Annotated in this window: 95 protein-coding genes and 2 pseudogenes (1 of these 97 only partly in view); 52 read left to right on the top strand and 45 right to left on the bottom strand. The window is 71.1% G+C overall.

The window, feature by feature from the left end:
• Positions 1–188: 188 nt before the first annotated feature.
• From BCD49_RS09950 to BCD49_RS09910, 9 genes are all read left to right on the top strand, one after another.
• Positions 189–1,346 carry an acyl-CoA dehydrogenase family protein gene (locus BCD49_RS09950; RefSeq protein WP_007509934.1) on the top strand — a complete coding sequence of 386 codons (1,158 nt, stop codon included), beginning with the start codon at positions 189–191 and terminating at the stop codon, positions 1,344–1,346.
• A 37-nt stretch (positions 1,347–1,383) separates the two neighbouring features.
• Positions 1,384–1,743, top strand: coding sequence for an EthD domain-containing protein (locus tag BCD49_RS09945; protein WP_007509936.1), 360 nt, complete (start codon positions 1,384–1,386; stop codon positions 1,741–1,743).
• Positions 1,743–2,711, top strand: coding sequence for a quinone oxidoreductase family protein (locus BCD49_RS09940; RefSeq protein ID WP_007509937.1), 969 nt, complete (start codon positions 1,743–1,745; stop codon positions 2,709–2,711). The genes BCD49_RS09945 and BCD49_RS09940 overlap by 1 nt, the downstream gene beginning before the upstream one ends.
• Before the next feature lie 121 nt (positions 2,712–2,832).
• The gene (locus BCD49_RS09935; protein WP_071041414.1) at positions 2,833–4,083 is read left to right on the top strand and encodes an amidohydrolase family protein; all 1,251 of its coding nucleotides are present in this window, start codon (positions 2,833–2,835) and stop codon (positions 4,081–4,083) included.
• Positions 4,084–4,104: 21 nt separating this feature from the next.
• Complete coding sequence (locus tag BCD49_RS09930; RefSeq protein WP_007509941.1) at positions 4,105–4,662, top strand: MarR family winged helix-turn-helix transcriptional regulator; 558 nt, start codon at positions 4,105–4,107, stop codon at positions 4,660–4,662.
• Entirely contained in the window at positions 4,619–5,557 is a 939-nt protein-coding gene (locus BCD49_RS09925; RefSeq protein ID WP_007509947.1) for a 3-carboxyethylcatechol 2,3-dioxygenase, read from the top strand. The genes BCD49_RS09930 and BCD49_RS09925 overlap by 44 nt, the downstream gene beginning before the upstream one ends.
• Before the next feature lie 164 nt (positions 5,558–5,721).
• Positions 5,722–7,407 (top strand): FAD-dependent oxidoreductase, encoded by a 1,686-nt coding sequence (locus BCD49_RS09920; RefSeq protein WP_007509949.1) that lies wholly within the window; start codon positions 5,722–5,724, stop codon positions 7,405–7,407.
• A gap of 28 nt (positions 7,408–7,435) precedes the next feature.
• Positions 7,436–9,256 carry a flavin-containing monooxygenase gene (locus BCD49_RS09915; protein WP_071041413.1) on the top strand — a complete coding sequence of 607 codons (1,821 nt, stop codon included), beginning with the start codon at positions 7,436–7,438 and terminating at the stop codon, positions 9,254–9,256.
• 186 nt (positions 9,257–9,442) lie between these two features.
• A complete protein-coding gene (locus tag BCD49_RS09910) occupies positions 9,443–10,471 on the top strand; it encodes an alpha/beta hydrolase (RefSeq protein WP_007509953.1) in 1,029 nt (342 codons plus the stop codon).
• A 275-nt stretch (positions 10,472–10,746) separates the two neighbouring features.
• Here BCD49_RS09910 and BCD49_RS09905 read toward each other — a convergent pair whose 3' ends face one another.
• Positions 10,747–11,145, bottom strand: a complete 399-nt coding sequence (locus BCD49_RS09905; protein ID WP_158072939.1) for a hypothetical protein — start codon at positions 11,143–11,145, stop codon at positions 10,747–10,749.
• A 336-nt stretch (positions 11,146–11,481) separates the two neighbouring features.
• Here BCD49_RS09905 and BCD49_RS09900 point away from each other — a divergent pair, with 336 nt between their 5' ends.
• Positions 11,482–11,700, top strand: coding sequence for an SAM-dependent methyltransferase (locus tag BCD49_RS09900; protein WP_007509959.1), 219 nt, complete (start codon positions 11,482–11,484; stop codon positions 11,698–11,700).
• 131 nt (positions 11,701–11,831) lie between these two features.
• Here the strand turns inward: BCD49_RS09900 and BCD49_RS09895 are convergent.
• From BCD49_RS09895 to BCD49_RS09885, 3 genes and pseudogenes are all read right to left on the bottom strand, one after another.
• A pseudogene (locus BCD49_RS09895) lies at positions 11,832–12,725 on the bottom strand (IS982 family transposase).
• A 206-nt stretch (positions 12,726–12,931) separates the two neighbouring features.
• On the bottom strand, positions 12,932–16,258 hold the full coding sequence (locus tag BCD49_RS09890) for an AAA family ATPase (RefSeq protein ID WP_007509963.1): 3,327 nt from the start codon (positions 16,256–16,258) through the stop codon (positions 12,932–12,934).
• 400 nt (positions 16,259–16,658) lie between these two features.
• Positions 16,659–17,099 (bottom strand): hypothetical protein, encoded by a 441-nt coding sequence (locus BCD49_RS09885; RefSeq protein WP_007509964.1) that lies wholly within the window; start codon positions 17,097–17,099, stop codon positions 16,659–16,661.
• Positions 17,100–17,343: 244 nt separating this feature from the next.
• Between BCD49_RS09885 and BCD49_RS43480 the strand changes: the two genes are divergently transcribed.
• The 3 genes from BCD49_RS43480 to BCD49_RS43475 all read left to right on the top strand — a co-directional run bounded on the left by BCD49_RS43480 (position 17,344) and on the right by BCD49_RS43475 (position 19,552).
• A complete protein-coding gene (locus tag BCD49_RS43480; RefSeq protein ID WP_157845278.1) occupies positions 17,344–17,502 on the top strand; it encodes a hypothetical protein in 159 nt (52 codons plus the stop codon).
• A 54-nt stretch (positions 17,503–17,556) separates the two neighbouring features.
• Entirely contained in the window at positions 17,557–17,772 is a 216-nt protein-coding gene (locus BCD49_RS09880; protein ID WP_007509966.1) for a hypothetical protein, read from the top strand.
• A 1,615-nt stretch (positions 17,773–19,387) separates the two neighbouring features.
• The gene (locus tag BCD49_RS43475) at positions 19,388–19,552 is read left to right on the top strand and encodes a hypothetical protein (protein WP_007509968.1); all 165 of its coding nucleotides are present in this window, start codon (positions 19,388–19,390) and stop codon (positions 19,550–19,552) included.
• A gap of 118 nt (positions 19,553–19,670) precedes the next feature.
• On the opposite strand, the gene BCD49_RS09875 is transcribed toward BCD49_RS43475, so the two are convergent.
• From BCD49_RS09875 to BCD49_RS09850, 6 genes are all read right to left on the bottom strand, one after another.
• Positions 19,671–20,381: an IclR family transcriptional regulator gene (locus BCD49_RS09875; protein ID WP_241832300.1), complete on the bottom strand. Its 711-nt coding sequence runs from the start codon at positions 20,379–20,381 to the stop codon at positions 19,671–19,673.
• 64 nt (positions 20,382–20,445) lie between these two features.
• Positions 20,446–21,498 (bottom strand): 4-hydroxy-2-oxovalerate aldolase, encoded by a 1,053-nt coding sequence (dmpG, locus tag BCD49_RS09870; RefSeq protein ID WP_007509972.1) that lies wholly within the window; start codon positions 21,496–21,498, stop codon positions 20,446–20,448.
• The gene (locus tag BCD49_RS09865; protein ID WP_007509974.1) at positions 21,498–22,436 is read right to left on the bottom strand and encodes an acetaldehyde dehydrogenase (acetylating); all 939 of its coding nucleotides are present in this window, start codon (positions 22,434–22,436) and stop codon (positions 21,498–21,500) included. The genes dmpG and BCD49_RS09865 overlap by 1 nt, the downstream gene beginning before the upstream one ends.
• A complete protein-coding gene (locus tag BCD49_RS09860) occupies positions 22,433–23,233 on the bottom strand; it encodes a 2-keto-4-pentenoate hydratase (RefSeq protein WP_071041410.1) in 801 nt (266 codons plus the stop codon). Before BCD49_RS09860 ends, BCD49_RS09865 begins: the two co-directional genes overlap by 4 nt.
• Complete coding sequence (locus BCD49_RS09855; RefSeq protein ID WP_071041409.1) at positions 23,230–24,099, bottom strand: alpha/beta fold hydrolase; 870 nt, start codon at positions 24,097–24,099, stop codon at positions 23,230–23,232. The genes BCD49_RS09860 and BCD49_RS09855 overlap by 4 nt, the downstream gene beginning before the upstream one ends.
• Positions 24,096–25,895 carry a bifunctional 3-(3-hydroxy-phenyl)propionate/3-hydroxycinnamic acid hydroxylase gene (locus BCD49_RS09850; RefSeq protein ID WP_007509980.1) on the bottom strand — a complete coding sequence of 600 codons (1,800 nt, stop codon included), beginning with the start codon at positions 25,893–25,895 and terminating at the stop codon, positions 24,096–24,098. Before BCD49_RS09850 ends, BCD49_RS09855 begins: the two co-directional genes overlap by 4 nt.
• Positions 25,896–26,262: 367 nt before the next feature.
• On the opposite strand from BCD49_RS09850, the gene BCD49_RS09845 reads away from it, so the two are divergent.
• The 6 genes from BCD49_RS09845 (at position 26,263) to BCD49_RS09820 (ending at position 33,404) form a co-directional block, all read left to right on the top strand.
• Positions 26,263–27,939, top strand: a complete 1,677-nt coding sequence (locus BCD49_RS09845; RefSeq protein WP_007509981.1) for a class I adenylate-forming enzyme family protein — start codon at positions 26,263–26,265, stop codon at positions 27,937–27,939.
• Positions 27,940–28,064: 125 nt separating this feature from the next.
• Positions 28,065–29,180, top strand: a complete 1,116-nt coding sequence (locus tag BCD49_RS09840) for an acyl-CoA dehydrogenase family protein (protein ID WP_007509982.1) — start codon at positions 28,065–28,067, stop codon at positions 29,178–29,180.
• Positions 29,164–30,339, top strand: coding sequence for an acyl-CoA dehydrogenase family protein (locus BCD49_RS09835; protein ID WP_007509983.1), 1,176 nt, complete (start codon positions 29,164–29,166; stop codon positions 30,337–30,339). Before BCD49_RS09840 ends, BCD49_RS09835 begins: the two co-directional genes overlap by 17 nt.
• A gap of 76 nt (positions 30,340–30,415) precedes the next feature.
• Positions 30,416–31,609 (top strand): acyl-CoA dehydrogenase family protein, encoded by a 1,194-nt coding sequence (locus BCD49_RS09830; RefSeq protein WP_007509984.1) that lies wholly within the window; start codon positions 30,416–30,418, stop codon positions 31,607–31,609.
• Positions 31,606–32,640 (top strand): phosphotransferase family protein, encoded by a 1,035-nt coding sequence (locus tag BCD49_RS09825; protein ID WP_007509985.1) that lies wholly within the window; start codon positions 31,606–31,608, stop codon positions 32,638–32,640. The genes BCD49_RS09830 and BCD49_RS09825 overlap by 4 nt, the downstream gene beginning before the upstream one ends.
• Positions 32,637–33,404 carry an SDR family NAD(P)-dependent oxidoreductase gene (locus tag BCD49_RS09820; RefSeq protein ID WP_007509987.1) on the top strand — a complete coding sequence of 256 codons (768 nt, stop codon included), beginning with the start codon at positions 32,637–32,639 and terminating at the stop codon, positions 33,402–33,404. The genes BCD49_RS09825 and BCD49_RS09820 overlap by 4 nt, the downstream gene beginning before the upstream one ends.
• 27 nt (positions 33,405–33,431) lie before the next feature.
• Here the strand turns inward: BCD49_RS09820 and BCD49_RS09815 are convergent, their stop codons facing one another.
• Both BCD49_RS09815 and BCD49_RS09810 read right to left on the bottom strand, forming a co-directional pair.
• Positions 33,432–33,866 carry a nuclear transport factor 2 family protein gene (locus tag BCD49_RS09815; protein WP_007509989.1) on the bottom strand — a complete coding sequence of 145 codons (435 nt, stop codon included), beginning with the start codon at positions 33,864–33,866 and terminating at the stop codon, positions 33,432–33,434.
• A gap of 75 nt (positions 33,867–33,941) precedes the next feature.
• Positions 33,942–34,688, bottom strand: coding sequence for an SDR family NAD(P)-dependent oxidoreductase (locus BCD49_RS09810; protein ID WP_007509991.1), 747 nt, complete (start codon positions 34,686–34,688; stop codon positions 33,942–33,944).
• A gap of 149 nt (positions 34,689–34,837) precedes the next feature.
• Between BCD49_RS09810 and BCD49_RS09805 the strand changes: the two genes are divergently transcribed.
• Together BCD49_RS09805 and BCD49_RS09800 are read left to right on the top strand one after the other, a co-directional pair.
• Positions 34,838–35,983, top strand: coding sequence for an acyl-CoA dehydrogenase family protein (locus tag BCD49_RS09805; protein WP_007509993.1), 1,146 nt, complete (start codon positions 34,838–34,840; stop codon positions 35,981–35,983).
• Positions 35,980–37,281 carry an acyl-CoA dehydrogenase family protein gene (locus BCD49_RS09800; protein ID WP_007509994.1) on the top strand — a complete coding sequence of 434 codons (1,302 nt, stop codon included), beginning with the start codon at positions 35,980–35,982 and terminating at the stop codon, positions 37,279–37,281. Before BCD49_RS09805 ends, BCD49_RS09800 begins: the two co-directional genes overlap by 4 nt.
• A gap of 88 nt (positions 37,282–37,369) precedes the next feature.
• On the opposite strand, the gene BCD49_RS09795 is transcribed toward BCD49_RS09800, so the two are convergent.
• Positions 37,370–38,929 carry an MFS transporter gene (locus tag BCD49_RS09795; protein ID WP_007509995.1) on the bottom strand — a complete coding sequence of 520 codons (1,560 nt, stop codon included), beginning with the start codon at positions 38,927–38,929 and terminating at the stop codon, positions 37,370–37,372.
• A 136-nt stretch (positions 38,930–39,065) separates the two neighbouring features.
• Here BCD49_RS09795 and BCD49_RS09790 point away from each other — a divergent pair, with 136 nt between their 5' ends.
• The 13 genes from BCD49_RS09790 to BCD49_RS09730 all read left to right on the top strand — a co-directional run bounded on the left by BCD49_RS09790 (position 39,066) and on the right by BCD49_RS09730 (position 55,256).
• A complete protein-coding gene (locus BCD49_RS09790) occupies positions 39,066–39,836 on the top strand; it encodes a TetR/AcrR family transcriptional regulator (RefSeq protein ID WP_007509996.1) in 771 nt (256 codons plus the stop codon).
• Positions 39,833–40,786 carry a zinc-dependent alcohol dehydrogenase gene (locus BCD49_RS09785; RefSeq protein WP_007509997.1) on the top strand — a complete coding sequence of 318 codons (954 nt, stop codon included), beginning with the start codon at positions 39,833–39,835 and terminating at the stop codon, positions 40,784–40,786. Before BCD49_RS09790 ends, BCD49_RS09785 begins: the two co-directional genes overlap by 4 nt.
• Positions 40,783–41,259 (top strand): VOC family protein, encoded by a 477-nt coding sequence (locus BCD49_RS09780; RefSeq protein ID WP_007509999.1) that lies wholly within the window; start codon positions 40,783–40,785, stop codon positions 41,257–41,259. The genes BCD49_RS09785 and BCD49_RS09780 overlap by 4 nt, the downstream gene beginning before the upstream one ends.
• Positions 41,256–42,608: an alpha/beta hydrolase domain-containing protein gene (locus BCD49_RS09775; protein ID WP_007510001.1), complete on the top strand. Its 1,353-nt coding sequence runs from the start codon at positions 41,256–41,258 to the stop codon at positions 42,606–42,608. The genes BCD49_RS09780 and BCD49_RS09775 overlap by 4 nt, the downstream gene beginning before the upstream one ends.
• A 44-nt stretch (positions 42,609–42,652) precedes the next feature.
• Positions 42,653–43,672, top strand: coding sequence for a DUF2889 domain-containing protein (locus BCD49_RS09770; protein ID WP_007510002.1), 1,020 nt, complete (start codon positions 42,653–42,655; stop codon positions 43,670–43,672).
• A 119-nt stretch (positions 43,673–43,791) separates the two neighbouring features.
• Positions 43,792–45,093: an acyl-CoA dehydrogenase family protein gene (locus tag BCD49_RS09765; RefSeq protein WP_007510004.1), complete on the top strand. Its 1,302-nt coding sequence runs from the start codon at positions 43,792–43,794 to the stop codon at positions 45,091–45,093.
• A gap of 53 nt (positions 45,094–45,146) precedes the next feature.
• Entirely contained in the window at positions 45,147–46,142 is a 996-nt protein-coding gene (locus BCD49_RS09760) for a phosphotransferase family protein (RefSeq protein WP_051467297.1), read from the top strand.
• A gap of 1 nt (position 46,143) precedes the next feature.
• Positions 46,144–47,121: an NADPH:quinone oxidoreductase family protein gene (locus BCD49_RS09755; protein WP_007510008.1), complete on the top strand. Its 978-nt coding sequence runs from the start codon at positions 46,144–46,146 to the stop codon at positions 47,119–47,121.
• Positions 47,122–47,539: 418 nt separating this feature from the next.
• Positions 47,540–48,832 carry an ABC transporter substrate-binding protein gene (locus BCD49_RS09750; protein WP_007510011.1) on the top strand — a complete coding sequence of 431 codons (1,293 nt, stop codon included), beginning with the start codon at positions 47,540–47,542 and terminating at the stop codon, positions 48,830–48,832.
• 296 nt (positions 48,833–49,128) lie between these two features.
• Positions 49,129–50,421, top strand: a complete 1,293-nt coding sequence (locus BCD49_RS09745; protein ID WP_007510013.1) for an ABC transporter substrate-binding protein — start codon at positions 49,129–49,131, stop codon at positions 50,419–50,421.
• Positions 50,422–50,711: 290 nt separating this feature from the next.
• The gene (locus tag BCD49_RS09740) at positions 50,712–52,001 is read left to right on the top strand and encodes an ABC transporter substrate-binding protein (RefSeq protein WP_007510015.1); all 1,290 of its coding nucleotides are present in this window, start codon (positions 50,712–50,714) and stop codon (positions 51,999–52,001) included.
• Between the two features lie 343 nt (positions 52,002–52,344).
• Positions 52,345–53,640, top strand: coding sequence for an ABC transporter substrate-binding protein (locus BCD49_RS09735; protein WP_007510017.1), 1,296 nt, complete (start codon positions 52,345–52,347; stop codon positions 53,638–53,640).
• A 353-nt stretch (positions 53,641–53,993) separates the two neighbouring features.
• Positions 53,994–55,256, top strand: a complete 1,263-nt coding sequence (locus BCD49_RS09730; protein WP_007510019.1) for an ABC transporter substrate-binding protein — start codon at positions 53,994–53,996, stop codon at positions 55,254–55,256.
• 32 nt (positions 55,257–55,288) lie between these two features.
• On the opposite strand, the gene BCD49_RS09725 is transcribed toward BCD49_RS09730, so the two are convergent.
• Positions 55,289–55,954: a TetR/AcrR family transcriptional regulator gene (locus BCD49_RS09725; RefSeq protein WP_007510021.1), complete on the bottom strand. Its 666-nt coding sequence runs from the start codon at positions 55,952–55,954 to the stop codon at positions 55,289–55,291.
• A 202-nt stretch (positions 55,955–56,156) separates the two neighbouring features.
• On the opposite strand from BCD49_RS09725, the gene BCD49_RS09720 reads away from it, so the two are divergent.
• The 4 genes and pseudogenes from BCD49_RS09720 to BCD49_RS46365 form a co-directional block, all read left to right on the top strand.
• Positions 56,157–57,215, top strand: coding sequence for an acyl-CoA dehydrogenase family protein (locus tag BCD49_RS09720; RefSeq protein ID WP_007510023.1), 1,059 nt, complete (start codon positions 56,157–56,159; stop codon positions 57,213–57,215).
• Entirely contained in the window at positions 57,199–58,374 is a 1,176-nt protein-coding gene (locus BCD49_RS09715) for an acyl-CoA dehydrogenase family protein (RefSeq protein ID WP_007510025.1), read from the top strand. The genes BCD49_RS09720 and BCD49_RS09715 overlap by 17 nt, the downstream gene beginning before the upstream one ends.
• A gap of 112 nt (positions 58,375–58,486) precedes the next feature.
• Complete coding sequence (locus BCD49_RS09710; RefSeq protein WP_007510027.1) at positions 58,487–59,284, top strand: enoyl-CoA hydratase; 798 nt, start codon at positions 58,487–58,489, stop codon at positions 59,282–59,284.
• Positions 59,285–59,473: 189 nt separating this feature from the next.
• Positions 59,474–59,737: pseudogene (locus BCD49_RS46365) on the top strand (DUF2784 domain-containing protein); the annotation flags it as partial.
• Positions 59,738–60,016: 279 nt separating this feature from the next.
• Here BCD49_RS46365 and BCD49_RS09700 read toward each other — a convergent pair.
• The 7 genes from BCD49_RS09700 to BCD49_RS09670 all read right to left on the bottom strand — a co-directional run bounded on the left by BCD49_RS09700 (position 60,017) and on the right by BCD49_RS09670 (position 67,833).
• Positions 60,017–61,576, bottom strand: coding sequence for an alpha/beta fold hydrolase (locus tag BCD49_RS09700; protein WP_007510032.1), 1,560 nt, complete (start codon positions 61,574–61,576; stop codon positions 60,017–60,019).
• Positions 61,577–61,874: 298 nt separating this feature from the next.
• The gene (locus BCD49_RS09695) at positions 61,875–62,543 is read right to left on the bottom strand and encodes a response regulator (RefSeq protein ID WP_007510033.1); all 669 of its coding nucleotides are present in this window, start codon (positions 62,541–62,543) and stop codon (positions 61,875–61,877) included.
• The gene (locus tag BCD49_RS09690) at positions 62,540–63,808 is read right to left on the bottom strand and encodes a sensor histidine kinase (RefSeq protein WP_051466416.1); all 1,269 of its coding nucleotides are present in this window, start codon (positions 63,806–63,808) and stop codon (positions 62,540–62,542) included. Before BCD49_RS09690 ends, BCD49_RS09695 begins: the two co-directional genes overlap by 4 nt.
• Before the next feature lie 240 nt (positions 63,809–64,048).
• Positions 64,049–64,867, bottom strand: a complete 819-nt coding sequence (locus BCD49_RS09685) for an acyl-CoA dehydrogenase family protein (protein ID WP_007510037.1) — start codon at positions 64,865–64,867, stop codon at positions 64,049–64,051.
• 2 nt (positions 64,868–64,869) lie between these two features.
• On the bottom strand, positions 64,870–66,045 hold the full coding sequence (locus tag BCD49_RS09680) for an acyl-CoA dehydrogenase family protein (protein WP_071041408.1): 1,176 nt from the start codon (positions 66,043–66,045) through the stop codon (positions 64,870–64,872).
• Positions 66,042–66,470 carry a nuclear transport factor 2 family protein gene (locus tag BCD49_RS09675; RefSeq protein ID WP_027141098.1) on the bottom strand — a complete coding sequence of 143 codons (429 nt, stop codon included), beginning with the start codon at positions 66,468–66,470 and terminating at the stop codon, positions 66,042–66,044. The genes BCD49_RS09680 and BCD49_RS09675 overlap by 4 nt, the downstream gene beginning before the upstream one ends.
• 151 nt (positions 66,471–66,621) lie before the next feature.
• On the bottom strand, positions 66,622–67,833 hold the full coding sequence (locus BCD49_RS09670; protein ID WP_007510041.1) for a metal-dependent hydrolase family protein: 1,212 nt from the start codon (positions 67,831–67,833) through the stop codon (positions 66,622–66,624).
• A 566-nt stretch (positions 67,834–68,399) separates the two neighbouring features.
• Between BCD49_RS09670 and BCD49_RS09665 the strand changes: the two genes are divergently transcribed.
• The 5 genes from BCD49_RS09665 (at position 68,400) to BCD49_RS09645 (ending at position 74,280) form a co-directional block, all read left to right on the top strand.
• The gene (locus tag BCD49_RS09665; protein WP_027141099.1) at positions 68,400–69,797 is read left to right on the top strand and encodes an aldehyde dehydrogenase family protein; all 1,398 of its coding nucleotides are present in this window, start codon (positions 68,400–68,402) and stop codon (positions 69,795–69,797) included.
• An 18-nt stretch (positions 69,798–69,815) separates the two neighbouring features.
• Positions 69,816–70,253 carry a carboxymuconolactone decarboxylase family protein gene (locus BCD49_RS09660; protein ID WP_071041407.1) on the top strand — a complete coding sequence of 146 codons (438 nt, stop codon included), beginning with the start codon at positions 69,816–69,818 and terminating at the stop codon, positions 70,251–70,253.
• A gap of 2 nt (positions 70,254–70,255) precedes the next feature.
• A complete protein-coding gene (locus BCD49_RS09655; protein ID WP_007508053.1) occupies positions 70,256–71,119 on the top strand; it encodes an NAD(P)-dependent oxidoreductase in 864 nt (287 codons plus the stop codon).
• A 219-nt stretch (positions 71,120–71,338) separates the two neighbouring features.
• The gene (locus tag BCD49_RS09650; protein ID WP_007508054.1) at positions 71,339–72,847 is read left to right on the top strand and encodes a tetratricopeptide repeat protein; all 1,509 of its coding nucleotides are present in this window, start codon (positions 71,339–71,341) and stop codon (positions 72,845–72,847) included.
• Positions 72,848–72,900: 53 nt separating this feature from the next.
• Positions 72,901–74,280: a tetratricopeptide repeat protein gene (locus BCD49_RS09645; RefSeq protein ID WP_157845279.1), complete on the top strand. Its 1,380-nt coding sequence runs from the start codon at positions 72,901–72,903 to the stop codon at positions 74,278–74,280.
• A 79-nt stretch (positions 74,281–74,359) separates the two neighbouring features.
• On the opposite strand, the gene BCD49_RS09640 is transcribed toward BCD49_RS09645, so the two are convergent.
• From BCD49_RS09640 to BCD49_RS09620, 5 genes are all read right to left on the bottom strand, one after another.
• Positions 74,360–75,499: an acyl-CoA dehydrogenase family protein gene (locus tag BCD49_RS09640; RefSeq protein ID WP_007508056.1), complete on the bottom strand. Its 1,140-nt coding sequence runs from the start codon at positions 75,497–75,499 to the stop codon at positions 74,360–74,362.
• A 21-nt stretch (positions 75,500–75,520) separates the two neighbouring features.
• On the bottom strand, positions 75,521–76,297 hold the full coding sequence (locus BCD49_RS09635) for an enoyl-CoA hydratase/isomerase family protein (protein WP_007508057.1): 777 nt from the start codon (positions 76,295–76,297) through the stop codon (positions 75,521–75,523).
• A gap of 92 nt (positions 76,298–76,389) precedes the next feature.
• Complete coding sequence (locus BCD49_RS09630; RefSeq protein ID WP_007508058.1) at positions 76,390–77,490, bottom strand: acyl-CoA dehydrogenase family protein; 1,101 nt, start codon at positions 77,488–77,490, stop codon at positions 76,390–76,392.
• Entirely contained in the window at positions 77,477–78,418 is a 942-nt protein-coding gene (locus BCD49_RS09625; protein WP_007508059.1) for an acyl-CoA dehydrogenase family protein, read from the bottom strand. Before BCD49_RS09625 ends, BCD49_RS09630 begins: the two co-directional genes overlap by 14 nt.
• Positions 78,419–78,842: 424 nt before the next feature.
• On the bottom strand, positions 78,843–80,438 hold the full coding sequence (locus BCD49_RS09620; protein WP_071041406.1) for a class I adenylate-forming enzyme family protein: 1,596 nt from the start codon (positions 80,436–80,438) through the stop codon (positions 78,843–78,845).
• A gap of 75 nt (positions 80,439–80,513) precedes the next feature.
• On the opposite strand from BCD49_RS09620, the gene BCD49_RS09615 reads away from it, so the two are divergent.
• Positions 80,514–81,557 carry a ferredoxin--NADP reductase gene (locus tag BCD49_RS09615; RefSeq protein WP_007508063.1) on the top strand — a complete coding sequence of 348 codons (1,044 nt, stop codon included), beginning with the start codon at positions 80,514–80,516 and terminating at the stop codon, positions 81,555–81,557.
• Positions 81,558–81,631: 74 nt separating this feature from the next.
• Here the strand turns inward: BCD49_RS09615 and BCD49_RS09610 are convergent, their stop codons facing one another.
• The 5 genes from BCD49_RS09610 to BCD49_RS09590 form a co-directional block, all read right to left on the bottom strand.
• Complete coding sequence (locus tag BCD49_RS09610; protein WP_071041442.1) at positions 81,632–82,696, bottom strand: CaiB/BaiF CoA transferase family protein; 1,065 nt, start codon at positions 82,694–82,696, stop codon at positions 81,632–81,634.
• 131 nt (positions 82,697–82,827) lie between these two features.
• On the bottom strand, positions 82,828–83,790 hold the full coding sequence (locus BCD49_RS09605; RefSeq protein WP_007508066.1) for an LLM class F420-dependent oxidoreductase: 963 nt from the start codon (positions 83,788–83,790) through the stop codon (positions 82,828–82,830).
• A gap of 29 nt (positions 83,791–83,819) precedes the next feature.
• A complete protein-coding gene (locus BCD49_RS09600) occupies positions 83,820–85,253 on the bottom strand; it encodes a FadD3 family acyl-CoA ligase (protein ID WP_027141101.1) in 1,434 nt (477 codons plus the stop codon).
• A 134-nt stretch (positions 85,254–85,387) separates the two neighbouring features.
• Positions 85,388–86,563 (bottom strand): amidohydrolase family protein, encoded by a 1,176-nt coding sequence (locus tag BCD49_RS09595; RefSeq protein WP_007508069.1) that lies wholly within the window; start codon positions 86,561–86,563, stop codon positions 85,388–85,390.
• 29 nt (positions 86,564–86,592) lie between these two features.
• Positions 86,593–88,164 carry an AMP-binding protein gene (locus BCD49_RS09590; protein WP_007508071.1) on the bottom strand — a complete coding sequence of 524 codons (1,572 nt, stop codon included), beginning with the start codon at positions 88,162–88,164 and terminating at the stop codon, positions 86,593–86,595.
• Positions 88,165–88,243: 79 nt separating this feature from the next.
• Between BCD49_RS09590 and BCD49_RS09585 the strand changes: the two genes are divergently transcribed.
• Positions 88,244–88,975, top strand: coding sequence for an enoyl-CoA hydratase/isomerase family protein (locus BCD49_RS09585; protein ID WP_071041405.1), 732 nt, complete (start codon positions 88,244–88,246; stop codon positions 88,973–88,975).
• Between the two features lie 102 nt (positions 88,976–89,077).
• On the opposite strand, the gene BCD49_RS09580 is transcribed toward BCD49_RS09585, so the two are convergent.
• The 3 genes from BCD49_RS09580 to BCD49_RS09570 all read right to left on the bottom strand — a co-directional run bounded on the left by BCD49_RS09580 (position 89,078) and on the right by BCD49_RS09570 (position 93,267).
• Complete coding sequence (locus BCD49_RS09580; protein WP_007508075.1) at positions 89,078–90,292, bottom strand: CaiB/BaiF CoA transferase family protein; 1,215 nt, start codon at positions 90,290–90,292, stop codon at positions 89,078–89,080.
• A 31-nt stretch (positions 90,293–90,323) separates the two neighbouring features.
• Positions 90,324–91,763 carry an aldehyde dehydrogenase family protein gene (locus tag BCD49_RS09575; protein ID WP_007508076.1) on the bottom strand — a complete coding sequence of 480 codons (1,440 nt, stop codon included), beginning with the start codon at positions 91,761–91,763 and terminating at the stop codon, positions 90,324–90,326.
• Between the two features lie 298 nt (positions 91,764–92,061).
• Positions 92,062–93,267, bottom strand: coding sequence for an amidohydrolase family protein (locus BCD49_RS09570; RefSeq protein WP_007508079.1), 1,206 nt, complete (start codon positions 93,265–93,267; stop codon positions 92,062–92,064).
• Between the two features lie 731 nt (positions 93,268–93,998).
• Here BCD49_RS09570 and BCD49_RS43470 point away from each other — a divergent pair.
• From BCD49_RS43470 to BCD49_RS09545, 4 genes are all read left to right on the top strand, one after another.
• Positions 93,999–94,373 (top strand): hypothetical protein, encoded by a 375-nt coding sequence (locus BCD49_RS43470; RefSeq protein WP_007508083.1) that lies wholly within the window; start codon positions 93,999–94,001, stop codon positions 94,371–94,373.
• A 240-nt stretch (positions 94,374–94,613) separates the two neighbouring features.
• A complete protein-coding gene (locus tag BCD49_RS09555; RefSeq protein ID WP_071041404.1) occupies positions 94,614–97,517 on the top strand; it encodes a branched-chain amino acid ABC transporter permease/ATP-binding protein in 2,904 nt (967 codons plus the stop codon).
• Positions 97,514–98,278, top strand: coding sequence for an ABC transporter ATP-binding protein (locus tag BCD49_RS09550; RefSeq protein WP_007508087.1), 765 nt, complete (start codon positions 97,514–97,516; stop codon positions 98,276–98,278). The genes BCD49_RS09555 and BCD49_RS09550 overlap by 4 nt, the downstream gene beginning before the upstream one ends.
• A gap of 127 nt (positions 98,279–98,405) precedes the next feature.
• Positions 98,406–99,329, top strand: a complete 924-nt coding sequence (locus tag BCD49_RS09545) for a TIGR03619 family F420-dependent LLM class oxidoreductase (RefSeq protein WP_007508090.1) — start codon at positions 98,406–98,408, stop codon at positions 99,327–99,329.
• Positions 99,330–99,365: 36 nt separating this feature from the next.
• On the opposite strand, the gene BCD49_RS09540 is transcribed toward BCD49_RS09545, so the two are convergent.
• Both BCD49_RS09540 and BCD49_RS46360 read right to left on the bottom strand, forming a co-directional pair.
• Positions 99,366–100,073 carry an SDR family oxidoreductase gene (locus tag BCD49_RS09540; RefSeq protein ID WP_027141102.1) on the bottom strand — a complete coding sequence of 236 codons (708 nt, stop codon included), beginning with the start codon at positions 100,071–100,073 and terminating at the stop codon, positions 99,366–99,368.
• An 84-nt stretch (positions 100,074–100,157) separates the two neighbouring features.
• A complete protein-coding gene (locus tag BCD49_RS46360; protein ID WP_007508094.1) occupies positions 100,158–102,650 on the bottom strand; it encodes an acyl-CoA dehydrogenase in 2,493 nt (830 codons plus the stop codon).
• 276 nt (positions 102,651–102,926) lie between these two features.
• On the opposite strand from BCD49_RS46360, the gene BCD49_RS09530 reads away from it, so the two are divergent.
• Entirely contained in the window at positions 102,927–103,583 is a 657-nt protein-coding gene (locus tag BCD49_RS09530) for a GntR family transcriptional regulator (RefSeq protein WP_007508096.1), read from the top strand.
• A 58-nt stretch (positions 103,584–103,641) separates the two neighbouring features.
• Here the strand turns inward: BCD49_RS09530 and BCD49_RS09525 are convergent, their stop codons facing one another.
• From BCD49_RS09525 to BCD49_RS09500, 6 genes are all read right to left on the bottom strand, one after another.
• Positions 103,642–104,424 (bottom strand): SDR family NAD(P)-dependent oxidoreductase, encoded by a 783-nt coding sequence (locus BCD49_RS09525; protein ID WP_007508098.1) that lies wholly within the window; start codon positions 104,422–104,424, stop codon positions 103,642–103,644.
• 58 nt (positions 104,425–104,482) lie between these two features.
• Positions 104,483–105,241, bottom strand: coding sequence for a sugar phosphate isomerase/epimerase family protein (locus BCD49_RS09520; RefSeq protein WP_007508099.1), 759 nt, complete (start codon positions 105,239–105,241; stop codon positions 104,483–104,485).
• A gap of 20 nt (positions 105,242–105,261) precedes the next feature.
• Entirely contained in the window at positions 105,262–106,002 is a 741-nt protein-coding gene (locus BCD49_RS09515) for an SDR family oxidoreductase (RefSeq protein ID WP_007508101.1), read from the bottom strand.
• A gap of 137 nt (positions 106,003–106,139) precedes the next feature.
• The gene (locus tag BCD49_RS09510; RefSeq protein ID WP_071041403.1) at positions 106,140–107,339 is read right to left on the bottom strand and encodes a cytochrome P450; all 1,200 of its coding nucleotides are present in this window, start codon (positions 107,337–107,339) and stop codon (positions 106,140–106,142) included.
• Positions 107,340–107,649: 310 nt separating this feature from the next.
• Positions 107,650–108,723, bottom strand: a complete 1,074-nt coding sequence (locus BCD49_RS09505; RefSeq protein ID WP_007508106.1) for an NAD(P)H-dependent amine dehydrogenase family protein — start codon at positions 108,721–108,723, stop codon at positions 107,650–107,652.
• Entirely contained in the window at positions 108,720–110,348 is a 1,629-nt protein-coding gene (locus BCD49_RS09500; RefSeq protein ID WP_071041402.1) for a thiolase C-terminal domain-containing protein, read from the bottom strand. Before BCD49_RS09500 ends, BCD49_RS09505 begins: the two co-directional genes overlap by 4 nt.
• 387 nt (positions 110,349–110,735) lie before the next feature.
• Between BCD49_RS09500 and BCD49_RS09495 the strand changes: the two genes are divergently transcribed.
• Positions 110,736–111,404 (top strand): TetR/AcrR family transcriptional regulator, encoded by a 669-nt coding sequence (locus tag BCD49_RS09495; RefSeq protein ID WP_007508109.1) that lies wholly within the window; start codon positions 110,736–110,738, stop codon positions 111,402–111,404.
• 380 nt (positions 111,405–111,784) lie between these two features.
• Positions 111,785–112,564, top strand: coding sequence for an SDR family oxidoreductase (locus BCD49_RS09490; protein WP_007508111.1), 780 nt, complete (start codon positions 111,785–111,787; stop codon positions 112,562–112,564).
• A 90-nt stretch (positions 112,565–112,654) separates the two neighbouring features.
• Here the strand turns inward: BCD49_RS09490 and BCD49_RS09485 are convergent, their stop codons facing one another.
• From BCD49_RS09485 to BCD49_RS09475, 3 genes are all read right to left on the bottom strand, one after another.
• Entirely contained in the window at positions 112,655–113,833 is a 1,179-nt protein-coding gene (locus BCD49_RS09485; RefSeq protein ID WP_007508113.1) for a thiolase family protein, read from the bottom strand.
• 116 nt (positions 113,834–113,949) lie between these two features.
• Positions 113,950–114,813 carry an acyl-CoA thioesterase gene (locus BCD49_RS09480; protein ID WP_071041401.1) on the bottom strand — a complete coding sequence of 288 codons (864 nt, stop codon included), beginning with the start codon at positions 114,811–114,813 and terminating at the stop codon, positions 113,950–113,952.
• 7 nt (positions 114,814–114,820) lie between these two features.
• On the bottom strand, positions 114,821–115,343 hold the 3' portion of the coding sequence (locus tag BCD49_RS09475; RefSeq protein ID WP_007508117.1) for an SDR family NAD(P)-dependent oxidoreductase. It continues 254 nt past the right edge of the window; 523 of the gene's 777 nt are visible here — the last part of the coding sequence; its start codon lies beyond the right edge, outside the window; its stop codon occupies positions 114,821–114,823.

The raw sequence follows: 115,343 nt of genomic DNA, 5'->3' as shown, positions 1-115,343 counted from the left end.
GCCTTCCTTCCAGCCTGTGCCCCGCTGGCCCGCACCCGGCCTCGGTGGCCTGGCCGTACCCGGCCAACGGTGACCTGGCCCGCACCTGGCCCGCGGCAGCGCGGCAGGCCGCTTGACATCGGGCGACAACGCGACATTCTTGTACCGCTCGTTCCAAAAATGCAACCCTTCGTCGACGGGAAGCGGCCATGGACTTCGATCTCCCCGAGGAGACGCTCGCCCTCCAGCGCGTGTGCCGCGAGTTCGCGGCCAAGGAGATCGAGCCGCACGCCGCCGACTGGAGCGAGCGTGAGTACTTCCCCGCCGAGATCTTCCCCAGGTTCGCCGAGCTGGGGATCATGGGCATGCTCATCGACGAGGAGTACGGCGGCGCGGACGCCGGCTATGTCACCTACGTCGCCGTGATGGAGGCCATCGGCGGCGCCGACCAGTCGATCGCCGCCGCGTGGAACGCCCACTCGACGATCGCGTCGCTGCCGCTCGCCGCCTTCGGCACCCACGAGCAGAAGAAGCGCTGGCTCGTCCCGCTGGCCACCGGCACGCACCTCGGCGCGTTCGGACTCACCGAGCCGACCGCCGGCTCCGACGCCGCGTCCATCCGCACGAGCGCGGTGCGGGACGGGAACGGGTGGCGGATCAACGGCACCAAGATGTTCATCACCAACGCCGGCACACCGATCAGCCTCGGCGTCACCATCCTCGCGACGACCGGCACCTCGCCCGACGGCAAGAAGCGCTTCGGCACGTTCTTCATCCCGGACGGCACGCCGGGGTACTCCAAGGGAAACGCGCTGCGCAAGCTGGGCTGGCACGCGATGGACACCCGCGAGCTCATCTTCACCGACTGCTGGATCCCCGACGACCACCTGATCGGCGAGGAGGGGAACGGCCTGCGTCAGTTCCTGGAGGTCCTCGACGCCGGGCGCATCAGCGTGGCGGCGCTCGGGCTCTCCCTCGCGCAGGCCGCCCTCGACCTGGCGCTGCGGCACGCGAACGAGCGTGAGCAGTTCGGCAGCAAGCTCTCCCGGTTCCAGGCCATCGGCCACAAGCTCGCCGACATGGCCACCGAGGTCGAGGCCGCCCGCGCGCTGGTGTACCGCGCCGCGTGGCTCGGCGACCGGGGCCGGCCGTTCGCCAAGGAGGCGGCGATGGCCAAGCTCTACACCTCCGAGGTCGCCAACCGCGCGGCCAGCGCGAGCGTGCAGATCCACGGCGGCTACGGCTACGTGCGCGAGTCCGCGATCTCCCGGTTCTACGCGGACGCGAAGGTCCTGGAGATCGGCGAGGGCACCAGCGAGATCCAGCGCAACGTCATCGCACGGCACCTCACGAAACGCACGCCGTGACGGCCGAGACGGACGCCGCGACGGCCCGGCCCGCACGATGATCAAGATCGTCGCGCTCATCAAGCGCCGGCCGGACCTGACACTCGGCGAGTTCCGGGAGTACTACGAGCACCGGCACGCGCCGCTCTTCCACCGCGTGATCCCGGCCGAGGTGGCGGACGCGATCATCCACTACGTGCAGAACCAYACGGTCGTGCTCGGCCGCGGCACCACCGAGACGGCGTACGACTGCGTGACCGAGATCGGGTTCCGCGACCGCGCCGGGCTCACGACCTGGAACCGCTGGTACCTCGGCGACGAGGGCCGGGTGCTGCGCGACGACGAGGAGAACTTCATGGACAAGAGCAGGCGGTACGTGCTCGTCACCGAGGAGTCCAACCTCGGGGTCGGCCGCTGATGCTGGCCGCGACGATCACCGCGGCCGACCAGGCCGACCCGCTGTCGGGACTGCGCGTCGGCGACCACCCGGAGCCGGCCGTTCCCGAGGGCTGGAGCCTCGTCGAGGTCAGGGCCGCGTCGCTGAACTACCACGACATCCTGTCGCTGCGCGGGCACGGGCCCAGGAACGCGCCGTTCCCGCGCGTGCTCGGCTCGGACGTGGCCGGCGTCGACGAGGCCGGCAACGAGGTCCTGGTGCACGCGCTGGTGGGCGACCCCGCCTGGACGGGCGACGAGGTGCTCGACCCGAGGATCTCGATGCTGTCGGACTTCCACGACGGCGGGCTGGCCGAGTTCGTCGCCGTGCCGTCCCGCAACCTGGTGGCCAAGCCGGCCGAGCTGTCGTTCGAGGAGGCGGCCTGCCTGCCCACGGCCTGGCTGACGGCCTACCGGATGCTGTTCGTCCTGGCCGGCGCCACCGAGGGCACGACGGTGCTCATGCAGGGCGCCGGCGGCGGCGTGGCGACCGCAGTGATCATGTTGGGCCGCGCGGCCGGCGTGCGCGTCTGGGTCACCGGGCGGTCCGAGGCGAAGCGCTCCCGCGCCGTCGCGCTCGGCGCGGCCGCGGCGTTCGAGCCGGGCGCGCGGCTCCCGGAACGGGTCGACGTGGTCATCGAGACCGTGGGGGCGGCCACCTGGGCGCACTCGATGAAGGCCGTTCGTCCCGGCGGCACGATCGTCGTCGCCGGCATGACGTCCGGGACGAACCCGCCCCTGGACATCGAGCGGCTGTACCTGGCCAACCTGCGGATCGTCGGCACCACCATGGGATCCCGCCACGATCTCGAAGGGCTCGTGAAGATGATCGTGGACCACGGCCTGCGGCCCCCGATCCACGAGGTCATCCCGCTCGCCGACACCCGGGCCGGCTTCCAGGCCATGGTGGACGGCGACGTCTTCGGCAAGGTGGTCGCCCGACCCAAGTAGGTCACCGGAGTAGGCCGCCGACAGATACTTTGAAATCAAACGGTATTGACTCAATACATCCGGGCGAGATAGACACTGATGGACCGGTCGGTACAAGCCGATCATGAACGGATGGTGTGGCATGTCCAAGGATTTCGTTGTCTCCGCCGATGGGCACATCCTCGAGCCGATCGACCTCTTCAAGACCCGCATGCCGGTCCACCYGCGTGACCGCGCGGTCTGGGAGGAGGACATCGAGCTCGAGGAGCCGCTGGTCGAGGGTGGGGCGAAGGTCTTCCGTCGCCTGCACACGCCCGGCTTCGAGGGCTGGACGGTCTCCCGCTACCGGCAGACCTCGGGGCGCACGCCCGACGGCGACCCGGAGACGATCATCGAGGACCTGACGGCCGACGGCGTCGACGCCTGCGTGATGYACCCGAACCTGTCGATCTTCGGGCTGTACTCCGACGACCACGAGCTGTCGATCGAGCACGCCCGGGTCTACAACGGCTACCTCATCGAGCGCTTCCTGCCATACCGGGACCGCATCGCCCCGACCTGCCCGATCCCGCTCACCGACATCGACGACGCCGTCGCCGAGATCGAGCGGGTGACCAGCGCCGGCTTCAAGGCCCTGTTGCTGCCCGGCATCCCGCCGACGACGTACTGGGACCCGGCGCTCGACCGGGTCTGGGACGCGGCCCGCGCCGCCGGCGCGCAGATCTTCTTCCACACCCAGACCGGTGGCGTGAAGATGAAGAACCCGTCGTCCTCGACGATGCGGGTCGTCAAGGAGAACGCCCGGCAGGTGAACCAGCCGGTGACCGCGAAGTCCGCCGCCGAGCGGCTCTACACCCAGTCGGTCCTGTCGACGCTCACGCCGCAGAAGGTGATCTGCGACCTGATCGGCGCCGGCGTGGCCGAGCGGTACCCCGAGCTGCACTTCAACCTGATCGAGTTCAACGCGCACTGGCTGTCCTCGCTCGTCGGCGCCATGGACAAGGCGTGGACCACCGGCATCGGCCAGGACACCGACTGGTGGATCGGCTCCTGGAACGACGAGGCCCCGCCGACCCTCGAGGGCCAGGACACGATGGCGCGGATCTTCCTGCTCAACGAGAAGTGGCCCTACCCGCTCATGCCGAGCGAGTACGTGCAGCGCCAGTTCCACGTCTCGTTCTCCGACGACCTGGCCGCGGTCGCCGCCCGGCACATCACCGGCGTGAGCTCGATCATCTGGGGCAACGACTACCCGCACGCCGAGGGCACGTTCCGGGGCAGCCAGGAGCTGCTCGCCCAGCAGTTCGCCGGCGTCCCGGACGCGGAGCGCAAGGCGATCGTCGGCGGCACGCTCGCCGACGTGATGGGCTTCAAGCAGCCCGCGACAGTCTGAGCCGAGACGAGCCGAACTGACGTGCCCAAGCAATGGAACCGCGATCCGATCCAGGCCGCGTACGACCTGTGGGTCGACAAGGGCTGGGACGACACCGCCGACGGCATGATCGCGGTTACCTCACTGCTGCGGGTACACCAGCTCCTCATGGCGCGCGCCGACGAGATCCTCGCTCCCGTCGAGCTGTCGTTCGCGCGCTATGAGGTGCTCGTCGTCCTGTACTTCAACGAGGACGCGGTGCCGCTGTCGTACCTCGCGAAGGCACTGCAGCTGCACCAGGCGAGCATCACGAACCTCGTCAACAAGCTGGAGAAGCAGGGCTACCTGGAGCGGCGGCCGCATCCGTCGGACCGTCGGGTCACTCTCGCCCAGGCCACCCGCACCGGCCGGGCCCGCACCCGCACCGCCATCCGGCGGCTGAACTCCGAGCTGTTCTCCCAGCTCGGGCTTACCACCGAGGAGACGCGAGCGCTGGTCTCGGTCTTCGCGAAGATGCGCCACGCCTGGGGAGACGCCCAGGAGGACGGAGGAACCGATGCCGCTGGCGCTCTGCTGCATGTCGCACAGTCCCCTGCTTGACATCACCACGCAGCGCCCGGAGCTGGAGGCGGACGTGGCGGGGGCACTCGGCGCGGCCCGCGACTTCGCCGCCGCCGTCGACCCCGACGTCGTCGTCATCTTCGTGCCGGACCACTTCAACGGGTTCTTCTACCGGCAGCTGCCGCCGTTCTGCCTGGGCGTCGCCGCCAGGGCGATCGGCGACTACTCCAGCCTCGCCGGGGACCTGGCGGTGCCGACCGGGCTCGCGCGCGAGCTCGCCGGCGCCGTCCTCGACGCGGGCGTAGACCTGTCGATCTCGCACCGGATGGAGGTCGACCACTCCACCGCGCAGCCGCTGCGTGAGCTCTTCGGCGCCCTGGACGCGCGACCGGTCATCCCGGTCTTCATCAACGCGGCCGCGCCGCCGCTCGGGCCGTTGTCGCGGTCGCGGGCGCTGGGCACGGCGATCGGGCGGTTCTTCGCGGCCCGCGACGAGCGGGTGCTGTTCGTCGGCTCGGGCGGTATCTCGCATGACCCGCCGGTGCCCGCGCTCGACACCGCTCCCGCACCCGTGGCCGAGCGGCTCGTCTCCGGTCGCCCGCTCACCGCCGAGGAGGCGGAGCGCAAGCACATCGGCGCCGCCGCCGAGGGCGAGCGGCTGGCCGCCGGGACGAGCGACCGGCTGCCGCTGACCCCGGACTGGGACGAGGCGTTCCTCGACCTGCTCGGGGCGGGCAAGCTCACCGAGCTCGACGGCTGGAGCAACAACGAGGTCGGTGCCCACGGCGGGGGCGCGCACGAGATCCGCACCTGGATCGCCGCCTACGCGGCGCTGGCCGTCGCCGGACCGTACGAGGTCGGCTACCGCTACTACCGCGCGATCCCCGAGTACATCGCCGGCTTCGCCGTGACCACCGCGCTGCCCACCGGCTGAGCTGACGGCCAGGCTGACGAGCCCTTGCCTCGGTCCGACCACCAAAGGTAATCTCCGTCTGCTGCACTATTAGAACGGGACCGTGCATTATCTGCACAAGCAGATGCCGCGCAGGATCTCCCACGAGATCTCGTGTGCAGGGTCCGCGGCAGTAGGGGCGTGCGATGCACAACAGATACGACGTCGTGGTTCTCGGCTCGGGCGCGGCGGGGCTGACCGCCGCGCTCGCCGCGGCGGTCGAGGGTGCTGCGCGCGTCGCCGTCTTCGAGAAGGCCGAGCTGGTCGGCGGCACGACCGCCCTGTCCGGCGGGACCGTCTGGATCCCCGGCAACCAGCCCGCCCGCGAGCTGGGCGTCGAGGACTCGCTGGCGCGGGGCCGCGAATACCTGGCCAGCCTGTCCAACGGGATGATCCTGCCGGAGCTCGCCGAGGCGCTGGTCGACGGCGGTCCCGAGTACGTCGACTTCATCCACCAGCACACCGAGTTACGGTTCCAGCTCGTCGAGGGCTATCCCGACTACCACCCCGAGCGGCCGGGCGGCCTGCCCGGCGGCGGGCGGTCGATCGAGGTCGGCCTCGTCAGCCTGGCCGACCTCGGCGAGTGGGCGGACCGCATCGCCGGCACCCCGAGCCGGCTGCTCATCCGGGAGACGCCGCTCGGCGGCGGCACCGGAGTGCTCCCGGCCGGCGAGCTCGCGAGGCGCGACCAGGCGGGCGCCGAAGGGCTCGGCCGCGGCCTCGTCGCGGGCCTGCTGGGGGCCTGCCTGCGCCACGGGGTCGAGGTCTTCACCGGCTCCCGCGGGCTGCGGCTGCTGACCACCGACGGCGCCGTCACCGGCGTCGAGATCCAGACTCCCGCGGGTGTCCAAGCGGTCTCGGCCGGCGCGGTCGTGCTCGCCACCGGCGGCTTCGAGTACGACCCGGCGCTGGTCCGCGACTTCCTGCGGGGGCCGCTCACCCGGCCGCTCGGGGCGCCGACGAACACCGGTGACGGGCTGCGGATGGCGATGCGCGTCGGCGCCCAGCTCGGCAACATGCGCGAGGCCTGGTGGGCGCCGGCGGTGAGCTTCCCCGGCCTGCGCCGCGACGGCGGCGCGAACGGGCTGCTCGCCTCGCGCGAGCGGGCGCTGCCCGGGTCGGTCATGGTGAACGGGTACGGCCGCCGGTTCGCGAACGAGGCCGCCAACTACAACGCCTTCGGCGGCGCCTTCCACGAGCTGGACGCGTCCCGTTTCGAGTACCCGAACCTGCCCAGCTACCTGATCTTCGATCAGTCGACGGTCGACCGCTTCGGCGTCCTGGGCGGCGCACCCGGCGCCGCGGTGCCGGCGTGGGTGACCCGCGCGGACACCCTCGGCGAACTGGCGGGAAGCCTCGGCCTGCCGGCCGAGCAGGTCGAGACGACCGTCGCGGCGTTCAACGAGCAGGCCCGCGCCGGTGTCGACCCCGACTTCGGCCGCGGCGAGAGCGCGTTCGACCGGTTTCCCGGCGGCCGCACGACGCTGGACCCCGACTCGACCCACTCGACGCTGGGACCGGTCGAGACCGCGCCCTTCTACGGCGTCCGGGTCGAGTCGTCCCTGCTCGGCACGAAGGGCGGCCCACGCACGGACGGCGCGGGCCGCGTCCTGGACGTCGATGGCGACGTGATCGGCGGGCTCTACGCCGCCGGCAACGTCATGGCGAACCCCACCGGCATGGTCTACGGCGGCGCCGGCGCGACGCTGGCGGTCGCCGGGGTGTGGGGCCGAAATGCCGGCCGCGCCGCCGTGCGCGACCGCGCCGTAGTTCCCATGCGCAACCGCGCCGTTGTTCCCAGCGGCGCGACCGACTCTGTCGGCACTGGCTGAGATCGGCACTGGCTGAGTAGGAGAGACGATGACGCAGACGGTTGACCGCGCCTTCGGGGAGGTCACGGCGCAGGAAGCCGCGCAGATCTTCGCCGGCTGGGTGTCCGACCTGGCGACGGCGGTGCGGGACGGTTCCGAGCCCGCGCTGTCGGACCTGTTCGCCGAGGACGCGACCTGGCGCGACTTCATGGCCTTCCCCTGGGACTTCCATCACACCGTCGGGCGGGACGAGACGGTGCCGCGGTTCCTGGAGCTCGCCAAGGAATGGCGCGCCGCCGACTTCGCGCCCAGCGGGGAGCAGGCGCCCGTCGTCTCCGACGCCKGCATCAACGCCTTCTTCGACTTCACCACCTCCGACCGCGTCGACCGCGCATACGTCCTGCTCGTCGCGAACGGGGAGAAGTTCCGCGCGATGACCCTGCAGACGCAGGTCATCGGCCTGGCCGACCACCCGGAGCGGATCCGGCACCACCGCAAGGAGGGGAAGGTCTACGGCATCGTCGAGGGCCGCACCCGGTGGACGAAGGACCGCGCCCGGGAGGCCGCCTTCGAGGGCGAGGACCCGGCGGTGCTGGTGCTCGGCGCGGGCCACAACGGCCTGGCGATCGCGGCACGCCTCGGTGCCCTCGACGTCCCGACGCTCGTCATCGACAAGGACGCCCGCGTCGGTGACCAGTGGCGGCGGCGCTACGCGTCGCTCGCGCTGCACAGCACCGTCTACGGCGACCACCTGCCGTACATGTCGCTGCCGCCGAACTGGCCCGCGCACACCCCGAAGGACAAGTTCGCGGACTTCATCGAGTCCTACGCGACGCTGATGGACATCAACGTCTGGACGTCCACCACCTTCCTGCGGGGCCGGTACGACGAACAGACGCAGCGCTGGTCCATCCACGTCCGGCGCGGCGACGGGTCGATCCAGGAGCTGCGGCCGCGGCACTTCGTCGTCGCGGGCGGCATGTTCGGCGCTCCGAGGGTTCCCCAGATCAAGGGACTGGAGACCTACCAGGGCATCTGGACGCACTCGGACGAGTTCCAGAACGGCGCCGACTTCCCCGGCAAGAAGGTCCTCGTCGTCGGCGCCGCCGTGTCCGGCCACGAGCTCGCCCACGACCTCTACGAGCACGGCGCCGACGTCACCATGGTCCAGCGCGGCGCGACCTACGTCGTCACCTACGAGTCGTACCACCGCTACTGGTCGACGCTGTTCACCGAGGACATGCCGTACACCCCGGACTTCGCCGACCAGATGACCTACTCGCTGCCCAACGTGCGGGTGGACGAGCTGAACAAACGGCTGGTGAAGGAGGCCGCCGCCGCCGACCGCCCGCTGCTCGACCGGCTCGAGGCCCAGGGCTTCAAGCTCGAGTGGGGACCCGACGGCACCGGCATCATCGGCGCGCACATGTCCGGCCGGGACGCCTACCAGATCGACATCGGCGCCTCCGAACTGATCGCCGACGGCCGGGTGAAGCTCAAACAGGGCGTCGAACTGGCCGAGATCAACGGCAAGACGGTCACCTTCACCGACGGCTCGACCATGGACGACGTCGAGCTCATCGTCTTCGCGACCGGCTACCACCAGTTCTGGGGCCACCTGCAGCCCGTCCTCGGCGCGGCCGCCGAGAAGATCGACAAGGCCTACGGCCGCGCCGCCGACGGCGAGTACGCCAACACCTGGCGCCGCTCCGCCCAGCCCGGCCTCTGGTTCGGCACCGGCTTCATCCGGATGGCCCGCTTCTACACCCGCTTCATGGCCCTGCTCATCAAGGCCATCGAGGAGGGCATCGAACCAGTCGACCCGGAGACGGAGAGCCGACCGGCTCCGGACGGGTCAACCGCGACCTGACGGCGAAACCATTCCGGCAGCCAAGGCCATCCTGACGGGTAGGCCCGTCCTGACGGCCGAAACGTCGGCCTCGCACCGCGGCAGCCGTAGTGATCATCAGGACCGTGTCGCCGTGGTCGTGTTCCAGCCCCGAACCCGACCACGGCGACACGTAAGTCACGATCACCMACCGACGGGAGGACACCCGTGTCTGAGGACTCCGTGCCCGCAGATGCCGCCCCGGTGGGGCCGCCGGAGCCTGCCATCGACGTGAACGCGCGCGTGGAGCCCGGGACCGTGGTGGTCCTCGACCGGCTGGCCCGCTGGGACCTGACCTCGGTCGACACGATCCGCACCTCCTACGGGGCGGTCGCCGCTCCCCCGGCGCCGCCGAAACCACAGGTCACCCGGCTCGACGAGAAGATCCCCGGCGTCGACGGCCGTCCCGACGTGACGGTGCGCTGGTACCGCCCGGCCGGCTCCGACCCCGGTCCCGGGAGCGCCCCGCTTCCCTGCCTGCTCTGGCTGCATGGCGGCGCCTACATCATGGGCAACCTGGACGAGAACGACGACCGCCTCGACCGGATGGTGATCGAGCTCGGCTGCGCGGTCGTCTCGGTCGACTGGCGGCTGGCCCCGGAGCACCCGTACCCGGAGGGTCTGGACGACGCCGAGACGGTCTGGCGCCGGCTCGTCGAGGACCCGGCGGCGTACGGCGTCGACCCGGAACGCCTGGTGATCGGCGGCGCGAGCGCCGGCGCCGGCGTGGCCGCCGGGCTCTGCCTGCGGCTGCGCGAGACCGGCCAGGCACAGCCTGCGCTGCAGCTGCTCATCTACCCGATGCTCGACGACCGCGAGCTCACCCCGTCGATCCGCGCGATCGAGGATCCGGGCCACTGGGGCCTCTGGCACCTGCGCGCCAATCGGCTGTCCTGGGAGGCGTACCTGGGCGGCCTCGCGGGCGACGACGTCCCGCCGACCGCGGCGCCGTCCCGCGCGACCGACCTCTCGGGCCTCGCTCCCGCCTTCCTGAGCATCGGCGACGTCGACGCCTTCCTCGACGAGAACCTCGACTACGCGGCCCGGCTGTCCCGTGCCGGCGTCCCGACCGAGCTGCACGTCTACCCCGGCGTCATCCACGGCGGCTTCGGCGCCATCCCCCGCACCCCCCGCACCGCCCAGCTCCTGCGCGACGTCTACGCCGCCCTGGCAGCCGCCTTCACCGCTGCGGAGTAGTGCCGACCCACGGAGAAGGTCAGGTCGCCGATGACAGCCAGGTACAGGCGTGTCCCGTGATCGGCGTTTCCGGCAGTTTTGACAGATCAGTAGGTCTCGGCGGACGGCCAGCGGTCACGGAAGGTGATCGCCACGGCGTCGATCACGGGCTTCCAGCGGACGGCCCACCGGGCGCGGCCGGTCCCGGTCGGGCTTATCACCAGCATGCGCGGCAATCGGGCCGCCTCTGATCCGATTCTGGGCATCGAAGGTCTCGGCGTCCAGATTGGAGAAAATTATCCTTTGCCGGATCGTCGGCGGGCCATCCGGATGCGCTCGAGTTCCTTGGCGTTCCGCATCTCGACCACCTGACCAACCAAAAAGACAACTACCCCGACCATCACTATTGGCAGACCAACAACGAAAGCGTCGGAGCTGGCGCTTTCCTTGCGATGCGCCATCTCATCGTAATCGGCCCTGCTGGTCGATCCGTTGTAGGTAACGATACACGTWTCACCGCGATTCATGAGTTTGCCGTCGCAGGTGACCGGGGAGTTCTGATCAGCCTGACTCTTGAGGCCGATCGCGATGAAAAAGAGCCCAAGAAGTACGATACCCACGGCGAGCATCTTGATGGGAGAACGTTCCTTGGTTCTAATTTCCGCCCCCTCGATGCTGACCGACCGGTAGCCCATGATCATACCGGGCCGGCAGAGTGGGCGGGTGGGGAACGGGCTCGACGAATGCCCGAGCCTCGGGCGTCCTGACCCGGCCCGACGCCCAGGGCGGCGAGTCGACCGAGGCTCAGGTAAGCGTCTACGGGCCCTTGGCCGCAAATCCTGACCCCGCGGCCGGCGGACCGCTGACGCATGTCTGGACGGCGGCTCCAGCTCGAAGGACGCTGGCAATGACACGTGGTGCCGTGCCCGTTCCGGCAGGTGATTCATGCGAACAGCGATGGTTGGCGTCGCCCTGGCCGAGGCCGCGGGGCACTCTTCGCACGGAGGCGCGGCCCGGTTCGTGGATTCCTCGTGCTGTTGGCGGCGGCCTCGGTGGCTTTCTTGGGCGGCCTGGGCCGGGACGTGACCTCCACGTGGGGGTGGTGGTGGGCCACCGCATGGCTGCTGTCCGGAGGCGCCATCGCGCTGCTGTCGGTCGACGTCGCCTTCTGGTATCTGGTCGTCTCCGTCGAGATCGCGCCGGATGCCCGGGTGCTGTACGCGGACAACGACCCAATCGTGTTGGCGTAGGTTGCGCGTCTCACCAGGAGCTTTTCTCAGTCAGGCCAGGTTCTGGTCCAACCCCGCGTCGCACATGGCGCACCGCTTGGCCGCAGTACACCGGAGGTCACGCCGCCTAGATGAGTAAGTCCGAAGTCTGGTCAGTGGTCGTAGGCGATCAGGGAGCGGGTGATGGGTGCGGCGGTCTTGTTGTTGTGCCAGATCGCCGCGGCCATCGCCAACAGTCGCTGGGCGACCCGGACCCCGACGCCCTCGGGCGTGCGTCCGCCAGTTGTTCCAGGTCGAGCTGCCCTTTGAGGGTGTCGTTGATCGACTCCATAAGCTGGCGGACTTTCTTGAGCATCGGTTCGCCGGGACGGATGTCCTCGTCCTTGCGGTGGGGGCGAAGCAGAGGTCGATGTCTCGCTCGCGAGGGCCTTCTCGAGATCCTTCGAGGCGAGTCCCTTATCGGCGATCAGCAGGATCCGGCCCCGCCCGGTGATCAGGGCGGCGTCGCGGTCGAGCATCGCGGCGAGGACCTCACGTTCCCCGATCTTCGGGGTGGCCAGTGCCCACAGGATCGGCATGCCGGTCGGGGTGCAGACCAGGTAGAGCTTGAGTCCCCAGTAGAACCGCGAGTGCGACGCGCAGTAGCCGTAGCCGGCCAAGCCAGCCAGTTGCGACCGCTGCACGGTCGGGCGGGACATCCCGCAGGGAACCGGAGTCGCGTCCGTGATCCAGTGGTTGTCGAACCAGAAGTCGCTGTCCGCGGCAACCGTCCGGATCACATCCTTGACCAGGGGCAACGCCGCCCTCAGTCGCCGGTTGTAGCCGGACTGGACCGGCAGGTAGGGAAGCCTCCCCGCCAGATGCTTACGGGCGTGGCGCAACCAGCGCGCCTCCGAGCGGTGACCGAGCAACGCCTGAGCGACCGCGAGACAGACGAGTTCGGAGTCGCTCAGCCTCGGTGGCCGCCCGGCCCGCCGCCTCGCTCCAATCCGGTCATCGATCTTCACGTACAGTGCGGTCAAGAGGGTCTCCATGCCTTGCGTCACAACTCGACCTTGGAGGCCCTCTCTCCATGCCCGGCCACAGCCCGCCCAGAGTTAGGACTTACTCGTCTAGGCGTGGCCCGCCGGGCGTCAAGCGCGAAAGCACGCGAGGTCCTGGGCTGGCCGCCCCAGCCGATCGAGGAGACGATCCTGGACACCGCGGCCAGCCTGGCCGACCTGGGCCTGCTCCGAGACGCGTAGCCGGCCCTTCATCCGGTTGCCACGCCGGTCTGCGTCTCGAGATCGGCCAGGAACCTCTCGGCGCGGCGGGCGAAGAGGTGGGCCCCCCGTTCGCCGGATCGCACCCGGGCTTCGGCGGCGGCGGCTCGTACGACGTCGACGGGTTCGCCGCGGGCGTGCAGCAGGCGCGCGCGCAGCAACAGGAGAAGTCCTTCGGCATAGCGCTGGCCGTGGGCCCTGATGGCCTGGTCGGCCCGGTCGAGGGCGGTCGCGGCCTTGTCGGGCATCTCGGCTGCCAGCCACATCTCGGCGATCAGTCCGTACCAGTAGGCGAGGCCCCATCGTGGCGGGTCGTCCAGGGTCGCGGCCAGGAGATGTTCGGCCTTGGCCGCGTTGCCGGCCGGGTCGTCGCCGGTGAGGGCACGGGCCCAGTACCAGTCCAGCCGTATGTAGGCTTCCTGCGCGACGCCGGGAAGGTCGGCGTCGGCCGCGACCCACCGCTCGGTCGCGTGCATCGCCCAGGCCGCGTCACCGGCCATCGAGGCGGCCATGGTTTGGTAGCGGGTCCAGCCCGACATCTCAAAGGTGTCTCCCTCGGCCTGGTACACCGTGCCGAGCAGGGACCGCGCCGTCTCGACATCGCCCTGCAGCGCGGTGATCACGGCCAGATAACCGAACCACTCGTCCGGGATCCGCCAACGCCCGAGGTCGTGGCGGCGTCGAATCGGGGCACCCCCGACCTGGCCGGCGAGGTGATACAGGCTTTCCTGAGCCGGCCCTGGGTGCGGGTCGGCCGAGTTCGCGAGCAGCGAGGCAACGCCGTCCACAGTCGTATGACCTAGCCAGCTGAAACACTGATACGCCGAGCCGATGTCGCCGATGTCCCAATTGTGCAGGCCCCAGGCCTGCCGGCCGTACGCCTGGATGATCGGGTCCGCGGACGCCTGGCCTTGCTCATGCAGCCGGCGAGCCCACATCCCACGGTCTTTCTCGGTGTTGACGTAGGCCCCGGTCATTCGAAAAAAGAGAAACTCGGCGGCGGCCGTCTCGCGGCCGAGTTTGCCGGCAAGATATGCGCCCCGTTCCAACAGATCGTACGTCGAGCCACCCATTCCCGGGGGCTCGACGGCGAGGAGGTTGTGCAGCGACAGGACGGACAGTTCCAGCTCCAGCAGCCCTGCCGTCCGGGCGATCTGGACGGCCGATTCCAGGTTCCGATAGGCGGCTGCGAACGCGAGCTTGGTCGCCGCGCGGCGACCGGCGCGCGCCAGTGCCTTCGCGGTGCGCCCCGGGTCGGCCAGGGGACCGGCGCCCCGCAGGTGGTAGGCGAGGCGTTCGGCGACGGACTCGTCGTCCGCATGGATGTCTTCGAGGGCGTCGGCGACGCGCAGATGCAGCTGGACGGCCTGCTGCCGCGCAGTGGTCTCGGTGACCGACTCGCGGACCAGGTCGTGCGCGAAGCGCCACGAGAAAGGGTCTTCCGGCTTGGTCTCCAGGAGACCGAGTGCTTGCAGYGGTTCGAGGCGTTCGAGGCAGTCCGCGATGTCGACGCCGATCGCGCGGGCGAGCAGGTCGAGGCCCACGTCGCGGCCGATGACCGCGGCGATGCGCAGCAGGCCGTGAGCGCTGTCGTCGAGACCGGTCATCCGATCACGGACGACGTCTCGCACGGTGCCCGGCACTCCGGTCCGTGGCGATGCGCCGCCGTCGCCGAGCGAGCCGCCGTCGCCGAGCAGCCGGGACAGCTCCTGGACGAAGAACGGATTGCCAGCGGTGCGGACATGGATGTCGCGGGCGACCTCGGCACCGGGATCGTGGCCGGTTTCGCGGCGGATGAGCTCGGTCACGTCGGTCAAGCCGAGCGGGCCGAGCCGGATCCTGCGGTGGCCGGGCTGCCGGCTGGCCTCAGCCAGCACCCGCGACAGGCTGGAGCCGGGTGTGGGTGCGCGATCGCGCAGCGCACCGATGATCACCGTGCCGGCCGGCAGGCGGCCCGCCAGGTGGCCGAACAGCTGGAGCGAGGCGGCATCGGCCCACTGCAGGTCATCGACGATCAGCAGCATGGGCCGTGGCGCCGAGGCCTGCCCGACGACGGTGACGACCTGCTCGAACAGACGGAACTGCGCACCGCTGTCGAGAATCGCCGGCGCGGCCGCATAATCGTCGTCTCGCGATTCGAGGAGGTCGCCGACCTCACTGGCGAGCCACTTCTCCCGCAACGGCGCGGGCAGGCTGTCGAGAATCGGGCGGAGCGTCTGTTCCCAGGGCCACATCGACGGTGTTCCGTCGCCTTCCAGACACGAACCCCACACGACCAGCGCGCCCCGCCGGCTCGCTTCGGTGGCGATCTCTCGCACCAGGCGGGTCTTGCCCACGCCCGGCTCRCCTTCGACGATGCGGAGCGCTGGGCTGCCGGTGAATGCCATCTCGACGGATTGGCGCAGTAGGGCGAGTTCCTCGGCTCGGCCGACCAGCCCAGCTGCCGTTCGCACCGACGCRCCGTCACCCCCACCGTCCGTACGCGCCACGAGCGGCGACGCCGAGGGCTGYGACAGCACTCGCAGGTGTGCGGCTTGCAGTTCCGGGCCAGGATCGATACCGAGCTCGTCGGCAAGGCGGGCGCGGACCTCGCGGAACAACGACGTTGCCTCCGCCTGACGTCCCGCCGCCCCGAGGGTGGAGATGAGGCTGGTCTGGACGGGTTCGTGGAACGGCGCCATCGATGCGGCCAGCTGCAACGCCGTCAGCACCCGTGCCGGTCGGCGCAGCGACACGGCCAGTTCGGCCGCTTCAGTGCACGCGGCGTAGAACTCGTCGTCGATGGCGGCGAAGATCGGCAGCGCGGTTGACCTGTGCGTGAAACCGTCGCCCGCACGGCCCCGCCAGAGGCCGAGCGATTCAACATAGCGATCGAGCGCCAATTCAAGGCGTTGCTGTGCGAGGGCCTCCTTGGCCGTCTCGACGAGTTCCCGGAAGGTGACGAGATCAAGGGTGCCGGGGGCTGCGGTGAACAGGTAGGCGTTTCCGCGGCGGTGCAGGTAGGAACCGTTTGTACGGGCGGGGACCGCGGGTTCGAGCAGTCGCCGCAACGCGCCGACGTATTTATGGATGACGTTGAGCGCACTGCCGGGGACCTCGTCGTCCCAGATCAGGTCCATCAGCTCGCTCGTGCTGACCGGCCTGCCCACCCGGGCCAGCAGCAAGGCCAGCAGATAAGCCTGTTGCCGGGGACCGGCATTCACTTCGACACCGTCGCACCACACCCGCAACGGACCAAGGACCTGAAGGCGTACGAGAGTCCCACCGGCCAGCCGATCTTCGTTGCCCGGCCGGACAGGATGAACGGGCAGGGCCACGCCGACTCCCGGGTGAAACGACAGATTGTGAAACGACAGATTGCCAGCTAACAAGCCGCCAATATCATCATCTTAGCAGTACGAAATCTGCCAGGTCCACAGTCGATGTCGCTTGCGTCGTTTGATCGGCGGCGCGATGATCCCGGCGCCCTAGCCAGCCGCGCTCGTCGAGGCCGAGATCCCTGCACGGAGGACCGTCCAACCTGACCTTCCTCGACGAGGACCTTTGTCTACCCGGTAGCGTTCGCGCCGAACCCGCCTGTCTCATCTAATCTTGGCAGGTAGGGACGGCCCCGTCGTCCGCCGATCCGCCCGGGCGCGCCGCTGAGAGGTGACGGCGGCTCGGACTCGGTGGCGGTCGTTCGGAGTCGGCAGCAGGCCCACGGTGGTCAGAACGCTGTCACAGGGCCATCCGGCAGTACAGATGGTCACCCGCTGAGTGCGCCCGGCTGGCCAGGGCGGCCAGCTGGAGTAGCACCGCCAGTGCGCCTTCAGGGGTGAGACCCGGGTGCCCGTAGTCGTCCGACCAGGCGAACGCGAGCTCGGGCAGATCTTCGGGAACCACCGCGGCCAAGGCGTCACGCAGGCTGTCCGTCACGGTCACGACCCACTGTCCCTCGTCATCCGGCGACGAAATCAACTGGCAGAAACGGGGTCGGTGTCTTACCTCTTCATGGGTGCAGCCGGTCAGGACGGCTTCCAAGCTGCCCACCGCGAGATGCGGGTCGAGGTTCTTGAGATCGAGCGCGTCAAACAACACCGGGTCCGGTCCGCCCAGCTGATCCAGCACCCGAAGAGCTGTCGCGTCATCGGGAGCCGAGAAGTAGTCGTCCAGAGGCACCGACCAATCCTGGCACCAGACCGATCCCCGGAGTGGATCTCTGCCAGCCCGAGACCGCGTCTCCTTCAACGGTCGGCTGTGGAGCCGTTCTCGCGTGTGCAACCCAGGGGTGGTACCGATCGTGCTGGCGAAGGCCCGGCGCGCCAGCCCGCCAACGCCGTTCCTGCCGCCAATCGGAGGACGCCGCACGAGTTGAATGCTCGTGGGTGCCACCGAACCGAACTGCCTGGCTAGAGTCCGATCCGTGCGCACTGTGTTCGCCTTCCCGGCGGGTAAGCGAGCAGAGACCATCGCCTTACTCGATCGACTCCTGAACCAGCAACGCCATCCGTGGACGCTGGACGGCAACCTCTACATCAACATCGATGACGAGCAGACTGGACACCTCTTCATCGACTGGTAGCCCGACGACGTCGCCGTCGTCGAAGGGGCTGTCGGATACCACCCCACCTGGGCCGTGACGATCGACATCTCCAGCCGAATCGACGGCACCGCCGAGGTCCACAAGATGATCTCACTACTACTACTTGACCACGGCGGCGTGGCGGTGGACGACTACTCCGCCCACCCCTGGACCCAGCAGGAGATCCAGTCTGGCGCCGTGATCGACGGCCTGCGTTTCTTCGACTTCCGAACCTGCCACGAGCTCAACCGCGAACCCGGCCGCTCCTGAGGAAAACCCGCAGGTCGTAGTCGCCGCCAACGCGCAGGTGGAGGCCTTGCCCAAAATCGAGGGTGGCGTTTGGTGTGGTTGCGCAGACCAAGTGTTGATCTCTACCACACCAGGCCGCTTCTTCCCGATTGAAGAGCGCTGCGTTGACCATGACAAGCCTGCCGGCAGCGGTGGCCACCCTGAACAGTCGATGATCTGGTGGGATTTTCGGAGCCGGGACTCCGAAAATCCCACCAGATCATGAACGGCCCAACGATCTGGTGAGATCTTGAGTGGGGCTGGCGCGCTGCTACCGGTTCATGTTCCGGCCTGACCAGCAATCGCGCGCGTGTCGCGATCTTCGCGACGAGGGAGTCGCCGGTACGGCGCTGCCCGTGCGGGAGCTTGGCCAGTTCTGACGAGCCGAACCGGGTGACCAGACCATCTTTKGGAGGTGCAGGTCCGCCGTCACGACGGKCCAGCTGCTGGACGTGTCACGCGGGGCAAKGGCCGCGCTTCCGCCGACCGCGCGAATCCGGCACCCAGTCGATCTGGTCGTCGCTGAAGCCAAGACTCGCTGTCGCGTCGCCTCGTCAGCGCTGTCCCGTGTCTTTCCGTTGGTGTTCAGTGGTCTGACGACCGCTCGCGGCACTTCACGCTCCGACGGCGGATCGTTCGGCGGCCAGGTGTCTCGCGGGCAAATACCGGGGTCAGGTGGTACGCCGGAAAGCCAAGCGCTGACGGTCTTCCCGACGCCGGCTAGGGCGAGGTCGGGCTGCTCGGCCTGCCGCGCCAAGTGCCACAGCCGAGTGCTATAAGTGTCATCTCTGCGGCGTACCGTAAATATCGGGCGCCCATTTTTAGGTGGGGCGGTCAACGGCCAATGGTCGAGTTCGAGAGGGCGTCAGAACCAGACGAGGGCGACGCGACGCGCCTTGCCTCGCCGCCTGGTCGGCCCGGGCCCCGGCAGGATCCTCCCGCTGAGCCCACCGGCCCTCGGCGGCACGATCTCGGCTCGGGCGTCCGCCTCGGCGACGGCTCGCGACCGTCCAGGCGCAGGCGACTCGCCCTGTCGACCGCCGGGACCGTGACGTCGCTGGTCCTGCTGGCCGGCGTCGGCATGACGCTGACCTCCTGTAGCCAGGACGCCGAACTGACCTCGTCAGAGGTCCCGGCGACCACGCCCGCCGAGTCCCTTGCTTCCACCACGGCCACGGACCCCGGTACTGCCCCGGCCCCAAGCACGGCCCCCTCATCGAGCGCGGCCTCGGCCCCAAGCGCTGTCCCGACGACAAGGGCTGTCCCGACCCGACGCGTTACCCCCACCCCCCGCGCGACCCGGCCAGCCGTCGCCGCCGCGGCCACCCCGAGCAGGGCCAGGCCGACCACGGCCGCCGCGGCCGCTCCCAACCAGCCACAACCGCGGCCGACCACCGCCGCCGCGGCAGCCGCGGCCGCCCCAGCCGCGCCCAACCAGCCACAGCCACAGCCGACCACGGCCGCTCCAGCGGCCGCCGCCAACCAGCCACAACCGCAGCCGACCACCGCCGCCGCGGCAGCCGCCCCCAGCCAGCCACCGCCACCGCCGACCACCGCCGCCCCTGCCGGCGGATCGCAGCCGTCACTCGGAGGCTTCGTGTCAAGTTGCATCAACGTCGGCGGCAACAGCCCGGACTGGTGCAACTGCGTCCTGGCGGGTCTTCAGCAGCGGTACTCCGCGGCGGCGTGGGCGGCGTTGTCGACCAGGGAGGCGCAGGACGCCACCGTGGCCGCCGCGGGGAGCTGCTCGCAGTACTACTAGTAGCCGGCGGTCGTCCCACCTGGGACGACCGCCGACCGCCGACCGCCGAGGCGGGGGCGGTTCCGCGATCTCGACAGGGGCGTTCCTTGGGCGGGCGGTGGTCGCGGGCCGCCCCGGCTCACGCCTGGCGGCGTAGCGAGTGGGCGACCTTGTCGGCGGCGCGGCGCATCTCCGGGCCGGCGGCCTCCGCGACGTCCTCGCGGTAGGTGATGAGGTTCAGGCAGGCGCGGGTCGTGGTCCCGGTCATCGGGATCCAGGCCGCGACGGCGTACTGGCCGGCCTCGACCTCCGCGTGACTGCGGGCGAAGCCGCGATCGCGCGCCACCGCGACCTCCTCGGGCTCGCCCACGGCGGGCGGGTCGGACGCCAGGATGGCGTAGCCGGCCGCGCCCAGGGTGAGCGKTGTGCGCATGCCCGGCCGGAAGGCCAGGTGGTGCGACGCCGTCGTCGGCTCCGTCATCGCGATCGCGACCGCGTCCTCGCCCTGCGCGACGAAGAGCATGACCGTCGACTGCAGCCGGTCGGCGAGCGACCGCATGACCGGGCCGGTCGCGTCGCGCAGGGTGGGCAGGAACGCCTCGGCCAGGGTCGCGAGGCGGGCGCCCGGGATGTAGGTGCCCTCGCTGCTGCGGGCGGCGAGGTCGAAGTCGACCAGGGTCTGCAGCACCCGGTAGGCGATCGACCGGTGCACGCCGAGCATGTCGCCGACYTGCTGCACGGTCATCCCCTGCTTTGAGTCGGCGATCGCGAGCAGCACCCGCAGCCCCCTGGCCAGGGTCTGGTTCCCGTCGCGCACCTTGCTCGGCGTGCTCGCCGTCAACTCCGGCACGCTGTTCAGCATAGTTTCGGCCGCGGCGCCGCCCTGCCGGCGCGCGCTGTGACGATGCCGATGCTCAGGATGCCCGGGCCTGCAGGGTGAGCGCGATGTCGGTGAGCATGTCCTCCTGGCCGCCGACGAGCTTGCGCCGGCCGGCCTCCAGGAGGATCTCGCGGGCGTCCACCCCGTACGTCGCCGCGGCGATCTCGGCGTGGCGCAGGAAGCTGCCGTACACCCCGGCGTAGCCGATGGTCAGCGTCTCACGGTCGACGCGCACCGGCCGGTCCTGCAGCGGGCGGACGATGTCCTCCGCGGCGTCCTGCAGCGCGAACAGGTCGCAGCCGGTCTCCCAGCCCAGGATGTTCGCCACCGCGATCAACGCCTCGATCGGGGCGTTGCCGGCCCCGGCGCCGAGGCCGGTCAGCGAGGCGTCGACCCGGAAGGCGCCCTCCTCCACGGCGGCCACCGAGTTCGCGACCGCGAGCGAGAGGTTCTCGTGCGCGTGGATGCCGATCTGCGTGTCGGGCCGCAGCGCCTCGCGGTAGGCACGGACCCGCTCACGGATGTCGTTGACCGTGAGCCGCCCGCTGGAGTCGGTGATGTAGACGCAGTGCGCGCCGTAGGACTCCATCAGCAGCGCCTGCTCGGCCAGCTCCTTCGAGCCGATCATGTGCGCCATCATGAGGAAGCCCGAGACGTCCATGCCGAGGTTGCGGGCCTCGGCGATGTGCTGCGCGGCCACGTCGGCCTCGGTGCAGTGCGTGGCGATCCGGACCGAGCGGACGCCCATGTCGTGGGCGCGGCGCAGGTCGTGGATCGTGCCGACGCCGGGGAGCAGCAGCGTGGTGAGGACGGCGTCCTTCACGTGCGCGGCGGCCGCCTCGATCCACTCCCAGTCGGTGTTGCTGCCCGGGCCGTAGTTCAGGCTCGCGCCGCCGAGGCCGTCGCCGTGCGCGATCTCGATCGCGCCGACGCCAGCGGCCTCGAGGTTGTCGACGATGCGGCCGACCAGCTCCGGCGTGATCCGGTGCCGGAGCGCGTGCATGCCGTCCCGCAGCGTCACGTCCTGGATGTAGGGCTTCGCGGTGGGGGCCGGCGTCGTGGTGCCGGTAGTCGCGGAGTCAGTCATCACGCCGCCGCCTTCGCGCGCTGGGCAATCCGTTCCGCCACGCGCATCGCGGCGGAGGTCATGATGTCGAGGTTGCCCGCGTAGGCGGGCAGGTAGTGGGCCGCGCCCTCGACCTCCAGGAACACGGAGACCTTGGTGTCGACCGGCCCGGCGCCCGCGGGCAGCAGGGTCGCCACCTCGGCCGGGTCGACGGGCGTGAACTGGACCTTCTGCACGAGCCGGTAGCCCGGGACGTAGGTCGCCACCGAGGCGACCATCTCCTCGATCGAGGCCCGCACCCGCTCGTGGTCGGCGCCGCCGATGAGGCACAGGACGGTGTCGCGCATGATGAGCGGCGGCTCGGCCGGGTTGAGGATGATGATCGCCTTGCCGCGCCGGGCCTTGCCGACCTGCTCGATGCCGTGCGCGGTGGTCTCGGTGAACTCGTCGATGTTGGCCCGGGTCCCCGGCCCGGCCGACTTCGACGAGACCGAGGCGACGATCTCGGCGTAGGGCACCTCGGTCACCCGGGACACCGCCGCCACGATCGGGATCGTGGCCTGGCCACCGCAGGTGACCATGTTGATGTTCGGGGCGTCGAGGTGGTCCTCGAAGTTCACCGCGGGGATCACGAAGGGGCCGATCGCGGCCGGGGTGAGGTCGACGAGGCGCAGGTTGTAGGGCTCCAGCAGCTTGGCGTTCGCGATGTGCGCGCCGGCGCTGGTGGCGTCGAGGACGATCTCCACCTCGCCGAACTCGGGCATCTTGATCAGCCCGGCCACGCCCTCGGCCGTCGTGGCGACGCCGAGGCGGCCCGCGCGGGCGAGGCCGTCCGAGTTCGGGTCGATGCCGACCATCGCGACCACGCGCAGGTTCGTCGACCCACGCAGAATCTTGATCATCAGGTCGGTGCCGATGTTGCCGGAGCCGACGATCGCGACCCCCGTCTTCTCCGTCATCCCTCGTCCTTTCTTGAGAACCGGGCCGTCACCGCGCCGAGCGGCGCGATGTCGGCGACGAAGACGTCGCCGGGCGAGACGGAGACCATTGGGCCGAGCGCACCCGAGAGGACGAGGTCGCCCGCGCGCAGCGGCGTCCCGACCTCGATCAGGGTCGCGGCGAGCCAGGCCAGCGCGTTCAGCGGGTCACCCAGGYAGTCGCGGCCGGTGCCGGTCGAGACGACCTCGTCGCCGCGGCGCATCGTCATCGTCACGTCGATGGGCGCCACCTCGTCGAGCGGCGTTCCCGCCGCGCCGACCACGAAGACGCCGGAGGACGCGTTGTCGGCGACCGTGTCGGTGATGCCGATCTTCCAGTCCGCGATCCGGCTGTCCACGATCTCCAGCGCGGGAAACGCCAGCTCCACCGCGGCGCGGACCGCCGCCGGGTCGGAGGCGTCGTCGATGTCGCGCCCGAGCAGGAAGGCGACCTCCGCCTCGGCCTTCGGCTGCAACAGCCGGCCGACGGGGATCAGCTCGCCGTCGRCGTAGCTCATGTCGTCGAACAGGACGCCGAAGTCGGGCCGGTCGACGCCGATCTGGGTCTGCACCGCGACCGACGTGAGGCCGATCTTGCGCCCGATGATCCGCGCCCCCGCCGCGAGCCGGCGCTCGGTGAGCCGCCGCTGCACCTGGTAGCCGGCGTCGATGTCGCCGGCGGGGACCAGGTCGGTGATCGGGGCGCAGGGGATGCCGGACGCGGTCGCGAGCTCCAGCCGGTCGGCGGCGGCCTCGACGGACGTCGTGGTGGCGGTCATCGGTCCCGCCCCAGGAAGCTGTCCCGCCCGAGGAACTCCAGCGCGATCGTGTCGAACTCCTCCTGCTGCTCCCACTGGGGCCAGTGGCCGGCGTTCTTGATGAGGCGGAACTCCCCGGCTGGGATGCGCTCGGCCATGTCGAGGCCGGCCTTCGCCGGGCCGGAGGGGTCGTCGCTGGTCCAGACCACCAGCGTCGGCGCGGTGATCGCGGCCAGCTCCTCGTCGGCGACGAGGTTGCGGCGGCGGACCTCCGGGTCCTGCAGGCAAAGGATGTGTCGCATCGACTCGGCGAAGCCGGGCCGGCTGTAGACGCCACGGCGGATCGCGACGAGCTCGTCGGTGACCGAGGCGGYCGGGTCGGCCATCAGCCACGACAGCCGGGCGCGGATGCGCTCCTCGCTCGGGTCGTCGGCCGCGGCCTGGGACAGCGACCGGATGCGCTCCATCACCTCGGGCGTAGCCATCGTCCCGCCGGGGGTATTGAGGACGAGCCGACCGACGCGCTCGGGATAGCGGGCGGCGAACTTGACCGCGACCCAGCCCCCGAGCGACTCACCCGACAGGTGAACGCGCTCCAGGCCGAGGACATCCAGCAGCCCGACCAGGTGATCGATGTAGTCGTCGATCTCCAGGTCCTTGGTCGTGGTCGTCGTCCACCCGTGCCCCGGGTAGTCGTAGGCGATGACCCGGTACTTGGCGCTGAGGGCGCGCAGGTTACGGGTGAAGGCCTCCAGATGCCCGCCGGTGCCATGCATGAAGACGAACGGCTCCCCGGCACCGCACTCCAGCACCCGGGTCGACCAGTGCCCTACGTCAACATGGCGGACCGTGTAGTCCAGGCCGGCCAGGTCCGTCCACAGCGTCATGCGTTCTCCTTCAGCGCGGGCTCCGTCGCCGCCGAGGCGGGCGCCGCCTCGGGCGGCGCGGCCACCGCGTCGCTCAGCGCGGCCACAGCGGGCACCGCCTCGGGCACCTCCGGCACCGCCGCGGCCACCGCCTCGGGGATGCCGATGGTGGCCCCGAACGCCCTGACCATGTCAGAGGCGGCGTGCGCGGCGCTCGCGCCCGCCACGATGCGGTCTGGACGCAACAACAGCACGGATTCCGGGTGCGCGTCGAACCAGCGCTTGAGCGCGCCGTCCAGGTCGCCGACGACCAGCACCGAGTCGTCGGGCTCGCCGCCGTCCGGCGTCGGGACGTTCCAGCGCAGCTGCACGGCCGGGCGGGCCTCCACCAGGCGGACACCGGCGCCGGCCAGCCTGCGCTGCGCGTCGTCGTCCAGGATCTGACGCGGGTCGTTGTTCCACGCGACGAGGGCGAACCAGGGGCCGAGGGCGTCGTCGAGCTTGGCCGACGGGGTGGCGCGCGTGCTCACGGTCGGCTGGATGAACAGCCGCCCCACCGGGCTGGGCTCGCTCACCGAGCCGACCCGGGTCAGCGCGCCCTCGCGCATCGTCGGCATCGGCTTGAACTTCATCGTCACGATGTAGGTCTTCGCCTTGGGGATGGCGGAGAGTCCCCGGAAGAACAGGTCGCGCGCGAACGCGGCGAACCGGTTGGTCACGGAGACCGCCTGGCCCACCCGGCGGGACAGGTCGATCATCGCGCGGGCGTGGTCGCGCCGCTCGGACTCGTAGGTGTCGAGCAGGTGGTCTCCCGCCAGCCCCTGGCGCACCATCGCGATCTTCCAGGACAGATTGAGCGCGTCGCGGATGCCGCTGTTGTAGCCCTGCCCCTGCCAGACCGGCATGATGTGCGCCGCGTCGCCGACGAGGAAGATCCGCCCGACGCGGAAGTGCTCCGCGAGCCGGGCGTGGTGGTTGTAGACCCGGCGGCGGATGACGTCGACCTTCGCGGTCGGCGGGATGATCGGCGCGAGCAGCCGGGTGAGGAACTCGTCGGCCATCGCGTCCGCCTCGGTCTCGCCGGGCTTGAGCATGAACTCGAACCGGCGGATGCCGTGCGGGATGCTGATCGAGACGTAGGGCCGCTTCGGGTCGCAGCAGACGTACGCGCCGGGGCGGCCGAGCGGGTCGTTGCGGATGTCGATGACGAACCACTGCGCGTCGGCGGTGCTGCCGTCGAAGCGCAGACCGAGCAGCGTCTCGCGGGTCACGCTGGCGCCGCCGTCCGCGCCGACGGCGTAGGCGGCCCGCACCGTCCGCTCGCCGTCCGGCGTCTCGACGGTGATGGTCACGCCGTCGGCGTCCTGCGCGTAGCCCGTGACCCGGGACGAGAAGCGCACGTCGACGTTGTCGAAGCGCCCAAGGCCCTCGAACAGCACCCGGTCGGCCAGCGGCTGGACGAAGCCGTTGCGCCGCGGCCAGCCGAACTCCGCGGTCGGCGGCGCGAGCCGGGCCAGGTCGCGCTGCTTCGCGTCGACGAAGGCGAGCACCTGGTGCGGGATCGTGTGCGGCAGGACGTCGTCGGCCAGGCCCACCGCCTGGAAGGTCCGCAGCGTCTCGTCGTCCATCCCGACGCCGCGGGGGAAGTCGATGAGCGCCGGGCCCGCCTCGAGGACCACGACGCGCAGCCCATAGAGGCCGAGAAGGTTGGCGGTCATCAGCCCGGAGGGGCCCGCGCCGACGACGGCGACGTCGACGTCCGCCGAGCCCGCGGGCAGCGGCGAGCCAGGCTGTGCCGTGCCGACCTGAGTGGACACCTCGACTCCTCGGGTAGGCGGGTGCCGGGTGCGGCGGGTGTCGCGCAGCGCGCTCACCCGCCGCCGTGATCGGCACCGTGCTGATCATCGCCGATCGGCAACTGTGTCAGTAGATGACGCCGTTGTGTCGGTAGACGACGCTGTGCAGTAGGTGCCCTAGCGCGGCAGACGACGTCGTGCAGTCGACGACGCCGCACAGCGGGCAACCGCGTGCAGTATATGCAACCAGATATTCAATAACTGCGAAAAATCTAGTAACGTGCGCCCGACGCGTCAACCCTGCCCGGGCGTCCCAGCCGGTGCGTCMCCCGATGACCCCGCGGGCCGGACGCACGGACGAGGCTCCCCCTCACCGAGGACGTGATCGATGTCGACCGGTCCCCTGCCTGTCTGGCTGGCCCTGTACCCGGCGCGGGTCGACCCCTCGCCGGAGATCACCCACGGGTCGGTCGTCGAGGCGTGGCGGGCCCGGGTCGCCGCGAACCCCGAGCGGGCCGCGGTGCGCTACTTCGACGGCTCGCTGTCCGCGGCCGAGCTGGACGCGCACGCCGACGCGCTGGCCGCCGAACTCCAGGCCCGGGGCATCAGGCGGGGCGACCGGGTCGGCATCTACCTGCAGAACGTGCCCTACTACCCGATCAGCCTGCTCGCGATCTGGAAGGCCGGCGCCACCGCCGTCCCACTCAACCCGATGTACCGCGGGCCGGAGCTGCGCCGCCTGATCGACGACTCGGGCACCACCGGGGTCATCGCGGCCCGGGGCACGGACGCCGAGGTCCGCGAGACGCTCGCCGGCGGCACGGTCGGCTGGGTGCTCTCCGCCTCGTCGCGCGACTTCCAGACCCGCGACGATCCACGCGCCTTCCCGGACCCGGTGGAGCCGGCGCCTTCGCCGGAGGGCGACCTCGGCGCCATCCTCGCCGCGCGGCGCGGGCAGCGCCCCGAACCGGTCGCGGTGGAGCTCGACGACACCGCGTTCATCACCTACACGTCGGGGACCACCGGCCCGCCGAAGGGCGCGCTGAACACCCACCGCAACTACCTGCACGCGGTGCTGAACTACGGCGACTGGCTCGGCCTGGAACCCGGCGACGTCTCGTTCGCCATCGCGCCGCTGTTCCACATCACCGGCCTCTCGCTCAACGCCGGCATCGCGCTGCTGAACGACGCCACCCTCAGCATGAGCGGGCGCTTCGACCCCGCGGTCGTCCTCGACGCCTTCCGCGAGCACGGGGTCACCACGACGATCGGCTCGATCACCGCCTTCAACGCCTTCTTCCAGGTGCCGGCGGCCGGCCCCGAGCACTTCCGGACGATCAGGCTGCTCTACTCCGGCGGAGCGCCGATCCCGCCGTCGACGATCGAGGCGTTCCGCGCCCGCTTCGGCCCCTACCTGCACAACATCTGGGGCATGACGGAGACGACGGGCGGCGGCATCGCCGTGCCGCCCGGCGCCACCGCCCCCGTGCACCAGCCGAGCGGCACGCTCTCGATCGGCGTCCCGGCGCCGAACGTGACGGTCGAGATCATCGATGCCGAGGACAGGTCCCAGCCGCCCGGCGCCGAGGGCGAGCTCGTCTTCACCGCGCCGCAGGTGGTTCCCGGGTACTGGCGCAACCCCGAGGCGACCGCGCACGCGTTGCCTGGTGGCCGGCTGCACACCGGCGACGTGGCCGTGATGGACGCCGAGGGCTGGATCTACCTCGTCGACCGGATCAAGGACCAGATCAACACCTCCGGCTTCAAGGTCTGGCCGCGCGAGGTGGAGGACGTCCTCTACGAGCACCCGGCGGTCTTCGAGGCCGCGGTGGTCGGCCTCCCGGACGAGTACCGCGGCGAGCAGGTGGCCGCCTACGTCTCGCTGCGCCCCGGCGCGACGGCCAGCGAGGACGAGCTCATCGCCTTCACGAAGGAGCGCCTGGCGGCGTACAAGCGGCCGCGGCGCGTCGTCATCATCCCGGCGCTGCCGAAGACCGCGACCGGAAAGATCCAGCGGGCGGTGCTGCGCGAGCAGCCGGGCCCGCGGCTGACGGAGCGGCGCTGACCTGCGCCTTTCCCGCATGTGTTGAAAGTCCTGTTCTTGCGCGCGTCGAGAGCGCGGTGCGGTAGGAGGGTAACTCGTGGTGGCGTATGTCCTGATCTGCTCGGCGTTCCACTCCGGAGGTCGGGATGCTGTCTGAGTTCAACGAGGATCAACGGCTATGGCAGAGCACCGTCCGTGACGTGCTCACCAAGGAGTGCACACCCGCGCTGGTCCGCGCCGTCGCCGACACGGGGGCCGACACCGATGGCCTGTGGCGGACCTACGCCAGCCTCGGCTGGACCCAGCTCGTCGATCCCAGCGAGACCGTCGAGCTCGGGATCGTCCTGGAGGAGCTGGGCCGGGCCGTCGACCCGACGCCGTTCCTGGCGACGATGAGCCAGTTCGTGCCGCTGGCACCCGACGTCGCCGAGCCGACGCAGACCGGCACCGCGGTCCACGAGGGGATCACGGCCCGCCGCGACGGCGACGGCTGGGTGCTCGACGGCACCGCGCACCGCGTGCTCGACGGCGACCGGGCCGACTGGCTCGCCGTCGTCACCACCGAGGGAGTCTTCGCCGTCCCCGCCGCGTCGGTGACGACCCGGCGGGCCGCGATCTTCGACCCGTTGCTGCACGTCGCCGAGGTCACGCTGACCGGCATCCGGGTCACCGCCGACGCGCGGACCGGCGCCGACCCGGCGAAGGCCCGCGAGCACGCCCTCACCGGCCTGGCGATGACCATGGTCGGCGCCAGCCAGCGCGTGCTCGACCTGGTGCTGGACCATGCCAGGACCCGCCAGCAGTTCGGCGTGCCGATCGGCTCGTTCCAGGCGGTCAAGCACAAGGCGGCCGACATGCACGTGGCGATCGAGCGCGCCCGGGCCCTGGCCTACTTCGCGGCACTGACCATCGCGGAAGACGACCCGCGGCGCCGGCTCGCGGCCTCGATGGCGAAGGCGGCGGCCGGCGAATGCCAGTCGCTTGTGTTCCGCCACGGCCTGCAGCTGTTCGGCGGCATGGGCTACACCTGGGAGAACGACCTCCAGTTCGCCCTCAAGCGGGCCAAGGCCGGCGAGGCCCTCCTCGGCGGGGCGGACGAGCACCGATCTCTGATCGCCGAGGAGCACCGATCCCTGGTCGCCGAGGGAAGCCTGTCAGTGACTCCGGGGACGGGGGCCGCCGGAGGTGCGAAAGAAGATCATTCGCATACCTCCGTCAGCGCTCCTGAGAAGGGTGGCGAGCACCGTGCGGCTCACGTTTGACGACGACGTCGAGGAGTTCCGCGCCGAGTTCGTGGCGTTCCTCGATGCGAACGCGCCCAGCGCCGACGAGGCCGACCGCGCGTCGCGCTCCAGCGCCGACGTGCCGGAGTGGGCCCGGCGCTGGCAGCGCCTCCAGTTCGACGCCGGCTGGCTGCTGCCCGGCAACCCGCCCGAGTTCGGCGGCCGGAGCGCGACCATCCTCCAGCAGTACGTCCACCGCGAGGAGCTGTCGAAGCGGCGGATCACCCACAGCTTCAACCCGCAGGGCGTCGGCATCATCGCGGCCTCCGTACTGACCTTCGGCACGCCGGAGCAGAAGCGCCGCTGGGCGGTGCCGCTCCTGCGCGCCGAGATCACCGGTGCCCTCGGGATGAGCGAGCCGGGCGCCGGCTCCGACCTCGCCGGGCTGCGAACCCGGGCGATCCTGGACGGCGACCACTTCGTCGTCAACGGGCAGAAGGTGTGGACGTCGGGCGCGCACGACGCGGATGTCCTGCTGGCCTTCGTGCGCACCGACCCGGACGCGCCCAAGCACAAGGGCATCAGCGTCCTGCTGATCCCGACCGACACCCCCGGGGTGACCCGACGGCCGTTTGGGTCGATCACCAGCCCGGACGACCTTGACTTCAACGAGGTCTTCTTCGACAACGCCCGCGTGCCGGCGGAGAACCTGATCGGCGAGCTGGGCGGCGGCTGGAAGGTCGCCAACGGCTCGCTCGGGCATGAGCGCACCCTGCTGTGGATGCTGTTCGCCGAGCGACTGGCGGACCTGGTCGAGGACTTCCACCCGGTCACGACGCTCGACAAGGACCGCTACGCCACCCTGGTGATGGACGCCCACGCGCTGCGTTGGATGGGGTCGGCGGCGCTCTCCAGGGAGGACCGCGGCGAGCAGGACGTCGCCGCCCTGTCGGTGCTGAAGCTGTTCGGGTCCGAGGCGGCGCAGGCAGGCACGGAGGCGGCGTTCGAGGCGGCGGGCATCGCGGCGCTCGACCACCCGACACGCACCGGCCCGGAGTCGCACCTGACCGCGATGGACTATCTCGGCAGCTGGTTCGAGCGGTACGCCCGCACGTTCGGGGGCACGATCGCCGGCGGCACGTCGGAGATCCAGCGGAACGTCATCGCCGAGCGGGTGCTCGGCCTGCCCCGCGGCTGAGGGCCAAAGGAGGTGTGAAAATGCCCCTCCTTCGCACCTCCGGCGGCCCCTACCCTCGGAAGCACTGAGGAGCCTCATGACCATCGACCTCTCCCCCGAACCGGCCGTCGCCGACCTCGCCGAGCGGACCGCGCGGTTCGTCCGCGAGGTGGTGCTCCCGGTCGAGGCGCGCCACCCGGCCGGCACGCCGTCGGAGGCGGTGCGCCGCGAGCTGCAGGACGCGGCCCGCGGCGCGGGCCTGTTCGCCCCGCACGTCGCCGCCGAGTACGGCGGTCACGGGCTCGACATGCGCGGCCGGGCCGCCGTGTTCGAGGAGGCCGGGTACGCCCTGCTCGGCCCGCTCGCCCTCAACATCGCCGCTCCCGACGAGGGCAACATGCACATGCTGGAGCTGATCGCGACGCCGGAGCAGAAGGAGCGCTACCTTCGCCCGCTGGCGACCGGCGAGATCAGGTCCTGCTTCGCGATGACCGAGCCCGCGCCGGGAGCCGGCTCGGACCCCCGCGCGCTGGCCACCCGTGCCGAGCGGATCAGCGGCGGGTGGCGCATCAACGGTCGCAAGTGGTTCATCACCGGTGCCGACGGCACGGGGTTCGCGATCTGCATGGCCCGCACGTCGGGCGAGCCTGGGGCCGAGGGCGGCGCGACGATGTTCCTGGTCGACGCGGACAACCCCGGCATGAAGATCGTGCGGCACATCGAGACCCTCGACCAGACCTTCTACGGCGGCCACGCCGAGGTGCTCTTCGACAACTGCGACGTGCCCGACGACGCCGTGCTCGGCGAGGTCGACGAGGGATTCCGCTACGCGCAGGTCCGCCTCGGCCCGGCCAGGATGACGCACTGCATGCGCTGGCTCGGCATCGCCAACCATGCCCGCGACATCGCGGTCCGCCGGGCCGGCGAGCGCGAGCTGTTCGGCTCCCGGCTGGGCGAGCTGGGCATGGTGCAGCAGATGATCGCCGACAGCGAGATCGACATCGCCGCCGCGCGGGGCCTCATCCTGCAGGCGAGCTGGGAGCTGGACCAGGGCCGCTCGGGCGCCCAGTCGACGGCGATAGCCAAGACGTTCTGCGCCGAGGCGATCTGGCGGGTGGTGGACCGCTCGCTGCAGATCTGCGGTTCGCTCGGGGTCTCGGGCGACATCCCGCTCGGCCGGTTCCTGCGTGAGGTTCGCCCGTTCCGGATCTACGACGGGCCGTCCGAGACGCACCGGTGGGCCATCGCCCGCCGGGTCCTGCGCCGGCACACCCCGGCGGCGGCCCGATGAGCCCCACCGCCGTCGAAGGGCTCGACCTTCCCGCGCTTGAGCGGTTCCTCGCCCTTCAGGTGCCTGAGTTCCAGGGCAACCTGGACGCCAGGCTCCTGGCCGGAGGCCGGTCGAACCTGACCTACCTGCTCACCGACGGGACGTCGCGCTGGGTGCTGCGCCGGCCGCCGCTGGGCGGGCTCACCCCGTCGGCGCACGACGTGCTGCGCGAGTACCGGGTGATGGCGGCGCTGTCCGGGACCGACGTCCCCGTGGCCAACGCCGTCGCCCATGACGAGGGCGAGACGCTGGGCGTGCCCTTCGCCCTCGTCGAGTACGTCACCGGACCGGTCATCCGCACCGAGGACGAGCTGCACGCCCTGCCCCAGGCGGACATCGACCGCTGCGCGTACGCGCTGATCGACGTGCTGGCCCGGCTGCACGCCCTCGACCCCGAGGCGATCGGCCTGGGGGCGTTCGGCCGCCCGCAGGGCTATCTGGGCCGCCAGATCCGGCGGTGGAACGACCAGTGGCGACGGGTCGGCACCCGGGAACTGCCCGACATCGACGCCCTGCACGCGGGGCTCGCCGCGACCCAGCCGGTGGAGTCCGGCGCGTCGGTCCTGCACGGCGACTTCCGCGTCGACAACGTGATCCTGTCCCCCGACGACCCGGCCGTCATCCGAGCGGTCGTCGACTGGGAGATGGCCGCGCTCGGCGACCCGCTCGCCGACCTGGGCGTGCACATCGCCTACTCGGACCCGGCGTTCGCCCCGGTGCTCGCCGGCTCCGCGGCGTCGACCAGCCCGCGGCTGCCCGGCGCGGACGCCCTGCTCGACCGCTACGCCACGCTCACCGGCCGGGACCTGAGCAACTTCGCGTTCTACCTCGCGCTGGGCTACTTCAAGGTGGCGGTCATCGCGGAGGGCATCTACGCCCGCTACCTGCAAGGTGTGACCCGCGGCGACGGGTTCGAGCTGGTCGGCGAGGCGACGGCGCCGCTGGCCGCGGCCGGCCTTCGCGCGCTCGGAAGGGAACCAGCCAAGTCATGATCAACGTTCTGGACCTGTTCCGGCTGGACGGCCGGGTCGCCGTCGTCACCGGCGCGAGCTCCGGTCTCGGCGCCGGTTTCGCCCGCGCGCTCGGCCAGGCCGGCGCCGACGTCGTCCTCGCGGCCCGCCGGGCCGACCGGCTCGACAAGATCGCCGAGGAGGTGCGGGCGACGGGGCGGCGAGCGCTCACGGTCGCCACCGACGTCAGCGACCCCGACCAGTGCACCGCCCTCGCCGAGGCGGCGGTCGCCGAGTTCGGCCGGGTCGACATCCTGGTCAACAACGCCGGCATCGGCACCGCGGTGCCCGCCCTGCGCGAAAAGCCCGACGAGTTCCGCCAGGTCATCGACGTGAACCTCAACGGCGCCTACTGGGCCGCGCAGGCGTGCGCCCGGGTGATGCGACCAGGCTCCAGCATCATCAACATCTCCAGCGTCCTCGGACTCGTCAAGTCCTACGCCCCGCAGGCCGCCTACGCCGCCAGCAAGGCCGGGCTGATCGGCCTGACCCGCGACCTGGCGCAGCAGTGGTCCGGCCGCAAGGGAATCCGGGTCAACGCCATCGCGCCTGGCTACTTCGCCAGCGAGATGACCGCGGACATCCCGCAGGACCAGCTGATGACGTTCATCACCAACACCAGCCCGCTGGGCCGGCTCGGCGAGCAGCACGAGCTCGACGCCGCCGTCGTGTTCCTCGCCGGCGACGGCGCCTCGTTCATCACCGGAACGACCCTGGCGGTAGACGGCGGCATGAGCGGCCACTGACCGAGCCCACGACCGCCGTGGCCCTGGTCAGCGCACGTCGGCCGGCTTGTTGACGAACCAGACGAGCTTCTCGGTGAGCTTCTCGCTCTTCCAGCCGTCCGGCGTGCGCACGAAGTCATGGAAGTAGTAGCCGCCGCAGAAGCTCGGCTCGGCCAGGCCKGGCAGCTGCATCGGGTTGTAGAACTGGGCGATCACCTTGGCGCGGTCGCCGTCGAGGTCGATCTCCACGTTGGTGACGTAGTGGATCTTCCAGGGTGTCTGGCCGAGGCCCCGCTCGAGCCAGGCCGCCATCTCGTCGCGCTTGCCGACGGGCAGCGTGCTCGACGTCGACGTGTAGTCGATGACCGCCTCGGGGGTGAACACCGACTTCCACAGGTCGAAGTCGTTCGTGTCCACGCCACGGGCATACCGCGCCAGCTGCTCCTGGATCTCGAGCTTGTCGGCGAGCGCCTGCAGGTCCATCGATGCTCCTCGTAATGTTCGCCAGAGGCGCGAGGAAGAGCGTTTTCGCMCCTCCTCCGCCCCTCCGGCCGACGGTCAGCTGACGGTCAGKCCGTTGTCGACGGCGTAGACGGCGCCGGTGATCGACTTCGCCTCGCCCGACGCGAGGAAGGCGAACAGCGCCGCGATCTCCTCGGGCATGGCGACGCCGCGGTAGCCGGCCATCCGGCGGGCGAGGTCCGGGTCCCGGTCCTCGGGGAACGTCACGGTTCTGGCGATGTTGGTCAGGGTGCCGGCCGGCGCGATCGCGTTCACCCGCAGCGGCGTCTTGATGAACTCGACCGCGAGCGACTTCGTCAGCTGGATGAGGCCGCCCTTGCTCGCGGCGTAGGCCGCCGAGTAGGGAACGCCCTGGACCCCGGCGTTGGACGCGATGTTGATGATCGTGCCGCCGGCCGCCAGCAGGTGCGGGATCGCGGCCTGCGACAGGAAGAACGGGCCGTCGAGGTTCACCGCCAGCGTCCGCCGGTACAGCTCGACCGACGTCTCGGTGGTGTGCGCCGGGCGGTAGATCCCGGCGACGTTGCCCAGTACGTCGAGGCGCCCGAACTCCGACACCGCCGCCGCCACCGCCTCGGCGCACGCGGCCGGGTCCGCGACGTCGACGACCCGGACCGACACCGTCCCGCTCGCCAACCCCTTGGTCTCGGCCAGTGAGCCCTCGTCGATGTCGACCGCGAGCACCGACGCGCCCTCGCTCGCCAGCCGGATGGTGATGGCGCGGCCCATGCCGGACCCAGCGCCGGTGATGAGCGTCACCTTGCCGTCGAACCGTCCCGTCATGGCCGTGTTCTACCTCACGAAGTCCGACGGGCGCACCCGTTGGCGAAGTTTGACGTCGAAGTCGACACTTTGCGAACCTGTCGCTGGCGCCACGCAACGATGCTGCTCAGGACCGTCGTGGCCCGACGAGCGGATCGAGGTACTGGACCATGCTGCTGGAGCTGACCCCTGACCAGGAGGTCTTCCGGGAGGCGACCGCGCGCTTCCTGACCGACCGGGTGCCCCCGGACGTGATCCGCCGGCTGCGTGACGATCCGGCCGGCTTCTCGGCGGACTACTGGAGCGCCGGGGCGGAGCTCGGCTGGACCTCCCTGCTCGTCAGCGAGGAGCAGGGCGGCGGCTCGATCAGCGGCGGACCGCTCGTCGACCTGTCCATCCTCGCCCACGAGTTCGGCGCCCGTGCCGCCCCCGGGCCGCTCGCCGCGGCCAACGTCGTCGCGCTCGCGCTGTCGACCTGGGGCGGCGACGCGCACGCGGAGACGCTGGACGCTGTCCTGTCCGGCGCGTCGCTGGCCACCTGCGCGCTCGGCGAGCCCGGGGTGCCCGGCGAGCCGGCTGGCGTGACGGTCCAGGTCCGCGCCGACGGCGGCGACGTCGTCCTCGACGGCACCGCCCGCCCGGTCGAGTCGGCCGCGCGGGCCGCCCACATCCTCGTCACCGCGCGGGTCGCCGGCACCGCCGGCTTCGCCCAGGTGCTGGTACCGGCCGACGCCACCGGGATGACCGTCACCCCGATGCGCTCCGCCGATCTCACCCGCCGGTTCGGGGTCGTCCAGTTCGAGGGGGTCCGGCTGCCCGCCGCGGCTGTCGTCGGTGAGTTCGGCGAGGTCGGCGAGCAGGTCGAGCGCCAGTTCCAGGCCGTCCTGGCGCTGAGCTGCGCGGAGAGCGTCGGCGCGATGCAGACCGCGTTCGACCTGGCCGTGCGGTGGGCGTTCGAGCGGTACTCGTTCGGCCGGCCGCTCGCGTCCTACCAGGAACTCAAGCACCGGTTCGCCGACATGAAGACGTGGCTGGAGGCGTCGCACGCGATCACCGACCGGGCGACGGCCGCGATCGACGCCGGCGCGCCCGAGGCGGCCGAGCTGGTCAGCGCCGCGAAGGCCTACATCGGCGACTACGGCGCCGAGCTGGTCCAGGACTGCGTCCAGATCCATGGCGGTATCGGCCTGACCTTCGAGCACGACCTGCACTTCTATCTGCGCCGGGTCACGCTGAACCGCGCGCTGCACGGCAACCCGGCGAGCCACCGGGCCCGCGTCACCGGCATCTTCGAGAACCTCAAGGAGCTCGCGTGAGCACGTCCGCCGCCGCAGGCGCGGCCAAAGGCACAGCCGCAGCCGCAGGCGAGAGCGTCGAAGACTTCCGGGCCAGGGCGCGCGTCTGGATCCGTGCCAACCTGCGGCCGCTGGAGGTGCACGAGGAGGTCGGCATTCTGCGGGTGACGCGGACCGACGAGGAGGAGCTGGCCGCCGCCGCCCGGGAGCGGGAGGTGCAGCGGATGCTCTTCGACAACGGCCTCGCTGGCATCTGCTTCCCGGCCGAGTACGGCGGGCTGGGCCTCACCGTCGCCCATCAGCGGGCGTTCGACGAGGAGATCGACGGCTATGAGTACCCGCAGCGCATCCAGGTGCCGACGCTGACGCCGTGCGCGGCGGTGCTGCTGGAGTTCGGCACCGAGGAGCAGAAGCTCGCCCACATCCCCGCCATGCTGAAGGGCGAGGAGATCTGGATGCAGTTCCTGTCCGAGCCGTCCAGCGGCTCGGACGTGGCGGCGGCGCTCACCTCCGCGGTCCGCGACGGCGACGACTGGCTGCTCAACGGCTCGAAGATCTGGACGACCGGCGCCTGGTGGTCCGACTGGGCCCTGTGCCTGGCCCGGACGAACTGGGACGTCCCCAAGCACCGCGGCCTCACGGTCTTCATCCTGCCGCTCACCGCCCAGGGCGTCGACGTGCAGCGGATCGAGATGCTCAACGGGCTGAAGGAGTTCTGCCAGGAGTTCATGACCGACGTCCGGGTGCCCGACTCCGACCGCATCGGAGCCGTCGACGACGGCTGGACGATCGGCACCCGCTGGATGTTCCACGAGCGGATGGCCAGCAACTCGCCGTACGTCACCAGCCCCGGCACGAGCGCGCACCACCGGATCGGGCCCGACTGGCTGCTCGACATCGCCCGCGACGCCGGCCGGCTCGAGGACCCGGTGGTGCGGGACCTGATCGGCGAGAGCCGGGTGCTGGACCTGGTCGGGAGCGCGCTGCAGCCGCGGCTCGCCGTCGGCATGACGACCGGCAAGCTGTCGGACCAGTCGGCGGCGATCGCGCGGCTGTTCGCCGGCGTCACCGCGACCCAGCACATGACCAACGCGTTCGACATCGTCGGCGACCGGGGCGCGGCCTGGGTGGAGAGTGACGGCGCCGTGTTCGACGTTGGCCAGGACTTCCTGATGCGCCAGACCGCGACGATCGGCGGCGGCACCACCGAGATGGCCCGCAACGTCATCAGCGAGCGGGTTCTCGGCATGCCCCGCGAGGCCGCGCTCGACCGGGGCCTGGCGTTCCGCGACGTCCCCCGCGGCGCCCGCAACAGCTGAGGCGGGGAAAGGCGAGGCGGGGGCGCGAAACACGCCCCCGCCCGTCAGCGGATCCTGGCCATCTCCCAGCCGGTCGGCTGCTTCCCGGTTAGTCGATCGCGGTGACCGCCGCGACCTGCTCCGCGGCCGTCCGCTCGGACGCGACCCGCGGCGCGGGCATGGCCGAGACGCCCGGGGCCGGGACAACCTGAGCCGGGACAGCCGGGACAGCCGGGGCCGGGGCGTCCGCGATCCTGCGCGGGAGGGCGAGGGCGATGACGCAGCTCGCCAGCGCCGCCCCGCCACCGATCAGCAGGCCGACCCGCAGGCCGCTCTCCGACGGGAGAACCGCCGAGCCGACCGTGGTCGTCATGCTCGACATCACCGTGCCAAGCACCGCGCTCGCGCCGGAGGTGCCGATCGAGCGCATCAGCGTGTTCAGGCCGTTCGCGGCCGCGCCCTCCTCGGCCGGCACCGACCGCATGATCAGGGTGGGCATCGCCGCGTACGAGAGGCCGACGCCGGCGCTGATCACGGCGCAGAACGCGAGCACCCCGGCGGGGCTGCCCATCAGCGGGAGCGCGAGCACGTAGCCGGCGGCCACGACGACGGCGCCGGCGGCCAGGGCGACCCGCGGGCCGCGCCCGGAGATCAGCCGACCGGCGAACGGCGAGACGACCATCATCGCGAGGCCCGCCGGCGCCATCCACAGTCCGGTGGCGAGCAGCGACTGGCCGAGGCCGTAGCCCGTGGCCTTCGGCAGCTGCATCAGCTGCGGAGCGATCAGCGACTGCGCGTACATCCCGAAGCCCAGCGCCACGGAAGCGATGTTGGTGAGCAGCACGGGGCGCCGGCTCATGGTGCGCAGGTCGATCAGCGGGCTGTCGACGCGCAGCTCGAACGCGCCCCAGGCGAGCAGGACGACGACGCCACCGGCGAGCAGGCCCAGCGTGGTGAGGCTCGCCCAGCCCCAGTCGCCGCCCTTCGACACGGCGAGCAGCACGCCGACCAGACCGACCGACAGCAGGACCGTGCCCGGCACGTCGAAGCCACCGACGCCGCGCACCGGCGACTCGGGGACCAGGACGGCGACGAGGGCGCCCAGCAGCAGGCCGATCACGGCGGAGCCCCAGAACAGCACGTGCCAGTCGGCGTTCTGGGCGACCACCGCGCCGATCGGCAGGCCGAGCGCGCCGCCGACGCCGAGCGAGGAGCTCATGATCGCCATCGCGGAGACCATCCGCTTGGGCGGCAGCAGGTCGCGCAGGATGCTCACGCCGAGCGGGATGGTGGCGAAGCCGATGCCCTGCAGCCCGCGGCCCACGACCATCGGCACGATCGACGAGCTCAGCGCGCAGATCAGCGCGCCCACGGTCTGGGTGCCCAGGGCGATCAGCAACAGCCGCCGCTTGCCGAACAGGTCGCCGAGGCGGCCGAACAGCGGGTTGGCGATCGCCCCGACGAGCAGGGTGGCGGTGATCGCCCAGAAGGCGTTGGAGGACGAGGTGTGCAGCAGCGTCGGCAGCTTCGGGATCAGCGGCACCATCAGCGTCTGCATCAGCGACATCGCGGTGCCCGCGGCCGCGAGGACCGCGACGAGGGTGTTCGCCCGCGCCGTGCGACCCGCCACGCTGGCCGGGGCGGTGCCGGTGGTCTTGCTGGCGCTCATGGGCCCTCCCGTTGGTGCGGCACCATAGATATGCACGATGCACATAATATGTATCACGCACATTCGAGAAGCGAAAGCGCCACCGGCCGCGACATGGGGTGACTTCGCCCACCCGACATGCCAGAATCCTGTTCTGATGACGCAGAACGCAGATCGGCTCCTGGCGGTGACGCCGGGTTCCCCGCCTTCCGAGGCGCCGGGCGGCACGCCCGCGGCGACACCGGGCGACCCGTCCGTGGCGGCACCGGGTATCCAGTCCCAGCCGGCCGGCGACGTCGCCGCCCGCACGGCGGCGCGCACGCTCGCCGCGCGCACCGCCGGCTACACGAACGAGGTGCGCCGGCTGCTCGACGCCGGTTTAGAGGTGATCCGGCGCAACGGCATCTCATCACGCCCCCGGGTCGCCGACATCGTCGCCGAGGCGGGACTGTCCAACGACGCGTTCTACCGCCACTTCCCGTCCAAGGACGCGCTGGTCACCGCGCTGATCGAGGACGGGAGCGAGCGGCTGGCCAGCTACACCGCCCACCAGATGAGCAAGGAGCCGACGCCCGCGGGCCAGGTGCGCCGCTGGGTGGAGGCCGTGCTCGGGCAGGCCAGGGGCGAGGTGGCCGCGTCGACGCTGGCCGTGATGTGGAACGGGAGCAGCACCAGGAACGCCACTCCCGGCCTCCACCCGGCCGCCGGGTCGATGTCGGTGCTGCTGCGCGCGCCGTTCGCCGCGCTGGGCAGCGGGCACCCCGAGCCGGACGCGACGCTGGCCGCGTTCGCCGTCTTCGGCGCGTTGTCGGACTTCCTGTGGCGACGGAACGAACCCACCGACGCCGAGATCGACCAGGTCACCGCCTTCTGCCTGCGGGCGGCCCAACCACCGATTCCCCAGCCCAGTCAGGGAGCGCACTCATGAAGGCTGTCCGTTCGGCGGGCGGCGCCGTGTCGGTCATCGACGTCGACCTACCGCCAGGCGAGGGCGACGAGCTGTTGACGATGAAGTCCGCGAGCATCTGCAGCTCGGACCTCATGTACCTCAGATACGGCCTGAGCCAGGTCGTCGGCCACGAGCTCGCCGGAGTCCGCGCCGACGGCACGCCGGTCATCGTCGAGGCGGTGTTCGGCTGCGGCACGTGCGACCAGTGCCAGATCGGCCGGTACAACCTCTGCCCAGTCCATTTCACCCGAGCGCTGGGCGCCAACGCCGACGGCGGCATGGCCGAGCAGTTCCGCGCCCCGAGCCCCCGGCTCGTGCCGGTCCCCGACGGGCTCGCCGTCACGGACGCCTCCCTCGCCGAGCCGGCCGCCGTCTCCTGGCACGCGCTGCGCCTCGCCGGCACCGGCAAGGACACCAGCGTGGCGGTCGTCGGCGCGGGCGCTCTCGGCCTGCTGGCCGTCGCCGGTGCCCGCAGGCTCGGCGCCCCCGAGGTCACGCTCGACGCGCGCCACCGCCACCAGGCCGAGGCGGGTGAGCGCCTGGGTGCGCGGATCGGCGCGGACGGCCGCTACGACGTCGTCCTCGACGCCGCCGGCACCACGGAGAGCCTCGCCCGCGCGATCGAGCTCGTCGGCCCGCGCGGAACCGTGGTCTCGGTCGCCGTCCACATGGGCCCGGTCGAGATCGCCTGGAGCACCCTGTTCCACCTGGAGGCCCGCGTCATCCCGTCCGTGGGCTACTGCACGCACGACGACGGCGCTGGCGGTAGCGTGACCGAGCTGGCGGAGGTCGCGGCAATGCTGGCGGAGAATCCCGAAATCCCCAAGACGCTGATCACGCACCGGTTTCCGCTCGAGGACGCCGCCGAGGCGTTCCGGGTGGCGGGCGACAAGACGACAGGCGCTATCCGAGTGGTGGTGGAGCTGTGACGACGCTACGGCCAGAGGACCAGTTCCACGCCGGGGTCATCGTCGAGGACTTCGAGGGCACCCTCGACCGGCTGACGAAGCTGTTCGGCTTCGAGTGGTGCGACGAGCTGGTGAGCGACGTGGCGGTACGGATCATCACCCCGGACGGCCCCGTGGACACCACCGTCACGACGCGTTTCTCCTACTCGGTGAACGAGCCCCGCCTCGAGGTCATCCGGCCCATTCCCGGGACCGTCTGGGTGCCCGCCGACTCGGGCGTGCACCACCTCGGCTACTGGTCGGACGACGTGCCGGGCGACTCCGCGGCGCTCGCCGCGCTGGGAATGCCGCTGGAGGTCGCCGGCATCGGCCCGGACGGGCAGCCCTACTGGGCTTACCACCGGGGCACCGACGGTCCGCGGATCGAGCTGGTGAGCCGGAGCATCAAGCCGGGGCTGGAGCAGTACTGGGCGCACAGCCGGCGCCCGGCGTGAGCCTGGCGGCGCCGACCGAGCTGGTCGGGCTGACCGGCGGCAAGGGGGTCATGCTCGCCTCGCCGGTACCGGCCGACGTCGCGGCCGTCGGCTACGTCGAGCACGAGCTCGCCGCGGCAGGGACGGCGACCGCCTACCGGGCCGTCGGCGAACTCTCGGCGGACGGCCGCTGGACGTTCGGGCCCGCCGGCTCGGCGCCCTACCGCACCCGGGTCGTCGTGCGCCGCCCGGTCGCGGCCGAGCGCTTCAGCGGCACCGCGGTCGTCGAGTGGCTCAACGTCAGCTCCGGCCACGACGCCGACGTCATCTGGGCGACCAACCACGAGGAGATCACCCGCCGCGGCCACGCCTGGGTCGGCGTGTCGGCCCAGCTCATCGGAGTCGCGGGCGGCCCCGTGCTCGCCTCGCCCGTCGAGGGCGCCGACGCGCCCGGACTCGTGGGCACCGACCCGGAGCGCTACGGCTCGCTCGTCCACCCCGGCGACGGGTTCGCGTTCGACCTGTTCACCCAGACGGCCCGCTCGGTCCGCGACGGGACGCTGCTGGGGGGTCTCACCCCGCGGCTCGTGCTCGCCGCCGGCCAGTCCCAGTCCGCCTACGCGATGGTCACCTACGTCAACGGGGTCGAGCCGCTCGTCCGCGGGCTGTTCGACGGCTACCTGCTGCACAGCCGCGGGCTGGGCGCGCTGAACCTCGCCGCTCCTGGTCAGCCGGCGGGCCTGCACGCGCTGACCGCGACCAGCCCGGTGCTCGTCCGGGAGGACACCACCACCCCGGTACTCATCGTCCAGGCCGAGGGCGACCTGAACCAGGTGCTGCACTCGCTCGGCTCCCGCCAGGACGACCTCGAGCACGTCCGCACGTGGGAGGTCGCCGGCGCCGCCCACGCCGACCAGCACACCGTCGGCCCGTTCGCCGACCTGCTCGGCTGCGGCGTCGACGTCAACGACGCCCCGATGCACGTCGTCGTCAAGGCCGCGCTGCGCGCGCTGGAGACCTGGGCGCGCGGCGGCACTCCGCCGCCCGCCTCGCCGCGGATAACGACCGCGGGCGGCGAGATCGTCCGCGACGGCGACGGCATCGCGCTCGGCGGGATCCGCACGCCACCGGTCGACGTGCCGGTCGACGTGCTGTCCGGCATCCCCGGCCCGAACCCGTCGGTGATCTGCCAGCTGTTCGGCTCGACGATCGCGCTGCCGGCCGCGCGGGTCGCCGAGCTCTACCCGTCGCGCGCGCACTACCTGGCGCGTTACACCGCCGCCGTCGACCGGCTCGTCGCCGACGGCTTCGCCCTCGCCGAGGACCGCGAGGCCCTCCTCGCCTACGCCCAGCCCGACCGGATCTCGTAGCCGCGGGCTTTCCGGGGCCCCGTCGAGCGAGGAGTGATCCGCGCATGAGCACGTCAGCCCAGCCGAACGGCCGCGCGATGACCGGCCCGGCGTCGCCCACCGGCCCGGCGCTCTCGACGCCGCCGCCACGGCCAGGGCTCGTGCGCCGGACGACGACGCACGACTCGCTGCGGCCCGCCGGCCTGTCCGGTCCCGTGATGCTGGACGCGCGTGGCCGGGACGTGCGTGTCGAGGCCGACGGCGCCCTGACCGTCCTGGACGCGGCGCGCCTCGACGCCGAGATCGCCTTCCCCCGCCGGGAGGTCACCCGGATCGGCTTCGACCCGGACGAGCCACGGCTCGCGGCGCTCGTCGGCGTCCGGGCGGCTTCGGGCTTCCGGCAGGCGGTCTACGCCGCCCTGCCCGACGAGCGCGCCAGCCACTCGGTCCGCTTCCAGCTGCTCGACGACCTGCCTACGGCGGTGCTGGTCAGCGGCTACGCCACCCAGTGGGTGGCGCCTGGGCCCTTCCCGCAGTGGCGGCAGGGAATGGCCTCGCAGTACCCGGACCTGTGCGCCGGCTGGGTCACCGACGGCACGATCATCCGCGGGATCGAGGCCACCGGGCGGGTGCCGGCCCCGTTCGGGCCGCCGGTGCCGCCGATCGAGGGCGACGACCCGGACGGCTGGCACGAGGTGGCGCCGCTGCCGGCGCACGGGATGCGCCGGCGCCGTCGGCTCGACGTCTGGCGGGCGGGCGCCGAGGCGCGGGCCGAGTGCTTCTTCCGCGACAGCCACGTCGATCCGGACGGCGTCGAGACCGCGGTGCACGAGTACACCGTGCACGCCACGCTCGACCCGGCGACGACGACGTTCACGGCGTGCACGGCGGAGTTCGGCGCGCTGCCGTGGCCGGAGTGCCCGCTCGCGCTGGCCAGCGCTGGCCGCCTGGTGGGACAGCGCCCGGACGGGTTGCGCCGCGAGGTGCGGGACACCTTCACCGGGGTCACGACGTGCACGCACCTCAACGACACTCTGCGCTCGCTCGAGGACGTCGGCGCGCTGCTCGCCCGCCTACCGGTCTGAGGCGGCCCGCCTCGGCCATGGCCGAGGATCTTCGTTCCGGCAGGCGTTCCGAAGATCCAAACTTGTGTTCGGCATTGTCAGAATCGTATTCTGGCGAAGACGACCAGGAAGGACACACCGTGGCGTGGGACTTCGAGACCGATCCCGAGTACCAGAAGAAGCTGGACTGGGCGAACGAGTTCGTCCGCAGCGAGGTCGAGCCGCTTGACCTCGCGTTCCCGGACCTGCAGTTCGTACCGCTCACCGACAAGCGCCGGGAGCTCATCGACCCGCTCAAGCAGCAGGTCCGCGACCAGGGCCTGTGGGCGACCCACCTGAGCCCCGAGCTCGGCGGCCAGGGCTTCGGCCAGCAGAAGCTGGGGCTGCTCAACGAGATCCTCGGCCGCTCCTCCTGGGCGCCGATCGTCTTCGGCTGCCAGGCGCCGGACACCGGCAACGCCGAGATCATCGCCCACTACGGCACGCCGGAGCAGAAGGAGAAGTACCTCCGGCCGCTGCTCGACGGCGAGATGTTCTCCAGCTACTCGATGACCGAGCCGCAGGCCGGCGCGGACCCGACGCAGTTCACCTGCCGCGCCCACAAGGAGGGCGGCGAGTGGATCATCAACGGGTGGAAGTACTTCTCGTCGAACGCCAAGACCGCGAGCTTCTTCATCGTCATGGTGGTCACGAACCCCGACGTGAGCGCGTACCGAGGCATGTCGATGTTCCTGGTGCCGGCCGACACGCCGGGCATCAACATCGTCCGTAACGTCGGCCTTTTCGGCGAGCCACTGGGCGAGGGCTTCCACGCGCTCATCCACTACGAGGACGTGCGGGTGCCCGAGTCCGCGCTGCTCGGCGGCGAGGGCCAGGCGTTCGCCATCGCCCAGACCCGGCTCGGCGGCGGGCGCATCCACCACGCGATGCGCACCATCGGCCAGGCGCAGCGGCTGCTGGACATGACCTGCGAGCGCGCGCTGTCGCGCACCACCGCGGGCAGCAAGCTCGCGGAGAAGCAGTTCGTCCAGGGCTTCATCGCCGACTCGTACGCGCAGCTGCTGCAGTTCCGGCTGCTCGTCATGTACGTCGCCTGGGAGATCGACAAGTACCAGGACTACAAGCGCGTCCGCAAGGACATCGCCACGGCGAAGATCGTCATGCCGACCATCCTGCACGACATCGCCTGGCGGGCGATGCAGATCCACGGCGCGCTCGGCACCACGAACGAGATGCCGTTCTTCCGGTACATCCACGGCGCCGCCGTGATGGGCCTGGCCGACGGGCCGACCGAGGTCCACAAGATGACCGTCGCCAAGCAGGTCCTGCGCGACTACAAGCCGGCCGAGGGCATGTGGCCGACCGAGTGGATCCCGGGCAAGCTCGACGCCTCCCGGGCCAAGTACGCCAAGTTCCTTGAGCACGAGGTGGGAAACCTGTGAGCGCCGAGACCGAGACCGAAACCACGCTCGACTTCGAGCGGCTCGCCGCCTGGATGGACGCCCAGGGGCTGCCCGGCGCGGGCGCCCCGCTGGAGCACAAGTTCCTCTCCGGCGGCACGCAGAACGAGATCTACCTGCTGACCCGCGGCGACTTCCAGTGCGTCATCCGGATCCCACCGGCCACGGCGCCGGCCGACCGGGACAACGGCATCGTGCGGGAATGGCGGATCATCGAGGCGCTCGACGGCACCGACGTCCCGCACACCGCCGCCGTGGCGGTCTGCACCGACTCGTCGGTGCTCGGCCGGACCTTCTACCTCATGGGCTTCGTCGACGGCTGGTCGCCGATGAGCATGAAGGACCGCAAGTGGCCCGAGCCGTTCAACAGCGACCTGGAGCTGCGCAAGGGCCTGGGCTATCAGCTGGCCGAGGGCATCGCGCTGCTGTCGAAGGTCGACTGGCAGGCCAAGGGGCTGCAGACCCTGGGCCGTCCGGACGGCTTCCACGAGCGCCAGGTCGACCGCTGGCTGCGTTTCTTCAACAGGATCAAGGCCCGTGAGCTCGACGGCATGGACACGGTCACCGAGTGGCTGCGGGGCCACCGGCCGCTCGACTACATCCCCGGCCTGATGCACGGCGACTACCAGTTCGCCAACGTCATGTTCAAGAACGAGGTCCCGGCGAAGCTGGCCGCGCTGGTCGACTGGGAGATGGGTACCGTCGGTGACCCGAAGCTGGACCTGGCCTGGATGATCATGAGTTGGCCGGACGACACGTCTGAACCCACGTCGGGTTACGTCGACCTGCAGGGCATGCCCACCCGCGACCAGATCGTCGAGCACTACGCCAAGGTCTCCGGTCGCCAGGTCGACGACCTTGACTACTACCTCGTCCTGGCCCGGTGGAAGATGGCGATCGTCCTGGAGCAGGGCTTCCAGCGCGCGGGCAGCGACCCGAAGCTGCTCGCGTTCGGGCCGGTCATCGAGAAGTCCATGACGGAGGCGGCCGAGTTCGCCTCGACCACCGACTACAGCTACACGGGGCGCTGACATGCTGGCGGCGGTGTGTGCGGAGAACGGCGCGCCGGAGGTCATCCAGGTCAAGGAGATCGACACGCCGCCGGTAGGCCCGGGCCAGGTCCGGGTCGGCGTCCGGGCGGCGGCGGTCAACTTCCCCGACGTGCTCGTCATCGCGGGCACCTACCAGGTGAAGGCGCCCGTGCCCTTCGTGCCGGGAAGCGAGTTCGCCGGCATCGTCGAGGAGGTCGGCGACGGTGTCACCGGCCTCGCCCCCGGCGACCGGGTGGCGGGGACGGTGTTCGTCGGCGCCTTCGCGCAGCAGGTCGTGTGCGCCGCCGACTCGGTGCGGCCCGTCCCGGACGGGGTGGACGACCGGTCGGCCGCGGCCTTCTCCGTCGGGCACCGCACGTCGTATCACGTGCTGCGCTCGATGGCCCGGGTGCAGCCGGGTGACCGGGTCGTGGTGCTCGGCGCGGGTGGCGGCGTCGGTCTCGCCGCCGTCCAGCTCGCCGTCGCCCTCGGGGCCGAGGTGACCGCGGTGGCGAACTCGTCGGACAAGCTGCAGGCGGCCGCGGCGAACGGCGCGACGACGCTGATCGACAACGAGGCCGAGGACCTGCGGAAGGCGTTGAAGGTCGCGCACCCGGCGGGCGTCGACGTCGTCGTCGACATGGTCGGCGGAGATCTCTCGGAGGCGGCGCTGCGGGCGCTGCGCTTCGACGGCCGCTTCGTGACCATCGGCTACGCCTCGGGGACCATCCCGCGGATCCCGCTCAACCTGGTGCTGCTCAAGGGCGCGCACATCATGGGCTTCCAGATGCGCGACTTCGCCACCCACCGGCCGGACGAGCTGGCCCGTGACGAGCGGGAGCTCATGGAGCTGCTCTCCTCGGGGAAGGTGCGTCCGCACATCGGCGCGGTGTTCGCACTCGCCGACACGGCCGACGCGCTGCGGTTCGTCACCGACGGCAAGGCGATCGGCAAGGTCGTCCTCGACGTCGCGCCCTGAGCGGGACCGGTAGCCCTGTGTCCCCGGTGCGTCCGGCGTGGTGACACCCGGAACCGAGCTTGTCGCCGGGCAACCGGCGCGGCCTTTCTCGGTGTCGCGGTCTGAACCGTTTCCGTGGCATCGGGTTCGGTGGCATCGTGCGCCGCGACATTAAGCACATATCATTTGCGCGCGACTACCCGTGACGGGATGAGGGCGCCCGGCATTCGCCGGGCGCCCCTTTCCGTTGCCTGACAGCGCGGTCGATAGCATCGACTCCGATATCGACGTCAATAGGAGATCCGGGGCCGCGTCATTCCGTGCCGCGCGCTCCGCCGTGACGCGGGGAACACCGCTCTCGGCGCCGGGCCTCCAGGGTGACGGGCGCGAGGCTCACAAGGCCGAGCGGCCGCCATATCTCCAGAGGAGTTTCCCCGCAATGTCGCTACCTCTTCGTCGACGAGCGTTGAGGGCCGCAGCGCTTGCGGCCAGCGCCAGCAGCCTGGCGGCCGGCCTGGTGGCCTGCGGCGGCTCGAGCGACAACGCAGCCGCCGGCACCTGCACCACCACGGCGCCGGGTATCACGCCCACCGAGGTCAAGGCCGGCATGATCTGGAGCGACACCGGCCCGTCCGCCAGCAGCATGCGGGCCTTCCGGGCCGGCGTGGACGCCCGGTTGGAAAGCGCCAACGACGAGGAGGGCGGCGTCTTCGGCCGCAAGCTCAAATACGCTTGGCGGGACGACCGGGCGGACCAGGCGCTCAACCTGAGCGGCACCCAGGATCTCATCAACAATGAGCATGTCTTCGGGCTCATCGCGATGCCCAGCGCGAGCGGCTCCGCCTCGGTGGACTGGCTCAGCCGGCAGAAGATCCCGGTCATGGGCCTGGCCAGCGACCCGAGCTGGCTGGGCAAGACCAACATGTTCTCCTGGTTCTACCTGGGCACCGGCTCCGCCACCACCTGGGGCAAGTACATCCATGACCAGGGCGGGACCCGCGCGGCCGTGTTCGCCGTCGCCTCGAGCGCGTCCAACAACGACTTCAACCAGCAGTACATCGCAAGCCTGAAGGCCAGCGGCGTCCAGGTCGTCAGGACGTTCCAGACCGCCAGCGCGGTCATCAGCTACCCGAACGTCGCGCAGCAGATCAAGGCGGAGGACATCGACGCCATCGGCGGCGTCCTGCTCCCGGAGATGGCGGCGAACCTGCTGCCGGAGCTCCGCAAGGTCGGCCTGGCCCTCGGCGGGAATCTCAAGGTCGCGCTGATGCCGCTCGGCTACGACGGCAGCAGCCTGGCGACGTATGGCACGTCGCTCGCCGGCGCGTCGATCTTCACAGCCGTCAAACCCTTCGAGGTCAACACTCCCGGGCAGCAGAAGTTCAGGCAGGCGATGAACACCTACTCTCCGGAGATCCAGCCGTCGACGCAGGACAGCGCGGTCGACGGCTGGCTCTCGGCCGACCTGTTTATCCGCGGCCTCAAGGAGGCCGGGCAGTGCCCGACCAGGGAGTCGTTCATCACCGGACTGCGCGCCGTGAAGGACTACGACGGCGCCGGAATGACACCACAGGACGCCAACGACCTGTCAACGAACTACCGGGATATCTCGGTCTGCTACTACGCCATCAAGGTCAGCCAGGACGGAAGCCGGTTCGAGGCCGACAGCCAGCCCGAATGCGGCGCCCCGATCAGCCAGGAGCAGATGAACGCCCTGAACCAGCAGCCCTGACGGAGTTACCAGACCGGTGCCGATCGGTCACTCCGCGCGCCGCCCACGGGCGGATCCAGGGAAATTCCGCGTAACGAATCCGAAACGCAGGCATTTGTTTGCACTTCGGCCTCATGTGGATTAAGAGTTCACTACTATCAGCCTCGCCGGGAAGGGCCAGTCACGCCCGAACCGTCGCGCCGGATCCCCCTCCACTGGCGCAAGACAGCGGCTGCTATGGCGCGCGACCCTACCCACGCGGCAGATGCCCRCCCACCCAGACCAGTATCGCCACGACACGTCAAAGGAGACGCGACATGAGGTCGCCAGTCAGATATCGATTAGTGAGAGCGACGGCGCTCGCGATGAGCGCCGGCGGTCTGGCCGCATCCCTGGTCGCCTGCGGCGACCAGTCGGCCGCGGAGGGGGCGGGTGGGGCGTGCTCGACCACGACGCCCGGCATAACCCCCACCGAGATCAAGGCCGGGATGGTCTGGAGCGACACTGGGCCGGCGGCGGGGACCATGCGTTCCTTCCGCGCCGGCGTGGACGCCCGCCTCCACGTCGCCAACGAGGAGGACGGCGGCGTCTTCGGCCGCAAGATCACGTACGCCTGGCGTGACGACCAGGCGGACCAGCAGCTCAACCTCAGCATGGTTCAGGAGCTCCTCGACCAGGAGAAGATCTTCGGGCTCATCTACTCCCCCGGCGCCGGCACCCAGTCGGCAAAGCTCCTGCAGGAACGCAACATCCCCGTCACGGGCCTGGGCAGCGACCCAGTCTGGCTGGGGATGAACAACATGTTCTCGTGGGTGTATCTCGGAGACGGCTCCAGCACGACCTGGGGCAAGTACGTCCACGACCAGGGCGGCACCCGCGCGGGCGTCTTCGCGATCGACACGAACGCCACGAACGGGGACTTCACCCAACAGATCGTGGCGAGCCTGAAGGCGAGCGACGTCAAGGTCGTCAAGATGTTCTACACCGGCGAGATCACCAGCTGGCAGACCGTCGCCCAGCAGATCAAGGCGAACAACATCGACGCCCTCGCCGGCGTCCTGCTGCCGGACGCGGCCTCGAAGCTGCTGCCCGAGCTCGCCAAGATCGGCGTCGCCTTCGGCGGCAGCCTCAAGGTCGCTCAGATGCCCCTGGGCTATGACAACAGCAACCTCGACCAGTTCGGCCGGTCGCTCGCCGGCGCTTCCATCTTCACCGCCATCCAGCCCTTCGAGCTGAACACCCCCGGCCAGCAGAAGTTCGAGCAGGCGATGAGCGACTACGCCCCCGAGATCCAGCCACCGACCCAGGACATGGCCGTCGACGGCTGGATCTCCGCCGATCTTTTCATCCGCGGCCTCGAAGTGGCCGGAAAATGYCCCACCCGGGAGTCCTTCATCGCCGGCCTGCGCGCCGTCAAGGACTACGACGGCGCCGGCATGACCCCCAACGCTCACAACGACCTCTCCACCAACTTCCGGCAGACCTCGACCTGCTACTACGCCATCAAGATCAGCAAGGACGGCTCGAAGTTCGAGCCGACCAGCGACGCGGCGATGTGCGGAAACGTCATCAGCCCGGAGCAGATGGCCGCCCTGAACCAGCAGCCCTGACGACCGCGAAGGCGAGCCGGCCAGCCCCTTGGTGGGGGCTGGCCGGAAAAATTCCGTGTACATCTTTTGAGGGCCGGCACCTTCCGGCATCCCGACGGCCCAGTGAGTACCCGTTCACCGGTACTGGCGTATACAAGAGGAGTAAGCCGCCTCGGAACTGACGTAACGTCGCGCCTGGATCATCGCTCTAGGCGCAAAACGAAGATTACGTCAGCGCGCGGCTCTCCCTGTACGGCGGACACCCGCCCGTCCGAGCGGGTACCGCCGCGATACGCCGAAGGAGCCGCGGCATGTTATCGCCGGCGAATAGCCGATTAATAAGAGCAGCCACCCTCGCCGTCAGCGCCGGTGGCCTGGCCGCGTCGCTGGTGGCCTGCGGCCGCGGGGACGCGAGCGCGGCGGGCGGGGCGTGCTCGACCGCGGTGCCCGGCATAACCCCCACCGGGGTCAAGGCGGGAATGGTGTTCAGCGACACCGGGCCGGGAGCCGCGACCCTGCACGCGTTCAGGGCCGGGGTGGACGCCCGTTTCCACTTCGCCAACGAGGAGGACGGCGGCGTCTACGGCCGCAAGATCACCTATGCCTGGCGTGACGACGGAGCAGACCCGGCACTCAACGTGCCCAGGGTGCAGGAGCTCCTCGACCAGGAGAAGATCTTCGGGCTCATCTACGCCCCCGGCGGGGGCAGGGACTCCGCCAAGCTCCTGCAGCAGCGCAACGTGCCGGTCACGGGCCTCGCCAGCGACCCGGTCTGGCTTGGGTTGAACAACATGTTCTCGTGGTTCTACCTCGGGGACGGCTCCAGCACGACGATGGGCAAGTACATCCACGACCAGGGCGGCTCCCGCGCGGCCGTCTTCGCCATCGGCAGCACCTCCTCCAGCGGGGACTACACCCAGCAGGTCGTGGCAAGCCTGAAGGCGAACAACGTCCAGGTCGTCAAGACCTTCGCCACCAGCCAGATCACCAGCTTTCAGACCGTCGCCGCGCAGATCAAGGCCGCCGGCATCGACACCCTCGCCGGCGTCCTGCTACCGGACGCGGCCGCCAAGCTGCTCCCCGAGCTCGCCAAGATCGGCGTCACCATCGGCGGCAGTCTCAAGGTCGCCGTGATGCCCCTCGGGTACGACAACAACGTCCTCACCCAGTACGGCCCCGCGCTCGCCGGCGCCTCCATCATCACCTCCGTCCAGCCCTTCGAGCTGAACACCCCCGGCCAGCAGAAGTTCGAGCAGGCGATGAGCAACTACGCCCCCGAGATCCAGCCACCGACCCAGGACCAGGCGGTGAACGGCTGGATCTCCGCCGACCTGTTCATCCGTGGCCTGCAGGCGGCGGGACAATGCCCGAGCAGGGAGTCGTTCATCGCGGGCCTGCGCGCCGTCAAGGACTACGACGGCGCGGGCATGACCCCCGACGCCAGCAACGACCTGTCCACCAACTTCCGCCAGACCTCCACCTGCTACTACGCAATCAAGATCAGTAAGGACGGCTCGAAGTTCGAGCCCGTCAGCTCTGCCGCCCTGTGCGGCGACGTCATCAGCCCGGAGCAGCTGGCTGCCCTGAACCAGCAATCCTGACGGCTCGGAGCAGCGCCCGGCCGGCCCCTTGACGGGACGGTCCGGCAAAGACACACGCGGACACTCGGGACGCCGGCGACCACCGGCGTCCCGAGTGTCCGCGGCCCAGCGGCGCGGCGCCCGATGGCGACTCCCCGCGGCCCGGGTACGCCGGGCACCCGCGGGGTGAGGCTCACTACTATCGCTCGACAAGAAGAACCAGCTGTGCGCGAGCCGACGCATCTGTCGCGCTGGCCCCACCTCCGGTGCAGTATCGAGGCCGCGTCGGCGGGCGACTCTCCCGTACAGCGGGCGCTCGCCATTCGGGCGGGCAGCGCCGCGATGATGCCGAAGGAGCCGCGGCATGCTGCCACCCGTCAGGAAACGATTAACCAGAAGCGCCGCGCTCGCGGCCAGTGTGGGCAGCCTGGCCGCCTCCCTCTCGCTGGCCGCCTGCGGCCAGGGAGGCGCGAACGGGGCGGGCGGGGCCTGCTCACCCACGGTGCCCGGCATCACGCCCACCGGGGTCAAGGCCGGGATGGTCTGGACCGACACCGGGCCGGGGGCGGCCACCATGCGATCCTTCCGGGCCGGCGTGGACGCCCGCCTCCACGTCGCCAACGAGGAGGACGGCGGCGTCTACGGCCGCAAGATCACCTATGCCTGGCGTGACGACATGGGCGACCCGGCGCTCAACGTGCCGAGGGTCCAGGAGCTCCTCGACCAGGAGAAGATCTTCGGCCTCATCTACGCTCCCGGCGGCGGCCGTGACTCGGCCAAACTCCTGGAGCAGCGCAACGTCCCCGTCACCGGCATAGCCAGCGACCCGGTCTGGCTGGGGCTGAACAACATGTTCTCGTGGTTCTACCTGGGCGACGGCTCCAGCACCACCTGGGGAAAATACGTCCATGACCAGGGCGGAACCCGCGCGGCCCTCTTCGCCACGGCCCAGACCGCCGGGAACGGAGACTTCGCCTCGCAGATCACGGCGAGCCTGAAGGCCAGTGGCGTCAAGGTCGTCAAGACCTTCTACATCGGCCAGATCACCAGCTACCAGACCCTCGCCGAGCAGATCAAGGCGAACAACATCGACGCCCTCACCGGCGTCCTGCTCCCGGACGCGGCCGCCAAGCTGCTCCCCGAGCTGGCCAAGCTCGGCATCACCCTCGGCGGGGGCCTCAAGGTCGCGGTGATGCCCCTGGGCTACGACGACAACAACCTCACCCAGTTCGGCCGCTCGATCGCCGGCGTGACCGTTCTGACGGCCACCCAGCCCTTCGAGCTGAACACCGCGGGCCAGCAGACGTTCAAGAAGGCGATGAGCGAGTACGCCCCCGAGATCCAGCCGCCGACCCAGGACCTGGCCGTGGACGGATGGATCTCGGCCGACCTGTTCATTCGGGGCCTCGAAGCGGCCGGAAAATGCCCGACTCGGGAGTCCTTCATCGCCGGCCTGCGTGCCGTGAAGGACTACGACGGTGCCGGCCTGACTCCCGACGCCAGCATCGACCTGTCCACCAACCTCCGCGAGACCTCGACCTGCTATTACGCCATCAAGATCAGCAAGGATGGCTCCAGGTTCGAGCCCACCAGCGAGACAGCCATCTGCGGAGATGTCATCAGCCCAGAGCAGATGACCGCCCTGAACCAGCAGCCCTGACGGACCAATGGTCCTGAAGGAGCCAACAGCCAGCCGGTTCCGGAACAGCCCGGCCGGCTCCTTGGTGGTGGCGGTCCGACGAAACTACGCACATCTGGCCCGGGGCACCGGCAAACGCCGGCGCTCCGGGCGCCCCGCGGGGTGAGTGCTCATTACTATCCACGTCCATGACAGGACCCAGCGACGCCCGGGCCGACAGGTCGGCGCAGAGGACTCACCTTTTCCGGCGCAGGACCGTGACCACGTCAACGCGCGCATCCTCCGCGCACTGTGAGCGCTTACCCGCCCAGGCGGCCACGGCCGCTATATGCCCGCGAAACCGCGGCCCGCTGTTACCGCCCAGCAATCGATTAATGCGGGCCGCGGCGGCCGCGTTCAGCGCGGGTGGGCTGGCCGCCTCCCTGGTCGCCTGCGGTGGCGGCGGCTCGAACGCGGCGGGCGGGGCCTGCTCGGCCACGGTGCCCGGCATCACGCCCACCGAGGTCAAGGCCGGCATGGTCTGGAGCGACACCGGACCGGGAGCCGCCACCCTGCGCGCCTTCCGGGCCGGCGTGGATGCCCGTCTCCACGTCCTCAACGAGGAGGAAGGCGGCGTCTACGGCCGCAAGGTCACCTACGCCTGGCGCGACGACCGGGCCGACCCCACCCTCAACGTTTCCATGGTCCAGGAGCTCCTTGACCAGGAGAAGATCTTCGGACTCATCTACGCTCCCGGCGGCGGCAGGGACTCGGCCAAACTCCTGCAGGAACGCAACATCCCCGTCACGGGCATCGCCAGCGACCCGGTCTGGCTCGGGATGAACAACATGTTTTCGTGGTTCTACCTCGGAGACGGCTCCAGCACCACCTGGGGCAAGTATGTCCGCGAACAGGGCGGCACCCGCGCGGGCGTCTTCGCGATTGGCGCGAGCGCGACGAGTGGGGGCTTCACGCAGCAGGTCGTGGCGAGCCTGAAGGCGAACGACGTCAAGGTCGTCAAGACGTTCAACGTCAGCGAGATCACGAGCTACCAGACCGTCGCCCAGCAGATCAAGGCGAACAACATCGACACCCTCACCGGTGTTCTGCTGCCAGACGCGGCCGCCAAGCTGCTCCCCGAGCTGGCGAAGCTCGGCGTCACCCTCGGCGGCAGCCTCAAGGTCGTTCTGTTGCCGACCGGCTACGACGGCAGCAGCCTGGCGACATACGGCAGGTCGCTCGCCGGCGCGTCCATCTTCACCTCCGTCCAGCCCTTCGAGCTCGACACTCCGGGGCAGCGGAAGTTCGAGCAGGCCATGAGCGACTACACCCCGGAGATTCAGCCCCCGACCCAGGGCCTGGCGGTGAGCGGCTGGATCGCGGCCGACCTGTTCACCCGCGGCCTCGAAGCGGCTGGAAAATGCCCGACGAGGGAGTCGTTCATCTCCGGCCTGCGCGCCGTCAAGGACTACGACGGCGCAGGCCTGACCCCCGACGCCAGCATCGACCTGTCCACCAACTTCCGCCAGACCTCGACCTGCTACTACGCCATCAAGATCAGCCCGGACGGCTCGAAGTTCCAACTGACCGGCTCCACGGCCACCTGCGGGGACAGCATCACCCCGCAGCAGATGACCGCCCTCAACCAGCAGCCCTGACCCGGTAGCCGCCAACCCCCGGGGTTCGCCCGTCACCTCTCGGCGTGGCGGGCGAACCCTCCCGAGCAGAAGTCCCACACCTCGTCCGTCGTGAGCGGGTGCGCGCCCTCGCTCTCCCCCGCGACCGCGGTCGACTGGGCGAGGAACATCACCGACTGCATGACCATCGCGGCCGCCCGGCGCGGGCGCAGGCTCGTCCGCAGCTGGCCGACCGCGTCGACGCGGGTCATCAGCTCCGCGAACACGCTGAGCATCGGCTCGTGCGCGGACCTGACCTCGGCGGGGTAGGTCATCAGCAGCTGCGTGGCGAAGTCCGTGAACAGCGGGTGGCGGGTGGACGGATCCGGCAGCGAGCTCTCGAACAGCATCCGGATGGCGACCTCGAGCCCGGTCAGCGGGTCGACCTCGGCACCCGCCGCGATGCGGATCTCGTCCGCGGAGCGGCGCAGGGCGTTCTCGAACAGCGCCAGCAGCAGCTCGTGCTTGCCGCCGAAGTGCTGGTAGAAGCTGCGCAGCGACTGGTGCGACCGGTCGACGACTTCCTGTACGGTGAAGTCGGTCGACCCCTTCTCCAGAATGATCGCCTGGGCGGCCTCGAGGAACTGCTGGACCTTGCGCTCCGCGCGCAGGCGCGCGGCCTTGGTGGAGCGCTCGACGGCACGCTGCTTCCAAGCCGGTTCCTCGCTCAGCGTGCTCACAGCAAGCTCCTGGTCGTGCGCCATGAGTAGAACGTACTCCCCAGCGTGCGTACAGCCATGTGCACTCCTCGCCCCCCTGGCCCGCGGCGCCCGCGAGACCGATGCTTCCGTCTTCGGAGAATGTTATTCTCCATCGGGTCCGGGCGGAATACCGTCAGGAGGCCCTCCGTGGCGCAGATTCCACCAACCGTCGGGAGCCGGCATGCTCTTTGAGCTGGACTCCGACCAGCAGCTGTGGCGCACGACCGTCCGCGATGTCCTCGCGAAGGAGTGCCCGCCCGCGCTGGTCCGTTCCGTCGCCGACCAGGGCGCGGACCCGGGACCGCTCTGGCGGACCTTCACCGGCCTCGGCTGGACCGAGCTGACCGAGGCGACCGAGGCAGTCGAGCTCGCGATCCTGCTCGAGGAGCTCGGCCGGGCCACCGACCCGACGCCCTACCTCGCGACCATGACCTGGTTCACCCCCCTCGCGCCGGGCGTCATCTCCGGCGAGCAGTCCGGTACCGCCGTCCTCGACGGCGTCAGCGCCCACCGTGACCCGCACGGCGGCGAGGGCTGGATCCTCGACGGCACCGGCCATCACGTCCTCGACGGCGACCGGGCCGACTGGTTCGCCGTGGTCACCGACGCCGGCGTGTTCACCGTTCCCGCCACCGAGGCGACCGTCCACCGCGAGAGCGTCTTCGACCCGCTGCTGCACGTCGCCGACGTCAGCTTCTGGCAGGTCAGGGTTGGTGAGGAGAGCAGGACCGGCGCCGACGTCGACCTCGCCCGCGACATCGCGCTCACCGGCCTCGCGCTGACCATGGCCGGTGCCTGCAAGCGGATCCTGGAGCTCACGCTCGCCCACGTCCGCACCCGCGAGCAGTTCGGCGTCCCGATCGGCTCGTTCCAGGCCGTCAAGCACAAGGCCGTCGACATGCACGTGGCGATCGAGCGCGCGACGGCTCTCGCCTACTTCGCCGCGCTGACGATCGCCGAGCAGGACCCGCGGCGCGCCACCGCCGCCGCGATGGCGAAGGCGGCCGCCGGCGAGTGCACGACGGTCGTGTTCGAGACCGGCTTCCAGCTGTTCGGCGGCATGGGCTTCACCTGGGAGAACGACCTGCAGTTCGCGCTGAAGCGGGCGCTGTCCGGCGAGCTGCTGCTCGGCGGCGCCGACGTACACCGGGCCAGGATCGCAGCCGCGCTGCTCGACGCCCCCGCGGTGACCCCGGCGGCCAGCCCAACCTCGGAGGAGCACCATGCGGCTGCGGTTTGACGACGACGTCGAGGCCTTCCGCGCCGAGTTCGCGGCCTTCCTCGACGCGAACCTGCCAGGCGTCGAGGAGACCACCGAGCGGCCGACCTCCACCGCGCACATGCCGGCGTGGACGAGGCGCTGGCAGCGGCTGCTGTTCGACAACGGCTGGCTGCTGCCGGGCAACCCGCCCGAGTACGGCGGCCGGGGCGCCACGCTGCTGCAGCAGTTCGTCCACCTGGAGGAGCTGGGCAGGCGGCACGTCTACCACAGCTTCAACCCCCAGGGCCTCGGCATCATCGCCGCCTCGCTGCTCACGTTCGGCACCGAGGAGCAGAAGAAGCGCTGGGCGGTGCCGATCCTGCGCGCCGAGATCACGGCGGCGCTCGGCATGAGCGAGCCGGGCGCGGGCTCCGACCTCGCGGGGCTGCGCACCCGGGCGGCGCTCGACGGCGACCACTTCGTGGTCAACGGGCAGAAGATCTGGACCTCGGGCGCACACGACGCGGACATCCTGCTGACGTTCGTGCGTACCGACCCGGACGCGCCCAAGCACAAGGGCATCAGCGTCCTGGTGATCCCGACCGACCTCCCGGGCATCACCCGCCGGCCGTTCGGCTCGATCGTCGGCGCGGACGACCTCGACTTCAACGAGGTCTTCTTCGACGACGTCCGGGTACCGGCGGAGAACCTGATCGGCGAGCTGAACAAGGGCTGGCACGTCGCGAACGGCTCGCTCGGCCACGAGCGCACCATGCTGTGGCTCAGCTTCGCCGACCACCTCGACGAGCTGGTCGACGACTTCCGACCGACGTCGGCGCTGGACCGCGACCGGTACGCCACCCTCGCGATGGACGCCCAGGCGCTGCGGCTGCTCGGCTCCGCGGCCCTGGCCCGAGCGTCGCGCGGGGAGGAGGACGTGGCCTCGATCTCGGTGCTCAAGCTGTTCGGCTCCGAGGCGGTCCGCACGTCCACCCGGCACGCGCTCCTCGCGCAGGGACCGGCCGGGCTGACCCGCGACAAGCCGAGCCGGCCCTTCGAGCACCTGAACCTCGACTGGTTCTTCGCCAGCTGGTTCGACCGGTACGCGCGCAGCTTCTCCGGCACCATCGCTGGCGGGACGTCCGAGATCCAGCGCACGATTGTCGCCGAGCGGGTCCTCGGCCTGCCCCGGGGCTGAACCGTCAGGGGCTGAACCATCGGCCCGAGAACATCGGCCGCCGGGCGCGCGAAGAAAGATCATTTTCGCACGCCCTTCGGCCCACCAGCCGAACGGTCATGGGAGTACTGACTTGTACATTCTCTACGACGTCGCCGACAACATCGCGACGATCACGTTGAACCGGCCGGAAGCCGCCAACGCCCAGAACGGCGCGCTGCTGGAGGAGCTCAACGACGCCTGGGTCAAGGCGGCCGAGGACCCGGATGTGAAGGTCATCATCCTGCGCGGCGAGGGCAAGCACTTCTCCGCCGGCCACGACCTGAAGCCGGACCCCTCCACCCCGGCGCCGGCCAAGATCACACTTGAGGACATCTACCGGATCGAGGCCCGGCGCTACCTGGAGTTCTCGCTGCGCTGGCGCAACGTCCCGAAGCCGTCGATCGCCGCTGTCCAGGGCCGCTGCATCGCCGGCGCGCTGCTGCTGTGCTGGCCGTGCGACCTGATCATCGCGGCGGACGACGCGAAGTTCTCCGACCCCGTCGTCGCGATGGGCATCGGCGGCGTCGAGTACCACGGCCACACCTGGGAGCTCGGGGCGCGCAAGGCCAAGGAGATCCTGTTCACCGGCCGGGCGATCACCGCCGAGGAGGCGGAGAAGGTCGGCATGGTGAACAAGGTCGTCCCCCGGGCCGACCTGGACACCGAGACCCGGGCGCTGGCCGCCCAGATCGCGGCGATGCCGTCGTTCGGTCTTCGCCAGGCCAAGCGCGCCGTCAACCAGACCCTGGACGTCCAGGGCTTCTACGCGGCGATCCAGTCGGTCTTCGACATCCACGAGACCGGCCACGGCAACGCGCTCTCGGTGTCCGGCTTCCCGGTCCTGGTCAACCTCGACCAGATGAAGACCACCATCAAGTCCGCCAGCTAGGCGGTCCTCAGCGGCCGGCTCCGTCACCACAGGGGCGGCCGGGCGCGGGCTACCCCGCGCCCGGCCGCCCCTGGCATGTCCGGCCGCGAGCGTCCGCGGGACGTCGTGGGAGTCCCGTCGGGCGTAGTGGGGCCATGGGAAGGTGCGACGGCCACGGAGGCGGTAGCGTAGAGGTCCGGAAGGCACGCCATGTTGTACGGACTCCTGGCCGACCTCGTGGTGATGATCCACCTCGTTGCCATCGGCTTCATTGCCGCCGGCGGTCTACTCGTCTGGCGATGGCCGCGCGTGCTGTGGTTGCATGTGCCCGCCGTCGGCTGGGGTGTGGCGATCATCTCCATCGGCTTCGCCTGCCCGCTGACCCTGCTGGAGAAATACCTCCGCCGGCTGGGCGGCGAGCACGTGTACCCAGGCCCGTTCATAGATCACTATCTGGCAGGTGTCGTCTATCCCGAGCGGTTCACCTGGCTTGTGCGTGCGCTGGTGGCCGTAGCTGTGCTCGCTGGATATCTGGCCAGCCTGGTCAGGCTGCGTCGCCGACGCCAACAGGCCCAGAAGCGACAGCGGGCGACCCGGGATTCCGCTCGCCGCTCCGGTCGGCCTGCTCGCGGTCGCCGTCCCCTTGGTCCTGCGGGCGACATACGCCGACACACCCGGTGCGCGGGCCTGGTGCACGGTCTTTCTCCTGCTGGCCAGGCGTCTCGCGGGCGGGAGCGTCGGGCCGAAGACCGGTCAGGAGCCGTCGGCGCAGCTGGTGCCGGGCGGGGGCGCGGCGGCGGTGACCAGGTACCGCTGCTCCAGGTCCGCGACGCACCGGGAATTGAAGAAGGCGATGTGGGCGTCGCCGTCATACCTGGCGACGGCCGCGTGCTCGATCTCGTCGGCGACCCGCAGCGCCAGGGTGTAGGGCGCGAGCGGGTTGTGCCGGGTGACGACGAGCAGGATCGGCGGCGTGCCCTGCACGCGCGGTGGCCGCGCGTCGACCCGGGGCGGGTAGGGCCAGCCCAGGCAGCCGGTCAGGTAGTCCCAGGAGTCCGCCGCTCCCCGAGTGTGTGGGGCGAGCGCGCGGATCTCGGTCCGCAGCCGCTGAAGCTCGGCGAAGGCCGCGCCGTCGCCGGCGGGCAGCTCGTTGCGGAAGTCGAGGCAGCCGACGGCCCGGTACGGGTGGTAGTAGGCGGGTCCGAAGTTGTACGGGTAGGCCTGGCCGAACAGGCTGTTGCCCAGCTGGGCCTGCCGAAGCCCGTAGGCGAGGTCGGCCCAGCCGCCGTGGCCAGCCGGAAGGTTGCCGTTCGCCAGCGCGTACATCGTCATGAAGGAGATCTCCTCTCCGGTCACGGGATGGTCGACCCCCGGCGTGGGGATCGGTTCGCGGGTGGCTCGGGCGATCAGCTCGTCGTACACCGCGGCCACGTCCTGGCCATGCAGCGCGCAGTCGGGAGCCCGGTCGCACCACGCGGTGAACCGTCGGAAGCTCTCCTCGACGGCGAGGACCTGTTCACGCACATACCTGGCGGTCGGCACCGAGTGGTCGAGCGGGCTGTCGATGACCATGGCTCGGACCCGGTCCGGGTAGAGGTGGGCGTAGGTCTGCGCGACGAGGCTGGCGTAGGTCCAGGCGAACCAGCTCAGTACCGGCTCGCCGAGGGCGCGCCGGACCGCCTCCGCGTCCCGGGCCTGGCTTACCGCGTCGACCTGTCCGACCAGGGAGGCGCGGCTGGCGCCACCGTCCCCGCCGCCCCGGCAGCTCGCGGCGAGTGCACCGTTGCGGCCGCGTAGCGCGGCGAACGCGGCCTGGTCACTCGGGAAGCGCGTCACGGTGGGGCTGTTGAAGGGCAGCGCGCAGTCGAGGGGAGCGCTGTGCACGGTCGCGTCATGCTCGCCAAGGGTCAGGTCGAGACCGCCGCCACGCGGATCGATGCCGACGAGGTCGAACCGGCGGGCCAGCTCCTCGGCCGGCCCGAGGCCGCCGCTGGACGGGCTGGCGACCTGGTTGACGACCGAGACGCCGGCACCGGGCATGAACAGCAGCGTGCCGATCCGGTGAGCCTGGTCGGTGGCGGGGTGCCGGGCGATCGCGAGCGTCGTCGTGGGTCCGTCGGGGTCGGACCAGTCGAGAGGGACACCGAGCGTCGCGCACCGCGAGGTCGGATCCGTGCGGGGACCGCACGACGTCCACGCCAACGGCGACGCCGCCGCGGCGGCCGGTACGGTGGCCGCCGGCCCGGCCGGGCAGGCACCTGCCAGGATCGGCATGGTCAGCCCCAGCCCCAGCGCCACGCCGAAGGGCGCCATGCGCGTCCGGAACGGGTCCCACCGGCCACCAGCCCCGCCAGACACCCTCCTTCGCGCCGTCGTCGCGGCTGGGCCCTTCGTGGTTCCGCGCCTGGTCCTGGTCCTGGTCCTGGTTTCAGTCTCGGGCACCTGCATGTCGTCCACCTCTCGCGTCCTTCGTGGCATCGCCCTTTCTGGCCATGCGTCGCGAAAGGTAGAAAGCAGCGACGCGACGCGCGTCCCGCCAGCGCGGACGCCGTGATACCGGATTCGCGGTAGGTGCCGCAGCCGCGACGACGGTCGCACGGCGATGCGGAGATCAGGCCTCGGTGGCGGAGACCAGACCGGTCTGGTAGGCGAGTACCACCAGCTGCGCGCGATCCCGCACGTGCAGTTTGACCATCGCCCGGTTGACATGTGTCTTAGCGGTGGCCGGGCTCAGGTGAAGCCGCCCGCCGATCTCCCGGTCGCTCAACCCTTCCGCGACGAGGGCCACCACCTCGGTCTCCCGCGCGGTGAGCACGGCCAGTCGGGCGACATCGGCGCGGTGATGGGCGGGTTGGGCGACGAACGCGGCCACCAGTCGCCGGGTGACCCCTGGCGAGAGCAGGGCGTCGCCCCGGGCCACCACCCGCACGGCGGCGCGCAGGTCGGCCGGCTCGATGTCCTTCACCAGGAAGCCGCTGGCCCCCGCCCGCAGCGCGCCGAACACGTACTCGTCGAGCTCATAAGTGGTGAGCATGATGACGCGGGTCGCCGCCAGCCTGTCGTCCGCGACGATCCGCCGGGTGGCCGCCACCCCGTCCAGCACCGGCATGCGGACGTCCATCAGGACGACGTCCGGCCGGGTCGACACGGCCAGCCCCACGGCCTGCTCGCCGTCGCCGGCCTCACCGACGACCTCGAGGTCGTCGGCCTGTTCCAGCAGGACCCGGAAACCCGCCCGTACGAGGGCCTGGTCGTCGGCAAGCAGCACCCGCACGGTCACGGCCGCTCCAGGGCGGGTAGCCAGGCCCGGACCACGCAGCCAGCCGGATGCCCGGGTCCGACGTCGAGCCGACCGCCGACGGACGCGGCCCGTTCGGCCATCCCGACCAGCCCGTATCCGCCCGCGCTCGGGCCGGTGGACCGCGGGCTCTGCCCATGCCGGGCGCGCCCGGCGGACAACCCTCGGCCATCGTCCGCCACCTCGACCGCCATCCCCTCGCGCTGGTAGTCGATCCTGATCGTCGCGACGCCGGCGCCCGCATGCCGGACCACGTTCGTCAGCGACTCCTGGATGATCCGGTACGCGGCGAGCTCCACCGCCGCCGGCACCGCCCGGGCCTCGCCGACCACGGTCAGATCGACGCGCAGACCGGCGCCGCGCGCGGTGTCGAGAAGCTGCGCGAGCTGATCCAGCCGAGGTGCGGGCGCGGGCGGCGCGTCGAGGGTCTCCCCGCCCGTTGGCGCCGGCCTTCCCGCCGACCAGGCTCCCGATCCGGAGCCCTCCCCCGCGAACGGGGAGCGGGGCGCCGTGCCTGCTCGCGGGTGGCCGGCCGGTTGCCGCAGGACGCCGATCACCACGCGCAGCTCGGCCAGCGCCTGTCGGCAGGTGGCGCGGACCGTCTCGATGGCGGTCCGGGCGACGGCGGGCCGACGGTCCAGCACGTCCGCGGCGACTCCCGCATGCACCGTGATCACACTCACCGTGCTCGCGAGGATGTCGTGCAGGTCCCGGGCTATCCGCAGGCGCTCCTCGTCGACCCGTCGGCAGGCCTCCCACTCCCGCTCCTGCGCTGCCTGTCGGCGCAGGTCGTCGCGCGCCCGGACGGCGTACCCGAGCAGGAACGCGGCGGCCAGCGTGAGACTGCCGTCGGCGCCGGCGTCCAGCAGATAGGCGCCCGGGTGCTCACCGGGATAGGCCCGTCCCGCGAGGTCGGTCGTGAGCAACCAGGCGGCCAGGAGCATGCCGCGACGCATGTTGCCGGACGAGGCCGCGACCGTGAACAGCGCCACCCACAGCGCCGGCGCCGGCGCCCCGCCCGGGAGATCCGCGATGTGGTAGCCGAGCCAGAGAAGCGAGTCCACCAGCAGCACGGTCAGCGGCCAGCGACGCCGTGCCAGCAGCATCGCCGCCATGGTGAGACCGAGCGCGTACGCCGGAGAACCAGGGTTCGTCGTCGCGAGCCCGCCGGGGCCGACCGAGATCCGGTAGGCGATCCACGCGGCGGCGACCGCGGCGACGATGACGTCGGTCAACCAGTCGGGCACGCGGCGTCGCGGCCGGGCCAGCCACCGCCGGCCACCAAGACTCATGGTCACCAACGGTAGAAGAGGTCAGTCCCGGGCACATCGGCCTGCCGCGGGCCCTTCCTGGCACGTCACCTACCGCGGCGGCGGTACTGGCCAACCGGGTACCGCGGCCGCGGTACCCGGTTGGCCGGCCCGCCGGGGTGCGCGCGGGAACGGGCGTCGGCGGCCACCGGCAGCCGGGCTTTGGCCGTTACCCCGCTACAGCTGAGCCAGCCGGGGCGCGACACCCTGGGCACGGATGAGGGCGCCGGCCTGGCGGGTGAGCTCTCGGGAGTTGCCGAGCAGGCCGTCGAGGACCAGGGCGCGGCGGATGTGGTGGTGCAGGGCGTGCTCGGCGGTGAAGCCGATGCCGCCGAGGACCTGTTGGCAGTGACGGGCGGCGTCGAGCGCCGCCTGGCCGGCGGACGCCTTGGCCAGCAGGGAGCCAAGCTCGTCCTCGGCGACCGTGAGCGTGGCCTCGGCGCCCTCCAGGGCGACGTAGGTTTCCGCGAGGCGGTGGCGCACGGCCTGGAACGCCGCGATCGGCTTGCCGAACTGGGCCCGGTCGAGCGCGTGCGTGCGGGCGAGGTCGAGCATCGCCCGGCCGGTGCCGACCAGCCACCAGCCGAGCGCCCGGCGGCCCGCGGCGAGCGCCGCCGGATCGGCGGCCGCCTTCCCGCCGTCGGCCGCGTCCGGATCGACGGCCCGCAGCGGCAGGGCGGCGTCGAGCAGTTCGCCGTCGTCACCCGCGTCCCCGCGCTCCCACACGACGTGGCGGCCGCCGGCATAGGGCAGCGCCACGGCGGCGCCGACGGGCTGGCCCGCGGCGACGAGCAGCACGTCGCCCAGCAGTGAGGCGTGCGCGCCCGTCTCTCCCAGCAGCGAGAAGACCAGCGGGACGGCGACGTCGGGCTCCTCGGCGAGCAGGTCCTCCCAGCCGAGCTCGGCCAGGGCCGCGTCGAGCGCGGCCCCCGCCGGGGTCTCGGTCATGGTCCCGCGCAGCGCCGCGGCGAGCAGCTCCCGTTCCTCCGCGTCCACGGTTACTMCTTGCCCAGGTTGAGGAGCCGGCGGGCGACGATGTTGCGCTGGATCTCGGCGGTGCCGCCGTAGATGGTCGCGGCCCGCGAGTACAGGTACTCGGTGCGCCAGTCACTGTCGGCCAGCTCGATCACCCCGGGCAGCACGTCGCGCGCCGTGTTGGACAGCAGCTGCTCGGCGGTCGCCAGCAGGATCTTGTCCACGGACGTCTCCGGGCCCAGGTTCGCGCCGGCCGCGAGCCGGCGCTGGGTGTTGCGCGAACGGCAGCGGACGGTGTGCAGCGCCAGGTAGGCGGCACCCAGGGCCGCGTCCGTGGTCGCGGTCGGCTCGCTTCCGTCCGTGTCCGCGTCGACGACGAGTCGGTCGAGCCGGGTGAACAGGTAGGTGATCCGGTGCCAGAAGCAGGTGGACCGCTCGTACGGGAGCAGGTCCATCGCGAGGCTCCAGCCGTCGCCTTCCTTGCCGAGCATCCGCTCGTTCGGAATGACGACGTCGTCGAAGAACACCTCGGCGAACTCGTCGACGCCGTGCATGGTGCGCAGCGGGCGGACGGTGATGCCGGGGGTGTCCATGTCGACGAAGAACGCGGTGATGCCGGCGTGGCCGGGCGCGGTGCGGGTGAGCAGCACGCACCGCTGGGCGTACTGGGCGAGGCTCGTCCAGACCTTCTGGCCGTTGATGACCCAGGCGCCGTCCTCGCGCTGGACCGCGCGGGTCGTCAGCGACGCGAGGTCGCTGCCGGAACCGGGCTCGGAGAAGCCCTGGCACCACTGCTCGCGGCCGGACAGCAGCAACGGCAGCATCTGGGCCGCCAACTCCGGCTTCGCGTACGAGATCATCGTCGGGGCGAGGACCTCGACGAGCGAGTAGTTGGTCGCGTCGGTGAGGTCGCGGTTCGCGACCTCCTCTCCTAGCACCGCCCGCAGCACGTCCGGCCCGCCGAGGCCCCCGGCCTCGACCGGCCAGCCGTAGCGCATCCAGCCGGCGTCGAACAGGGCGCGGCGGACCTTGCCGAGCTGGGCGACCTCGGCGTCGAGCGAGTGGTCGGCGGGTTTGGCGAGCTCGGTCGCGCGCTCGTCGAGCCAGGCGCGCACCGCGGCGCGGAACTCCTCGACGGTGACCGTCTCCCCGTCCACCGGCGGGACGAACCCGGCGGGCACCAGCGAGGTCGGGCTCACAGGTTGATCCGCTCGATGACGTGCGGGATGCCGTGGTCGTGCGCGCCGCTGCGGCGGATGAACGTCATGGCCCTGGTGCGCAGCCGCCAGCCGTCGGCGGTGCGCAGGTAGGTGTCCCGGTAGTAGCCGATGCGCATGTCGTGCTTGGAGTGCTCGATGAAGCACAGCGGCTGGGTGCCGGTGGCGTTGATCCCGTCGTCGGCGAAGTCGATGGCGGGCGTTCCGGTCAGGAACAGGCCCTTGGGAGCGGCCGCGACCAGCGCCGGGAAGTCCTTCAGCGCGAAGGTGTCCCCGAAGGCGGTGTAGGTGCCGTCGGGGGTGAAGACCTTGGTCAGGCCGTCGATGTCGCCCTGAGTGATGGTCACCGCGTAGCGGGCGAGGGTCTGCTGGATCTCGACCAGATCCTCGATGCGGTTCGGCTTCACCGTCGCGGTCTCCGGCGCCCGGTTCTCGAACACCGGGCTCTCGGCGACAGGGTTCTCGGCGCCGGAGTTCACGGGCACGGAGTTCTCGGGCACGGGGTTCTCCGCGGCTGGGGTCTCGGACACTGGGGTCTCCGGCGCGCTGGTCTCGGGCTCAGTAGACAAACTGCTTACCACCCTTCATGACGAAGGGGACGCGAGTGAAGACCCGGATGTCCTCGAGCGGGTTGTCGCGGACGGCGATCACGTCGGCGAGCAGGCCCTCGGCCAGCCGGCCCCGGTCGGTGACGTCGATGAGGTCGGCGCCGACGATGGTGGCGGCCTGGATCGCCTGCAGCGGGGTCATGCCACGGTCGACCATGGTGACCAGCTCGTTGCCGTTCTTGCCGTGCGGGATCGCGGGCGCGTCCGAGCCGATGGCGATCTTCACGCCGGCCTCGATCGCGTTGCGGATCGACGCCTTGGCCCTCGGCCAGTCCCGGGCGGCCTTCGCCTGGATCCTCGGGTCGGAGGACTTGAGCACCTCCATGCCGTCGATCAGCGCCTGGGTCGCGACCAGGTAGGTGCCCCGCTTGACCATCAGGTTGATCGTGTCGTCATCGATCATGAAGGCGTGCTCGATGCAGTCGACGCCGCACTCGACCATCTGGGTCACGGCCTCCGAGCCGTGGGTGTGCGCCGCGACCCGCAGGCCGCGCCGGTGCGCCTCGTCGGTGATCGCGAGCACCTCCGCGTCGGAGTAGTGCTTCGCGCCCGCCGGGCCGGTGAGCGTCATGGTGCCGCCGGAACCGCACATCTTGATGACCTGGGCGCCGTGCTTGATCTGGTGGCGGACGGCCTTGATGACCTCGTCGACGCCGTTGGCGAGGCCCTCCTCGACGGTGAGCTGCAGGACGTGCGGGGCGAACTGGCCGAACATCGTCGGGTCGAGGTGGCCGCCGGTCGGGGTGATGGCGTGGCCGGCGGGCACGATCCGCGGGCCGTCGACCCAGCCGGAGTCGATCGCCTTCATCAGCGCCACGTCGAGCAGGTAGCCGCCCGTCTTGCAGAACAGGCCGAGGTTGCGCACGGTGGTGAACCCGGCCCGCAGGGTACGGCGGGCGTTCTGGGTGGCGCGCATCATCCGCAGCGGCGGGTCGTCGCGCATCTGCCCGGTGAACTGGTTCTCGCCGGGGCCGCCCATCAGGAGGTTGAGCTCCATGTCCATCAGGCCGGGCACCAGGATCAGGTCGCCGAGGTCGATGACCTCGCCCTCGGGCTGGCCGCCCAGGCCGACGATGTACTCACCGTCGACCTTCAGGATTCCCGGCCGGATGATCTCGCCGTGGTCGACGTCCAGCAGGCCCGCGGCCTTGAGGGTCAGCATGGAAGTGCTCACCTCTTCCCTTCGAGCCCGGCCAGGATACGACCAGCCAGGTTAGGAGAATCACGTTCTCAGAGTTGAGTGCCAGATTTTCACGTGGTGCGCCGCCGCGTMAAACGTCCCAGCCCGGAGCCCTGACCGCCGTGCAGAAGCCGCGAGCCCTCAACCAGCGCGAATCGGGCCGGGCGCGGGGGCACCCCGACCCCGAAGATCGACTGCACAGTTGATTCTCGCAGGGCGAGAAGCTAGTTTCCCTACAGGAGAACAGAGCCGATCAGCAGTACCTACGGCGGCGCCCGAAACGGTCCACACGCTGGCGCGGGGCGCCTCGGACGCCCGGGCGCCCTCACGGGCAGCCGCGCCGAGGAAGTTCTCACCGTGCCACGGAAGTTCTCACCGTGCCGAGGAGGTTCTCACCGAGGCGAGGAAGTCCTCACCGAGGCGAGGGCACCCGCGACCGTGGAAGGGAAGGTAGCCCGGTGAGCGTCACCGACACCACGAACGCGGCCGCCGGCCCGACGGGGGCCGTCAGCGCGGCCGTCACGGCGCCGCGGCGGCACGAGCACTGGATCAACGGCGTGGCCGCGGCCCCCGCGGGCGGGGCCTACTTCCCCACCCGCAACCCCGCGACCCGCGAGCCGGCCGGCGAGATCGCCGCCGGCACGGCGGCCGACGTCGAGCGCGCCGTCGCCGGGGCGGCGGCCGCCTGGCCCGCGTGGGCGGCGCGGCCCGCCGGCGAGCGCGCCGACGTCCTGCACGCGGTCGCCGACGCGATGGCGGCCGGGGCCGGCGAGCTCACCGAGCTGGAGCGGGCCGACACCGGCAAGACGGACGGTCAGCTCAAGCTCGAGATCGACATGTCGGTCGCGTACTTCCGGTACTACGCCGGGGTGCTGCGCGCGCTGCACGGCCGCACGATCGACCTCGGCGCCGGGGCGCACGCCTACACCCGGCTCGAGCCGTACGGCGTCATCGGGGCGATCACCCCGTGGAACCTGCCGCTGAACCAGGCGAGCCGCGCGCTCGCCCCGGCGCTGGCCGTCGGCAACGCCGTCGTCGCCAAGCCGAGCGAGTTCACCTCGACGTCCACGGTGCGCCTCGCCCGGCTCGCGACCGCCGCCGGGCTGCCGGACGGGCTGCTCAACGTGGTCACCGGCACCGGGCCCGACGTCGGCACCCCGCTCGCCGCTCACCCGCTGGTGCGCAAGGTGGCGTTCACGGGCTCCGTCGCCACCGGGCGCCACCTGGCCCGGGTCGCGGGCGACCGGCTGATCCCGGTGACCCTCGAGCTCGGCGGCAAGTCCCCGGTCGTCGTCTTCGCCGACGCCGACCTCGACCGCGCCGCGGCCGCCGCCGCAGGCGCGATCCAGGCGAACTCCGGCCAGGTCTGCTCGGCCACGACCCGCCTGCTCGTCGAGGACGCGGTCCACGACGAGGTGGTCGCGCGCGTCGTCGAGAGACTCGAGCGGCTCCAGCCGGGGGCCGACTTCGGCCCGATCATCACCGAGGCGCAGTTCACCAGGGTGCTCGCCGCCTTCACCCAGGCCGCGCGGGACGGCATCCTCCCGGTGACCGGCGGCGCCGCCTACGACGACGGCCCGGGCGCGGCCGGCCAGTACGTGCGCCCGACCGTGTACGCCGACGTGCCGCCGACRCATCCGCTCGCCCGCGAGGAGGTCTTCGGGCCGGTCCTCGTCACCCGCCGGTTCTCCGGCGAGGCGGAGGCGCTCGCCTTCGCGAACGACACCGAGTACGGCCTGGTCGCGAGCGTCTGGAGCGGTGACGTCGCCCGCGGGCTGCGGCTCGCCGAGGGGATCCAGGCCGGCCAGGTAGCCGTCAACGGCGGCCCGCTGAACATCGAGACGCCGTTCGGCGGCTACAAGAACAGCGGCTACGGCCGCGAGAAGGGCGTCGAGGCCCTGCACGACTACGCCCAGACCAAGACCATCAGCCTCTCCCTGGGCTAGAGCGAAGGAGCACGGACCGTGGACGATGCGCTGAGCGCCGCGTACGCGCTGCGCAGGGCCATGCTGGGCGACGCCTACGTCGATCGGCAGACCGGCGAGACCGACCCGGTCRCCCGGGATTTCCAGGACCACATCACCCGCCAGGCCTGGGGTGTCTGGACCCGCGGCGGAGCCCTCTCCAACCGGGACCGCAGCCTGCTGGTGCTGGCGATGACCGCGGCTCTCGGCCGGATGGAGGAGTTCCGGCTGCACGCCAGCGCGCAGGCGCGCACCGGCGTGACCGACGCCGAACTCGACGAGCTGCTCTTCCAGGTCGCCGCCTACTGCGGCGCGCCCGCGGCGATCTCCGCTCGCCGCGCCCTGCGCGAGGTACGCGCCGGCCGCGCCGCTCAGGAGGCCGCCCAGGAGACGGCCACCGCCGCGGACAGCGGGTCCGCGCCCGGCGAAGGGGCGTGACGATGACCTCCCCGACGGTTGGCTTCGTCGGCCTCGGCAACATGGGCGCCGCACTCGCCGAAAACCTCGTCAGGTATGGCTTCGACGTCGTCGCCTTCGACGTGGCCGGCCCGGACCGGGCACCCGAGCGTTCCCGGTTCGCGGCCGACCTGGCCGAGGTGGCACGCGAGGCCGACATCGTCGTGTTCAGCCTCCCGGACGGCACCGTCTCCGAGAAGGTCGCCACCGAGGTGGCCGGCGCGGCCGACCGCCGCGTCACCCACATCATCGACACGTCGACGATCGGTGTCGCCGCGGCCGGCCGTATCACCGAGCTGCTCACCGCCGCCGGCATCGGCTATGTCGACGCGCCCGTGTCGGGCGGTGTGGCCGGCGCCAGGGCCCGCAGGCTGGCGGTCATGTACGCGGGCACCGACGACGCCGTCGAGGCCGTCTACTCGGTGCTCGCCGGGCTGTCGGACAAGATCCGCCGCGTCGGTGACCGCGCTGGCCTCGGCCAGGCGCTGAAGCTCGCGAACAACTTCCTGTCCGCCACGGCGCTGGCCGCCACCAGCGAGGCCGTCGCGTTCGGCGTCCAGGCGGGCCTCGACATGAAGACCATGATCGAGGTCCTCAACACCTCCAGTGGCCGCAGCGCCGCCACCGACGACAAGTTCCCGAACGACGTCCTCACCGGCCGCTACGGCTCCGGCTTCGCCAACACCCTCATGGCCAAGGACGTCCGCCTCTACCTGGCCGAGGTCCGCGAGGCCGCCGCTCCGGACACCGTGGGGGCGACGACCGAGGACATCTGGAAGCGCTTCGCCGAAGCCGAGCCAGGGGTCGACTTCACCCGTATCTACCCCTTCGTGGAGGGCTCGGCCTGACCGGAGGCCGAGCCGGCCCGGGTCTCGGGTCCCGGGTCATGGCCTCCTGAATCCATGCCTCCCGTATCCCCTCCGGGTCCGTTAGGGAAGATCTCGTGCCGAACCGTGGCCGTCCGCTTCCTGACACGGCAGGGATGCCCGTTCGCCTTCCCAGTGTTGCGCCACATACGGGACGATATGTGCGCGTAACGGAGCGGCCGGATCGCCAGCGAGGGGACCATGGATCTGCCTGAGCGGACCGACCCGTCGACTGGTATCGGAGACGGCGGCCGCCCGGGTGCCGCTCCGGCGGGCGCCGCCGCCGACCCGCGCGGCTCCTTACCCCTCAACCGCCATCCGCTGGCCGTCGCGATCGGGAACGCCTCCCTGCTGTGCGTCGGGTACGTGATGCTGGGCTGGCGGCGGCGGGCGGTCGCCGTCGGCCTGGTGACGTTCGTGCTCGTCATCGTCCTCGCCACGGCGGTGCGGACCGGGTGGTTCGAGGTCGTCTTCGCCGCGTGGTGGCTGGCTCTCGTCGTGCACGGCTGGCTCCTGGCCGGCGGATGGCCGCGGCGCCGGCGGCGGGCCGGCGGGCGGGCCCGGCTGGTCACCGCGCTCGCGTTCGCGCTTCCGATGCTCGCGGCCGTCGCCCTGCTCCGCCTCGACGTCGCCGGGATCAACTCGGACCTGGCGGGGGCGGTCCGGGACGGCGACTGCCCACGAGCGACGGCGGCCCTGGACGAGAGGTCCGCGGCCCACTACCTGGCCGACCCGCCCGGAGCGGCCCAGGGCGACGTCACCGGGCGGGCCTGCGCCCAGATCCAGAACGCGGACGCCCAGTTCGACGCGGCTCTGGGCGCCGACGATGGCGCGCTGACGCAGGGCTTCAGCGACCTGTCGGGAGTTCTCGCGGACATGCCCGGCCACGAGCGCATGGTCGACAGGGTCCTCGACGGGTTCCTCGACCGCCTGCCCGTGTCGGATGCCTGCGACACCGTGAAGATCCTCGACGGCCTGCGAGCGAGGAAACCGACCGGCGACAGGCTGGACCGCGCCGCCGGCGTCGTCCCCCGGCTGGCGCCCGCGGCCATCGTCGGCTGCGGCGACAGCCTCCTGGCCGCGAGCGACTGGGAGCCGGCACGCACCGAGTACCAGCGGCTGCTCGACCAGTACCCGGGCGACAAGCTCGCGAGCAAGGCCACCGACGGGATCCGCAAGGCGGGCCAGCAGATCGAGCTGGCGCACGTCCGCGACCTGCTGGGAACCGGGACCGGCGGCACACAGCCCGCCTACTGCTCCGGCCCGGCGCCCTACAGCGGCGCCGCCCCGTACCGCGGTGGCAGCCCGAACCGGGCCCTGGTACGCGGCGACAACACGTACGTCGGCAAGCTGCCCCCCGAGTGGTTCACGAACGACGTCGCCGACGCGGTGGTCGTCGTCTGCGCGGGTGACAAGGAGTACGGAGACACGGTCCGCAGCTGCTCCTACGAGTCCACGTTCAGTCCCTTCGGGCAGAGTGTGGCGTTCAAGAAGATCGCGATTCCGATCAAGGTCATCGAAGTCCAGACGGGTCGCGTCGTGTCGGACCTGCGGGTGCAGATCAACGGCGCGAGCTGCCCCGCGTCGATCAGCTACACCACCTCCGGCTACATCGACACCGGCCCGCCCTCGCAGATGTACGTCGACGCCTCGGATGACGCCATCGCAGGCGGGGTGCGGGCAGCGCTCGGGCCCGTGATCGCTCCGTGACCGCCGACCCGGATGGGTCGGCAACTCCTGAGCGCAGTCCGTTGGCCATCGCGGTGGCCAACGCATCCCTGCTGTGCGTCGGGTACGTCAGGCTGGGCTGGCGGAAGCGGGCGCTCGCCGTCGGCCTGGTGACGCTGACGCTCGTCATCCTGCTCGGCACGGCGTTCCGCACGGTCTGGTTCGAGATCGTCTTCGTCGTGTGGTGGTTCGCCCAGGTCGCGCACGGCTGGTTCCTCGCGGGCGGGTGGCCACGGCGCCGACCGCGGGCACGCGTGCGGGCGGGGCTGAGGCCGGCGCTCGCCCTGGCCCTCCCGCTGCTCCTGTTCGTCAGCCTGCTGCGCCTCGACGTCGCGCGGATCAACGGCGACGTCGCGGCGGCGGTCCGGGACGGCGACTGCGCCCGGGCGACGAAGGCCCTGGACCGCCGAACGTGGGCCCACTATCTCGTGGACGGGCCCGGAGCGGTCCGCAGCGACTCCACCGGGCCCGTCTGCAGCCGGATCGAGATCGCCGACGGCCAGTTCGACGCGGTCCTGCGCGGCGACGAAGCGGCCCTGACGCTGGGCTTCGACGGGCTGGCGGACGTACTCGCGGACGCGCCCGGTCACGAGCACATGGTCGACGCAGTCCTCGACAGATTCCTCGACCGCCTGCCACTGCGGGACTCCTGCTACACCGTGACGATCCTCGACAGACTGCGCGCCCGGAAACCCACCGGCGACCTGCTGGACCGCGCGGGCGGCACCGTGCCCCGACTCGCACCCGCGGCGATCGTCGACTGCGGTGACAGTCTCCTGGCCTCCCAGAAGTGGGAGCCCGCGCGTACCACGTACCAGCGGCTGCTCGACGAGTACCCGGGCGACAAGCTCGCGGGCAGGGCCACCGACGGGGCCCGCAAGGCGGGCCAGCAGATCGAGCTGGCGCACGTCCGCGAGCTGCTGAAGACAGGGGCGCAGGGCACGCCGTCCGGCTATTGCGCCGGCCCGGCGCCCTATAGCGGTGCCGCGCCGTACGGCGGCGACGGTCCATACCGCACGCTTTTCATYGGCGGCAGCAAGTACCTCAACGGACTGCCCGCCGAATGGTCGACGCACGACATCGCCGACGCTGTACTCGCGGTCTGCGCCGGGGGAAAGGGCTACGGCGACGCCACGCGGAGCTGCTCGTACGAGTCCCGACCCGGGTCCGACGGCCCCTTCACCGTCACGTTCCACAAGATCGCAATATCCGTCAAGGTGTACGAGGTGCGGACCGCACGCCTCGTGTCGGACATCCGGTTGCAGGTCGACGGCGTGAGCTGCCCGAGCAACATCTTCTGGGGCAGCTTCAGCTACGAGGAGAGCAGGGCACCCGGCGACATGTTCGTCCGTGTGTCGGATGACGAGATCGCCGCCACCGTGCGCGACGCCCTGAAACCGGTGATCGATCCCTGACGGGGACCGGGCGGCGCAGGACGACGGAGGCCGCCCGGTCCAGACGGACGGACGGCCTCCCAGACCGGCACGGGCTGGACTACAGCCCGAGGTCCTTGGCGATGATGGTCTTCATGATCTCGCTGGAGCCGCCGTAGATGCGGCCGACCCGCGCGTCGGCCCAGGCCCGGGCGACCGGGTACTCGGTCATGTAGCCGTAGCCGCCGAACAGCTGCAGGCAGGCGTCGGTGACCCGGCCCTGCATCTCGGTGACGAACAGCTTGACCTTCGCCGCGTCCGTCGGCGTCAGCTCGCCGGCGTCGAGCGCGGTCAGCGCCCGGTCGAGCATCGCCCAGCCGGCCTCGACCTCGGTCGCGCAGCCGGCCAGGACGAACTTGGTGTTCTGGAAGTGGCCGATCGTCTTGCCGAACGCCTTGCGGCCGTTCACGTAGTCGACGGTCTGCCCGACGACGGACGCGGCCGAGGCCTGGGCGTTGACGGAGATGGACATCCGCTCCTGCGGCAGGTGGGAGGTCAGGTAGGTGAACCCCTGGCCCACCTCCCCCAGCAGGTTGGCCACCGGCACCCGGACGTCGTCGAAGAAGATCTCGCAGGCCTCCTGGATGTGCAGGCCGATCTTCTTCATGGGCGCGCCCCGGGAGACGCCGGGCGCGTCCGCGTCGATGACCAGGAGCGACAGCCCGGCGTGCCGCTGGGTCGGGTCGGTCTTCACCGCGGTGAGGAAGACGTCGGCGTTCAGGCCGCCGGTGATGAACGTCTTCGAGCCGTTCACCACGTACTCGTCACCGTCGAGCCGGGCGCTGGCCGACAGGCCCGCGAGGTCGGAGCCCGCGCCCGGCTCGGTGAGGGCCAGGGCGCAGACCAGCTCGCCGCTGGCCAGGCCCGGCAGCCAGCGTGCCTTCTGCTCGTCGTTCGCGTGGTCCACGAAGTACGGCACGCTGATGTCGCAGTGGATGCGCAGCGGGCCGAGGCCGAGACCCAGGCGGCCGGCCTCCTCGGCGACGACAGCGTTGAACAGGTACGAGGCGCCGCCGCCGCCGTACTCCTCCGGGATTCCGAGCCCCAGGATGCCGAGGTCGCCGCACTTGTCGTAGAAGTCGCGCGGCGGCATGCCGCGCTCCTCCCACTCGTCGAAGTGGGCGACGACCTCCTTCTCGAAGAAGGTCCGGACCGCCGCCCGGAAGGCCTCGTGCTCTGGACCGTAGACCGTGCGTCGCATCGGCCGTCCCCTCCGAACCGGTCAGGACTTGCTGGTGAGCTTCTTGACGATGGTGGCGAAGTCCTCCGTTTTGAAGGACTGCTCCTCGGCGTTCGTCGCGTAGTCGAGGCTCGCCATCACCGCCCGTTCCAGGTGGATGTTCAGCAGCCGCTTCGTCGACTCGACGGCCTGGCGGGGCAGGCCGGCGATCTTCTTCGCGCACTCGAGGGCCTCGGCGAACGGGTCGGCGACGATGTGGTTCGCCAGGCCCATCTGCAGCGCCCGCTCGGCGGGGATCTTCGCGCCGGTGAGGGCGTACTCCTTGGCCCAGTGCAGGCTCGTGTGCAGCGGCCAGGTGAGCGGGCCGCCGTCGGCCGCGACCAGGCCGACCTGCACGTGCGGGTCGAGCAGGTACGCCCGCTCGGCCAGGTAGACGATGTCGGACAGCGCCACCAGGCTGCATCCGAGGCCGGCCGCCGGGCCGTTGACCGCGGCCACGACCGGCACCCGGCAGCGCGCCATGCCGAGCACGAGCTCCCGGCCATGCATGATGGTCAGCCGCTGCAGGTCGGGGTCCTGGCGCAGCCGGTCCAGGTAGGCGAAGTCGCCGCCGGCCGAGAACGCCCGCCCGGCGCCGGTGATCACCGCGGCCCGGGCCTCCAGGTCCTCCGACAGCAGCGTCCACACCTTGGCGAGCCCGAGGTGCAGCTCGTGGTTCACCGCGTTGAGGTGGTCCGGTCGGTTCAGCGTGATGATCCGGATCGGGCCGTCGGCCCGGACCTGGATCTCGTCCGGCAGGTCGTAGAGGTTGTCCGACACTGTGTTCCCTTCAGGCCTGGCGGCCGTTTCCCTTCAGGCCTGGCGGCGCCGGAGACCGCCCGCCGCCAGCCACCAGCAGCGTGGCCGCGCGGCTAGCTCGTCGGCAGGCCGAGGATGCGGCCCGCGATGATGTTCTTCTGGATCTGGGACGTGCCACCCATGACGCTCTGCGCCCGGCTGTACAGGTAGGCCTCGAGGTTCTCCCGGTCCCTGGTGCCGGTGACGGCCAGCGCCGCGTGGCCGACGGACTGCTCGACCCAGGTCATGAGCAGCTTGTCCAGCGAGCCGTCCGAGGTGTGCGTGACGCCGTCGAGCTGCTCGGACAGCCGCCGGCGCACGTGCAGCCGCAGCATCTCGGCCTGCACCGCCGCCCAGCGCAGGTCGTCGGGCACCTTCCCGCCGGAGGCGTCGGCCGTCTTCGCGAGCGACCGGACGAGTTTGCCGTAGCGGGCGGAGAAGCCMAGCGTCGAGGGCTCGCGCTCGTGGCCGACGACGGTCATCGCGAGCTTCCAGCCGTCGCCGGGCTTGCCGACCATGTTGGCGGCCGGCACCCGGGCGCCGTCGAAGACCACCTGGCCGAACTCGGCCGACACCCCATTGATCATCTTCAGGGGCCGCTGCTCGACGCCCGGCTGGTGCATCGAGACGATGAAGCCGGAGATGCCCTTGTGCCGGGGCACGTCCGGGTCGGTGCGGGCGAGCACCAGGCACAGGTCCGCGACGTCGGAGTAGCTCGTCCAGATCTTGTGGCCATGGATGACGTACTCGTCGCCGTCGAGCTCGGCCCGGGTGGTCAGCGAGGCGAGGTCCGAGCCGGCGCCCGGCTCGCTGAAGCCCTGGCACCAGCGCTCGGTCCCGTTGATCATTCCCGGCAGGAAGCGCTGCTGGACCTCCTCGCTCGCGTGCCGRCCGAGGCCGTGCGCGAGGTAGCCGAGGCTCGGGCGCGGYGGGGCGCCGGCGATGGCCAGCTCCTCGTCCAGGATGACGTCGTAGACCGGCGGCTGGTCGTGGCCGCCGAACCGCTTCGGCCAGGACAGGCCGAAGAAGCCGCCCTCGTAGAGCGCGGTGTGCCAGCGCCCGGCCTGGTGCCAGTAGTCGTCGCCGGACGCCTTGAACTCGCCGGCGTGCTCGGCCAGCCATGCCCGCAGCCGCGCGCGGAACGCGGCCTCTTCCGGGGAGTCACGAAAGTCCAAGGTCGATCTCCTCAAGACTGGCCGGGATCAGCTCCGCGGACGTCAGCACGCGCCGCAGGAAGACATGCGCGAGGCACTCCCAGGTGTTGCCGATGCCGCCGTGCACCTGGATGGAGGTCTCGCAGATGGTGCGGGCGGCGCGCTCGATGTAGACCTTCGCGACGAGCGCGGCCTGGACGGCCTCGGCCGCCGACAGCTCGTCGACCGCCCACGCCGCGTGCCGCAGCACGCTCACCGAGCCCTCGACGAGCGCGAGCGCCTCGGCGAGCAGATGGGCGATCGCCTGGTACGAGCCGATGGCGTGGCCGTACTGCTGGCGCACCTTGGCGTACTCGACGGCGAGGTTCTGCGCGCCGCGGGCGGCACCCAGCATGTCGGCCGTGGCCGCGACGAGCGCGAGCGCGCGCCACCGCAGCACGGCCTCGTCGTCGAGCTCGCCGACCACCGTGAGCGGGCCGGCCGGCTCGCCGGTCAGCCTGGTCAGGTCGACGCCCTCGGCGGTCGCTCCGACGGCGCCGACGAGCACCTGGGTGCCCTCCAGCGCGAGCAGGCCGCGCAGGCCCTTGGCGTCGACGGCGACGCCGTCCAGGGCGACCGTGGCCGCGCCGGCCGCCGCGGCCTCGAGACCGTCGGGAACGGGCCCATCCGCCGCCGTGAGCCGCGTGTACAGGTCGTCGGCCAGCACCGGGCCGAGGAACGGCACATCGATCAGGCCGCGGGCGAACTCCTCGACGACCAGGGCGACCTCGACGCCGGAGGCGCCGTCGGACCGCAGGGTCCGCCAGCCGGTCGCCGCGATCGCCTTCTCCAGCCTGGCCGCGCGGTCGTCGTCGGCCAGGTCGAGCACGGACCCGGGTCCTAGATCATCCGCCAGCCGGGCGGCCGCGCCCCGCAGCTCACGCTGCTCAGTCGTCAGACGAACGTCCATGCTGCTCCTTGTTTCTGGTTCGCTCCGTGCGGGCGCCGCGCTCCGGCCCCGTCCCTTGCTTCGCTGCGGGACGGGACCTCCGCGCGGCGTCCTCCTCCGCTCACGTGCCCTCCGGCGACCTCCGCTGCGGTCCAACCACGTCGCTTCGCTCGTGGCCGGGCCTCCGCGGAGGCGCGCCTCCGGGCCAGCTCGGTCGCGGTCCGCCGAACCTCACTAAACCGAAGCTGCATCTCCGCGGGGCCACGTCGCTTCGCTCGTGGCCGGGCCCCTGCTGTGGCACGCCTGCGGGCCAGCTTCGTTGCGAGCCGCTCGAGCGTCACGGACTGGGGCTGGCCCTTGCGGAAAGGGCCACATCGCTTCGCTCGTGGTCGGGGCGACGCGGGGGCGCGGCGCTTGAATGTCCTGGGCGGAGGCGGGCCCGCGGTCATCCGGCACTCCGAAGGGACTCTGACGTGAGGGACTCCGGGGCGAGAGCTGCGTCGCGTAAGACGCGGCGCAGCACCTTCCCGGACGGCAGCCGCGGGATCTCGGGGACGAACACCACCTGGCGCGGCCGCTTGTAGGACGCGAGCCGCGTACCGACCAGGGTGAGCAGTTCGGCGGCCAACGTGTCGTCCGACGTGGCGGGCCCCACATCCGCCGCCTGGCCGGCGGCGGACGAGACCGGGGCGGTAGTGGCGGGAGTGGAGGTGGAGGCAGGCGCGGGGGCGGGGGCCGGGGCCACGCGGGTGACGGCGGCGACGATCGCCTCGCCGGCCGCCGCGTCCGGCACGCCGAACACCGCGCAGTCGGCGACGGCCGGGTGGCCGTACAGCACCGCCTCGACCTCGGCGGGCGCGACCTGGAAGCCGCGCACTTTGATCATTTCCTTGCGCCGGTCGGTGAGCCGCACCCAGCCGTCGGCGTCGATGGTGCCGACGTCGCCGGTGCGGTACCAGCCATCGTCGAAGGCGTCCGCGTTCGCCTCCTGGGGCAGGTAGCCGGCCATCAGCGACGGCGATCGGGCCTGGATCTCGCCGGTCTCCCCCGGGCCGGCCGGCTTGCCGGTCTCCAGGTCGACGACGCGCAGCGCCACTCCCGGCGCGGCCTTCCCGACGCTGTCCAGCCGGGCGCCCTCGAGCGGGTTGCAGGCGAGGACGGGCAGCTCGCTCGCGCCGTAGGCGGGCAGCCACCGGACCCCGGCTCGGCGGGTGACGGTCTCGGCGACGCTGGCCGTGACGGGGGTCGCGCCCCACATGATGAAGCGCAGCGACGAGAGGTCGAACGACTCCAGGTCCGGGTGCGAGGCCATCGCGAGCGCGATCGGGGCGACCGCCATCTCGATGGTGATCCGGTCATCCTGGATCGAGCGCAGCAGCGCGTCCAGGTCGAAGCGGCGGTGCAGCCGCATCCAGGTGCCGGTCTCGAGCGCGGTGACGATGTTGAGGATGCCAAGGATGTGCGACGGCGGGGTCGCGACCTGGATACGGTCCGCCGCCGTCATCCCGAGCACGTCGCGCCAGTGGCCGACGGCGGCGGCGAACGAGCCGTGGGTGTGCCGCACGGCTTTCGGAAGCCCGGTCGTGCCTGAGCTGAACACGAACAGCGCGTCCGCGCCGGGGTCTGGGCCAGGGTCGGAGCCGGGAGCGGGAGCCGCTGCCTCGCCGGGAGCGGCCGCGTCGTCGGCGGCGGCGGCGACGGGCTTGGCGGGCTGGGTAAGCTCGACGGGCTCGTCCAGGTGCAGCATCGGCATCAGCTCGGCGAGCACCGGGTGGTCGCCGACGGCGTGTGCCGGCTTGCTGACGGCCAGGGCATGCTCGACGTCACCGCGCTTCCACGCGGGGCTGAGCAGCACGACGGRAGCACCCAGGCGCCAGATGGCCCGGACGGCGATGATGAATTCAGGACGGGTCGACGACATCAGCGCCACGCGGTCACCGGCACGGACCCCACCAGCAGCGAGCCGGTGGGCCAACCCGCCGGTCAGAGCGTCCAGCTGGGCCTGACTGTATGCCTGCTCCTCGAAGACGAGGACCACCATGGAGAGGCTCCCGTCTCGTCGGTGGAAACTGTATTCTCGTCTAGTTAGAACCTTAATACCAGAGGATGTCGTCACATGCCGAGACCTCCGCTGTTCCAGCGTGCGACCGTCACCCGGGTGATCGAGGAGACGGCCGACGCGCGAACGTTCGCGCTCGCCCCGGTCGCGGGCCCGTGGGAGTACCGCGCCGGCCAGTTCTGCACGTTCAAGGTCACGGTCGCCGGCGAGGAGCTGCTGCGCAGCTATTCCATGTCGAGCGCGCCGGAGACCGACGGCGAACTCGCGGTGACCGTCAAGCGCGTCCCGGCCGGCCAGGTGTCGAACTGGATGATCGACAACCTGGCCAAGGGCGACGAGGTCGAGCTGACGAGGCCGCACGGCGTCTTCTGCCTGCGCGAGACCGACGCGCCGCTGATCGGCTTCTGCGGCGGCAGCGGGATCACCCCGGTCATCTCCCTGGCCAAGAGCGCGCTCGCCTCGACGAACCGCCGGGTCCGGCTGCTGTGCGCCGATCGCGACCAGCCGGCCGCGATCTTCTGGCAGGCGCTGACCGACCTGGCCGAGCAGTACCCGGACCGGCTGTCGGTCACCCGCCACCTGGACGTCGAGAAGGGCTTCCTCGACGCGGAGGCCGTCCGCGCCTTCCTCGGCGAGGACACCGGCGCCGACGTCTACATCTGCGGCCCGACGCCGTTCATGGACCTGGTCGAGGCCGCCATCCCCGCGGTGGGGAAGGTCTTCATCGAGCGGTTCGGGGCGACGGCGCCGCTGCCTCCGGAGGAGGACGAAGCCACCGGAGCGCAGGCCGGGGGCACGGGCTCGGCGGCGGCGGCCAGCAAGGTGGTCGAGGGCTCGGTCACGATCATCCTGGGCCGCAAGAAGGTCACGCTCCCCCGCCGGCCTGGCGAGACGTTCCTGGAGAGCGCGCGCCGCGGCGGGCTCACCCCACCGTTCTCCTGCGAGTCCGGCACCTGCGCGACCTGCATGGCCCACGTCGAGGAGGGCGAGGTCTCGATGCGGGTGAACGACGCGCTGACCGACGACGAGGTCGCCGAGGGCTACGTGCTCACCTGCCAGGGCCTGCCCGAGTCGGACAAGGTCGTCGTCAAGTACGAATAGCCAGGCCCAGACACGAACCGAACGCGCCCGGTCGCCCAGCGGCCGGGCGCGTCGCGTTTTGGGTGCCGCGCGGGCTATGCCGCACCGTGTTCACCGAGAGCGGGGGGCGGGCCGTAGACCGGCTCGTAGCCGGCGATGCGGATGGGGCTGCCGATCAGACGGAAGYCGCCGCCCGCGTCGACGACGGTTTCGGGGGCCTCGGCCAGCGCCTCGGGCAGGGAACGCACCGCCGCGATCGGGATGCCCTGGGGCCGCAGCCGCGCCTCCCAGCCGCGCGCGGTGTCGGCCGCCAGCGCTCTGATGACGACCGCCAGCACCTCCTCGCGGTGCGCGGCCCGGTCGGCCATCGTCGGGAAGGCCGCGACCTCCTGTTCGGGTATGCCGGCCTCCGCCACGAACGTCCGCCAGGAGCGGTCGTGCGTCAGGAACATGGCGACGAAGCCGTCCGCGGTCGGGAACAGCTGTGCCGGCACGTAGTACGAGTGCGCGCCGAACGGGTGGCGCACCGGCTCCGCGCCCTCGTTCAGGTACGCCGACACCTTGTAGTTGAGCTGGGAGAGCATGACGTCGCGCAGCGACACCTCGACCTGCCCGCCCCGGCCGGAGATGATCTGCGCGAGCAGGCCCAGCGCGGCGGTCAGGCCGGCGGAGTTGTCCGCCGCCGTGTAGCCGGGCAGCGTCGGCGGGCCGTCCGGTTCGCCGGTGAGCGCCGCGACGCCGGTGGCCGCCTGGATGATGTAGTCGAACGCCGGGTCGTCGTCGGCCCGCAGGCCGTAGCCGGTGATCGCGACGCAGACGAGCTTCTCGTTGTACGGCCGGAGCGCCTCATAGGTCAGCCCGAGCTTGCGGATCGCGGACGGCCGCTGGTTGACGATCAGCGCGTGCGCGCCCGCGGCCAGCTCGTGCAGCCGGTCCTGCCCTTCCCGGGTGGTCAGGTCGGCGACGACGCTGCGCTTGCCGCGGTTGAGGCTGGCGAAGTAGGCGTCGCCGACCTGCCGCGACATGTCGCCCGTCGGCGGCTCGATCTTGGTGACCTCGGCGCCGAGGTCCGACAGCACCATCGAGGCGTACGGGCCGGTCAGTATGTGGCCGGCCTCGAGAATCCTGATTCCCGCCAGCGGCCCCTGGCCGAAGGTCATGCGACCATGTTCCTCGGTCGCATGACCTTCGGCCACCGGCGGCCCCTGGCCGAAGGTCATGCGGTCATGTTCCTCGGTCGCATGGCCTTCGGCCACCGGCGGCACGGGCCCGGTGCCGTCCGCCCCGGTCATCAATCTCGAAGGTCGGCGGCGATCTGGGCGTAGACCTCGCGGGTGCGGCGCTTGGAGGCCACCAGCTCGTCGCGGTTGTCGCCGATCGGCAGGAGGCGCGCCGAGAGGTCGGTGACGCCGGCGTCGAGGAACTGCCTGATCCTGGCGGCGATCATCTCCTCGTCACCGACAGCCGCGAGGTCGCCGACGCCGGTGGCGTCGCCCTGGTCGAGCAGCCGCTGGTAGTTCGGGGAGACCTCGGCCTCGCCGAGGATCCGGTTGGCGCGCGCCTTGGCCTCGTCGACCTGGTCCGGCTGGCACAGGCACATCGGAATGCCCGCGACGATCCGAGGCGCCGGCCGCCCGGCCTCCTCGGCTGCCTTGGTGATCCGCGGCGCGATGTGCTCGCCGATGGCGCGCTCGTCGGCCAGCCACAGCACGGTGCCGTCCGCCTTCTCGCCGGCGATGCGCAGCATCACCGGGCCGAGGGCGGCGACCAGCACCGGCAGCGGCGCGACCGGGGTGAGGCCGAGCGGGTTGTGCACCGTGAAGGTGTCGTTCTCGACGTCGGCGCCCCCGGTGCCCGCCAGGGCGGCGTTCAGCACCTCGAGGTAGTCGCGGGTGAACGCGGCCGGCTTGTCGTAGGGCAGGCCGAGCATGTCCTTGACGATCCAGTGGTGCGACGGCCCGACGCCGAGCGCCAGCCGGCCGTTCGTCGCGGCGTGCGCCGACATCGCGGACCGCGCCAGCGCGATCGGGTGCTGCGGCTGCAGCGGGACCACCGCGGTCCCCAACTCGATGCGCTCGGTCACCGTGCCCATGAGCGCGACGGTGATCAGCGCGTCGAAGTCCGTCGGGACCTGKGGAATCCAGGCGGTGTCCATCCCGGCGCCCTCGGCCCAGCGCACGTCGTCGAGCATCCGCGCGACCTTGCGCGCGGAGTCCCCGCGCTCGGGCCCGATCATCACGCCGAACCGCGCCATCTTCTCCACCTAACTCTTCAGTGCGACGGTCAACGCAGCTGGTCCTTCATGACCTTGCCCGTCGCGTTCAGCGGAAGGGCGTCGAGGAACTCGACGAAACGCGGCGCCTTGAACCCGGCCATCCGCTCCTTGGACCAGGACATGACCTCCTCGGCGGTCACCTCGGCGCCCGCGCGCCGGACGATGAACGCCTTGCACACCTCGCCGAGGCGCGCGTCGGGCACGCCGATGACGGCGGCCTGAGCCACGGCCGGGTGCTCCAGAAGGTATCCCTCGATCTCGGCGGGATAGGCGTTGAAACCGCCGACGATGAACATGTCCTTCTTGCGGCCGACGATCTTCAGGTAGCCACGCTCGTCGAGCGAGCCGAGGTCGCCGGTGTGCAGCCAGCCGTCGGCATCGACGGTCTCGGCGGTGGCCAACGGGTCGTCGAAGTAGCCCTGCATGACGCTGTAGCCGCGGATGAGCACCTCGCCGTCACCGGCGACCGCGACCTCGATCCCGTCGCAGGGCGCGCCGACGGTCGTCGCGATCGACTCGAACGAGTCGCCGGGACGCGACGCCGTCGCGGTGCCGGCCTCGGTGAGGCCGTAGCCGGTCATGATGTGCTGGAACGGCAGCTCGGCCTTCATCCGGCGGATGAGCTCCACCGGGATGTCGGCCGAGCCGGTGACCGCGCAGCGCAGGGATGACAGGTCGTGCTTGCCGCCGGCCTCGAGCAGCGAGTGGTAGATGGTCGGCGCGCCGGGGAGCATCGTGATCTTCTCCCGCTCGACCAGCTCGCCGACCTTGTCCACATCGAAGACGGCGAGCGGCAGGATCGTCGCGCCACGAATGAGTGACGCGACAAGCCCTGCCTTGTAGCCGAACGTGTGGAAGAACGGGTTGACGATCAGGTACCGGTCACCCTCGCGCAGATCCGCCTGGTAGCACCACTCGGAATACAGCCGCAGCGTCTGCCGGTGGTTCATCGTCACGCCCTTGGGGCGCCCGGTCGTGCCGGACGTGAAGATGATGTCGGCGATGTCGCCGCCGTCGACCTCCCGCTCGAACGGCGAGCCGCTCGCGAGGAAGTCCGACTTCAGGTCGAGGTTCGTGACCCCGTCCGGGACCTCGTAGTCGATACCGAGGAAGCCGGGCTGGGTGAGCACCGCCTTGGCCCCGCTGCGCACGATGATGTCGGCGGCCTCGGCCGCCTTGTAGCGGGTGTTGACGGGAACCAGGACACCGCCGGCGGTCAGCAGCCCGAAGGCCGCGATCGCCCACTCGGCCGAGTTCGGCGCCCAGATAGCCACCCGGTCGCCCTTGCCGACGCCCAGCGCGGCGAACGCGCCGGCGGCCCGGCGGACCCGCTCGACCAGCTCGACGTAGGTCAGGCGCAGGTCACCGTCGACGAGCGCCTCGGCGTCGCCGAACCGCTCCGCGGTACTCGCCACCATCCGCGGGATGGTGTCCCACGGCAGCCCCGTGAACGTCGCGCTCTCGGTGCTCCCGGCAATGGTCAAGTCCCCGGCAACCCGGAGGTTCTCTGTCACCTCGACGTCCTCGTCATTCGGTGTCCGAACTGCTCGGTGTCCTGATCCGCCCCGCGCGGCGCTCAGCCGTCGATCAGCTTGGCGAGGTTRCCGCCCATGACCTTGAACTTGTCATCCTCGCTGAGGTCTCCCAGCTCGCTGACATGGGTCACCGGGTCGCCAAGGCCCTCGGGGTGCGGGTAGTCCGAGCCGAACAGGATCCGCTCGATGCCGAGCAGCTCGCCGAGGTCCGCGTAGCTCTCCTCCCAGAAGGGAGAGATGTTGATGTTGCGGCGCATGACGTCGATCGGGTGCTCGTCGAAGCCCTGCGGGTACTTCTTGTAGGCGTCCTTGAGCGACTTCTGCAGCGGGGCGACCCAGGAGGCGCCGTTCTCGATGACGGCGATCTTCAGCTCCGGGAACCGGGACAGCGCGCCGTGGCAGATCAGCGCGGCCACCGAGTCCTCGATCGGGCGCCACATGCTGACCATCTTGAAGACGTCGGGCTTGAACGGCAGGTACTCGCGCTTGTTGGCGTCCCAGTCGCTCTGGTAGCGGACGTAGCCGCTGTCGGACGAGTGCATGCCGACCAGCACTCCGTGCTCGACGACCTTGGCCCAGAACGGGTCGAACTCCGGCAGGCCGAACGAGCGGGAGCCGGCGTGGCCGGGCACCGGCGCGGGCCGGACCAGGATGACGCGGGCGCCACGGGCGACGACCCACTCCAGCTCCTCGATCGCCTTCTCGACGATCGGCAGCGTGATGACCGGGGTGGAGTAGATCCGGTTCTGGTAGTTGAACGTCCAGGTCTCGTGCATCCACTCGTTGAGGGCGTGGACGACGGCGTGCGTGAGCTCCGGGTCGTCGCGCATCCGCTCCTCGAGCAGGCTGGCGAGCGTCGGGAACATCAGCGTCCGGTCGAGGCCCTGCTCGTCCATGAGGGCCAGGCGCGACTCGGGCTCCCGGAACGCCGGGATGGCGCGCATCGGCTTGCCGATGATCTCGCGGTAGGACTTGCCCTCCGGGTTGCCGATCCGGAAGTAGTCCTCCTGGGCGCCGGGCCTGGCGACCACGTCGAACGTGGGGTTCGGGATGTACTCGCTGATCCGGCCCCGGATCGCGATCTTGGTGCGACCGTCGATCTCGACGTACCGGATCGCGCCCTCGAACTCCTTCGGCAGGAACTTGGTGAAGGCGTCCTTGGTCTCGTACATGTGGTTGTCCGCGTCGAAGACCGGATACGGCGAGCGCGTCGACATGAGATCCCTCCTTGCTGAATGCGAGAATCCTATTCTCCGGCCTGTCCGGCCGCAATGTCCCGCCGCAGGACCACCTTCTGGACCTTGCCACTGGCCGTGCGCGGGAAGTCGTCGACCACGCGGATCTCCTCCGGCCACTTCTGCCTGGCCAGCCCCACCCGCTCCAGGTGCGTCCGCGTGTCCCCCAACGTCGGCACCTCGTGCCCCGGCGCGAGCCGCAGCACCGCCACGGCGTGCTCGCCGAGACGCGGGTCCGGGGCGGCCACGACCGCGGCCTCGGCGACGGCCGGCATCGTCAGCAGTGCCTCCTCCACCTCCAGGGCGCTGATGTTCTCCCCGCCGCGGATGATGAAGTCGGCCAAGCGGTCGACGATCGTGAGGTAGCCGTCCTCGTCCAGCACGCCGACGTCTCCGGTGTGGTACCAGCCCTCGTCGTCGAACGCCTTCGCCGTCAGCTCGTCGTCGAGGTAGCCCAGGCACAGGTCCGGGCCGCGGCTGAGGATCTCGCCGTCCTCGGCGAGCTGGATCTCGACGCCCGTCATCGGGTCGCCATCGGTGAAGATCCTCTTCTCGAGCGCGGCGGAGTAGCGCGAGCCGGTGATCGACGGATGCTCCGTGCTGCCGTACGACCGGAAGACGGTGACGCCCAGGTCGGTGAGCCGGGTGGTCACCGCCGCCGGCACCGAGGAACCGCCGAGGCCCGCGTAGCGGATCCCCTCGTGGTGCCTGGCGAGGTCGAAGTCGGGGTGGTCGACGATGCTGGTCATGAAGTAGGTCGCGCCGCCGCCGACGGTGAGACCGTCGGCGAGCAGCTCCAGCACCCTCGCCGGGTCCCAGACGTCCAGCAGGTTGATCGGCATTCCGTCCAGCACCGGGATCAGCAGCGCGTTGAGCATCCCGATGAAGTGTCCGACCGGCGCGCCGGTGAGCTGGGCACCCCGGTCTGGCGCCAGCAGCCCGGCCAGCTGGCGGGTCTCGAAGACCAGCGTCTGGTGGCTGTGCACCACGCCCTTCGGGTCGCGGGTGGTGCCCGAGGTGAACGCGATCACGGCGGGTGAGGCCGGGTCGACCGGGAGCACGCCCTCCAGCGGCTCGTCGGCGAGCAGGTCGTCGAAGTTCACTGTCTCGCCGCGCCGGTCCGAGTCCCGGTCGACGACGCCGACGATCGGCACCTCGGCGCACAGGTCCTCGTGCAGCTCCATCCGGCCGAACCGCTGCGCGGTCACGAACACCTTGGGCCGCGCCGTGCGCAGGATGTAGCCGAGCTCCTTGCGCCCGTAGAAGTGCACGATCGGCACGACGACCGCGCCGAGGAACGTCGACGCCCAGAAGGTCGCCGCCGCCTCCACCCAGTTGGGAAGCTGGACGGCGACCACGTCGCCCGGGCCCACCCCGCGTGCCCGCAGTCCCGCGGCGAGCCGGCGGGCGAGCCGTTCGACGTCGCGAAGCGTCCCCTCGTACGGCCGCACGGCCGAGTGGACCCGGAACTGCGCGTCGGGCGCGGCCTCGAGGCCGGCGGCCAACAGGTCGCCGAGCGTCTCCCGGGTCCACCACCCCTCGGCCTCGTAGCGTTTCACCAGCTCAGGGGGGATGGTTCGCATGCTGGGCGCACACTCCGTTTCCTATGGGACGCTACTCTCACCAGACGAGAACGTTAGTACCAACCGCGGAGAAGGCATAGTGATCGATCTCGAAATCGACGGGGGCCTCGCGGTCGTCACGGTCGACCGGCCCGAGGCGCGCAACGCCATCTCGCCGGCCACGATGGACGAGCTGGAGAAGGCACTCGACGCCGTCGACGCGTCGGGGGCGCACGCTCTGGCCGTCACCGGCGGTGGCGACCGTGCCTTCATCTCCGGCGGCGACCTCAAGGAGCTCGCCACGATCCGGACGAAGGAAGGCGCCGTCGGCATGGCACTGCGGATGCGCGGGCTGTGCGACCGGATCGCCGCGTTCCGCGGGCCCGTCATCGCCGCGGTCAACGGCCACGCCCTGGGCGGYGGCGCCGAGATCGCGGTCGCGGCCGACATCCGGGTCGCCGTGGAGGGCGCCCAGATCGGCTTCACCCAGGTGATGCTCGCGGTCATGCCGGCCTGGGGCGGCGCCGAGCGCCTGGCCGCCGTCGTCGGGCGCGGCCGTGCCCTCATGCTGGCCGGCTCCGGCACCGTCGTCGACGCGGCGGAGGCCGCGCGCCTGGGCCTGGTCGACAAGGTCTTCCCCCGCGCCGAGTTCGACGCCGGCTGGCGGGCGCTGGCCAGATCCCTGGCCCACCGCCCGGCCGCGGAGACCAAGCGCGTGATGTCCGGCGCCCTCGGCCCTCGGGAGGTCGCCGAGGCCTTCGGCGACCTCTGGGTCGCCGACGAGCACTGGGTCGAGGTCGACAAGGTGCTGAACCGGATCCGCGGCAAGTAACGAGCAAGGACGGCGACGGCACCCTAGATATAAGGACGGAAGGGAGGACGCCGGAACGCGTCCTCCCTTCCGTCCGTCTGTGGCCACCGTCGCCGGCACCGGTCAGGTGACGGCGCCGGCTTCCTTGAGCTCGATGATGCGGTCCCAGTCGTAGCCGAGCTCGAGGAGGACCTCCTCGGTCTGGGCGGCGAAGTCCGGCGCCGGGGCCGCGACGGGCGCGGTGACGTCGAACTGGACCGGGTTGGCGACGAGCTCCATCTCCCCGGCGTCGATGATGTACTCGTTGGCCCTGACCTGCGGGTCGGCGCTGACCTGCAGCGAGTCCTGCACCGGGGCCCAGGGCCCGGACAGGGTGGCCAGCCGCTCGGTCCACTCCGCCAGGGTCCTGGTCGCGAACGCCTCCCGCAGCAGCTTGACGCCCTCGGGGGTGTTCTGGCCGATCAGCTCGGCGGTGGCGAACCGGGGGTCGTCGGCCAGCTCCGGCCGGTCGACGTGGCGGCACACGTCCGCCCAGAACCGGCCCGGCTGCAGCATGACCAGCGAGATGTACCGGCCGTCGCTGGTCTTGTACAGCCCGGAGAGCGGGTTGGTCGGCGCCCCGTGCTCGCCGGGCACGATGCCCTCGAAGGCCATGTTGGTGTACTTCGACAGCGCGATCCCGTGGCCCATCGACCAGACCCCGCTGCCCAGCAGCGAGACGTCGACGATGGAGGGCTCGCCGGTCCGCTCCCGGCGGAACAGCGCCGCGGCGATGCCGCCGGCGAGGTTCGTGCCGGAGATCGTGTCGCCGTATGCCGGCCCCGGCGGGTTGACGACGCCGTTCGTGCCGGGCGGCGTCAGGCTCGCGGCGGACGAGCCGCGTGCCCAGAAGGCGGTCATGTCGAACCCGCCCTTCGTGGACTCCGCGCCGCGCGGGCCGAGCGCGCTGCCGCGCGCATAGATGATCTTCGGGTTGACGGCGCGGATGTCGTCGACGTCCACCCGCAGCTTCTCGCGCACCTTCGGCAGGTGGTTCGTCAGGTACACGTCGGCCTGCTTCGCCAGCTCCAGCAGGACCTCCCTGCCGAGCGGGTTGGCGATGTCCAGGCCGACGCTGCGCTTGCCCCGGTTGCTGTGCCAGATGTTCGGGTTCGGCCCGGCGGGGTCGACCTTCATCTTGCCGATCTGGGTAAGCCCTCGCTGCGGGTCGCCGGTCACGGCGTGCTCGATCTTGATGACCTGAGCGCCCCACTCGCCGAGGACCGCCCCACCCGACGGCACGAAGCCGTACATGGCGACCTCGAGGACGCGGATGCCCTCCAGGGGCCGGGCGCTCATCGGCCCGGCCCCTGGTTCACCTTGACCACGCTCACTTGACCGGCACCGCCAGGGTCTTGCGCTCCAGGAACTCCTCCAGCCCGGCGACGCCCATCTCACGACCGATGCCGGACTGCTTGTACCCGCCGAACGGCGAGTCGGGAGCGAACCAGTTGCCGCCGTTGACGCTCACCGTGCCGGTCCGGATCCGCCGGGCGATCGCGATCGCCCGGTCGTCGTCGGCACCGAAGACGGAGCCGGACAGGCCGAAGATCGAGTTGTTGGCGATCGCGACGGCGTCGTCGTCGTCCTCATAGGCGATGATCGCCAGGACCGGGCCGAAGACCTCGTCCTGAGCGATCTCGCTGTCCGGGTCGACGTCGGCCAGCACCGTCGGGGCGTAGAAGAAGCCGGGCCCGTCGAGCCTCTTGCCGCCGGCGACCAGCGTGGCACCGGCCTCGACGGCCCGCTGGACGATCCCGTCGACCTTCTCGCGCTGCTCGGCACTGATCAGCGGGCCGACGTAGGTCTCCTCCAGCGCCGGGTCACCGACCTTGATGTTCTCGATCGTGGCCTTGACCTTCTCGACGAACTCGTCCTTGCGCGAGCTGGGCACGAGCAGGCGCGACGTGACGGCGCAGCCCTGCCCCGCGTGCGAGCAGATCGTCATGGTCGCGATGAGGGCGAGGAAGTCGGCGTCCGCGTCGTCGACCGCGATGAGCGCCGACTTGCCGCCGAGCTCCAGGAAGACCTTCTTGACGGTCTTGGCGGCGACTTCCATGATCCGGCGACCGACCGGCGTCGAGCCGGTGAAGCTGATCATGTCGACGTCGGGGTGGCTGGTGAGCACCTCGGCGACCTCGACCGACGGCGAGGTGATCACGTTGACGACGCCGGCCGGGATGTCGGTCTCGTTGGCGATGATCTCGCCGAGCGCCAGGGTGATCAGCGGAGTCTGCGGCGCGCCCTTGAGGATCACGGTGCAGCCGGCCGCGAGCGCGGGAGCGACCTTCGCGATCGCGATCTGGGTCGGGTAGTTGTAAGGAATGATCGCGGACACGACGCCCGCGGCCTCCTTCTCCACCCAGCGCCGGTTCTTGATCCCGTGGGACTCGACTTCGGGAAGATCCTCCGTGAACGAGTAGCCCGCGGCCAGGTCCGCGTAGTACTTCACGATGTCGATCGGGATGTCGAGCGCCGCGCTGTACGTCATCACCCGCGGATGCCCGACCTCGGCGATCGTCAGCTCACGCAGCTCCTCGCGGTGCTTGACCAGCGCCTGATGCAGCTGGTTCAGGCACCGCACCCGGAACTCGACGTTCGTCGACCAGTCCGTCGTGTCGAACGCCCGGCGGGCCGCCTTCACCGCGGCCACCGCCTGCTCGACCGTCGCGTCCGGCGCCTCGCCGAGAACCTCGCCCGTCGTCGGGTTGAGCGAGACCGTCGTACTCGGCGCCTCGACAAGCTGCCCGTCGATGAGTAAGCCCTTCACGGCAGGTCCCTCGCCCTCTTCTGGTTCGTTCTCGTGATGCGTCCACGCCGATCCTCGCGCAGGACGCACGTCGGGTGGGTCCGGACGCCCGCCACCAGCGCTTCCCTGTGCTGGAAGCTACATTCTCGCCTGACGGGAATCAAGATTTCATGGACTGCCCGGTACAACCGGCCAGCCGGCGCGGGCAGACGGGCGCACACGCCAAGCGCCGGCGCCCGGCGGCCCGGGCACGCACCCCGGGCCGCCGAACCCTACAGCGCCACCGCCGGAGCGGCCACGGTGCGCCCAGCGGCTCCGCTCAGACCGTGGCGGGCAGCGCGACCGGGACGTTCATCAGCTTGGCCAGGTTCTCGCCCATGACCTTGCGGATGAACGGCTCGGGCTGGTCCTTGAGGTCGTCGATGTAGCTGATCGGATTGGCCAGGCCCTCCGGGTGCGGGTAGTCGGAGCCGAAGAGGATGTGCTCCTCACCGAGCAGCTGAGCCAGCTCGGCGAAGTTCTCCTCCCAGAACGGGCTGATGTAGATGTTGCGCTTCAGGGCCTCGACCGGGTTCTCGATGAAGTCCTGCGGCATCTTCTTGTAGAGATCCTTGAGGGTCTTGAGTAGCGGCGCCACCCAGGAGGCGCCGTTCTCGACGACGGCGATCTTCAGCCGCGGGAAGCGGGACACCGCGCCGTGGATCACCAGCGACGCCACCGCGTCCTCGATCGGCCGCCAGGAGTGCAGCATCCGGAAGGCGTTCGGCTGGAACGGCAGGTGCTCGGTGGCCGCCCCGCTCCACTCACCGGTGAAGCGCGAGTAGCCAGAGTCGGACGAGTGCAGGGCGACCAGGATGTCGGCCTCCTGGACCCGCGCCCAGAACGGGTCGAACTCCGGCAGCGCGAACGAGCGCGGCCCCTTGTACCCGGGCACCGGCGCCGGCCGGACCAGGATCACCTTCGCGCCCCGCTCCAGGACCCACTCGAGCTCCTTGACCGCCTCGTCGACGATCGGGAGCGTGATCACCGGGGTGGTGAAGATGCGGTCGAGGCCGTTGTAGTTGAACTGCCAGGTCTCGTAGAGCCACTCGTTGAGCGCGTGGATCGCGGCGTGGGTCAGCTCCGGGTCGTCCTTCATCCGCTCCTCGAGCAGGCTCGCGAGCGTCGGGAACAGCAGGGTCCGCGCGAGGCCCTGTTCCTCGTCCATCAGCTTCAGGCGCGCCGCGGGCTCGCGCCAGGCCGGGATCGCCTTCACCGGCTTGCCGAAGATCTCCCGGCGGGACTTACCGTCCGGGTTGCCCTTGCGGTAGTACTCCTCCTGCGCGCCCGGCCGGGCGACGACCTCGAAGGTCGGGTTGGGGATGTACTCGCTGATCGTCCCCTGGACCACGATCTTCGTGCGGCCGTGGACGTCGACGTAGTCGATCGCCTTCTTGTAGCGCGCCGGCAGGTACTTGGTGAACGCGTCGGTCGTCTCGTACAGGTGGTTGTCGGCGTCGAACACCGGGATGTCAGGACCGGACATCGGGCCTCCCCTGTTGGTCAGTCTGCTCGTCAAAGTTAATTAATAATGCACCTGGCTGGCAGACGCACGGGAGCGGATCCAGGTGGTCACGGTCACGGTCCCCGCGACTAGCCCTACCGGTGGCGAACGGGATCACATTCTGACACGATCGTCGAAACCTGCACTTTGAGGCAACCGTCACGGCACCGGACCCGTCAGCCGAGGCGGGGTACGAGCCCTGGCGCGTACCRCACAACCGGCCGACGATCGGACTCAGCATGATCGGGAATGGCGACCTCTCCGAGGACCCGCCCCCGGCGGACACGACGCCCATGGCGCACCAGGCGGTCGAACCCGGCGGCGACACGCCCCGCGCGGGCGCGGCTACTGTCTACGGACAGCGACGGGCCCGCAGGCCGACCCACGCCACAAGGGTCAAGATGAGTGAACCCACTATGTGAACACTCACTCAGACGCCCGCGACCGACCGCTCTCAGGCCACCCCTGACCCCGCCTGAAGCATCGCCGAAGTGGACGAAAAGCGTCCATTCCAGGCGAACCGTTGACGGAACGGTGTCGAGCATGTATTCACTTAGCGACTGGCAGCCGCTGTGATGCCCGACACACGACGTTACCGCGAGCCCGCGCCCACCGGCGAGCCGTACGCCGCACCCCCGCTGCCCAAGATCGCCAACCGAGGATGACATGCCGCATACCAGGGTCGCTCGCCGCACCGTCGCCTCCAGGCGGTCATGGCGACGTCCCGCGCTGGCGCTGGTGACGACGTCCTCGGCGCCGCGAAGGCCTCGGTGATCGCGATCGACATCCCGGTCGTCGTGGACATCCACCGGAAGCGGGCCCCCGCGGTTTTCGACGCAGCCGGTGTCGACGTCGAGCCGGTGACCATCCCGCCGGATCAGGGCGACCTGACGCCGCGGGCACGACGCACGGCGGCCGATGGCACCAGCCACCCATCATTCACACTGTTCAAGACCGGCGGGGAGACCTACCGTCTTGACATCGACATTGACATCGACACCGGTAGCGGCGTCGCGATCGGCATGTTCACCTCGATGGCCGGCTTCCGTGCGGCGCGACCGCCTGGCCAGTCGCCGATCGAGAACTAGACGTCGCCGATCAAGAGCTTCACAGGGCCGATGCAAAACTGAACAGGCTGTAGACCAAACTCCACCACCACCACCGCCGCTTCCGCGGCCCTGACCCTGGACGCCCCACGACAACGGGGCCGTCCCGGGTGAGGGCCATGGAAGCGGTCCTGACCCGAGAACCGCCGCTCAACGCGGTCCTGACCTGGGACGCCGGCCGCGGAAGCGGTCCTCCCTGGGACGACGTCGGGAGATCCCTTCATGTCACACATCGCCTCGCTCCTGTTGGGGCTCGGCAACGGCGCAGTGTTCGCCGCGCTCGCGCTCGCACTGGTGCTGACCTACCGCAGCTCGGGGGTCATCAACTTCGCGACCGGAGCGATCGCTCTCTACGTCGCCTACACCTACGCGGACCTGCGAGAAGGCGAATTACTGGTTCCGATTCCGGGCCTGCCGACGACCGTCGGCCTGGGAACGGACAGCATTCCCTTCCTGCCGGCGGCGCTGCTCGCGCTGCTGATCGGCGCATTGCTCGGCGCGCTGCTCTACGGACTGGTGTTCCGCAAGCTGCTGGACGCGCCGCCGCTGGCCAAGGCGGTCGCCTCACTGGGCGTCCTGGTCATCATCCAGTCGGTGATGGTGATCCGCGTCGGCGTGGCGCCGGTCAGCGTCGAGCAGATCTTCCCGGCGGACCGCTGGACGCTCGGCTCGCTGACCGTGCTGTCGGACCKGTTCTACCTGGCCGTCGCCGTGATCGTGCTGACTCTGGTGCTCACCGCGGTCTTCCGGTTCACCCGGTTCGGCCTGCTGACCAGGGCCACCGCCTCCTCGCAGACCGGCGCCTACGTCAGTGGCGTGTCCGCGTCGCGGGTGGCGCTGACGAACTGGATGATCAGCTGCGCGGTGGCCGGTGCGGCCGGCATCCTCATCGCGCCGGTCAGCCCGCTCGCGCCGACGACCTACACGCTGTTCGTGGTGCCGGCACTCGCCGCGGCCGTCGTCGGCGGCTTCCAGAACCTGGTTCCGAGCGTCATCGCCGGCCTGGTGATCGGTATGGTCCAGGCCGAGGCGCTCTCGCTCGCCGCGCAGCACTCGTGGCTGCCCAGGACCGGCTCGGCCGAGCTGGTGCCGCTGATCGTCATCGTGATCGCGCTGGTGGCGACCGGCCGGGGGATGCCCGTGCGCGGTGGCCTGGTCAGGCAGCCGCTGGGGCTGGCTCCACGGCCGCGGGCGCTGACGCTGCCGACGATCGCTGGCACCGTCGTCGGCGCCCTGTTCCTGATCTTCCTCCACGGCACCTGGCGCGCCGCCGTCATCGGCACGATCATCGCCGCGGTCATCGGCCTGTCGCTCATCGTCGTGACCGGCTACGCCGGCCAGGTGTCGCTCGCGCAGCTCGCGCTCGCCGGCGCGGGCGCGTTCCTGCTCTCGAACCTCACCCAGAGCTGGCACATCCCCTTCCCGTTCGCACCGCTGCTCGCGGCGCTCGGCGCGACCGTCCTGGGCGTCGTCATCGGCCTGCCAGCGCTACGACTACGCGGGCTCACTCTCGGCGTGGTCACGCTCGCGCTCGCCTACGCCATCGAGGCGGTCTGGTTCCGTAACACCCAGATCGTCAGCACCTCGGGCGCGAAGGTCAGCGATCCGAAGATCTTCGGCCTCAATCTCGGGATCGGCAGCGGGCACGCCTTCCCCCGCCTGGAGTTCGGCTTCCTGTGCCTGTTCGTACTGGTGGCGGTGTCGTTCGGCGTCGCCAAGCTGCGGATGAGCGCCCTGGGCTCGGCCATGCTCGCCGTGCGCGCCAATGAGCGTTCGGCCGCCGGCATCGGCATCAACGTGGTGCGGATCAAGGTCATCAGCTTCGCGATCGGGTCGTTCATCGCCGGCCTCGGCGGGGCGCTGCTGGCCTACCGGCGCGGCGTGGTCACCTTCGACTCGTTCTCCGCGGTCGGCGGCCTGTCGCTGCTGACGGTCGCCTACCTGGCCGGCATCACGTCGGTCTGGGGCGGCATCAACGCCGGCCTGATCGCCAGCACCGGCATCTTCTTCATCGCGATGGACCGCTGGATCCACCTCGGTGACTGGTTCTCCGTCATCACCGGCATCGGTCTGCTCGCCGCCCTCGTCGGTCACCCGGAGGGCCTCGCCAGCGACGCGCACAAGCTCGTCCACAAGGTCAGAGCCCTCCTGGAACGCTGGCGCCCAGCGACACCGGTCGCCCAGCCGGCGCTGGCCGGCGCGGGGGCCGGGGGCTCGGCGACGCCGGCCGCCGCCGCACCCGCTCAGCCCCTGTTCACGGCCACCGCGTCCGCTCCTCTGTCCACGGCGGGCGCGGCGGACACCCAGGCGACGGCGCCGGCCGGCGGTCACGGCGAGGTGCTGGAGGTTTCCGGTCTCACTGTCCGTTACGGCGGTGTGACCGCGGTCGACGGCATCGCGCTACGCGTCGAGCCGGGTAAGATCGTCGGTCTCATCGGCCCGAACGGAGCCGGCAAGACCAGTGCCCTGGACGCCATCACCGGCTTCGCCCGTGCCTCCGGCAGCGTCACGCTCGGCGGCCAGCGCATCGACAAGCTCGCCTCGCATGTCCGGGTACACAAGGGCCTCGCGCGCACGTTCCAGTCCATCGAGCTCTACGAGGAGCTCACCGTCGAGGAGAACGTGTCCGCCGCTCTCAGCGGCGTACGCGGGCACGAACGCCACCAGCGTCTCGCCGCCGCCCTCGCCGTGACCGGCATCGCGGACCGCGTCGACCGCCAGGCCGGCGAGCTCTCCCAGGGCGAACGCCAACTGGTGTCCATCGCCAGGGCCTGCGCCTCGCGTCCGAAGGTGCTGCTGCTCGACGAGCCGGCGGCCGGCCTCGACAGCACCGAGTCGACCTGGCTCGGTGAGCGCATCCGCGGCATCGCCGCGAACGGTACCGGTGTGCTGCTCGTCGACCACGACGTCGCGCTCGTGCTCGGCGTCTGCGACTACATCTACGTGCTCGAGTTCGGCAAGCTCATCGCCGAGGGCACCCCGGCCGAGATCCGGGCGAACCGCGCCGTGGCCGACGCCTACCTCGGCAACACCCACAGCACCTCCGAGCCGGTGGCCGAGAACGAGTCGGCCGCCGCGAACGGCGCCCAGCAGACGGCCAACGAGTCCCCGGCGGTGACGGCATGACCGCGACGGTCGAAACCTCCTCCCCCTCCCCCGCCGGAGTCACGACCGCCCGGCTCCAGACCGTCAGCCTCACCGGCGGCCGCGGCAGCACGACGGCGTTCCGCGACGTCGACCTCGCCCTCGCCCCCGGCAAGGTGCTCGCCCTGCTCGGACCGAACGGCGCCGGCAAGACGACGATGCTGCTCACGCTCGCCGGGCTGCTGGCGCCGCAGAGCGGCAACATCCTGGTCGACGGCGCGAAGCTGCGCGGCGGCCGGCCGGCGGCGGCGAACCGGGCCGGGATCGTGCTCGTCCCCGACAACCGGTCGCTGTTCGTCAGCCTGTCCGTCGAGGAGAACCTGAAGGTGGCGGCCCGGCGCGGCGGGCCGAAGCCCCGGGACATGCTGGCGACCTTCCCGGCGCTCGAGAAGCGGTGGAAGCTCGCGGCGGGCGCGCTGTCCGGCGGCGAGCAGCAGATGCTCGCGATGGCCCGCGCGCTCATCCAGCAGCCCCGGGTGCTGCTCGTCGACGAGCTCAGCCTCGGCCTCGCACCGCTCATCGTCGAGGGCCTCTTCGAGACGGTGCGCGCGATCGCGGCCGACCACGGCTGCTCGGTCGTGCTGGTCGAGCAGTACGCGAAGCTCGCCATGGCGGCGGCCGACGAGGTCGTCGTCCTGGCCCGCGGCCGGATCGCGCTCTCCGGCACCTCGAGCGAGCTCGCCGACCAGGTGGACCGGCTGGAGAACCTCTACTTCGACTCCGCCGACACCACCAGCAAGTAAGTGACCGGGTCCTCCCCTGAGGAGGGCCGAGAATTCGGGCGGGCCGCGCGGAGCAGTGCGCGGCCCGCCTGATCTTTTTCCCTGAGGTTTTGTCCGCAGCAGCAAGACCCGGACGAGGTGAGAATTCATGAGACTGGGATTCGCCATGCCGCATCTGCTGCGGCTGAAGGCCACCTGCCAGCCGTGGGAGGCCGGGGTGACGGGCGCGGACCAGACGCGCCTGGCGAAATGGGCCGAGAAACTCGGCTACGACATGATCGCCGTTCCCGAGCACCACATCATTCCCAGGGCGCACGTCGACCTGTCCGGCCCGCACTATTTCAGCGCCTACCCGGCGATGGCCTACTGGGCGGGGGCCACCGAGAAGATCCGGGTGAACTCCTGCATCGCCATCCTGCCGTTACAGCACCCGATCGTGACGGCGAAGGCGCTCTCGACCATCGACTGGCTGTCCAGCGGGCGGGTGACCGTCACGTTCGCCGTCGGCTGGCTGGAGGAGGAGTTCAGAATCCTCGGCGTCCCCTTCCACGAACGCGGCGCGCGCGCCGAGGAGTACATCCAGGCGATCCTCGAGCTCTGGACCAAGGAGGAGCCCGAGTTCGAGGGGAAATACGTCTCGTTCAAGGACGTCGCGTTCGAGCCCAAGCCGGTCCAGAAGCCGCACCCACCGGTCTGGTTCGGCGGTGACGCCGACCCGGTGCTGCGGCGCGTCGCCCGATACGCGACGGGCTGGTGGCCGTTTCTCACCAAGCCCGAGGACATTCCCGCCAGGCTCGACCTCATCAGGTCCCAGCCCGACTACAACGGCAGACTGACCGAGGTCTTCTACGGCCTGGGCACCGCGCGCGTCGGCGAGGGCCACGCGGTGAACGAGGACCCGAACGCCCGGCCGGGCATGCCCAAACAGGAGATCATCGACCGTCTCGGCTGGTTCGAGGAACTCGGGGTCACGATGAGCTCCGTTCCCATCCCCGCCCTGACCCACATCGACGAGTACTACGACTACACCCAGTGGATAGCCGAGGAGATCATGCCCGCAGTCGGGCACTGAACGCCCACTCCCGACCGCCTGGGCGTCCCACCCTCGTCACGGGAGCGGCGCCAGGACGTACCGAGCCGGGGCACGACCTGGGCTGACGACCAGTTCGGTTCCGGGTTCACCGGTGCGGAGGGTCTCCACGGCGGCGGCCGCGACCTCGTCGGCGGAGAGCATGGGGATGCCCGCGGCCTGGAAGCGGTCGCGGGTCGGCGAGGTCAGAGGTGTGTCGACAAGACCGGGGCAGACGGCGCTCAGGCGGATGCCCTCGCGGGACAGCTTCCCGGACAGGGCCCGGACCAGGCCGATGACGGCGTGCTTGGTCATCGTGTAGATCGGGTCCTGCTCGACGCCCATCAGCGCGGCGTACGAGGCAGTGACCACGATCGAGCCGGCCCCGTGCCGGCGCATCACCGGTAGCGCGGCCCGCAGCCCGTACACGACGGAATGCTGGTTGACTCCGACGACCGCCTGGTACCGGTCGAGGTCGAGCGTCGCCGGGTCCTTGTCGACCGAGTTGATCCCCGCGTTCAGGACGAGCAGGTCCAGCCGCTCGCCGGCGGCCGCCACCATCCGGACAGACAGCTCGGGGTCGGTCAGGTCGCCGACCACCGCGACACCACCGAGCGACGCGGCGACGTCCTCGACCGCCGGCTTTCTGTCCACCAGCACGCAGCGCACTCCCTCGGCCGCCAGCCGCCGCGCGACCGCCTCCCCGATCCCGCCCGCCGCCCCGGTGATGACCGCGACCTCGCCCATCCGCCCACCTCTCGTCACCGTCGTGTCGTGCACCATCGTGGCACCTCGGTCCGGCGCCGCGACGACGCCGGACCGAGCTCGGCCTCAGGACCGGGTGCGACCGCCGCGGGGGACGTTGCGGAAGGGGATGCCGTGGTCGGGGGCCGCCTCGCGCGGCATGCCGAGCACGCGCTCGCTGATGACGTTGCGGGCGATCTCGGTGGACCCGCCGGCCACGGTGCTGATCGTGCGGACCAGGTAGTCCAGGCCGCAGCCGGCGGCCGGGTCGTCGTCGGTCCACGCCGCGCCGATGCCGCCGGCGATCTCGAAGGTGATCGTGTCCCGGCGCGTGCCGAAGTGGCCGGCGAACAGCCGGCCGATCGCCGACGACTGCGAGTGCATCCGGCCCGTGGTCATACCGGCGGCGAGCCTCCGGTTGAGCTGCTCACGCACCACGGACAGCAGCCGCGCCTCGCCGATCAGCTCCCGCGTCCGCGGGTCGTCGAGCCGGCCGAGCCGGGCGGCGATCGGGACGAGCGGCGCGTCGATGCCGGCGCTGCCCCGCCGGGTGTGGCTCGGCCTGGTCGTGAACGGCGAGTTGTTCGCCTGCCGCTCGTACATCATCCAGCTGGTACCGACGGTCCAGCCGCCGTCGACGTCACCGAGACGCTCGCTGTCGGGCACCCGGACGTCGGTGAGGTACTCCTGGCAGAACTCCATCGAGCCGTTGAGCATCTCGATACGGCTGATCTCGATGCCCGGCTGGTGGATCGGCAGCATGAACACCGACAGGCCGCGGTGCTTGGGCACGTCCCAGTTCGTGCGGGCCAGGCACAGCGCCCAGTCGGACCACCAGGCGCCGGTGCTCCAGATCTTCGACCCGTTGAGCACCCACTCGTCGCCCTCGCGGACCGCGGACATGAGCGCCCCGGCGACGTCGGACCCGCCACTGGGCTCGGAGAGGAACTGGATCCAGATCTCATCGCCGCGCAGGATCGCCGGCAGGTGGCGCAGCTTCTGCTCCTCGGTGCCGAACTCGAGGATGACGGCGGCACACGGCGACAACGTCGGCACCTGCAGGTGGCGCGGGAACTCGTAGCCGGCGAGTTCCTCGTTGAGGACCTCCTGGTGCGCCGCGGTGAGGCCCTGGCCGCCGTACTCGCGCGGGAAGGTGATGCCGGCGAGGCCCGCGTCGAACAGCATCCGCTGCAGCTTGCGGGCGCGGGCGACCTCGGCGAGCTCCTGCTCGTCGGTCAGCGTCCGCCGCAGCGTACGGACCGTCTCGTCCTGCTTGAGGTTGCCCTGGATGAACCGGCGGGCCCGCTCCCGGAAACTGTCGAGATCCTCGAGGTCACCCGCCGCGTTCGCCCGCGCCGCCACCGGGCCCGCGCCCTGGGCCGCGGGCGCCTCCTGCGGCTGGGTGTCATCGCTCGGGGCGGCGGCCTGAGCGATGGCGACGGCGGCCAGCCGGCCCAGGTGCTCGTCCGGGGTACCGAACAGGGCGCGGTTGACGGCGCCCCGGCGCAGGAACAGGTGCAGGTCGTGCTCGAAGGTGATGCCGATGCCGCCGTGCAGCTGAACACAGTCCTGCAGCAGCTCGACACCCGGCTCGCCGAGAGCCTTGGCGACGCTGACCAGCTCGTCGGCCTGCGGCGAGCCCGCGTCGACGGCGGCGGCCGCGGCGTCGACGGCGGCGTGCGTCGCCTCCAGCCACATCTTCATGTCGGCGAACCGGTGCTTGAGCGCCTGGTAGGACGCGAGCGGGCGGCCGAACGAGTACCGGTCGAAGGCCCAGTCGACGGTCATGTCGAACGCGCGCTGCAGCGCGCCGACCATCTCGGCGGTGACCAGGACCAGGGCGAGCTGGAGCTGGCGGCGCACGTCCTCGTCGCTGCCGGCGAACTCGCCGACGACGGCCGCACGCGGCAGCCGCACCCCGTCGAAGGTGACCGCGGCGAACCGGCGGGTCAGGTCGAGGGAATGCATCGGCGTGACGGTGACGCCGGCCGCGTCGGCGGGCACGAGCACCTGGGTGAGCCCGTCGCCGGTACGGCCGGTCACCAGCAGGTGGCTCGCCCAGGCGGCCGCCTCGACCGGGCGCTTGACCCCGTCGAGCACGACCTCGTCCCCGTCGGCCCGCACGGTGAGGGTCACGGTGCCGAGGCGGTCGTGCGGGGCCGGCTCGGCCAGGCACCACGCGCCGACCGCCTCGCCGGCCAGGAGGGCGTCGAGGACCTCGGCGTGCCCGGAGGCCGCGTCGGACCGACCGGCGGCCGCGGCCGCCGTCAGCGCGCGAGACAGCGCCGCGGCGACGACGTTCGTCGCGACCAGCGGGCCCGGGGCCGCGTGGGTGCCGAACTCGTAGGCGATCAGGCTCAGGTCGACGACCGGCGAGCCACTGACGCTGCCGCCGCCGAACTCGTCGTCGACGACCAGAGCGGTCCAGCCGAGCTCGGCGCCGGCCCGCCAGTAGTCACGGCCGAACCCCTCCGGGTCGTCGCGCAGCCGGCGCAGCGCGTCCGGCGCGGCCTCCCGCTCCAGGTAGCGCGCCGTGGTGTCACGCAGGATCTCCTGCTCCGAGCTCAGCTCGATCAGCATGGACTCGACACTCCCAGGACGGCTCGTGGGCGGTGGCCCGGGCGGATTGATTCATAATTCACTAAGGCAATCTACGGTCGACGGGGCGGAACGCGCCATGCGCTGTGGGACGGAGGACACGCTCACGCCCGTCCCGCCGGCCGGCGGCCGTATACAGGGAGGCCCCGGCCGGGCGCCACGGCGTCCGGACGCGCCACGGCCAAAGATCGCATACTGTCGATGCCGCCCGACCCACGCCGCCGAACACCATCCGTCACCACCGCGAGGACCAGCACCGTGCCGCCCAGCCGAACCGTCAAACTCACGAAGGCGAGCAACGCCGTCGTCGACTACCTTCTCGAGGAGATCTTCGAAGGGCGGCTGCGCTCCGGGCAGCGCGTCGACCTCGTCGAGGTGGGCGACGCGCTCGGCCTGTCCCGCAGCCCGGTCCGGGAGGGCCTCGTCATGCTGGAGCGGGACGGGATCGTCTCGATCCGGCCGCACCGCGGGGTGTTCGTCGAGCCGTTCGACGCCGAGTCGGTGCTCGACGACTTCGAGGTGATGGGCCTGCTGTCCGGGGTGGCCGTCTCTCGGCTGGCGAACCAGCGTGACCCGGCGGTCATCGCCGAGCTGGAACAGCTGATCGCCGAGCTGAAGGTCACCGAGCCGCTCGATCGCATCGGCGAGATCGTCCAGCAGATCCTGCGCGCCCAGCATCGCGCCGGCGGCTCACGGCGGCTGCGCGCCGAGCTGCGCGCCTTCGCCGGCTTCCTTCCGTGGGTGTTCCGCGTCGAGAGCGGCCTGACGCACGCCGACGTCGTGGCGGAGATGGAGCGGGTCATGAACGCCATCGTCGCGGGCGACGGCGACGGCGCCGCCCGCCAGCGCGTCGCGGACTTCCGCGCCGCGGGCGAACGCGTCGTCTCGGCCCTCACCGCCCGAGGCATCCTCTGACCTGGAGCCCCCGGCCGCGCGGCCACCCCGTCCCGGCCACCCGCCCAACGGCGACGTCCTAGGTTTCCTGGATGCCGCCCATGTGGTGGCCGCCGTCGACGGAGAGGACCTGGCCGGTGATGTAGGAGGCCGCGTCGCTCGCGAAGAAGGCGATCGCCTGGGCCACCTCGTCGGGCCGGCCGACCCGGCCGAGGGGGGTGCCCGCGGCGATGTCGCCCGGGTCGATGCCGGCGACGTCCCAGGCCGCGGCCGCCCGCTCGGAGGCGATCCCGCCCACGGCGACGCAGTTGGCGCGGATGCCGTAGTGCCCCCACTCGGCGGCGGTGACCTTGGTGAACATCTGCAGCGCCGCCTTCGCGGCCGCGTAGTGCGCCCCGCCCCTGACGCCGTAGACGCCGGCGTCCGAGGAGACGTTGATGATCGCTCCGGAGCGCTGCGCGACGAGGTGCCGGCCGGCCTCCCGAGTGCAGAAGTAGGCCGCGCGGACGTTGAGGTCGAAGCTCGCGTCCCAGCCCTTGGTCGGCAGGGTCCGCAGCGGGCCCATCCGGGTGCCGCCGGCGTTGTTGACGAGGATGTCGACCCGCCCGAGCTCCGCGACGGTGCGCTCGACGAGGGCGACGACCTGCTCCTCGTCCTTGATGTTCGTCGGCACCGGCAGGCAGCGCCGGCCGGTGGCGTCGCGCACCGCCGCCGACGTGCGTTCCAGGTCCGCGACGGTGCGGGCGGCGATGGCGACGTCGGCGCCGTGGGCGGCCAGCAGCCTGGCGGTCGCGGCGCCGATGCCGGTGCCGCCACCCGTCACGATCGCCACGCGCCCCGTCAGGTCGTAGGGAGCATCCATAAGGCGAGAACCTCTGCCTTCCTCGACGGTCTGGGGCTGCCGGTCGGGCGGTGGCCGGTCAGCGCCAGAAGCGGGCGGTGGACTCGTAGGCGCGCCGGCAGAACTCGGGGACCGGCAGCTGGCGCAGCTCGGCGGACAGCACCTCGACGCTCACCAGGCCGTCGAAGCCGCGCTCGAGCAGGGTCGAGGCGAACCTGTCCAGGTCCAGCTCGCCGTCGCCCGGCATGGCGCGGCGGTGCAACGTCTCGGACGTGGCGCTGCCGATCGGCGCCGGGGCATCGTCGAACTGCAGGTAGGCGATCTCTGCCAGTGGGATCGTCGCCAGCTCCTCCCAGGTGCTCCGCCCCCGGAAGAAGTGCCAGGTGTCGATCAGCACCCCCGCGCGCTCGACACCGGCGGCGGCCACCACGTCCCTGGCCTCGGAGATCGTCCCGACGAAGCCCATCGGGCTGAACTCGACGGCGAGCCCCGCCCCGGCCTCGGCGAGCACCTCGGCGCAGCGCCGGATCAGCGGCGCGGTCTGGGCGGTCAGCTTCGTCCGGAACCCGGCGAGCACCCAGCGGGCGCTGAGCACGGACGCCGCCTCGGCAAGCCTCTCCGCCTGTGCCAGCGTCTCCTCGGCGTCGTCGCCGATCAGCAGCGCGAGCACCTCGTGGCAGCGCAGCCCGGCGGCGTCCAACGTCTTCGCGGCGGCCGGGGTCGCGTTGCCCGCGGCCATGCCGACGGCGGTGAAGCCCGCCGCCGCGGTGGCCGCGGCAAGGCCCGGGACGTCGATCTCCCATCGCGAGTCGGGAGTCAGCGCGATCTCGACCGTCATGAGTTCTCCTCGACGCGAAGTCAGGCCGGCTGGCGGGGCATGACGGTGACCGACGGGATGGAGCCGCGGCAGCGCAGGACGCCGTCGAGGACGCGCAGCAGCTCGTCGACGTCGAGCAGGGCGCCGGTCTGGTACCCGCGGCTGACCCACAGCGGCCGGACCTTCGCCATGTAGTCCCAGTCCCAGTCGGCGGGGAACTCGCTCTGGTTGGGGCCCTCGCCGCCGGCACAGTCGCCGACGACGACGCGGGTGAAGCCGACGTCGGGGTGCTCGGTGCGGTAGGCCTCGACGAGCTTGTCGAGGGCCGCCTTGCTGACCGCGTAGGCGGCGAACCCGGGCCAGACGGGCGTGAGCGACGCGCTGATCGACGACAGGTAGGCCGCGACGCCGCCGGAGGCCTTCAGATGCGGCAGCGCGGCGGCGGTGATGAGAGCCGCCCCGGTCACGTTCGTGTCGAACGCGCGCCGCCAGGTCTGGGCGTCGACCCGCTCGACCGGGGAGAGCGGGCCGATGCCGGCGCTGTAGACGACGGCGTCGATGCCGCCGAGGCCGGCCGCGGCCTCCTCGATCGCGGCCTGGCAACTCGCCTCGTCGGTGACGTCGCAGGCGACGGCGAGCGTCCCGGGGCCCGCCTCCTTCGCCGCGTCCACCAGCCGCTCACGGCGGCGCGCCAGCAGCGCGACCTGGTCGCCGCGGCGGCCCAGGTCCACGCCGATGCATCTGCCGAGCCCGCTCGACGCTCCGACGACGACAGCCTTCACCAGGGACTCCCTTTCTCGGCCGCCGGCCGCGCGCGGCGGCCGGGCGCGCCCGACTGGGTCCCCAGGTACCCCGAGGGGCGGTCGCCGCGGCCCGGGACCCGGCGGCCGCGCCGCTGCCGACGGCAGACTGCCGGCGGTCAGAGGACGAACGGCAGCTTCTCGTAGCCGCGGACGGTGCTGGTGTGCAGCCGGACGGCGCGGTCCCGGTCGACGTCCCACCTGGGGAAGCGGCGCAGCGTCTCCTCGATCGCGACGCGCGCCTCCAGCCGGGCGAGACCGGCGCCGAGGCAGAAGTGGATGCCGTGGCCGAAGGACATGTGGCTGTCGGACGTCCGGTGGATGTCGAAGCGGTCGGGGTCCGGGTACCTGCGGTCGTCGCGGCCGGCGGAGCCGGTGAGCAGCAGCACCTTCGACATCGCGGGGATCGTCACGCCGTGCAGCTCGACCTCGCGGGTGGTCATGCGGCCCTGGACCGGCGACGGCGGCTCGTAGCGCATCAGCTCCTCGACCGCGTTCGGGACGAGCGCGAAGTTGGCGGCGAGCTCGGCCCGCTGGTCGGGATGGTCGGCGAGCACCGAGCCGAACCAGCCGAGGAGGCGGGCGACGGTCTCCGTGCCGGCGCTGACGATCTCCTGGGCGACGGTCGCGGCCTGCTCGGTGGAGAGGCGGCGGGGGCCGTCCTCGGAGGCGATCTCGGCCTCGGCGAGGCCGGTGATCATGTCGTCGCGGGGTACCTTGCGGCGCGCCTCGATCTGCTCGTGCCAGTACGCCTTGAGCTTCACCGTGGCCGCGCGCGAGATGTCGTTGCTCATCCCGGCGGTCTCGTCGTGGTGAAACGTCAGGTCGATCGTCCTGCGGATCTCCTCGCGGTCCGCCGGGTCGACGCCGATGAGCTCGGAGATCACCTTCGACGGGAGCTGCGCGGCGAAGTCCTGGACGTAGTCGAAGCCGCCCCCGCCGACGTGCGGGTCGAGCATCTCGGCGCACAGGCCGCGGATGGCGCCCTCCAGCCGGGCGAYCCGGCGCGGGGTGAACGCCCGGGAGACGAGCGCGCGCAGCATGTTGTGGACCGGGGGGTCGGAGAAGATCAGGAACACGGGCGGCATCGGCTCCGGGCTCATGATCTCCAGGACGGTACCGTGCGCGGAGCTGAACGTCGCCGCGTCGCGGTGGGCCTCGTCGACGTCGGCGTAGCGGGAGAGCGCGTAGAAACCGAACCGCTCGTTGCGGTAGAGCGGTGACTCGGCGCGCATCCGCTCCCACACCGGGTACGGGTCGGTGTCGATCGTCTTGTCGAACGGGTCCCAGTACAGGTCAGCCACGGCCGTCGGCGTCATCTATCAGTCCTTGGGTTTGTCGCGTCCAGCGCGGATGGTCGCGGTCCGTGCGCCGCCCGGTGCGGCCGGCGCGTCGAGCGGCGGCCCGGGCGGGCGGCATGCCCAGCATCGCGCATTTGAACAGTGTCTGACGAGCGAACGCACCCTCCCCCGCATTCGGCGGGGTTGTCAAGGCCCGTCCGGTTTCGCCGGGTCACGAGAGCACGCGTCCGGCCCATCAGGCCTTCCTGGCCGCGGGAGCGCGCTTCGAGCCCGTCGGGCCGGCCGTGCGGGTGCGCGGCCGGCCCGACGGGTGCGGGCAGCTGGTTGGTCAGCGCAGCGCGGTGCCGATGATCTGGGGCAGGTCCAGCGTCGTGCGGATACCCGGAAGCGCCGCGACGACGGCGGGGATCGCGTTGACCGGGCGATGGGCTGTGTAGCCGGGCGTCATCGCGCCCATCTCGTCGAGGGTGAGGGGGAAGCGCAGGGTGATGTCGAGGGGGGCGTCGCCCTCGACGGTCACCCGCCAGCCGGCGTCGAGCGCCAGCTCCCAGGCCGGGTCCAGCTCGGTGGAGCAGAACCAGTGCGCCTTGAACTCCAGCAACGGCGTGCCGCCGCGCAGGCCCGTCACCGTGATGCGCTGCGCGGCCACCGTCCCGGCGGCGATGCGGCCGGCGGCGATGTCGATGTCGCGCGTCGCGACGGCGACCTCGCCCGAGGCGGTGATCTCCTCGAGCGGGACGCCCAACGCATCGGCGGTCAGCGACAGCGACGGGCCGAAGGCCTCGGCCAGGTACGCCGCGCGCCGGTCGTCGAACGCCGCCGGCGGCTGCCCGTAGCCCATCAGGTTGAAGATCATGTCGGGCGAGTCGCGCCGCGACATGTTGGCGTACTCGTTGATGACGATCCGGTCGAGCCGGCGCTGGAGGGAGGAGACCACCAGCGGGATCGCCTCGGAGATGAACCCGGGGCTGGAGCCGGTGCTGTGGATCGAGGCCCCGCCCGCCGCGCAGGCCTTCTCCACCTGCGCACGCAGGGCCGGGTCCATGCTGGCCGGGCGGTGGAACTCGCCGCGAGTGGTGACGATGTTCGCGCCGGACTCGAGCAGCCGGCACACCTCGTCAGCGTCCAGCCGGGCCGGCATGTAGAGGACGCAGTCGGCGCCGAGAGCCACGATGTCGTCGATGCTCGTCGTCGCCGCGACGCCGGTGGTGATGCCCAGTCCCGCGAGCTCGCCGGCGTCCTTGCCCGCCTTGGCGTCGCTGTAGACGTAGAGCCCGACCAGCTCCAGGTTCGGGTGTTCGATGACCGTCCGCAGCGCGCGGGTGCCGATGTTGCCGGTCGCCCACTGGACGACCCGGAGCGGAGCCTGCGGTAACGCGGTGTCGCTGGACGTCGTTGTCATGAGTCTGCCCTCCTGAGAAGGAACGCGCCGCCGGGCGCGCCGCCGCCGGTGGAGACGACCGCGGTGCGGGCGTCGGCGACCTGGCGGGGGCCGGCCTCATGGCGCAGTTGGGTGATCGCCTCGTACAGGAATCCGAAGCCGTGCAGCCGCCCCTCGGAGAGCTGGCCGCCGTGCGGGTTGAGCGGCAGGTCGCCGTCCAGGGCGATCCGCTGGCCCTTGTCCAGCCAGTCCTGCGCCTCGCCGAAGCCGCAGAAGCCCAGCCCCTCGAGCCAGGAGATCGCGTTGAAGGTGAAGCCGTCGTACAGGCAGGCGAGGTCGACGTCGGCGGGGGTCAGGTCGGTACGGGTCCACAGGTGCGCGGCCGGGCCGAGCACCACTGGTTCGTGCGTCATCGTGCCCTGGTCCCAGGAGACGCGTTCGTTGATCTGCGTGCCGACGGCCTCGACCTTGATGGCCGTCTTGGGCAGGTCCGAAGCGGCGTCGGCGGCCGAGACGATGACGGCGACGGAACCGTCGCATGGGATGTCGCAGTCGTACAGGCCGAACGGCGTCGAGACGAGGCGGGCCGACATGTAGTMGTCCATGGTCATCGGGGCCCGGTAGATCGCGTCCGGGTTGCGGGCGGCGTTCGCCCGGCCGTTGAGCGCGATCGCGGCGAGCATCTCCCGGGAGGCGCCGTAGCGGTGCATGTACTGGCTCGCCTGCATGGCGATCCAGCTGGCCGCCGAGATGGCGCCGAAGGGGTGGCGCCACTCGGTGTTCAGGCCGGTGGCCCGGCCGGGCATCCCGCCGAGGCGCAGCTCGCGGTAGGTGGACTCCCATACGGTCCGGAAGCACAGCACGTGCCGGCACAGGCCAGCCGACACCGCGAGCATCGCCTGTACGACCGCGCCCGTCTGACCKGGCAGGTCGCCGCCGCCGTTGAACCAGGTCGGGCGCAGGCGCAGCGCCTCCTCCACGGAGGTGACACCGCCCTCGCTCATGCCCATGCCGACCGTGCCGGGATAGGTCGACAGGCCGTCGATGTCCTCGGGGGTGAGCCCCGCGTCCGCGATCGCCTTCAGGCACGCGTCGGTCGTCAGCGACAGCGGGTCGACCATGAGCCGGCGCCCGATCCTCGAGCGGCCGATGCCGGAGAGGACCACGTCGTGCTCGAAGCGCCGGGGCGACAACGGCGCGCGCGGGGCGGGCAGGTTCGGCTCACCGACGCGGTCCCGGGTCTCGTCGGGCTCGCCGGTCGGCTCGAACAGCGGCAGCCAGACGTCCTCACGCTGCTCGAAGGTGACCTGGACCCGCTGGCCGACGTGCACCTCGGCCGGCTCGCAGCCGACGATGTTGGTCGTCAGGCGGACGTCGTCGCTCTCCTCGATCGCGACCACGGCGACCACGTACGGCGGCTTCATGTCGGGCAGCCACTGCTGGACGTTGACGGTGTAGCCGACGACGCTGGCCCGGCCCGACACCTCCTTCGGCGAGACGGCGCTGCCGCGGCAGGTGGGGCAGACCGGGACCGGGGGGTGCACGAGCGTGCCGCAGTCGTCGCAGCCCTGGATGCGCAGGATGCCATCGGCGCCGGACTTCCAGAACCACTCGCTCGCCGGGATCAGCGCGGGGAGAGGCGGCATCGCAGCTCCTTGTCGACCATGGGACCGCCGGCAGCGGGCGCCGGCAGGCCACCGCGTCGTGGCGTGGGGGTGACGGGCGTACAGGATGACAGGCCTGCACCGTGGGTGGTACCACGTGGTTGTTACCACGTTTTCAACATCGACGTCGAAACAAGAGGCTGGGCCTACGGCGCTGACCTGGGCACCACCAGGCGCGACAACATCGCCAGCTCCGATGACCACACGTAGACTGCAACCGGTTCTCGTTGACCGCCGATGCCGACAGCTGGTGTTGATCCCCGACCGCCGACCTCGACCGCTGGCATGGCGGCCGACGGGAGGCGCCACTACCACCGGCCGTGCCGGCCGACCCGCCGGTCGACGCGGTGGGAGAATGAGGAGCGGGCATTGACGTCGGCAACGCCGGTTGACCGCGACAAGGCGACCGGGCCGCGCTCACGCAAGGGCGCCGCCACCAGGGCCAGGCTTCTCGGGGCGGCCAAGGAGGTGTTCGAGGAGGACGGCTTCCTCGAGGCGCGAATCTCCGACATCGCCGAGCGCGCCGGCCTGTCGCACGGCTCCTTCTACCACTACTTCGACTCCAAGGAGCAGATCTTCCGCGAGGTCGCCATGGCCCTCTCCGACCTGCTGAACGCCCCGCTCAGCACGGTGATCTTCGATCCGTCCTCCACCGCGTCCCCGCAGGACCGCATCCGCGCCGGCAACCGCCGGTTCCTGGAGTACTACCGGCAGGAAGCCAGGATCATCGGCGTCATCGAGCAGGTCTGCCGGCACGACACGCACCTCAACATGATGCGTTTCGAGCACCAGCAGCGCGACCGGGAGCGCATCTCGAGCTCCATCGCGCAACTGCAGCGAAAAGGCTGGGTCGACCCCACCATCAATCCGAAGATCGCCGCCTCGGCGCTCGGCGCGATGGTTACCCGATTCGCCGAGATGTGGCTCGTCCAGGGGCTTTTCAAGCCCGATTTCGACGACGGCGTCGAGCAGTTGACGCAGCTTTTCCTGAACGCGCTGGACCTGCGCGGCGGGCCGACGGACGCGGACGACGCCTAATAGCCTCGGCGGCTGACGCTGACGCTGACGGACGGCGGCCGACCGATGACGGCGGGCAGTCAGTAGCCGGTAGCCGGCGCCCGGCGGCCCCCATCGCCGCTGGACACGGTCACCACCTGGCGTCGCCGAGAGGTCTCTCCCCGTGGTCCGGCCGATCCGCGGACCCGCCGCCTCGCCGGCTCGCGGACCCGACGACCACTGGACCTGGCGCGCGGACCGACGCCGTCGGCTCGGAACATCGCGCGGCGGCCCGCCGAACAATTCCGACTCTGACGTCAACGTCGTACAATTACGCTGCTCCGCCAACGTCCCGCAAAGTCAGGTCTTGAGCGACGAGGCGGGGCGAAACTGGCGACCTCGACATCGAAGGTGGGCACACAATGCGAACGGTTGTGGTCGGCGCCTCCAGTGGGTTAGGACGTGCCATCGGCGTCGCCCTCGCCCAGCGCGGCCAGCAGGTCGCGCTGCTCGCCCGGCGCAAGGACCGGCTGGACGATGCGGTCGCGGAGGCCGGGCCCGGAGCGGTCGCGGTCTCCTGTGACGTCACGGACCAGACGTCCGTCAAGGCGGCGATCGAGGAGGCCGCGGCCGCGCTCGGCGGCATCGACTCGGTCGTCTACGCCACCGGCATCGGCGTCCTGCGGCGGCTGGTCGACCACGACACCGCCGACTGGCACCACGTGTTCGACACCAACGTCATCGGCGCGGCCCACATCACCGCCGCGGCGATCCCGTACCTGACGGAGACGAAGGGCGTCGTCGCCTACCTGTCGTCCATCGCCGGCTCGATCACCGAGCCGTGGCCAGGGCTCGGCTCGTACGCGGTCAGCAAGGCCGCGCTGGACAAGCTGATCGAGGCCTACCGGGTCGAGTACCCGACCATCGGCTTCACCCGGGTCACGGTCGGCAACTGCGTCGGCGGCGAGGGCGGCTCCAGCACCGAGTTCCCGTTCAGCTGGGACCCGCAGCTCGCCGGCGCGGTGCACCCGCTCTGGTTCCAGCGGGACTACGTGAACGCGGACTTCGTCCAGATCGAGGACCTGATCAACGTGGTGCACACCGTCGTCAGCAGCGGCGCCGCGCTCAAGTCGGTCGTCGTCGACGCGCGCCGCTCGCAGCCGCTCCCGATACACGTGCCCGCCCAGCCCGAGAGCTCCTGAGTCCCCGGCGCTCAGAACACCGCACGCGAACGGCCGCCAGGTTGAACCTGGCGGCCGTTCGCGTGTCCTGGCCCACGGGGGCGGCCAGGGTCAGGGGGCGGGAACCTCGATGACGACCGCGCTGGCCATGCCGCCACCCGCGCACATCGCGGACACGGCCTTGCCGCCGCCGCGCCGGCGCAGCTCGTGGGTCAGCGTGATGATCTGACGGGCACCCGTCATCGCGATCGGGTGGCCGAGGCTGCAGCCGCTGCCGAGGTAGTTGACGATCTCGTCGTCGATTCCCAGCAGCTGGCAGGCGGCGGCCGGGACCGACGCGAACGCCTCGTTGATCTCCCAGAGGGCGATGTCCTGGATGGACAGGCCGGCCCGGTCGAGCGCCTTCGGGATCGCCTTGACCGGCGCGAGACCAGTCTCGGCCGGCGGGACGCCGACCGACGCCCAGGACCGGATGATCGCGAGCGCCTCGAGCCCGTTCGCCTCGGCGAACTCACGCGAGGTGAGCACCACCGCGCCGGCGCCGTCGTTCGAGCCGGACGCGTTGCCGGCCGTGATGCTGAAGCCCTCGATCTCCGGGTGCAGCACCCTGAGCTTGGCGAGCCTCTCCATGCTCGTGTCCCGGCGCGGGTGCTCGTCGGTGTCGAAGGACAACGTCGTGCCGTCGCGGCGGGTCACCTCGACCGGGACGATCTCCTCCTTGAACGCGCCCGCGTCGATGCCCGCGACCGCGCGCTGGTGTGACCGCAGCGCCCAGGCGTCCAGGTCCTCACGGCTCAGGCCCGTCGCCACGGCGGCGTTCCAGCCGACCGTCACCGACATGTCGTAGTTCGGGGCCTCGGGCGTGTTGCGGTGGGTGGGCGAGTACCAGTCCTCGATGTCGTCCGTGCCCGGCTTGCGGCGCTTGGCGCGCGGCGACGTGGACGAGGAGTTCGTGCCGCCGGCGACGACCACCCGGTCCATGCCGGTCATGATCGAGGCGGCGGCGGTCTGGATCGCGGCCATCCCGGACGCGCAGTGCCGGTTGTGGGCGACGCCCGGCGCGTTCGTGAGGCCGGCCTCGATCGCCGCGTACCGGGCGATGTCGCCGCCGCCGTACAGGGCCTCGCCGAGGACGACGTCGTCGACGATCTCCGGGTCGATGCCGGCGCGGCGGACGGCCTCGCCGACCACGAGCGTCGCCAGCTCGAACGCGTCGACGTCGAGCAGGGAGCCCTTGATCGCGGTACCCACCGGCGTCCGGGCTGTCGAAACAATCACCGCTTCGTGCACGTCAACAGCGCTCCTTCTCAGGCATGGCGGAACGGGGGCCCACAGCGTCGGGTCAGGTTGGCGTGCGGCGGTGTGGGCCCATGCTTAGAAATTTTGACGTCGATGTCAAGACTTGCTCAGAGGCGGTGGCCGCCGCCCGGCGACGGCGCCATCGGACGGATCATGCTGTCCTGTACGAACGAGGCCACCAGCCCGCCGTCCGCCCGGAAGACGTCGCCACGGCCGTAGCCACGGCCCCGCCCGGCGTAGGGGCTGCGCTGCGCGAGCAGCAGCCAGTCGTCGGCGGGTACCGGCTCGTGGAACGTGATCGTGTGCGACAGCACGCTGGTCGAGATCGTGCGATGCGACTGCGCCTGCCCGACGCCGGGGTGCGGCCGCATGGCCGTCCCGATGAGAAAGCCGTCCGTGACGAACGCGAGCAGCGCCTGGCTGGACAGCGCGTCGCCCGGGGCGCCCGGCCAGCGCGTCCAGACGTCCAGCTCCGCCGGGCCGACAGCCTCCGGGTCGCTGATGTCGACGTCGCCGACGACCCGCACCTGCCAGGCGCCCGGCTCGCCGGACGAGACTTCCCCGTGGCCGGCGCCGACGGCCTCCCCCGGTTTCGGCGGCTCGTGCGCCGGCGCGGCGTCGGCGTGCCGGATGAAGTCGGGGTCGTCCGCCGAGAGCAGGACCAACGACTGGGCGATGACCTTGCCACCCTGGCTGATGCTCACCCCGCTGCTGGCCATGCTGCGCCCGGAGTGCAGGCGCGTCACGGCGACGTCGAGCGGGGTGTCCGGCCGGCCGGCGCGGGCGAAGACCGTGTGCAGGGTCTTGACCGTCTTTCCGTCCTGGCCGGCGAGCGCGGCCGCGATCGACTGGGYGAGCAGCTGCCCGCCGAAGACGACCGGGTTGGGTGAGGCGATGCTGCTCGCGGTGTAGCGGTCCTCGCCCGCCGGCTCTAACGCCAGCGAGCCGAGGACCGCGTCGACGGTGAACACGTACCGCCTACTTGGGTGGGAAGCGCAGCGCGCCGTCGAGCCGGATGTTCTCGCCGTTGAGGTACGGGTTGCGGGCGATGGACTCGACCAGCAGCGCGAACTCCTCCGGGCGGCCGAGCCGCTTCGGGAACTGGATGTCCTTGGTCAGCGCCTCCAGCATCTCCGGACGCACGCCCAGCATCTTCGGGGTGCCCATGGTGCCGGGGGCGATGGCGCACACCCGGACGCCGATCGGCGCGAGGTCGCGTGCCATCGGCAGCGTCATGCCGAGGATGGCGGCCTTGGCCGAGCCGTAGGAGATCTGGCCGGTCTGGCCCTCCAGGCCGGCGAGCGAGCCGACGTTGACGATCACGCCGCGCTGGCCCGACTCGTCCGGCTCGTTGTCGGCGAAGGCGCCCGCGGTGACCAGACGGCTCATGTTGAAGGTGCCGGTCGCGTTCATCGCCAGCGTCTCGATGAACGCCGCCTTGTCGTGGGGCTTGTTGCCCCGGCCGACGGTGCGCCCGCCGCCGACGCCGCCGCCGGCGACG

The organism is Pseudofrankia sp. EUN1h (assembly GCF_001854645.1).
GTDB classification, from domain to species: domain Bacteria; phylum Actinomycetota; class Actinomycetes; order Frankiales; family Frankiaceae; genus Pseudofrankia; species Pseudofrankia saprophytica.
The sequence above is the reverse complement of the archived record's forward strand: the minus strand, read 5'-3'. Positions and strand labels throughout refer to the sequence as shown.

What these genes read in the sequence shown, in the direction of transcription:
- BCD49_RS09670 (WP_007510041.1), bottom strand. Translation starts at nt 67,833, where the DNA reads ATGCTGACCCTCAAGGCCGCGGGCCTGCTGGACGTCGACCACGGCGAG.
- BCD49_RS09735 (WP_007510017.1), top strand. Translation starts at nt 52,345, where the DNA reads ATGCTGCCACCCGTCAGGAAACGATTAACCAGAAGCGCCGCGCTCGCG.
- BCD49_RS09540 (WP_027141102.1), bottom strand. Translation starts at nt 100,073, where the DNA reads ATGGGCGAGGTCGCGGTCATCACCGGGGCGGCGGGCGGGATCGGGGAG.
- BCD49_RS46360 (WP_007508094.1), bottom strand. Translation starts at nt 102,650, where the DNA reads ATGCTGATCGAGCTGAGCTCGGAGCAGGAGATCCTGCGTGACACCACG.
- BCD49_RS09820 (WP_007509987.1), top strand. Translation starts at nt 32,637, where the DNA reads ATGATCAACGTTCTGGACCTGTTCCGGCTGGACGGCCGGGTCGCCGTC.
- BCD49_RS09790 (WP_007509996.1), top strand. Translation starts at nt 39,066, where the DNA reads ATGACGCAGAACGCAGATCGGCTCCTGGCGGTGACGCCGGGTTCCCCG.
- BCD49_RS09805 (WP_007509993.1), top strand. Translation starts at nt 34,838, where the DNA reads ATGCTGCTGGAGCTGACCCCTGACCAGGAGGTCTTCCGGGAGGCGACC.
- BCD49_RS09570 (WP_007508079.1), bottom strand. Translation starts at nt 93,267, where the DNA reads ATGTCCGGTCCTGACATCCCGGTGTTCGACGCCGACAACCACCTGTAC.
- BCD49_RS09700 (WP_007510032.1), bottom strand. Translation starts at nt 61,576, where the DNA reads ATGGCGCCCTTCGGCGTGGCGCTGGGGCTGGGGCTGACCATGCCGATC.
- dmpG (WP_007509972.1), bottom strand. Translation starts at nt 21,498, where the DNA reads ATGACTGACTCCGCGACTACCGGCACCACGACGCCGGCCCCCACCGCG.
- BCD49_RS09795 (WP_007509995.1), bottom strand. Translation starts at nt 38,929, where the DNA reads ATGAGCGCCAGCAAGACCACCGGCACCGCCCCGGCCAGCGTGGCGGGT.
- BCD49_RS09940 (WP_007509937.1), top strand. Translation starts at nt 1,743, where the DNA reads ATGCTGGCCGCGACGATCACCGCGGCCGACCAGGCCGACCCGCTGTCG.
- BCD49_RS09490 (WP_007508111.1), top strand. Translation starts at nt 111,785, where the DNA reads ATGCGAACGGTTGTGGTCGGCGCCTCCAGTGGGTTAGGACGTGCCATC.
- BCD49_RS09740 (WP_007510015.1), top strand. Translation starts at nt 50,712, where the DNA reads ATGTTATCGCCGGCGAATAGCCGATTAATAAGAGCAGCCACCCTCGCC.
- BCD49_RS43470 (WP_007508083.1), top strand. Translation starts at nt 93,999, where the DNA reads ATGGCGACGTCCCGCGCTGGCGCTGGTGACGACGTCCTCGGCGCCGCG.
- BCD49_RS09580 (WP_007508075.1), bottom strand. Translation starts at nt 90,292, where the DNA reads ATGAGCGCCCGGCCCCTGGAGGGCATCCGCGTCCTCGAGGTCGCCATG.
- BCD49_RS09950 (WP_007509934.1), top strand. Translation starts at nt 189, where the DNA reads ATGGACTTCGATCTCCCCGAGGAGACGCTCGCCCTCCAGCGCGTGTGC.
- BCD49_RS09615 (WP_007508063.1), top strand. Translation starts at nt 80,514, where the DNA reads ATGCCGAGACCTCCGCTGTTCCAGCGTGCGACCGTCACCCGGGTGATC.
- BCD49_RS09750 (WP_007510011.1), top strand. Translation starts at nt 47,540, where the DNA reads ATGTCGCTACCTCTTCGTCGACGAGCGTTGAGGGCCGCAGCGCTTGCG.
- BCD49_RS09770 (WP_007510002.1), top strand. Translation starts at nt 42,653, where the DNA reads ATGAGCACGTCAGCCCAGCCGAACGGCCGCGCGATGACCGGCCCGGCG.
- BCD49_RS09590 (WP_007508071.1), bottom strand. Translation starts at nt 88,164, where the DNA reads ATGCGAACCATCCCCCCTGAGCTGGTGAAACGCTACGAGGCCGAGGGG.
- BCD49_RS09625 (WP_007508059.1), bottom strand. Translation starts at nt 78,418, where the DNA reads ATGGACGTTCGTCTGACGACTGAGCAGCGTGAGCTGCGGGGCGCGGCC.
- BCD49_RS09865 (WP_007509974.1), bottom strand. Translation starts at nt 22,436, where the DNA reads ATGACGGAGAAGACGGGGGTCGCGATCGTCGGCTCCGGCAACATCGGC.
- BCD49_RS09840 (WP_007509982.1), top strand. Translation starts at nt 28,065, where the DNA reads ATGCTGTCTGAGTTCAACGAGGATCAACGGCTATGGCAGAGCACCGTC.
- BCD49_RS09920 (WP_007509949.1), top strand. Translation starts at nt 5,722, where the DNA reads ATGCACAACAGATACGACGTCGTGGTTCTCGGCTCGGGCGCGGCGGGG.
- BCD49_RS09720 (WP_007510023.1), top strand. Translation starts at nt 56,157, where the DNA reads ATGCTCTTTGAGCTGGACTCCGACCAGCAGCTGTGGCGCACGACCGTC.
- BCD49_RS09505 (WP_007508106.1), bottom strand. Translation starts at nt 108,723, where the DNA reads ATGACAACGACGTCCAGCGACACCGCGTTACCGCAGGCTCCGCTCCGG.
- BCD49_RS09650 (WP_007508054.1), top strand. Translation starts at nt 71,339, where the DNA reads ATGGATCTGCCTGAGCGGACCGACCCGTCGACTGGTATCGGAGACGGC.
- BCD49_RS09715 (WP_007510025.1), top strand. Translation starts at nt 57,199, where the DNA reads ATGCGGCTGCGGTTTGACGACGACGTCGAGGCCTTCCGCGCCGAGTTC.
- BCD49_RS09830 (WP_007509984.1), top strand. Translation starts at nt 30,416, where the DNA reads ATGACCATCGACCTCTCCCCCGAACCGGCCGTCGCCGACCTCGCCGAG.
- BCD49_RS09785 (WP_007509997.1), top strand. Translation starts at nt 39,833, where the DNA reads ATGAAGGCTGTCCGTTCGGCGGGCGGCGCCGTGTCGGTCATCGACGTC.
- BCD49_RS09755 (WP_007510008.1), top strand. Translation starts at nt 46,144, where the DNA reads ATGCTGGCGGCGGTGTGTGCGGAGAACGGCGCGCCGGAGGTCATCCAG.
- BCD49_RS09520 (WP_007508099.1), bottom strand. Translation starts at nt 105,241, where the DNA reads ATGACGGTCGAGATCGCGCTGACTCCCGACTCGCGATGGGAGATCGAC.
- BCD49_RS09845 (WP_007509981.1), top strand. Translation starts at nt 26,263, where the DNA reads ATGTCGACCGGTCCCCTGCCTGTCTGGCTGGCCCTGTACCCGGCGCGG.
- BCD49_RS09925 (WP_007509947.1), top strand. Translation starts at nt 4,619, where the DNA reads ATGCCGCTGGCGCTCTGCTGCATGTCGCACAGTCCCCTGCTTGACATC.
- BCD49_RS09525 (WP_007508098.1), bottom strand. Translation starts at nt 104,424, where the DNA reads ATGGATGCTCCCTACGACCTGACGGGGCGCGTGGCGATCGTGACGGGT.
- BCD49_RS09550 (WP_007508087.1), top strand. Translation starts at nt 97,514, where the DNA reads ATGACCGCGACGGTCGAAACCTCCTCCCCCTCCCCCGCCGGAGTCACG.
- BCD49_RS09545 (WP_007508090.1), top strand. Translation starts at nt 98,406, where the DNA reads ATGAGACTGGGATTCGCCATGCCGCATCTGCTGCGGCTGAAGGCCACC.
- BCD49_RS09825 (WP_007509985.1), top strand. Translation starts at nt 31,606, where the DNA reads ATGAGCCCCACCGCCGTCGAAGGGCTCGACCTTCCCGCGCTTGAGCGG.
- BCD49_RS09655 (WP_007508053.1), top strand. Translation starts at nt 70,256, where the DNA reads ATGACCTCCCCGACGGTTGGCTTCGTCGGCCTCGGCAACATGGGCGCC.
- BCD49_RS09760 (WP_051467297.1), top strand. Translation starts at nt 45,147, where the DNA reads ATGGACGCCCAGGGGCTGCCCGGCGCGGGCGCCCCGCTGGAGCACAAG.
- BCD49_RS09730 (WP_007510019.1), top strand. Translation starts at nt 53,994, where the DNA reads ATGCGGGCCGCGGCGGCCGCGTTCAGCGCGGGTGGGCTGGCCGCCTCC.
- BCD49_RS09640 (WP_007508056.1), bottom strand. Translation starts at nt 75,499, where the DNA reads ATGCGACGCACGGTCTACGGTCCAGAGCACGAGGCCTTCCGGGCGGCG.